Raw genomic sequence first — 112,716 nt, forward strand, 5'->3', positions numbered from 1 at the left:
ATCCAGGGCTGCCATGCAGCCCGCACCCGCGGAAGTGACGGCCTGGCGGTACACATGGTCGGCCACATCGCCCGCGGCGAACACGCCCGGGATGCCGGTGGCCGTGGCGTCGCCTTCGCTGCCACCCTTGACCAGCAGATAGCCATCGCGCATTTCCAGCTGGCCCTTGAACAGATCTGTATTGGGCTTGTGACCGATGGCGATGAATACGCCGGCCAGTGCGAGTTCCTGGGTCTCTCCGGTCTGGCTTTCACGCAGTCGGGCGCCGGTGACGCCGCTGGCATCGCCCAGCACCTCATCGAGATTCTGGTTCCAGTGCAGGCGGATATTGCCCTTGGCGGCTTTGTCGAACAGCTTGTCCTGGAGGATTTTCTCCGCGCGCAGCTTGTCGCGCCGGTGCACCAGGTGAACCTCTTTGGCGATGTTGGAGAGGTACAGGGCTTCCTCCACGGCGGTGTTGCCGCCGCCGATCACGGCAACTACTTGATTGCGATAGAAAAAGCCGTCACAGGTAGCGCAGGCGGATACACCCTTGCCGGCGAAGGTTTCTTCGGAGGGCAGGCCCAGGTACTGGGCCGATGCACCCGTGGCGATGATCAGTGCGTCGCAGCTGTAGGTGCCGCTGTCGCCCTTGAGGATAAAGGGTCGCTGCTGCAACTCCGCAGTATGGATGTGGTCGTAGACGATCTCGGTGTCGAAGCGTTCAGCGTGTTTTTGCATGCGCTCCATCAGCACCGGGCCGGTCAGGCCTTCGACATCGCCTGGCCAATTGTCGACCTCGACGGTGGTGGTCAGTTGACCGCCTGCTTGCAGGCCGGTGATGACGGTCGGTTTGAGGTTGGCGCGGGCGGCATAAACGGCAGCGCTGTAACCGGCAGGGCCGGAGCCCAGAATGATCAGGCGTGAATGCTTCGCTTCGGTCATAAAAACACCTCATAAGCCTTTGTCACAAAAGAGAATGCATGCTCAAATTGAATACTGCGTAAAGTGTTCCTGATTATGCTACACCCAGTATTGAGCAGCGTGGCACGGCGCTTACAAACCCGTACAATGCGGGTTTGTATCCCTATGTGGAATACATCGGCATTGCACGCGGCAGCTCTTACAGTTTCGCAATGCGTGGGCAGAATGTTAAAAGTAGCCCCAGTTACGCTCGTCAACTTTTTTACCTGCCTGGATTGGGCAGTATTTTTTAGTCGATCAACAGTTGGACGCGCCCATGGCGCAGGAAAAGACGCGTTTTGAAGAAATCCACCGCAGCACCTAAAACAGTAGTCCCACTCTGGCGCCAGCAATTGCACTACCGGCTCAAGGAAGGTGCGTTGATCGCCATTGGGGCCTTGTGCCTGTTCCTGATGATGGCATTGCTGACATATGGCAAGGACGATCCGGGCTGGAGTCATAACAGCAAGATCGAAGATGTACAGAACTTCGGTGGTCCTGCGGGCTCTTACAGCGCCGATATCCTGTTTATGGTGTTGGGTTACTTCGCCTATATCTTCCCGTTGTTATTGGCGATCAAGACTTATCAGATCTTCCGTCAGCGCCATGAGCCGTGGCAGTGGAGCGGCTGGCTGTTTTCCTGGCGCCTGATCGGCCTGGTATTCCTGGTGCTGTCCGGTGCCGCGTTGGCGCATATCCATTTCCATGCGGCGACCGGCCTGCCGGCTGGCGCGGGCGGGGCGCTGGGTGAAAGCCTGGGCGACCTGGCCAAGAACGCGCTGAATATCCAGGGCAGTACCCTGATGTTTATCGCGCTGTTCCTGTTCGGCCTGACCGTTTTTACCGATCTTTCCTGGTTCAAGGTCATGGATGTGACCGGCAAGATCACCCTCGACCTGTTCGAACTGTTCCAGGGCGCCGCCAACCGCTGGTGGGCAGCCCGGACCGAGCGTAAGCAACTGGTCGCCCAGTTGCGGGAAGTGGATGCCCGGGTCGATGAGGTGGTTGCTCCGACCGTGACCGACAAGCGTGAGCAGGCCAAGGTCAAGGAGCGCCTGATCGAGCGCGAGCAGGCCCTGAGCAAGCACATGTCCGACCGTGAGAAACAGGTCCCGCCGGTGATTGCCCCGGCCCCGGTCAAAGCGCCCGAGCCAAGCAAACGTGTGCAGAAAGAGAAACAGGTCCCGCTGTTCATCGACAGCGCGGTCGAAGGCACCTTGCCGCCTATCTCTATTCTCGATCCGGCGGAAAAGAAACAACTCAACTACTCCCCCGAGTCGCTGGCCGCTGTCGGCCATCTGCTGGAAATCAAGCTCAAGGAGTTCGGGGTCGAGGTGTCGGTGGACTCCATCCATCCGGGCCCGGTGATTACCCGTTACGAAATCCAGCCGGCCGCCGGTGTGAAAGTCAGCCGTATCGCCAACCTGGCCAAGGACCTGGCGCGTTCGCTGGCGGTGACCAGCGTGCGGGTAGTGGAAGTGATTCCCGGCAAGACCACCGTGGGTATCGAGATTCCCAACGAAGACCGGCAGATCGTGCGCTTCTCCGAAGTGCTGTCGACCCCGGAATACGACAACTTCAAATCCCCGGTCACCCTGGCCCTGGGCCACGATATCGGCGGCAAGCCGATCATCACCGACCTGGCCAAGATGCCTCACCTGCTGGTGGCCGGTACCACCGGTTCCGGTAAGTCGGTGGGTGTGAACGCGATGATTCTGTCGATCCTGTTCAAGTCCGGCCCGGAAGACGCCAAGCTGATCATGATCGACCCGAAAATGCTCGAGCTGTCGATCTACGAAGGCATCCCGCACCTGTTGTGCCCGGTGGTGACTGACATGAAGGACGCCGCCAACGCCCTGCGCTGGAGCGTGGCCGAGATGGAGCGGCGCTACAAGCTGATGGCGAAGATGGGCGTGCGAAACCTGTCGGGCTTCAACGCCAAGGTCAAGGAGGCGATCGAGGCCGGTACACCGCTGACCGACCCACTGTACAACCGCGAAAGCATTCACGACGAAGCGCCGCTGCTGACCAAGCTGCCGACCATCGTCGTGGTGGTCGACGAATTCGCCGACATGATGATGATCGTCGGCAAGAAGGTCGAAGAACTGATTGCGCGGATCGCCCAGAAGGCCCGTGCCGCGGGGATCCACCTGATCCTGGCGACCCAGCGTCCGTCGGTGGACGTGATCACCGGCCTGATCAAGGCCAACATCCCGACCCGCATGGCGTTCCAGGTATCGAGCAAGATCGACTCGCGGACCATCATCGACCAGGGCGGCGCCGAACAGCTGCTGGGTCACGGTGACATGCTCTATATGCCGCCGGGCACCAGCCTGCCGATCCGCGTCCATGGCGCCTTCGTCTCCGACGATGAGGTGCACCGTGTGGTGGAGGCCTGGAAACTGCGTGGTGCACCGGAGTACAACGACGACATCCTCAACGGTGTCGAAGAAGCCGGTAGCGGCTTCGACGGCGGCAGCGGTGGTGGTGACGGTGACGACGCCGAGACCGACGCGCTGTACGACGAGGCGGTGCAGTTCGTCCTCGAGAGCCGCCGGGCATCGATCTCCGCGGTTCAGCGCAAGCTCAAGATCGGCTACAACCGCGCGGCCCGCATGATCGAAGCCATGGAAATGGCCGGTGTGGTGACCGCCATGAACACCAACGGCTCGCGCGAAGTGATAGCGCCGGGTCCGATGCGCGACTAATGACCCGACACAGGCGGCGCGCCCCAGCGCCGCCGGTTTTTTCCACGAATCTAATGAGGACTCCCATGCGTCTTATCCGCATGTTGCTGGTACCGGTACTGGCTTTAACGACGCTGTCGGCCCATGCCGATCAGAAAGACGTGGCGCGCCTGACCCAGTTGCTCGAAAAGTCCCAGACCCTGACTGCGCGTTTCTCGCAGCTGACCCTCGACGGCAGCGGCACCCAGCTGCAGGAAACCGCTGGCGACATGGCGCTGAAGCGCCCGGGTCTGTTCTACTGGCACACCGATGCGCCGCAGGAGCAACTGATGGTCTCCGACGGCAAGAAGGTTTCCCTGTGGGACCCGGACCTGGAACAGGTCACCATCAAGACCCTGGACCAGCGCCTGACCCAGACCCCAGCCTTGTTGTTGTCGGGCGATGTGTCGAAAATCAGCGAAAGCTTCGACATCAGCGCCAAGGAAGCCGGCGGCGTGGTGGACTTCATCCTCAAGCCGAAAACCAAGGACACCCTGTTCGACAGCCTGCGCCTGTCGTTCCGCAATGGCCTGGTGAATGACATGCAACTGATCGACAGTGTTGGCCAGCGCACCAATATCCTGTTCACCGGGGTCAAGGCCAACGAGCCGATCGCCGCTTCCAAGTTCAAGTTCGACATCCCCAAGGGTGCCGACGTGATCCAAGAATAAGTCGCCGCCAAGAGGTTTCAATCGTCCGCCATGGATCTGTTTCGCAGTGACCCGATCGCCCAACCCCTGGCCGCGCGCCTGCGCCCGGCCAACCTGGACGAGTACGTCGGTCAGGAACATGTGCTCGCCCGCGGCAAGCCTTTGCGCGAAGCGCTGGAACAGGGGGCTTTGCACTCGATGATCTTCTGGGGGCCGCCGGGCGTGGGCAAGACCACCCTGGCGCGGCTCCTGGCGAAAGTCTCGGATGCGCACTTCGAAACGGTCTCGGCGGTGCTGGCCGGGGTCAAGGAGATCCGCCAGGCGGTGGAAATCGCCAAGCAGCAGGCGGCCCAGTACGGGCGCCGGACCATCCTGTTCGTCGACGAAGTGCACCGTTTCAACAAGTCGCAGCAGGATGCCTTCCTGCCCTATGTCGAAGACGGCACCCTGATTTTCATCGGTGCGACCACCGAGAACCCGTCCTTCGAGCTGAACAACGCACTGTTGTCCCGGGCCCGGGTGTATGTGCTCAAGAGCCTCGACGAGGCGGCGCTGCACAAGCTGGTGCAGCGGGCCTTGACTGAAGAACGCGGGCTGGGCAAGCGCCAGCTGAGCCTCAGCGACGAAGGCTTTCAGATGCTCCTGGCGGCGGCGGACGGCGATGGCCGGCGCCTGCTCAACCTGCTGGAGAATGCTTCCGATCTCGCCGAAGACGGCACGCAAATCGGCGTCGAGCTGCTGCAAAGCCTGCTGGGCGATACCCGCCGGCGTTTCGACAAGGGCGGCGAAGCCTTCTATGACCAGATATCGGCGCTGCACAAATCGGTCCGCGGTTCCAACCCGGACGGTGCCTTGTACTGGTTCGCGCGGATGCTCGACGGTGGTTGCGACCCGCTGTACCTGGCGCGGCGCGTGGTGCGCATGGCCAGCGAAGACATCGGCAACGCCGATCCACGGGCATTGAGCCTGTGCCTGGCGGCCTGGGACGTGCAGGAGCGCCTGGGCAGCCCCGAAGGCGAGCTGGCGGTGGCCCAGGCCATCACCTATCTGGCCTGCGCGCCGAAAAGCAACGCCGTGTACATGGGCTTCAAGGCCGCCATGCGCAGCGCTGCCGAACATGGGTCGCTGGAAGTGCCGCTGCACCTGCGCAATGCGCCGACCAAACTGATGAAGCAACTGGGCTACGGCGACGAATATCGTTATGCCCATGATGAGCCGGATGCCTACGCGGCCGGCGAAGACTACTTTCCCGAGGCGCTGGAGCCGCAACCCTTCTATCAACCCGTGCCCCGTGGCCTGGAACTGAAGATCGGCGAGAAGCTCAAGCACCTGGCGGAGCTTGACCGGGCCAGCCCCAAGCAGCGGAGAAAACCGTGATCCCGTTGATCCTTGCCGTCTCGGTGGGTGGTATTGCCGGAACCCTGTTGCGCTTTGCCACCGGTAACTGGATCAGCGCCAATTGGCCGCGGCACTTCTATACCGCGACGCTGGCCGTTAATATCGTGGGCTGCCTGCTGATCGGCGTGCTGTACGGCCTGTTTCTGATACGCCCGGTGGTGCCCATCGAGGTGCGCGCCGGGTTGATGGTGGGCTTCCTTGGCGGCCTGACGACTTTTTCATCCTTTTCACTGGATACGGTACGTCTGCTGGAAAGCGGACAGATACCGCTGGCCCTGGGCTATGCGGCCATCAGCGTATTCGGCGGGCTGCTCGCGACCTGGGCCGGCCTGTCCCTGACCAAACTTTGATAAACGAGAGACCGACATGCTCGATTCCAAACTGTTACGTAGCAACCTTCAGGACGTAGCGGACCGCCTGGCATCCCGTGGCTTTGCCCTGGATGTAGCACGCATCGAAGCGCTGGAAGAACAGCGCAAGACCGTCCAGACCCGCACCGAACAACTGCAGGCCGAACGTAACGCGCGCTCCAAGTCCATCGGTCAGGCCAAGCAGCGCGGCGAAGACATCGCGCCGCTGATGGCCGACGTCGAGCGCATGGCGGGCGAGTTGGCGGTCGGTAAGGTTGAGCTGGACGCCATTCAAACCGAGCTGGATGCGATCCTGCAGGGCATCCCGAACCTGCCCCACGAATCGGTGCCGGTTGGCGACGACGAAGAGGGCAACGTCGAAGTGCGCCGCTGGGGCACGCCGACGGCGTTCGACTTCCCGATCCTGGACCACGTCGCCCTGGGTGAAAAAAACGGCTGGCTGGACTTCGAGACCGCGGCCAAGCTGTCGGGCGCGCGTTTTGCCCTGCTGCGCGGGCCGATCGCCCGTCTGCACCGCGCCCTGGCGCAGTTCATGATCAACCTGCACACCAGCGAACACGGTTACGAAGAGGCCTACACCCCTTACCTGGTGCAGGCACCAGCATTGGTGGGGACCGGCCAACTGCCGAAGTTCGAAGAAGACCTGTTCAAGATCAGCCGTGAAAACGAAGCCGATCTGTACCTGATCCCGACCGCCGAAGTGTCGCTGACCAATATCGTGGCCGGCGAGATCCTCGATTCGAAGCAGCTGCCGATCAAGTTCGTCGCCCACACCCCGTGCTTCCGCAGTGAAGCCGGTTCGTCGGGCCGCGACACCCGCGGCATGATTCGCCAGCACCAGTTCGACAAGGTCGAGATGGTCCAGATCGTCGAGCCATCGACCTCCATGGAAGCCCTGGAAGGCCTGACCGCCAACGCCGAGAAAGTCCTGCAACTGCTGGAGCTGCCTTACCGCACCCTGGCGCTGTGCACCGGCGACATGGGCTTCAGCGCGGTCAAGACTTACGATCTGGAAGTGTGGATCCCGAGCCAGGACAAGTACCGCGAGATTTCGTCGTGCTCCAACTGCGGCGACTTCCAGGCCCGTCGCATGCAGGCGCGCTTCCGCAATCCGGAAACCGGCAAGCCGGAACTGGTGCATACCCTGAACGGTTCCGGCCTGGCGGTCGGTCGTACCCTGGTGGCGGTGCTGGAGAACTACCAGCAGGCCGACGGTTCGATCCGTGTGCCTGAGGTGCTCAAGCCTTACATGGGCGGCCTCGAGGTCATCGGCTAAATGGAATTTCTGCCGCTGTTTCATAACCTGCGCGGCAGTCGTGTGTTGGTGGTCGGCGGCGGGGAGATTGCCTTGCGCAAATCCCGCCTGCTGGCCGACGCCGGTGCGCTGCTGCGGGTAGTTGCACCTGAAGTGGAACCCCAGTTGCGCGAGCTGGTTACGGCCAGCGGCGGCGAATGCCTGTCGCGCGGTTATGCCGAGGCGGACCTGGACGGCTGTGTGCTGATCATCGCTGCTACCGACGACGAACCGCTCAATGCCCAGGTTTCCGCCGATGCTCATCGGCGCTGCGTGCCGGTCAATGTGGTGGACGCGCCGGCCCTGTGCAGCGTGATCTTTCCGGCGATCGTCGACCGTTCGCCGTTGGTGATCGCCGTCTCCAGCGGCGGCGATGCACCGGTGCTGGCGCGCCTGATCCGGGCCAAGCTGGAAACCTGGATTCCCTCGACCTACGGTCAACTGGCCGGCCTGGCCGCGCGTTTTCGCAATCAGGTCAAAGGCCTGTTTCCGGACGTGCAGCAGCGTCGTGCCTTTTGGGAAGACGTGTTCCAGGGACCGATCGCCGACCGGCAGCTGGCCGGGCAGGGCGAGGAGGCCGAGCGCTTGCTGCAGGCCAAGATCGCCGGCGAAGCGCCCCATGCGCCGGGCGAGGTGTATCTGGTGGGAGCCGGGCCGGGCGATCCGGACCTGCTGACCTTCCGCGCCTTGCGCCTGATGCAGCAAGCCGATGTGGTGCTCTACGACCGCCTCGTAGCTCCGGCGATTCTCGAGCTGTGCCGGCGCGATGCCGAGCGGGTGTATGTCGGCAAGCGCCGCGCCGATCACGCCTTGCCCCAGGAACAGATCAACCAGCAATTGGTGGACCTGGCCAAACAGGGCAAGCGCGTGCTGCGTCTGAAGGGTGGCGATCCGTTCATCTTCGGCCGTGGTGGCGAAGAGATCGAAGAGCTGGCGGCCCATGGCATTCCGTTCCAGGTGGTGCCGGGGATTACCGCGGCCAGTGGCTGCGCGGCCTATGCCGGCATTCCTTTGACCCACCGTGACTATGCGCAGTCCGTGCGTTTCGTCACCGGACACCTGAAGGATGGCACCACTGATCTGCCCTGGGCCGACCTGGTCGCGCCTGCGCAGACCCTGGTGTTCTACATGGGCCTGGTGGGCTTGCCGGTGATCTGCGAGCAACTGATCCGGCATGGCCGTTCGGCGGATACGCCGGCCGCCTTGATCCAGCAGGGCACGACCGCCAACCAGCGAGTGTTCACCGGCACCCTGGCGGATCTGCCGAAGCTGGTGGCGGAGCATGAAGTGCATGCGCCGACCCTGGTGATCGTCGGCGAAGTGGTGCAGCTTCGCGAGAAGCTCGCCTGGTTCGAAGGCGCGCAGTCGCAGGTCTGAAAAAGCATCGCGGGCAAGCTCGCTCCTACAGGGATCCGCGATCCCTGTAGGAGCGAGCTTGCTCGCGATAGCGATCTCAACCTTTGCGCCAAACTCCACGCCCGCTCAAACGCTCGCGATCATGCGCCGCATCGAAGTCCTGCGCCGGCCCTTTCGGCACGATGCCGGTCGGGTTGATGGTGCGATGGCTGGCGTAGTAGTGCCCCTTGATATGGGTGAAGTCCACGGTTTCGCCGATCCCCGGCCATTGGTACAGCTCGCGCAGCCAGTTCGACAGGTTCGGATAGTCGGCGATCCGCCGCAGGTTGCACTTGAAGTGACCGTAATACACCGCGTCGAAGCGGATCAGCGTGGTAAACAGGCGGATGTCCGCTTCCGTCAGGTATTCGCCGGCCAGGTAGCGTTGGCCGCCCAGGCGCCGTTCCAGCCAGTCGAGTTCGGCGAACAGATCGTCGAAGGCCGCTTCGTAGGCTTGCTGCGAAGTGGCGAAGCCGGCGCGATACACGCCATTGTTCACCGCCGGATAGATGCGCGCGTTCAGTTCGTCGATTTCGCGGCGTAGCGGCTCCGGATAGAAGTCCAGGCTGTTACCGCTCAGGTCATCGAAGGCGCTGTTGAACATGCGGATGATTTCCGCCGATTCGTTGCTGACGATGCGTTTCTGTTGTTTGTCCCAGAGCACGGGCACGGTGACGCGGCCGGTGTAGTCGCGGGTATCGGCGGTGTAGCGTTGGTGGAGGAAATCCAGATGATCCAGCTGGTCGCCGCTGGAGCCCAGGGCCCGGTCGAAAGTCCAGCCCTGTTCCAGCATCAGCCAGCTGACCACCGACACGTTGACCAGGCTTTCCAAACCCTTGAGCTTGCGCAGAATCAGCGTGCGGTGCGCCCAGGGGCAGGCCAGGGATACGTACAGATGATAACGGCCGGCTTCCGCGCGAAAACCGCCTTCGCCGCTAGGGCCTGGTTTGCCGTCAGCGGTCACCCAGTTGCGGCGTTGTGCCTGTTCGCGCTGGAAGGCGCCGTCTTTGCTGCTTTCGTACCACTGGTCGTGCCAGCGTCCTTCAATCAGCAGGCCCATAAAAAACTCCTCGGTCAGTGTGCATTGGAGTGCAGTCTAATCCGAGGAGTTCGAACGAATTACGCAAAAGTCCGGCAATTATGATCGGTTAAATCGATCTGTCGCGAGCATCCCAGTAGTGCTGAGCTTGCTCGAAAGCCTGTTCCCGGAGTATGCCGAGCCCGCGCAGGGCCAGGGCCATGGTGGCGATCAGCGCCAGCTGCGGGTAGCTGTCCTGCACATCGCCGCGCCAGACGGCTTTCAGATGCTCGGGGTCGAGGGCCGCCGGTTTGACATGGCGCTGCTCGGACAGCGCCGGCCATTCCTCATCCCAACTGATACCTCCAGTGGTGCCGTACAAGTGGCTGGCGCTGTCCGGGTTGATCTCGATTTCGCCGCCGTCGCCCTTGATCACAATGACGTTGTCCCCCAGCAGGCCGCTGGCATCGCGATGCACGCCCTGATAGCCGGGGTGGAAGATGCTTTGCAGGCCGCAGCGCGCGCCCAACGGGTTGAGGATGCGCGCCAGGGAGTGGATCGGCGAGCGCAGGCCCAGGGTATTGCGCAGGTCGATCATGCGTTGCAGCTGTGGCGCCCAGTCGCCCAGGGGGATGAAGGCCAGGTTGCCCTGGTCCAGCGCGGCGTCGACCGCCTGCCAGTCGCGGCACAGCGGGATGTGCAGCTGCTCCAGCAATTGCTCGGTGTACAGCCGGCCGGCGGTATGGGCGCCGCCGCCGTGCAGCAGGATGCGCACGCCGTTTTGCGCCAGGCACTTGGCGGCCAGCAGGAACCAGGGCAGGTGGCGCTTTTTGCCGGCATAGCTGGGCCAGTCCAGGTCGACCTTGATCGGCGGTGCCTGCAGGCGCTGGCGCAGGGCTTCGGTAAAGCCCGCCAGCTCCTCGGGGCTTTCTTCCTTGTGTCGCAACAGCATCAGGAAGGCGCCGAGCTGGGTGTCCTCGACCTTGTCGTCGAGCAGCATACCCATGGCTTCCCGGGCTTCTTCACGGGTGAGGCTGCGGGCGCCGCGTTTGCCTTTGCCGAGAATGCGCACGAACTGCGCGAAAGGATGCTCGGCGGGCGTCTCGATGGTCAGCGGGGTGTAATCGGTCATAAGCAATTGGTCGGCTTGGGCAGGCCCGCCAGCTTGGCGGCAAGTTTGGCGGGAGTGCCTTTGAACAGTCGGTTCAGGTGCAGGCTGTTGCCCTTGTCCGGGCCCAGCTTCAAGGCGGTGTATTTGATCAGTGGGCGGGTCGCGGGCGACAGCTGGAACTCCTGGTAGAAGCCGCGCAGCAGCTCGAGGATTTCCCAGTGCTCGGGGGTCAGTTCGATCTGTTCCGCCACGGCCAGGGCAGCGGCCACTTCGCTGGACCAGTCGCCCAGTTCCACCAGGTAGCCGTCCTTGTCCAGGGCGATGGCGCGTTCGCCGACAGTCAGTGCGTTCATAACCAGCTGTTGACCTTGTCGTACTGGATCGACAGCGCGACGAACGCCGGGTAATCGATACTCGTGGCCCAGGCCGGAACCTCCAGGCCTCGGGCCTGGTGGTCTTCCGCCAAAATGTAGAGCGACAGCGTCTCGCCGCGTGCCTGCAGGGCCGCCAGCGGCGCGCTGCCAGGCTGCAGGGCGTACACCGCATCGCCGCACAGGAGGATGGCATCCTGCGGGCCGAGCAGGCGCAGGCAACTGGTCAGCCGGGAGTCGGTGAAGGGCGAGTGGGACAGCACGTGCAAGGTCGACATCAGAGGGTGATCACCTGGTCAAAACGGTCAATGAGTGCGCCGAGTTCGGCCGGGGCCAGGACCTGCACCTCGTCCAGGTTCAGCGCGGCCGGGTCCAGGCCGCGTTCCGCCACGCTGGCGCCGCAGGCGAACAGCTGCTCCACACCAAACAGCGGCAGGGCCTGCAGATTGGCGCTGAGGTCCTTTTGCTGCACGGCAGCGGCTTTTTGCCCGGGGGCCAGCTGAAACACGCCATCGTCAAGAAACAGCAGGCCGATCGGCAAGTCGAAGGCGCCGCCCGCCAGCACTATATCCAGGGCTTCGCGGGCGCCGGGGCCGGACCAGGGGGCCTGGCGGCTGATGATCAACAGGGATTGCGCCATGTTTCATGGCCCTCCGAAACAGATCAGGCGGTCGGCCGCCTGTACGGCGTCGTGCAACTGGCCGAGCCCGGAAAGCTCCCAGGGCGCGCTCAGGTTGACGGCCGGGCGCTGGTAGCGCGCGGCTTCCTCCTGGTTCAACACCCCGCGGCGCAGGGCCGCGGCAATGCACACCACGCCATCGAGCTGGTGCTTGCTGACGAAGGTTCGCCATTGCGCGGGCAGGTCCGGTTCGTCCTGCGGGGTGACGATGTTGTCCGATGCGCTGTGCACGCCATCCTGATAGAAAAACAGCCGCACGATCTCGTGGCCGCCAGCCAGCGCTGCCTGGGCGAATGCCAGGGCGCGGCGCGAGGAGGGCGCGTGAGCGGCGGAAAAAAGGGCAATGGCGAACTTCATGTAGAACTCTGTCTGCAAACCTGGGGCCATGATAAAGCTTTATGCCGGGCCCGGCGAAGTGGCTTTAGCGCGGCATATAGCCCAGTTGCCAGCGATGGGGGATCTTCAGCGACAACAGCCCCAGCAGCGCCGACAGCAGGCCGCTGACGAACAGGGCCGCGAGGCCCAGATGCTGCTCCAGAACGGCGCCCAGCACGGCGCCGGCGAACATGCCGCCCCAGGGCACCAGCTGGATGCGCCAGCCATTGCGCCGCTCGCCGAGCATCCAGCGGCCCAGGCCGCGGCCAAAGCGCGACAGGGCGCCGGTAACATAGGTCAGGCCCACGGGCAGCCCGTTCACTTCCTCGACGGCAGCATTGAGCATGCCCATGGCGATGATCGCGGCCAGCACCGCCGGTAGCCGTTGTTCAAACGGCCAGGCGGCTGCCGCGCACAGCAGCGTGGCAATGCACAACAGCAGCGGCAAGGCCCGGCGGCCGCCCAAGCGGCTGACGACGATGCCCAGGGCGTTGCCGGCGATGAAGGTGACGACCAGCAGCACCAGATGCAGGGTCAGGGCCAGGTCGGCATCGCTGATGGCGACGGCCAGGCGCGTGGTGTTGCCGCTCATGAAGGAGACGAAGTCCCCGGTGGCCATGAAGCCGATGGCGTCGGTCATGCCGGCCAGCACCGACAGGCTGGCGACCAGGCACAGGCCTATGCGGCCGCGCCATTTCTGGCGCCGCAGCAGCTCCGGGTTACTGCGAAGGCTGGTGGAAGAGGGCAGCATCAGCGTTGACTCATGGTGACAATGATCCTTTATCGAAGGCCCGAGCGGCGCTCAATCGCGTGGCAGGCCGTGTAGCTCGCAATACTCGCTCCAGGGCATGCCGGCCATTTCCGCCACTTCCCGGTGCACTTCGAGCCGCCGCGCGGCAAATTCCTCCGCGCTCTGCACGGTCAACTGCAGGCTCAGTTCCCAGGCAAACAGACCCTGGCGTTCCGCCTCGGCCTCGAAGGCTTCGTGCAGTCGCTCCGCGCGGTATTGCTCCTGGGTTTCGCCCCTGGCCTGGGCGGCCAGGGGGTTGAGGTGATCGAGTGCTTCACGAAGCTCCGGGCGTGCTGCGAGAAACTTTTGCAGGGCCACTTCATGCGGGTGTTCGGGTGCGGCCATCGGCGATCCTGGATGGGGTTGAAGGAAGTCGTTTCGGATTTGGGAGGTGCGAAAGCCCAGCGACCATAACGCCTGGCCGGTCCAGCGTCAAAATGCTCCCGGGTGGAGTTGCCGCGACGGAAGGTCAGGGCCGTGCTCGCACCGTGCCACTGAGCGGATTGGCCAGGTAAAAATGCGTGCTGGGTAACACTTCCAGTGAATGCCCGGGTATGAGCCCCGTTCTTGTGACCTATTCTCAACGGGCACTCTCTCCAAATGGCGCCGCCAAGGAGGAATTTCTCATGCTCTCGATGGACGAGCTTCGCCAGATCCTGGAGTCCGGTTTCCTGCCGCTTTCCTGCACCTGCACCGTCAACCCCGACGGCTCCCTGGCAATCAAGGTTTTCGAGCCGCAAAGCGGACGGATCGATCTGTTCATTACCGGGGTATCGACCGAGCATCTCACCAGTGTTCGCGCGGCGGCCAATTTCGTCGGTGAGTTGCGGACTGAAATCAGGGCGGGGCGTCGGGCATTTGCCGGCGGTTTCTAATCGTTGTGCAAGTGGATCATCGGGCAGGTTGAGCGCTTCCTTGCGCCAGTGTCGGACGTCTGAGTTGTGCGGGGAGGGTTAGTTTTCAGACAACTCTCTCCAGTTCGCCAGCGTGACGCCGCTGCGCTCGGCGAATATCTGCATGGTGCGGTAGGTCCCGCCGCAGGGGGTGTCGTGGGTAATCAGGCACCCGGAATGCAGAAAGGCCAGATACCAGGTGTCGCTGTCGCTCAATCGCGCGCCCTGGTAAGTGAAGGTTCTTTGCGAACCTGCGAAACAGTAGCGAATTTCGAAAGTCTTGATGCTATTCATCGCCGCGTCCTTTGGGCTGTGTTGGGTGGTGGCGATTCAAGATTATTCCCAAAAGGACGCGTTGACTTGCACCACTCATCCGAACTGCATGGACAGTCGCCGTTCGCATCCCCAAATGCCTCGCGGCATTCTCCTGTACCCCAAACGCCCCTGGCTGAAACCACCCTCAATGGGTGTCATGTTGCGCCAGGCAGCGGGCGTTTTCCGTCAATCGAGGCCTTTGTGGACAAACTGCTATTTGCCTGTCCGGGACGTGATGGGGTTAACGTTTTTTTGACCGATATCAGGTGATGATCGCGGGGCGGGAATACCGTTCGGCGAAAGAAGCAGGTGTTTCTAACGATAAGCCCGGGCAAGTGATACATTTCTCGACTTTTTAGGGATGAGGAAGACATATGCGAGTTTGGCTAGGCGCGTCGCTGATGGGACTGTTGGCCGGGTGTTCGTTACCCACGGCTTTGGCACCGGGCAAGCCGAACGTCAGTGAGCTGACTGGCAAAACGCCGAAAGATTATGCGCAGTGTGTCCTGCCGGCCTGGCAGCGCGAAACGCCCAGGAGCACCCAGTCCGATATCTCCAACGGCTATCGGATCACCGCTCCTGGCAGCCTGGCATCGGATGAGATCGTGGAAGTGGTGAAATCGAAGAACGGCAGCCTGGTCTCGCTCTACCAGGGAACACCCTGGGCCAAGTCCGCGGTGCTGAAAAAGGCCGTGCATGATTGCCTGTAGGCCGCTTCATGCCTTCTGTGAAGGGCTTGTCAAAGTGACAGCCCGTTGCTGTTGAATCGCGCGTTCCTGCCCACAAAAAAAGCCCTGACTAATCAGGGCTTTTTTTTGTGCCGGGTATTCGCCGGGCCTCACCTTGCTCGCATCCAGGCGAACTCTTGAATCATCAAGGTCCTTTTCTGCATAAAAACAGGACAAATCTGACAGTTTTTTTGACGGCTTTATCCGTCCAGTAGACAATGGCGCGTTAGCCACCACCCATGATGGCCATTATGTCCGTTTTCAGCAGGAGGGCTGCCAGGGTTGGGGGCGATCCCTGTATGCGATACCCGTGGCCTTGCCGCTGTCAGGCGGTGATCGAGGGCGTTGGCAGCAGGCCGATCGTAGTACCGGGTGTTGTTGACTCACTCCTTTGGTTACACCCGACTAGTCTCTCTATGGGAATGTGGTTTTAGCGGGCGTTTCGGACCGTCGATCGACGCTGTCCGAAGGCGTCCCAACAAAATAGTGTCACTCAAGTAGCTGAAGCCAATAGCGAATAAGAAGTCAGCGCAGGAGCGACATATAAACTGAGGTCGATAGTGTCATGTCGGCCTTGTGTGCCCACCCTTCAGTTCTTCTGAGTGCGGGAACCCATGGCGGTGCCGGGGCGACTGATGATCGAGAATGGGGGGGCGGATGGCGTTCTATCGTAGGAACTACTGTATGTTGAAAAAAGTGAACACGGCCCTGCTGGGCTTGGCGATGACGATGGGGCTCAGCTCTGCGTACGCCGCCGAGACCAAGAAAGTGGATGTGCTGCTCATCGGTGGCGGCATCATGAGTTCGACCCTGGGTGTCTGGCTCAATGAGCTGGAGCCGGGCTGGTCGATGGAAATGGTCGAGCGTCTCGACGGCGTTGCCGAAGAAAGCTCGAACGGCTGGAACAACGCCGGTACCGGTCACTCTGCCCTGGCGGAGCTGAACTACACCCCGGAAAACAAGGACGGCAAGGTCGAGATCGCCAAGGCCATCGAGATCAACGAAGCGTTCCAGATTTCCCGCCAGTTCTGGTCGTGGCAAGTCAAGAACAATGTCCTGAAGGACCCGCGTTCGTTCATCAACTCCACTCCGCACATGAGCTTCGTGTGGGGCGATGACAACATCAAGTTCCTGAAGAAACGCTACGAAGCACTGCAGGCGAGCCCGCTGTTCGCCGGCATGCAGTACTCCGAAGACCCGGAGCAGATCAAGCAGTGGGTCCCGCTGATGATGCAAGGGCGCGATCCGAAGCAGAAGATCGCCGCCACCTGGTCGCCGCTCGGCACCGACGTGAACTTCGGCGAGATCACCCGTCAGTTCGTCGGCCACCTGAAAGCCCAGCCGAACTTCTCGCTCAAGCTGTCGAGCGAAGTGGAAGACATCAAGCGTAACGAAGATGGCTCCTGGCGCGTGGTGTACAAGAACCTGAAAGACGGTACCGAAACCCAGACCGACGCCAAGTTCGTGTTCATCGGCGCCGGCGGCGGTGCCCTGCACCTGCTGCAGAAGTCGGGCATTCCTGAAGCCCAGGAATATGCCGGTTTCCCTGTGGGCGGCTCGTTCCTGGTGACCGAGAACCCGGCGATCGCCGAGCAGCACCTGGCGAAGGCCTACGGCAAGGCGTCGGTCGGCGCTCCACCGATGTCGGTTCCGCACCTGGACACCCGCGTGCTGGACGGCAAGCGCGTGATTCTGTTTGGCCCGTTCGCGACCTTCTCCACCAAGTTCCTCAAGGAAGGTTCGTACCTCGACCTGCTGACCACTACCACCACTCACAACATCTGGCCAATGACCAAGGTCGGCATCAAGGAGTACCCGCTGGTCGAGTACCTCGCTGGCCAACTGATGCTGTCGGATGAAGATCGCCTGAATGCCCTGAAAGAGTACTTCCCTAACGCCAAGGCTGAAGACTGGCGTCTGTGGCAGGCCGGCCAACGCGTGCAGATCATCAAGCGCGACGAGCAGCTGGGTGGCGTGCTGAAACTGGGCACCGAGATCGTCAGCGCCAAGGACGGCAGCATTGCCGGCCTGCTGGGTGCTTCGCCAGGTGCTTCGACCGCCGCGCCGATCATGCTCAGCGTGCTGGAGAAGGTCTTCAAGGACAAGGTCGCGACTCCGGCCTGGCAGGCGAAGCTGCACCAGATCGTGCCGAGCTACGGCACCCAGCTCAACGGCAGTCCTGAGCGTGTCGCTCAAGAGTGGGCCTACACCAGCGAAGTGCTGCAATTGACTCCGCCACCGGCCATCGGCCAGATGGCTGCACCTGCGCAACCTGCGGCTGAAAAGCCAAAGGCGCCAGTGAGCAACCCGTCGGCTGACATGGCCCTGTAATACCGGCCGCGCCCGACCTGTCGGGTGAACCGGAACCTGGGGCGGACATCCGCTCCAGGCTAAAAAAAACGCCGCTCCCAGGAGCGGCGTTTTTTGTTTGTGCGGCGTATTCAAGAGCCTTTGCCCTCGCGTCCTGCAACCCTGCCTTGCGCCCATGGCGCATTTCTAACCGAAACATCCAGGTCACGCCTGCCCGGGAACTATTGCCGGGAAATCCCTTTCCATAAGCTCGACGCAATGATGCCTGGAGAAGGCGATGTTCAGAGCTGGCTCGTTAATCTCGATCGTCTCGATTCTGCTGTCGATCCCGCTGGATGCCGGCGCGGAGTCCGGCACGCAGGCAAATGCCCGGTACTCCAACGATCATGCGAATTGGGAACGCCTTCCCGTGGTCAATGACTACCAGGTGAGAGCACTGTTGCAGGCTTCGAAGCGGGACTGGAACCCGGCCGCAGTGCTGCCGGCCGATGCCAGGCAGAACCTTCGCCGGGGCAGGACGTTGCCCAGGCAGCAATCGCGACGCTTGAACCCCAGGCTGGTCCAGCAGTTGCCGCGTTACGACGGCTACCAATGGTGGCGCGCGGGCTCCGATCTGCTGCTGGTCAGGACCTCGAACCGGATGATCTTCGACGTCCTGGTCGATGCTTTCCAGTAGGACTGGCCCCGATCAGAAGTTGATCGAGGCGCTCAACCGCGCGGTCAGGGGCGCGCCCTGGAACAGGTAGCCATCGCCCATGTATTCACCGGCGTCACGCCAGTAGCGCTTGTCGAACAGGTTGTCCACGGTCAGCCGGAACACGGTGTCGTAACCGTCGATGCGGGTGCTGTAGCGGCTGCCGATGTTGAACACGGCGTAGCTGCCGGTCTGCACCTCGCCCTCGCGGTTGGCGTACTTGCGACCGCTGTACTGCACGCCGCCGAGCAGCGCCAGGCCGTCGAACCAGGGCAGGGCGTAGTCGCCGTAGAGGCTGGCGCGCAGGGTCGGCACGTTGAGCGCCTGATGACCTTCGTACGCCGGGGTGTCGCTGCCAGTGACCCGCGCGCGGATCGCCGCGACACTGGCCGAGACCTGCAGGCGTTGGCTGGCCCAGCCATTGGCCGAGAGTTCCAGGCCGGTGTTCTTCTGTTCGCCCTGCTGGGTGAAGGTGAAGGTGCCGTCGCCATTCGGCCGGGAGTATTGGTAGGCCTGGCGGATCTGGAACAGCGCCGCGGCCAGGCTGATGCGCTGCCAGTCATACTTGATGCCGGCCTCGATCTGCCGCGACACGGTAGGCGCGAGGATTTCAAAGGCATTGCTGGCGAACCACGGCGCCTCGCTACCCAGGGACAGGCCCTTGCTGTAGCGGGTGTACAGCGCCAGGTTCTGCACCGGCTTGTAGATCAGCGCGGCCTGGGGCAGGAACACATAACGCTGGGTGTGGCGGGTGGTGTCGCCCTGGCTGTCGAAGGTTTCCTCGTCCAGGCGTACCTCGCGCCCGCCGAGCACGGTCTGCCAATGTTCGTTGAAACTGATGCGGTCGTTGAAGAACAGGCCGTACTGGCGGCTGTCCAGGCGACGGTAGGAGTCGTTGAGCGGTCCGTCGTAGCGGGCGACATCCGCTGGCTCGCCGTCGATGTTGGCGCTACCGATCATCTGGTTGATCGGGTCGCGTTTGTCCACCACGCGGCGGAATGCGCTGGTGCCGATGCTGAGTTCGTGACCCAGGCCGCCGGTGTCGAAGTTGCCACTGAGGACGGCCTGAACCTCGTCGTTGCGCCGGGTATCGTCCGGGCTGCGGAAATCGTAGATGTCGTAGTCGCCCTCGGGGCTGAAGTGGTTGGGCACCGCCGCGCCGGCGCAGCTGGCGGCACCGTAGCAGCCCCAGGCGAACGAGCTGTAGTCGTCGATCACCACCCGGCTGCGCGAGGCGCTGAGGTTGCCTTTCCACTGGTCGTTGAAGCGGTACTCGAAGTTGCCGTTGAGGTTCAGCGCGTCGGTGCCGACTGGCTTCGAACCGCTCTGGTGCGCCAGGAGCTTTTTCGGCGAGGCGTGGTGCGGCAGGCTGGAGCCGCCGAGCAATTGATAACCCGGGGCCGAGCGCTGTTCCTTGGTCTGGTACTCGATGTCCAGTTGCAGCAGGGCGTCGGGGCTGATGTTCCAGTCGAAGGCCAGGGAGGCGAAGTCGCGCTGGCCATTGGTGTGTTCGACATAGGAGTGGATGTCCTCGTGGGCCAGGTTGGCGCGCAGCCCGAACTGCTGCTCGCTGCCGAACCAGCCACCGACATCGGTGGCCACATAGCCGCTGCCGCGATCGTCGGTAGAGACTGTGACCGAGCGCACGTCGGTGGGGCGCTTGGTCACGTAGTTGATCAGCCCGCCGGGCTCGCTGACGCCGCTCTGCAGGCCGTTCAGCCCCTTGAGCAATTCCACCTGCTGCTTGTTTTCCAGACCGATGTTCTGCTCGCCGGTGATGCTGCGGCCGTTGATCCGATAGCTGTTGGCGGCATTCAGGGAGAAGCCGCGCACCGTGAAATTCTCGTAGTAGCCGACCGGCGCATAACTTTCGCCGACCGAGGCGTCGTTCTTCAGCACCTCGCTGAGCAGGCGGGCCTGCTGGTCCTTGATCAAGTCTTCATTGATCACCGCAATCGAGGCGGGTGCATCGAGCAGGGGAGCCGCCTCGAAACCACCAACCGCGGCGCTGCTGGCCTGATAACCGGAGCGGTCTTCGCCGGTCACGGTCAGGGCCGGCAGTTCGGTCTCGGCGGCCTGGGCCACGGGCGCGGCACCGGCCAGCAGCAGGCTCAGCAGATTGCGCGCGAACCGCGGGGCGGGCAGCCCCTGGCGGGAGGCCCGGTAAAGCATATCCATTGAAAACTCCTCGACGATGGCGATCCCGGCCCCGGCGAATACCAGGCACAAAGGGCCAGGCGCGCTCGGGAAAGCGTCGTGCTGTTTAAGACGGGGGAAGCGTGTGTGCCCTGAAGGCGTCAGGCCGGATGTGCTCCGGTGGCCATTGGCAAGACGAAATCGGCGACCCATTCTTGAGGCGCGCCATCATACAAGAGATCGGGCCCGCGGCATGCCCCGACGTACCGCGTCGCTTGGATCGCCGGCAAGCTTGGCTCCTACAGAAGCAGCAGTGGTGTCGAGCCTGTGGCTGGAGTGCGGGGGCGTTCAGCCGGCCTTTCTGCTCTGATGCACCGGAAGCTCGACGCGGAAGGTGGTGCCGACACCGACCTCGCTGCGCACCGAGATGTCGCCGCGGTGTTTCTTGACGATGCCGTAGGACAGCGACAGCCCCAGCCCTGTGCCCTGGCCCACGGGTTTGGTGGTGAAAAACGGGTCGAAGATTTTCTGCAGGCTGTCCGGCGGGATGCCCGAGCCATTGTCGGCCACTTCGATCCACACGTTCTCGCCCTCGACGCCGTTGCGCAGGGTGATGGTGCCCCGTTCGTTGCCCATGGCCTGGGCGGCGTTGACGATCAGGTTCATCACCACCTGGTTGATCTGCGAAGGCAGGCACTCGACCTCCGGCAGCTCGGCGTACTCCTTGATCACGTCGGCCTTGTACTTGATCTCGGCGGCGACGATGTTCAGGGTCGAGTCGATGCCCTGTTGCAGGTTCGCCCATTGCCATTCCTGGGTCGAATCGACCCGGGAAAAGTCCTTGAGGTCCTTGACGATCTGGCTGACCCGACCGATGCCGTCCTTGGACTCCTTGATCAGCAGCGGAATGTCCTCGAGGAGGAAATCCAGCTCGATATCCGTGCGCAACTGTTTCAGCCGATCGCGCAGCTCGCTGGCGCCGATCCCGGTTTCGGCATTGCCGTAAGCCTCGAGCATCTCCTGCAGGCGCTTGAAGTAGCTGTCCAGGGCGCCGAGGTTGGAGGAAATGAAGCCGACCGGGTTGTTGATTTCATGGGCTACCCCGGCGGCCAACTGGCCCAGGGAGGCGAGCTTTTCCGATTGCACCAGTTGGCTTTCCAGCAGCTTGCGCTCGTCGATTTCCCGTCGCAGCGCGGCGCTGGCCTGCTTGAACGCCAGGGTACGTTGCTCCACCCGTTCTTCCAGCTCGCTCATCTGCAGCTGCGCGCGCATGGTCATTTCCCATTTGGTGGTGAGGGTGTTGGCCATCTGCTGGACTTCGATATTGTCGAAGGGCTTTTTCAGGATCAGCAGCCGGTCGTGGCCGTTCAGGCGATCGAGCAACTCGTCCCAGGAATAGTCGGAGTAGGCGGTGCACACCACCACTTGCAGCAGTGGGTCGTGCTTCCACAACTCTTCGATGGTTTGCGCGCCGTCCCAGCCATCGGGCATGCGCATGTCGACGAAGGCCAGGGCATAGGGTTGGCCCTTGCCCGCCGCTTCCAGCAGTTTGCCCAGGCCTTCCTGGCCACCGTAGGCCGAATCCAGTTCGAACACTGTGGCGGCGGTTTTTGGCGCGCTGCCGAACAATGCGCTTTCCATCGCATCGAGGTCGGCGCTGTCGCCGGTCTTGGGCGTAAGGATCTTGCGGAAGTCGTCGTGGATCGCCGGGGTGTCGTCAATCAGCAGGATGCGCCGGTTTATCGGGTTGTTCATGCCTCAACCTCGGCGGTGATCAGGGGGATTTGCAGGACGAACAGCGCGCCTTTGCCCGGGCCGTCGCTATGGGCGGTCAGGTGGCCATTCATCTCGATGGCCGCCAGGGCGCAACTGTGCAGGCCGAACCCATGGCCTTCCTTGCGGGTGGTGAAGCCGTGGGCAAAGATGCGGGTCATGTTTTCCGGAGCGATGCCTTCGCCTTCGTCACGCACGCTGATCTGCAAGGTCTCGCCGTCGACCACCGCTGCCGCCAGGGTCATGTTGCGCGTCTGGTTGGACAGGTCGGACATGGCGTACTTGGCGTTGCTGATCAGGTTGATCAGGATCAGCAGCAGGCGATGCTTGTCGCCCATGATCAGTGGTACGTCGGCGTATTCCTTGCGCACGGTCACATGATGGCGGGTGAGGGCGCCGGAGTTCATCCGCAGCGCGTCTTCGAGCAGTTCGCTGACCGACAGCGGTTCCAGCAGGCTGCTGGCGCCCGCATAGGATTGCTGGGTAGCGACGATGTCCTTGATGTGATCGACGCTTTTGCTCAGTTGGCTCAGCTCCTCGGTCATGCCTTGCTGTTCCAGGTCGATGGCCTCGACCAGCTGGTTCAGGTAGCCGGGCAGCAATTTGCCCTTTTCGTCCTCGGTGAGATAGCTGCTCAGGTCCTGCTTGTGTTGGTTGATCAACTGCATCGCCTTGCCCAGCCCCTGGGCCTTGCTGTTGCGCAGCTTGCGGCTGACCAGGTCGGCGGAGATGTTCACGCTGTTGAGCACGTTACCGACGTTGTGCAGGACATTGGTGGCGATTTCCGCCATGCCGGCCTGGCGGGCGGTGTCGAGCAGTTCGCTCTGGGTGTCCTTGAGCTGGCGCGTGCGCTCTTCGACCCGTTGTTCGAGTTCGTCGTTGGCGGCCACCAGGGCGCGGTTCATCTGGTTGATCTCGGCAAAACTGCGGATCAGGCGAATGCCCAGCCAGATCAACAGCAGTACCAGCAGCGCGGAAAACAGCAGCAGGTAGAAATGGTATCGCTGGTCGACGGCCTCGGCCTGTTGCTGGTCGCGGTTGAGCAGGACGGTGATGTCGTCCAGGCGCTCGTCGACCGGCACCACTTCGATTTCCTCGAGCAGGCGGTTGACCTTGGGTTGCTCGCGCAGGATCAGCTCGACGTGGTTGCTGAGGGTATCGATCAGGCCATGGAAGTCCGTGGGCAAGCGCTCCTTGTTGACCGTCAGCTTGTTCAGGCCCACCAGGATATCCGCGGCCCTGTCGTCGGAGGTGACCTGGGCGAACTCCAGGCTGCTGAGCAACAGGTCGTAGGTATCGGTGGCGATGTTTTGCAGTTGCAGTTTGTCCGCGTCGTGCAGTTGGGCCAGCTCTTGCTGGATATCGTCCTCGGCGGTCGGTAGGAAGGCCAGGGAGTTGCGCAGCACAGAGTTGTGCGACTTGAACTGTTCCACCAGCCGGGTCTTTTCCTTTATCGCGTTCAGGTAGCCGTCATGGGCATTGCGCCACAGCGGCGAATCGTTGCGCTGGTTCTGCGCCTCCATCGAGTCGAATTTCTGCCACAGGCGCATCATCTCGCCCAGGGGTGAAACCAGCGGGTCGTAGTTGTGGGTAATGGCCACCCTGGCCTTGAGTATTTCGTTTTCCCACAGCGAGTCCTGCTGCTTGATCTGGCGGATCAGGTCGCGCGATTCGGTGTAGGTCACGGTCTGGTCGGACCTGGATTTGAGGTAGAGAAAGAGCAGGATCGAAGCCATCAATACCGCCAGGGCGGCCAGCAACAGGATGCTTACGCGACGGGATACTTTCATAAAGGTTTGCCTTCCCATTCGCCGGTCAGGGTCTTGAGGAATTTGACGATCAGGCGTTTGTCTTCCTCGGACGGCGTACGTCCCAGCTGGTACTTGAACATCACCGCCACCGCGCCTTCGAGGGTGGCTTGCGAACCGTCGTGGAAGTACGGCGCCGTGACCGCGACGTTACGCAGGCTCGGCACCTTGAACACATTGCGGTCGTCTTCTTCGCCCGTGACGTTGAAGCGCCCCAGGTCGGCCTCGGTAGGGTTGCCCCGGGCCGCGAAGTAGTCGCCGAGCACGCCGAACTTCTGGAACATGTTGCCGCCGATATTCACCCCCTGGTGACAGGCGATGCAGCCGTATTCCTGGAAGCGCTGGTAGCCGTACTTTTCCTCGATGTCGAGGATCTCGGTGTTGCCCGCCAGGTATCGGTCGAAGCGCGAGTTGGCGCTGAGCAGGGTGCGTTCGTAATCGGCCAGGGCGCCCTGGATGTTGGCCTGGGACACACCACCAGGGTAGGCATCGGCGAAGGCGGTGCGATAGGCCGGGTCGTCGGCGATGCGCTGTACCACGACTTTCCAGTCGCTGCCCATTTCGCTGGGACTCTGCACCACGATGTGCACCTGCTCTTCCAGGGTTTCGGCCCGACCGTCCCAGAACTGGTGGAAGTTCAGGCTGGCGTTGAACACGCTCGGGGTGTTGACCGCCACGGGCTTGCCATCGAAACCCAGGGAGTGCGGAACAGTATCGGCACCGCCCCGATCAAGGCGATGACAACTGGCGCACGACAGGCTGTTGTTCACCGACAGGCGCGGGTCGTTGAACAAGCGTCGTCCCAGTTCGACCCGTTTGCTGTCCAGCGCCGGTGCTGCGGGGAGGGGTTTGAGCGGTCCTTCCAATGGCGCGGCCTCGGCGCCTGGAGCGAGCAGCAGGTTGGCCGAAAGGAGTAATGCAAGTGACGACATGGTCGGTATCCTTACCAGGCACAACTTCATGGGTGGGGCAGGTGAGGTCGCTGAGATTCGGTCAGGAAGCGGGCGAATTCCTCGGGCTCCACGGCCTTGCTGAAGTAGAAACCCTGGCCTTCCTCGCAGTGGTGACGCTTGAGAAAGTCCAGTTGTTCGGCGGTCTCCACGCCTTCGGCGATGATGCTCAGGTTGAGGCTTTTACCCAGGTCGATGATGCTGCTGACCAGTTTCGCGTCGTTGCTGTCGGTGCCCAGGTCACGCACGAACGACTGGTCGATCTTCAACACATCGACCGGGAATTTCTGCAGGTAGCTCAAGCTCGAGTAGCCGGTGCCAAAGTCGTCGATGGCCAGGCGAACCCCCAGCTGCTTGATGGCATGGAGCGTGGCGATGGTGGCGTCGACGTTCTGCATCAGCACGCTTTCGGTGATTTCCAGTTCCAGCAACGTCGGGTCGAGCCCGGTCTCGGCCAGCGTGCGGGTGAGGCGTTCGACATAGTCGTGCTGACGGAAGTCGATGGCCGACACATTCACCGACATGCAGATGGGTGGCAGGCCCTGCGCTTGCCAGGCCTGCGATTGCAGGCAGGCACGGCGCAATACCCATTGGCTGAGGGCGGCGATCAGCCCGCTGTCTTCGGCCACCGGGATGAAGTCCGAGGGGAACACCCAGCCATGGCCGGGCCGGCTCCAGCGCACCAGTGCCTCGGCACCGACCACCGTACCTCGCGCCAGGTCCAGCTTGGGCTGGTAGTGCAGGACGAACTCCTCACGTTGCAACGCCAGGCGCAGGCCGGTTTCCAGGGTCTGCTGCTGGCGCGCGCGCAGGTTCATGTCTTCGATGAAAAAGCTGAAGTTGTTGGGGCCGCAGTCCTTGACGTTGCGCATGGCAGTCTCGGCGTTCTTGATCAGCGTTACGGCATCGGCGCCGTCGTAGGGATAGATGCTGATGCCCAGACTGGCGGTGACCGTCAGGTCGTGGCCCGCCACGGAATGAGGGGTATTGATGGCGGCCAGGAGTTTTTCGGCCACCCCTCGGGTCTGCTGTGGGTGCAGGATGTCGCCGATAATCACCACGAACTCGTCCGAACCGTAGCGAAATACCGAGTCGGTTTCGCGCACGGTGGTCGCCAGGCTGCGGGCGACGAGCTTGAGCATCTCGTCTCCCGCCGGGTGCCCGAGTGCGTTGTTGATGCGCTTGAAACGGTCCAGGCCGATGAACATCACCGCCAACTGGCGGTCATGGCGGCGGGACTGGGACAGATGCTGGGTCAGGCGATCACCGAGCAAGGTACTGTTGGGCAGCCCGGTGAGCACATCGTAGTGCAGCAGGTGCGACACGCTCAGCAGTTCCTGGACCCGTTCCTCGATGGTCTGTTCCAGGTTGCGCATCTTGCTCGCCGCGTCCTGCGCCAGCTGCCATTTCCAGGTCAGGGCGCTGGCCATCTGGCGAATTTCGAGGCTGTCGAACGGCTTTTTCAGGATCAGCAGCTGGTCGCCGAACTCGATACGTTCGGCCATGGCTTCCCATGAGTAATCGGAGAACGCGGTACATAGGGCGATCTGCAACTGCGGATCGGTTTTCCACAGATGCTCGATGGTCTGCAGGCCATCCCAGCCGGGTGGCATGCGCATGTCGATAAAGGCCAGGGCATACGGCCGGCCTTCGGCCTGGGCGCGCTTGACCAGTTCCACGGCTTCCTCGCCCTGGTAGGCCGAGTCAAGCTCGAAGTGCTGATGGGGTCTGCGGCTGGCGCCCAGCAGCAAGGCTTCGGTCTTGCCCAGAGGCCCTTCGTCTTCGGGGCTGAGAATCTTGCGAAAGTCCTGATGGATCGCCGGTGTGTCGTCGATGATCAGAATTCGCCGATTGGGCACCACGGATAACGGGCTCACCTGAAATTCTCCGACGTCGGATCCGCCGACCTGCTGCCGCCATCCACAGCAGCAGACCTGGCCTTGAGCAGTTCGCCAGCCTGGTCGCTGTCGACCGCCGCACCGAGCGAGTGCCCCAGTGACGTGCCGCTGGATATCAAGGTCGTGCGCTGCTCCTGGGTTTCCACCCCTTCAGCGGTGACCCCGATGCCCACCTCGCGGGCGAAGTTGAGGATGGCCCGGAGCGTCATGGCGTTGTCCGGGTCGCTGCTGGCGCTGTCGAGAAAGCGCTGGGCCAGCTTGAGGTGGTTGACCCTGTAGGTCTTGAGGTAGTCGAACGAGGAATATTCGGTGCCGAAATCGTCGATGGCGATCTTCACGCCCAGCTCGCACAGCCTGGGCAGGATGTCGTTGTGGGTCCACTTGGTCTGGGCCAGGGTGCCCTCGGTCACGTCGAATCTCAGGTCCCACGGGCACAGGTCCCAGCGCGCGGTGGTGCGCAATACGTCGTAGATCAGTTCTGGCCCGGTCTTGAGCTGGACCAGGGACAAATGGATCGCAATCAATGGCGGTGCCACGTTCTGGTCGCGCCAGGCGCGCATCTGCCGGCAGGCCTGGTCCAGCAACCAATGACCGAGGGCGATGACGATGCCGGTCTTCTCGGCCGCGGGCATGAAGTCCTCGGCCTCGAGCCAGCCGCGCAGGGGGTGGAGCCAACGAACCTGGGTCGCCATGCCGAGGATCCTGCCGGTGCCGAGATCGACTTCCGGCAGGTAGTGCAGGTGCAGTTCGTCGCGTTCCAGGGCCAGCTTCAGGTCGTTGGCCAGGGTCACCCGCTCCGTGACCTCCTGGTTGATTTCCTCGCTGTGGAAATGGAACTGGTTGCGGCCCTTGTCCTTGGAGCGATACAGCGCCATGTCCGACTGCGCCATCAGGCTGTCGGCACTCAGGGTCTGCGGGCTGTAGAGGCTGATGCCGATGCTCACCGAGATGCGCACCTCGTTGCCTTCCAGGGAGTAGGGGAGCAGCAGGGTGTCGCGGATTTTCGTCGCCAGCGCGGCACAATGCGTGGCCTCGTCGACGTCCAGTTGCAGGATCGCGAACTCGTCGCCGCCCAGGCGCGCCACCACATCGTTTTCCCGGGTGCAGGCCTTGATGCGCCGGGCCACTTCCTGCAGCAGCAAGTCACCAATGGGGTGGCCGAGGGTGTCGTTGATGCGCTTGAAGTGGTCCAGGTCCAGGTAAAACATCGCGAAGGGCGCGGCTCCCCGTCGGGCCGCGGCGAATGCCTGATGCAGGCGCTCGATCAGGGTGGCGCGGTTGGCCAGCCCGGTCAGGCTGTCGGTGCGGGCCATCAGGGCCATTTTTTCTTCGGCCAGCCTGCGTTCGGTAATGTCGAGGATGATCCCTTCCACCTCGACCAATTGGCCCTGGTCGTTGCGCACCGGAATATAGCGGTTTTCCACCCAGCGAAAGGCACCATCGCCGGTGCGCATGCGGAACTCGATGGACGCTCCCGCCACATCCCGATCGAGGATCCGCAGCATGGCGTTCTTGACCTTGGCCTGGTCGTCGGGGTGGATCAGGGTCTGGGCCCAGTCGGCCGAGGCCACCAGTTGCGCCGCCACATGGCCGAACTTGGTGATGTTGTGGGAGATGTACATCAGCGTGAACGATGGCTCGCCCCGCAGACGATAGAGGATGGTGGGGCTGTTCTGCACGATGATGTTGGCGTCGGCCAACTCGCGGGTGCGTTCCTCGACCGCTTGCTCCAGCTGATCCATTTTCAGCTCGGCGTCTTCGGTCATCTGCCATTTTACGGTCAGGGCGCTGGCCATCTGGCGGATCTCGATGGCGTCGAAGGGCTTTTTCAGGATCAGCAGGCGGTCGCCCAGTTGCAGGCGCTCGGCGATGTCTTCCCAGGAATAGTCGGAGTAGGCGGTGCACAGGGCGATTTGCAGCTTGGGGTCGACCTGCCACAGCCGCTCGATGGTTTCCAGGCCGTCCCAGCCGGGCGGCATGCGCATGTCGATGAACGCCATGGCATAAGGCGCATCGTGATCCAGCGCTGCCTGCACCTTGTCCAGCGCCTCCCGGCCCTGAAACGCCGAGTCGAGGAAAAAATGCTCCAGCGAGGCACTGACGGGCGTACCGAACAGGGCGGCTTCGGCGTCGCTGAGGCTGTCCCCGGGGGCATCCGTGCAGGCGAGGATCTTGCGAAAATCCTCATGGATCGACGCTGTATCGTCGACGATCAGAATTCGCCGGTTGGTCCGGTCTGCCGACACCATCATCGGCGTGCTCCAACTCGGTGCGGGCACCTTGTATATAAGCTCATCGGGCTTCCCTTCCTGCTTCCTGAACATGCAATCCATTTTGGCCTTGAGCATAGTCAGGCTCCCCCGTATGCGCTAATCGGCTGGCGTCGAATTCATGCCGAAACACTACAAGTCATCTAGCCTGTCCCAGAAGGCAGGTCTGATCGAAGTCAAAGGGGAGGGGGAACCATGGAAGAACATACAGCGGGCGCAGCCCAGGACAGACCGACGGTACTGCTGGTCGACGATGAGGAATCGATTCTCAATAGCCTTCGTCGGCTGTTACGCAGCCAGCCTTACGACATCCTGTTGGCCGACAGCGGTGCCAAGGCCCTGGAGATCCTCGAACAGCGGCCGGTCGACGTGGTCATGAGTGACGCCCGCATGCCGAGTATGGACGGCGCGACCTTGCTGGCCCATATCCATCAGCGTTATCCATCGACGCTGCGCATCCTGCTCACTGGTTATGCCGACATGACCTTGATCGCCAAGGCCATCAATGAAGGGCAGATCCATCGGTATATCAGCAAGCCCTGGAACGACGAGGACATGCTGGTGACGCTGCGCCAGGCCCTGGCCCATCACAATTCCGAAAGCGAGCGCCAGCGTCTGGAAGCCCTGACCCGGCAACAGAACGAGCAATTGAAAACCCTCAACTCGACCCTGGAAAAGCATGTGGCGGCGCGCACCGCCGAACTGCAACAGACCGCCGACATGCTCGATCTGGCGTATGAAGAGCTCAAGCGCAGCTACGTGACCGGTACCGAGGTGTTTTCGCTGCTGGCCAACCTGCGCTTGCCCAAGGCCAAGCAGACCAACCGGCAGATCATTGAGCTGATTCGCGTCTATTGCATCACCCATGGCCTGGACGAAGCCGACAGCCGCAACATGACCATGGCCGCCGCGCTGTACAACATCGGCAAGCTGAGCTGGACCGACAGCATGATGACCGCGCCCGCGGACTTGCTGCACCACAACGAGCGCGACCTGTACCGGGCCTACCCGAAGCAGAGCGAGTCGCTGCTGATGACCCTGGAGCCGATGAAGGACGCGGCGCGCATCATCCTGCATCACCAGGAACGCTGGGACGGCAGCGGTTTTCCCGATCATCTCAAGGGCGAGGCCATTCCGCTGGGCTCGCGCTGGCTCAAGCTGGCCGTGGACTTCATCGAGCTGCAACGCGGGCTGATACTCGAACGGCAGATGAACAGCGATGAGGCGCTGCTGTTCATTCGCAAATACGCCGGCAAACTCTACGACCCCGACCTGGTGGAGGATTTCGTCGGCGTCTGCGCGGCTTATCAGAGCGATGTCACCCTGGCCGATCCGACGGTCAGGGTCCTGACGACGCGCGACCTGGCCCCGGGCATGACCCTGGCGCGCAACCTGAATGCCGACAATGGCATGCTGTTGCTCAATGCCGGCAAGGTGCTGAGCGGCCCGCTGGTGGACAAGCTCATCGCCTTCGAAGCGATGGAAGGGGCGAAGTACAGCATCTTCGTCAAAATACCCGAAGAGCCGGAAACGGCGGCCTCGGCCGCCGGTTAAGGAGCGAAGGGGTTAACCGCCGCTGGCAGCGACAATGCTGGCCACCTGGCGTGGCTGGCAGTTGAGATAGGGCGAGGATTTCAGCCAACGCTGGTCGGGGTACCAGGAAAACATGAACTGACCGTCCTTGAGGCGGTCGATCACCTGGCGCGCCACCTGCGGACGCACGGCCGGGCAACCCAGGCTGCGGCCGATGCGCCCTTGGCGTCGGCTCCACAGGGGGCTCACATAGTCGGCCGCGTGAATCACGATATCCCGATCGCGGGCGAGGTCATTGAAGCCTGGCTCCAGGCCGTCCATGCGCAGCGAATAACCGTGGCTGCCCTCATAACTTTCCTGGGTGCGGAACAGACCGAGGCTGGACTGGAAACTGCCCATGCGATTGGAAAACTGGGTGGCGAAGTTCTCCCCGGATTTCTGCCCGTGGGCGACCAGGTCGCGCAGCACCAGGGTTCTTTTATTCAAGTCGAAGATCCACAGGCGGCGGGCGGTGGAAGGTTGCGAATAGTCGATGACCGCCAGGTGCCGGGCCTGCCTGGCGCCGCTGTTGACTGCGCATTGCATGGCGCTCAAGGCACTTTTCAGCACTTGGGGATTGAGTTCTGGAGCGGCGTGGGCGAGGCTGTTGTAAAGCAGCGGAATCGTGTTGTTGGTGGCGAGCGCGGGGCTGCAGATCGCGCCTAGGGTGGTCATTGCCAGACAGAGCCGGCGCAAGAAGGTCAGCATTCTAGAGTGTCCCCACAGTCACTTTGGCTCCTGACATCCTGTCGCTCTCCTGGCAGTTCTGGTTACAGGTGGTTGGATGATTTTTCGCAGCCACTGCCGAGGTTGACCATCACAATGATGGCCATGATTGGAGTAAAGCAGTTGTTCAAAAAACACGCATGTTACTTGAGCCTTTTCCTGCTCGCTGCGCCGTTGGTCGCGACTGCTCAGGATGTACTGGTCGATCATGAGAACCCTGTGCAACAGGTATTCACTCGATTGTCCGATGCCTGTCCGGTGTTGGCGGTGCACCTGGACATTCCCGCCCAGAGCCTGTTGCAGGCTTTTTACCAACAGCAGGGTGACCAGCCGCTCTGGTCGTCCAGCGCACGTTTGGAGGCGTTGCAGGCCCAGTTGCAGCAACTGGCCGACGATGGCCTGGACCCGGCCGACTACCGTTCGCCGGCCAGTGCGCTCGCGGGCGACGCGCTGTGCGCCGATTTGAGCTTCAGCCAGCATTACCTGCAGGCCCTGCATGACCTGCATTACGGCCGTCTGTCGCAGGCCCGTTTCGAGCCGATGTGGCACGCCCATCCCTCACAGCTGGATCGCCAGGCACAGGTGCTTGCCATCGCCGGGCCCGGCCTGCAGGACATCCCGGCGGCCTTCGCGCTGGCGCGGCCGAGCCTCGAGCAATATCAGAACCTGCGCCAGCTGTATGCCCAGCAGCGCCAGCTGGCGATGCCCCATTGGCAGCCCCTTCCCAGCGGGCCGCTGTTGCGTCCGCAGATGCAGGACGCGCGAGTGCCGGAACTGGCGCAACGGCTGTTCAAGGAGGGGTACCTGAGCACCCTCGCCAACGAAGGTGACACCCTTTACAGCAGCGACCTGGTGAGTGCGGTGAAAAGCTTCCAGCTCAGCCATTCGCTGCAAGCCGATGGGGTGATCGGCGCGGGGACCTTGAATGAACTGAACATCAGCCCGCAGATGCGCCGCGAACAGCTGCGCATCAACCTCGAACGCTTTCGCTGGCTGGCGCAGGACATGGAGCCCGACAGCCTGCTGGTCAACCTGGCCGCGGCGCAGTTGATCGTCTATCAGGGCGGCGTGCCGGTCTGGCAGACCCGGACCCAGGTGGGGCGTGCCGAGCGCCAGACGCCCTTGTTGAAATCCCAGGTCACGCGCCTGACCCTGAACCCGACCTGGACGGTGCCGCCGACCATTTTCCGCGAAGACAAGCTGCCGGAAATTCGCCGCGACCAGTCCTTCCTCAATCGGCAGAACCTGCAGGTGCTCGACAGCGAAGGGCATCCCCTGGCGGTGGAGGATATCGACTGGGACAACCCCGGCAATATCCTCCTGCGCCAGGAAGCCGGACCGAGAAACCCGCTGGGGCAGATGGCGATCCGCTTCCCCAACCCGTTCTCGGTGTACCTGCACGACACGCCCAGCCAGGCGCTGTTCAACAAGGGGCCAAGGGCCTTCAGTTCGGGCTGTGTGCGGGTCGAGCATGCGTTGCAGCTGCGCGATCTGCTGGTGAGCCCGGCGGAACGGGTGCGCACCGACGAATTGCTGAGCACCGGGCTCACTCATGAGTTCAGGCTATCGACGCCGGTACCGATCCTGCTCACGTACTGGACGGCGCAAGCCGACAGTCATGGCCAGCTGTCCTATGCCCCGGACATCTACGGACGGGACGCGGCCTTGCTGGTGGCGCTGGACAGCAAGCTTTGAGGGCTTGGCCACTGGCATGGCACGCTGTGCCTTTGGTCAGGAACCGCTGAACATCTGTCGGCGCGCGACGATCTGAATAAGTAAGAGGGCCATGAAGGAGAATCGGAAATGGTTCAGCGTCGCCGTCATCACATCTCGCAGTTGTCCCTTCGTATCGAAGGCCTGCGGGCCAATGTCCTGCAATTCAAGCAGGATGAGTTCCAGATCCAGCAAGCCCTGTGCGGCGCTTCGGCGACAGCGAAGGTGCGCGATCTGGAGGATGCCTTCGATGAGATCCGGGAGTCGATCAATCACACCGAGGCCTTGCTGGAAGCCCTGGTCCAGGTCGCAGGTGGAGCCGGGGAAGAGGGTGCAGGAGCTTGCCAGGCCGCTGGACGTTAAGGAAGGCCGGCGCTGGGGCCGCCTACGGGCACCGTTAAACGATTGATGAAAACCCGGCCGCTGCGCCGAGTTTTTTATGGCGACACGAATGGCTATCATCGCTCGGTGATTTTTCAGCGTAGGGCGCCATGGCCTTTTTCGAGTTATTCGACCAATTCATGAGAAGCATGCTGGCGGCCTGGCTCTTTGTCGGTATCTGCCAGCTGGCCCGGTTCGTCTTCTCGCAGGCTCCGTCCAGGTTGTCCGGATGGATCACCCTCGCCGGGCTGGCCTTCTTGATGGTCTACCCCTGCGGTTGGGACTGGGCTTCCGGCTTCATGGAAAACGCCTGGGTGGCGATGTGCAGGGTCTACCAGCATTCGGCCTCTCAACTGGCGCTGTTTCTGGCGGATGCGGCGGGCGCGGCGCTGGGCGGCCTGGTGGCCTACCTGATGTCCCGCTATGTCATGGCGGCCCCGGCGCCACTGAAACCTGCCGGCTGAAGCGCTGACAGATCGAGGATCGGCCTCGCCACTGTGCGGGGCTTTTTATTGTCGGCGAACCCCCAACATCTCCTCTCAACCCTTGGGGGCGGCGAGGTAGTTGGAGAGCTTCCTCTGTCCGGTGGAGAGCTTCAGTTCATTCTCTGTCCGGCGTAAATCATTGGTTCTGGATGTGAGTTGACTGGTCAGGGCCGCCAACTCGACCTGGACCCCTTGCGCCTTGGCTTCGCGTTCTTTGTCGCTCAGGGACGGATCGTTCTTGATCGTCTCAAACTCCTCCATTTTCTTCTGGATCTTTTCCTGTATCTCGCGAATGACCTTGAGAATCTTCTTTACGGACTCAGGCAGGTTGCTGGCATCGATATCCGCATTCTTGTTCTGTTCTTCGGCGGCTTTGGCCTTTCCTTCTTGAGAGAGCAAGACTTTGACGCCTTCCTGTGGCGCGGCTTGGTCTTCATCGCTGCCGAGTTCGGTGGGAGCGATGTGGGAGGAGGGGGAGGCTACCGGGACTGTCATGGTGATAGTTACAGAGTTGATTAGCATGAATTTCTCCTTGAGGCCACCAATGGCATCGGCTGTCCGAGGGTATTCTTGAGCGGTTTCGGGCAGGAGGTTGGTCGTTGGTGTCCGAGCATGCAGGATCCCCATCGACTGGCATGAATGAATGGGCTGTGCCTTACTCGAATTTCATTTACTGAGGGATGCGGCCATGACTGAGCGTCATTTGAACTACAGTGAAACGCTTTCGAATGGGTGCCAGATCAAGGTGCGATCAGAGATCCTCAGAGATGGCTCGCTCAAGATGTTCATCGGCATCTACAAGCCGGATGGCAGCGTTATTGTCGAAGACAATGACCTGGCCCCGGATGGTCTGGACATGGAGGATGCGTTTGAGTGGGGGATCGACAGGGCCAAGAAGATTGGCAGCGGGCAGAAGGTTCAATGACTGGTAATGCCGAGTGCTAAATAAGCCGGCAATGACAGAGAACCAGGGTAAATTGGTCGGCCAAGGAACTGAATGGATGCAAGAGTATGTTCAAGTTGAACGCCCTGGTGCCGGAATTGATCGTTTCGGATCTGAAACAGAGTCTGTATTTCTACTGTGATGTGTTGGGTTTCAGGGTCGAGTATGAGCGCCCCGAAGACCAGTTTGCCTTTCTCTCCTTTGGCAACAGCCAGATCATGCTGGAGCAGGACTGGCATGACGATTCGCCCTGGCGTGTCGGTCCCCTGGAGCCTCCCTATGGCCGAGGCATGAACATTTCCATCGAGTGTCCGGATGTGTCGGCCCTGGTTTCCGCGCTTGAGGCCGCCGGTTGCCCGATCAGGAGAACTGTCGAAGAACATTGGTACCGCAGCCATGATCGACAGTTCGGGCAGAGGAATTTCCTGGTCCTGGATCCCGATGGCTATCTGCTTCGTTTTGCGCAGGATATTGGCGTGAAATAGCTGCCAGGCGGTGCCGGAAACCTGTGCGGTCCAATTGGTTCCACACCGTTTGCCGGCTATCCGCTAGCGCGGGGGCTGTTGGCGATTGAGGCGTAAAATGGCGGTGCTACCTCGTCAAAAGGAGCCCCATATGATCGCCGACCAAGTAAGCAAACAGGCGTCGGAGCAAAGAGTCTGGGATCAATACTTCTGCGCTGCGTTGATTGCCGAAAGTAATCTGACGGCACCGGTCGTAGGAGAGGCCACTCATGAAGACAGGCAGAACCTGTTGATCGAAAGAGCCAAAACTCTCGCCGACAAGATGATGGCATGTAGAAAATAATCGAAGCCCAGCCAGAGTGCTGGGCTTTTTGCATCCTCCTTGCACATGAAGGTCTGTTGACCGTTATACCCGTGACGATGACGGTGCTCTGTAGTACGCACTGCCTTACTTGCATGTGATGGGTGCCTTTGCCGTGTTCACGTTGTTTGCCTGTGTCGTGGCGCTGATAGTCGCCAATACAGCGGGCGCTATGGATGATCAGTGGTCGCGCACTGGCAGCAAGTGAGGGTTGGAGTGCTGCGAGTGCCGTATAGCGTGCTGTAGATGCACTGGGCCTTCGGCGTACCCAATGTAACCAGCGTCAATTAGCCAATTCATCGTCGCATTTGCGCTTTCCATCAGAACTATCGCTGAGCGTAATGGCATCTGGGGCATTGAAGCTGAAGTAAACTCCGGCGAATTTGACCGGAGGGACGCGATCATGAATTGGCAAATCAGACAGGCCGTCTTGAGCGATATCGAATGGTTGGTGCGTGTGGATCCTATCGCGGCAAAAGACCACGGCCGCCGAGCACAAATAGAAAGGGTAGTAGGCACGGGTGAATGCTGGGTTGCTTGTGAGACGAGCGACCCCAGTGTCCCGATCGGTTACGGCTGTTTGGACAAAAGTTTTTTCGGGGAGTGGTTCATCCCGCTTGTAGTCGTCTCAAACACCCATAGACGTTCTGGTGTAGGTCGGCAAATCGTTGCTCACTTAGAGCATTGTTCCACTGCCAGAAAGATCTTCACTTCGACCAACATGTCCAATGCACCCATGCGGCAATTGTTGGTACAGCTTGGATATCAATACAGCGGGACTGTGGAGAATCTTGACCCTGGTGATCCAGAGCTGATTTTTGTGAGGTTTTTGAATTAACTCCGCACAACAACGGCGGCAAGGCCTTCACCATCCATGTTGCGCTGTAGACGCTGGTTACCTTTGCGGTGGGACTCCCAAAAGCAGCATCGATCCTCAAGCCCCAGAAACGAAAAAGCCCCGAATAATCGGGGCTTTAGCGTGACGAATATGGCGGAGGCGATGGGATTCGAACTCATGGACCTGTTACAGTCGACGGTTTTCAAGTCCGATGATTAATCATTATATTTCAATAGGTTAGGTTGTATTTATTTCCACAAGGGAGTATTCGTTGAACCTCTAGAGGTCTCTGAAATCAAGGGGTGAGAGCTTAGTTGCGGAAACGATTTTGACGTTTTTTTGGGCTTGTTTAGGAGGATTCGATCACCCTAAATTTTGTAGCTGCACCGACAGATGGTGTTAGCTCGCTATTATCGATCCACACGGACTATTTGGTTGTGCGCATGTTTAGCTCGAGACCGACCTGAAAAAAGGCCATGTCCATTAATCGTCCTTTGGGGTAGGCGAGCCGCAGGCATTTGGTTTCAATTGCTGGCCACGCGGCAATTGCGCTTGGTTGCCGACCAGGAACGGCACGCCACTGTTGCCGATACGCCCGATCAACGCTCCTTCTGGTTGACCGGGCAAGGTATAGCCGGGCTTGGCGATCAACCTTGGGTTGCCCGCCGCGCTGACCATCCCGGTTGCCGGGTTGGCCGCCCACTGTCCACCGGTACACACCGCCAGTTGCCAGCTCTGCCCATTGACCTGCACGCCGGTGCCCTGCCAAGCCTGGTTGGCCTGCACCTACACGGTCCGCTTAAGCAGATCGCTGGCGACCACGTCGGCGGCCTGGAAGGTCAGCGCAGTGATGGTCAAGGTCGGGTTGGCGGTGCCGGTGGTGGGGAACACTCCGTCGCCGACCAGGAACAGGTTGGGGTGGTCCCAGCTGCGCTGGTCCTTGTCCACCACCGACTTGGTACGGTCCGAACCCATACGATAGGTGCCCATCAGGTGGCCAGCGCCGAAGAACGCGTAGTACTGGCCGTCATACTTGAACACCGTTTGCGAGCCGGGCTTGAGCTCAGGGTTCAGGTTGGTCAGCTCGGTGGCGCCCATCAGCTTGGTGATGATATGCGTGGCGGCCAGGCGCGCCTGCTTGAAGCCCTCCTTGGTGTAGTCGGACAGTTCATAGGCGATCTGTGGCCTAGTCAGGCCCAAGCCGTCGGTGAACCCCTCGGCCCTCTCCACCCGGCACAGCGCTTTGTAAGGGTCTTTCTCCACCTGCTCGATCAAGAAGCCCAGACGGAACTGACGGGTCAGCACGCTGTTGAGCTCTTGCACCAGCGCCACGCCGGATAACGCCTTTTTATCGGGGTTGGCGCCACCCTTGTTGGTGCCGTCGATGAAATCGCAGACCGACGTATAGGGATCGTTCACCGACCAGTTCCAACCCTCATTGCCGATCTCGATACGCCAGGCGGCACGCTGGCTGCGGAACGGTCCGTCGCGCATGTCCTCGATCCCCGAGGTGGACAACGGCCCGCGGAACGGGAACAGTGACTTACCTTCGGGCATCAGGCCCCATGCTAGGTACACCGGGTGGTCGGCCAACGCCTGGCCGACCTGAGCGCTGCTGTTGGCCACGCCGTTGGGGCATGCGGGCCGACCGAGTTGAGTCGCAGTTTCGGCGTTTCGATCGCGTGGGCGGCGATCACGTAGCGTTTCCCCTGAGCCTCGCCGTTCTGGCGCGTGCCGTCGTTCTGGTACTGGATGTACTCGATGCCGGTGACGCCGCTGGCATCGACTTGCACCTTGCTCGCCACACTCTGGTAGAGGATACGCACGTTGCCGGTATCCAGCGCCTTGGCCATGGTCACGGTGGCGTCGTACTTGGCTTGGATCGGGCAGATCGGTGTGCAACTGGTGTTGCCGGCGCACACCCGGCGGCCGTTGTCGCTTTGCGAGTTGCGCCCGGCCGGGGTCTGCCGGACGTTGAGCGTCACACCTGGGTACGACTTGCCGTCGGGCGTCTTCTCCGGGCTCTGGTACACCTTGCCAGTGACATTCTCATCCAGGCCCTGGTCGACCAGTGACGGCGGGATGCCGTGCATACTGTACTGATAGCCCTGCGGGAAGTTCACGCCCAAGTAGGTCTGCGAGGCGACATCGGCGGACACGCCCATCTCCTCCTCGGCCCGGCAGTAGGCGGTCTGCAGGTCGTCGTAGCTGATCGGCCAGTCGACTCCGACGTTGTACGCAGTGCGCATGCGAAAGTCGTTGGGCAACAGGCGCAGGGGCCGTGCCCATCCAGTGCCACATGGTGCCGCCGCCTACCCGCTCGTAGGTGCTGGCGAACAGTTGCGGCCCCTTCTGTACCAGGTAGCTCTTCTGCGCTTTGTTCGAATCTTCGCTGCCGGCGGTTATCAGGTCCTGGATGGTCGCCCGTGGCGCGAACTGAGTGGCCGGAGTCTGCTCGGTCTGCTCCGGTGGGTATGGCGACCCGGGCGACTTGAACACGGCAGTGTAGAAACGCTCAAGGTACTCGCTGCGGTTAGGCGGAATCGCCGGGGCCGACTCGAGCACCAGCACTTTCAAACCGGCCAAGCCCAATTGATAGGCCATGACGCTGCCGGCCATGCCGGCGCCCACGACGATCACATCGGCGGTTTCGATGTTCTGGGTTTGTAGATTGCTCATGGCTGCTGCCCTTCCTTGGCGTCGACACCGGTAAATTGCTTGAGGGTCGGTGGCTGCTCGGCCCAGTAGCCGAAGTGATACTGGCTGTAGCCCATGGGGTGGGACTGGACGATCTTCCACGCCCAGCTTTCCTTGTAGGCCTGGTCGGAGACCACACGGGTATCACCCTCGTGGCGTTGCCTTGGTCATAAGGCTGGTACCAGCTGCCGAGCAGCCACAGCTTCATGATCGAGCGGCCCCCCTGGGCGATCTGCGGGTCCGAGTTGTCGAGCACGGCGCTGGCGATTTGTGCAAGCGGTTGGTTCTTGATGCTGGCGTACAGCTCCAGCAGGTTACTGAACGCTACGGTGCCCATGCCTTGCTGGGCAGTGGCGAAAAAAAGCGGCGGCAGGTTGATAGGGTCGACGGAGGGCGCGAGCAGTTTGGCTGACAGGCCAGTTAACGCGGCGGACAGGTCGATGAAGTTCTGCAGGTTCGGGTCGCTCATGGCATCACTCCTTGGCGCCGGTGGATTGGGCACGTTCAAGCAGGAAAGTAAAATCGGCGAAACTGGTGCGCGGGGACTGGGTCACTCGATAGAGCGGCACCCAATTGCGGATGACGTTGGCATTGATGCCGTGGCTGATGGCAACACTGGACACGGTTGCTCCAGGTTGCAGGCATTTCTGAACGACTTGGGCTTTGAATGGTTTTGAATAAGAGCTTCGTTGTCGCATGGAAATCCTGGCGATAAGGGTGATCGCGTCCGCTTAAAAATACGCGGACACCATCGCCCTTAAAGCTAGAGTTCGGAAGGTGAGTTCGCTGGACGCTTACGTGATTTCAGCCCAGGCTAAAGCCTTACGCAGAATGACAGAAACAAGAAGCCCGGCGCGAAGCGGGCTTTTGTATTTCGAATGGGGCTGATCCCTCAGCAGGTTCGAGTGTAATTCAAGGAGATCTATGGTGCAGCTAACACGTTCTCTTAGGTCGGTATCAGATATGAATTGCATTGAAGCGACAACCCATTGAGCATTCTCCCTCTGTGATGACTGACATTACGAGCCGACGCTAAAGCGTCATTGAGGCAAATGTCCTTGGGCATCAAGGATGCTGACTCAACTGGATGGTTTCGCCCCTGCCACGTCAGATCAGTGGGAATCATTTCAGGTTGTCAGTGAGGTGAATCATGGCTGGATATCATCCATCCAGATTCAGGCCTTTACCTCTCCCGTGTCGCCCTTCGCATCAAACAACCCTGCAAAAAAAAGATGAAATGCATCCCAGGTTCGCGTCCACCAACCACCTGTTTCTCCCGCCTCTAATGCGATGAGAGAGCGTGTCGCAAGTTTATTCTCGCCATCATACAACTCGTAGCTTCCGACAATGTCACCGACGGCAATAGGAGCTTCCAGTGCGTTATTGATGTGAAGGCGGCTTTCCACCTTGCGATTACTATTCTTGGGCAGCGTCAATGTCACATCATCGAGCAACCCAACAGAAATTACGTTTTTCTCGCCCTTCCACAGTCGTGGTTGAGCTAACACTTGGCCGCCTTTCTGATAGGTCTTCGTCTCAAAAAAGCGGAAGCCGTAGTTCAGGATTTTTTGAGCATCTTCTGCACGATTGTTCGTCGTGGTCGAGCCAAATACCGCACTGATAAGACGCCGCCCATCACGAAGAGCAGAGGTCACCATGCAGTAGCCGGCCTCTTCAGTGTGGCCAGTTTTGAGCCCGTCAACACTTGGGTCGCGCCAGAGGAGAAGATTGCGATTACGTTGGCGAATGTTGTTCCAGGTGAAATATTTGTGCGCGTATAGCGGGTAGTAAGCGGACTCATCATTGATAATTGCCCGCGCAAGTCGGGCCATATCATGAGCAGATGAGTAGTGCCCAGGTGCCGGCAAGCCTGTAGGGTTCATGAAGTGAGTGTCAGTCAGCCCAAGTTTATTTGCAGTGGCATTCATCAACCCGGCAAATGCATCTTCGCTACCTGCTATGTGCTCCGACAGAGCCACACTGGCGTCGTTGCCAGAGTCGATCACCACGCCACGCAGCAGGTCATGCACAGGGACAACGGCGCCAGGATCAAGAAACATCCTGGAACCACCGGTTCTCCATGCGTTTTCACTGACGGTAACCGGATCGTCGACCTTGAGGCGTCCCGCCTGTATCTCATTGGTAGCCACATAAACCGTCATCAACTTAGTCAAGCTAGCCGGCGGCAAATGCATATCAGCGTTTTGACTGCTAATAATCGAGCCTGTCGCGGCATCCATGAGTACCCAAGATTTCGCGCTCAGTTGCGGTGGTGCTGGGATCATTGCTCGGGCAGTTGGTGAGGCAGGACTTGGGGTAGGTATTGGAGCCGCCCAAACTGGTGTCAGAAAAGAACACGCAAGAATGAGTGTAAGCCGCAATTTAGGGTGTTTCACAAGCGCCAGCCTCGGATTCGCAGAAAGACGCGCCAAGCTAGATGAGGAGCTGAGAGGGCTCAAATTAACCCGGATTAATATAAATTTAATTAGCCGTTGGAAACGACCATCTCGGGCAATGGACAGATAATCGAGACTGAGGCTCCACCACCAAGCGGCGATTCCTGGATATGCAGTACAAACCCGTGCAACCGAACAATTGCCGATACCAGAGAAAGCCCCAGTCCATGCCCAGGTTGTTGGCGGGTAGCGTCTCCGCGATAAAGCCTTCGGATCACGCTGTCACGCTCTGCCTCGGGTATTCCAGGGCCACTGTCCGAAACCTCGATATGGAGCGAGTTATGCGTCAGAGAGCCGGTCAAGTGAATTACACCGCCCTTGGGTGTGAACTTGATAGCGTTATCTAAAAGATTAACCAGCGCCTCGAACAGAAGAGAAACATCACCAGATAACTTCGGAAGGTCTTCAGAGAGCTCGAGGAGTAGCGTCAGTCCTTGCTCTTGTGCCAAGGGCAAAAAAAACTCGTGCGCTTGCATCAGCAGCGATGCTGGCTGGAACGATTCAAAACCTGATCTTCTCCTTGTATCTTCAAGTTCAGATATTCGCAGCAGCCCTTGGAAGCGCAACATGATGGATTCGCTTTCTTCCAGTGCCATGTTCAAGGTTTCTGCATGAGAGCTATCCAGGGGTAACTGCTGTAGCTGGTCAAGATGGGCACGCAGGCGAGTCAGGGGAGTACGCAGATCGTGCGCAATACCGTCACACGTCCCCTTCACCTCATGCATAAGCTGCTCTATATGCTCGAGCATGACGTTGACAGCATTGGCCAACATGTCGAGCTCATCGCGGCGTGGAGATAGCGGCAGGCGTTCACCGAGATTGCCCGATACGATACTTTCGGTGCAGCTTTGAAGTCGCTGCACTCTGCGTAAGGGCCTTCGCCTCAAGAGCCACCAACCGATCAACCCAGGGATAAGAGTAAGAGAAAACCCCCAAATTAATGCCTGCTCGATGATGCCGCCGACTGCGGAGATAGATCCTCCATCACGCGACAGGATCAAAATTCGACCATCACGCCGATGTTGCATTAGCGCATGGCTGCTTCGGGTTTGCTCGCGTGGCAATGCGATGCTCAAACCTCGCTCCAGATAATGTACCTGACCATCATCTGGGAGACTTGCTCGTAACCGCAGAAGGTCACCGGCGATATGTGTGCCGTCAGCTTTGAACAAACCGTAGGCGTCGATCCCTGAAGTCGAATACACCTCACTGGCAGCCAGTTCACCCTCTAGGCTGGCATCATCGATTTTTTGATAATAGTGGGCGCGTTGCATCAATGTCCGCTCGGCAACAGCCCCGAGATAGGTTGAGATTTTCCAATAAAGCACCCCCGTAAAAACGGCTCCCCAAGCGATAAAAAACAACGCGTAAAGCCCGAGAAGGCGACTATTGGAAGAACGCCAGCGCTCACTCCTGGGAAGCAAGTACATAACCAGAACCGCGAATTGTTTGAATGACAGGGGAACCGCTCCCCTCGATTTTTTTCCGCAGCCGACCGATATGAACATCAATAATGTTCGTGCCAGGATCGAAGTGATATCCCCAAACCGCCTGAAAAAGCATGGTTCTAGTGACCAACTGACCCGCGTTGCGCATGAAATAAGTGAGCAGTTTGAATTCGGTTGGGAGAAGCGGAATGTGCACATTCGAACGACTGAGTGAGTGTTCAATGAGATCGATATGGAGGTTGCCAAAGCTCAAATGACGCTCACTTTCACCTGCGGTTGGGCGCCTCAGCAGCACCTCCACCCTGGCGATCATTTCAACCGTAGAGAACGGTTTGGTCAGGTAGTCATCGCCCCCCGAACGAAGCCCTTTCACCCGCTCATCGACATCAGACAATGCACTGATCATCAAGACTGGCTTCAGAATACCGAGGCTTCTCAACGTGCTGACTATCGTCAAACCATCAAAATCAGGCAGCATTCGGTCAAGCGTTATCACATCATGGTCACCAGAAATAGCCGCTGACAATCCATCACGACCGTTAGCCGTCCACTGAACATCGAATCCATGGGAGGTAAGCGTGTTAACAATAGCATTGGCTGTAACCTCATCGTCCTCTATTACTAGCGCGCGATTCATTTTTTACTCCACACAACGATTGCAAACCTAAAGACTCAAGCAGGCTCCAAGCGCCGTAGATTTCAAGATGGATGCAGCCTAGGTAGGGTGCATCAGCCGGTAAACTAAATTTTTCTTAACCCTCCTTAATTTCGACATTGCTTGAAATGTGACTATTTTTTCGCGCCTTCACTGCTAAACCTCATTTCTACGCTGGATTCAGGATACTCCGTCATGACGAAGACCTTACTGAGGCTCGCATTGGCCTGCTTGTTGTTCTTGGCAGATGGCATCGACGCACAGGATGCGATCTCTACCAAAACGCTTACCCTATTTGTGTCTGGAGGCTTCATCGCGGCGATTCAATCCTTAGCTCCCGTTTATGAAAAAGAGACGGGATTCAGCCTGATCATCAAAGAGTCTCCACCTACCGGGAATACCCCGATGGCAATCACTAATCGGCTCTTGCGCGGTGAAAAAGCAGATATCGTAATCATGGAGGATTGGGAGCTTCGAAATTTGATCGATCAGGGGCAGCTGCAAAAAACGAGTCGAATTGATCTTGGCAAGTCGTTCATTGCCATGGCCGTCCAAAAAGGTGCAAAAAAGCCCGATATAGGCAACATGAAAGCCTTCAAAAAAACGCTACTCAGTGCCAAGTCCTTGGCTCTATCGGATACGCCCAGCGGAACATACCTGTCCTGCATTCTCTTCCCTCAAATGCACATTTCAGAAAGCTTGAGGATCAAGACGCGGACGATTTCCGCCGAACCCGTCGGAGAAGCAGTCGCTCGTGGCGAAGCAGAGATAGGCTTCCAACAACTGAGTGAATTGATGCGCACGGAAGGTATTGATGTGATCGGGCTTATTCCAGATCAGGTGCAGAAAATGACGATGTATTCTGCAGCCATCTCTACTGGTGGCGTACAGCAAGAGGAGGCTGCAGCGCTGTTGAAATTCCTGAGTTCAAAGGCCTCTAGGACTGCCATCAAGGTAAGTGGATTAATACCCGTGCGATGAGTATTCCAGACAGGCGCATGGCTCAGCTGCTACATCTGCAGCATCGGTACGCTTGGCTATTGAGACACCGCCAGAATTGCAGCTGCTTTATGGTTGGTCATTTGAGGGGCCGATTTCGTTTGCTGACCCAAGCTTAAGCCATCAAATTCTTGAGGGCTTAACGTGGCCCCTCCGCCAGACAGAATCAAGGCGAGAGCTAGAATGGTAAAGCCTACTAACACTGGGAATGAACCCAACCAGAATTGGATGCGTCGGCGGCGCTGGTATGCGTCCATCTTTACTAGCCCCTGTCGGCGTTGGCGAGTATTTCTCGCTTACTTATACTTCTCAGTGATGTAACTGCTTGAACGATACCGAAAGTGCTCAGAGTTGCCACAAACAATGTGGGCGAGTTCTCTTATATTCCTGCTCTTCCATTTCATTTGCGTTCCTAGATTAGGCGGAGTGGGACTGAAGCACGGACGACATAAGACAGTTAGCAGATAATGATCGCCAGATGTGGGTAGATAGCTGCCGCTGAAAATATAGGGTCGTCAGCTCTTTCAATGATCGATTGAGCATAGCTTCCCATCGGCTTCTCGCTTTGCTGGCACGAAAAGCTCCCAAGCCTGGCCGTTATCGCAATTTCTAAGGCGCCACACCGTTTAGTGCAGTGCTTCTACCAACCTTCTCCGTGCGAACTCAGACGCGACCCCGTTCAGGATTCAGGGCCACGCGCAAATCGGATATCCGATGCGATTCAGCTGTTTGTGACTGACCGCTTTTGGCTGTGGATTCAACCGGTCGATGCAACACAACTAAATTCTGTGTAAGCAGAAGGAGTGTTGCAGATGAAGCAGAGACCTCGGATCTATTACACCGAAAGCCAGAAAAAACTGATGTGGGATCACTGGCGAAAGGCGACTCTCTCCAGCACATAGCCCAACTATTTGATCGAAACCATTCATCGATACAGCGCATCTTGGCGGAAACAGGCGGTATCAGACCCGCTGTACGCCGCAGGTCCAGATTGGCGCTGACGTTGGCTGAGCGCGAAGAGATTTCGCGTGCAGTGGTGGCAGGTAACTCGATCCGTTCCATGGCCGCGCTGCTAGGGCGAGCAGCCTCTACGATCAGTCGTGAGATCAAACGCAACGGTGGCCAAGGATGCTACCGGGCTAATCAAGCTGATCAGGCTGCCTGGGATCGTGCGCATCGACCTAAGGTCTGCAAACTTGTTGAGAACCGAACGGTGGCGCAAATTGTTGCAGACAAGCTTCAATTGCAGTGGTCACCGGAACAAATTGCCGGTTGGTTGAAGCGTACCTACCCGGACGATACGAGCTATCAGGTGTCACACGAGACGATCTATCGCACGCTCTTCATACAGGCTCGCGGGGCTCTGAAGAAAGAGTTGCTTGAGCATTTACGGCGCACGCGGGCCATGCGTCGCTCGCGCCATCACACGCAGAAGAAAGAAAATCACGGTCGAATCACTGACGCGGTATCGATCCGCGAACGCCCGGCCGCGGCTAAGGATCGGGCGGTGCCAGGTCACTGGGAAGGCGACCTGCTGTGCGGTAGCAGGAACAGCCAAATTGCCACTCTTGTTGAGCGTCATACCCGCTACGTAATGCTGGTGAAATTGGACGGTAAGGATGGCGAGACGGTCATCAGCGCCCTGTTACCCCAAGAACTCTACAAATCGCTGACGTGGGATCGCGGAAAAGAGATGGCTGACCATAAGCGCTTTACGGTGGCTACCGACATCAAGGTCTACTTCTGCGATCCTCATCGTCCTTGGCAACGGGGATCGAATGAGAACACCAACGGGTTGTTAAGGCAGTACTTCCCGAAAGGAACCGACCTTGCGGATCACTCGCAAGCCACGCTCAATGAAGTCGCAAGGCAGCTAAATAGCCGCCCTCGGAAAACACTAGACTACGAAACACCCGCTGAACGATTTAGCCAATCTGTGCGTCGACCGGTTGAATCCACAGCTGGAAGCAGCCCGTTGAAGGTTGCCCCATACTTTTGAGTGTCGAGATCGAAACAGTGATGTCGAAAGGGCAGGGTTGCGGAAATGACTGAAAAGATGCGGAAACGATCCGTAGAGAGAGGGGGGAATTTCCTGAGTGCCAGAAACGACAAAGCCCTGAATAATCAGGGCTTTGTCGTACATAAGATGGCGGAGGCGATGGGATTCGAACTCATGGACCTGTTACAGTCGACGGTTTTCAAGACCGTTGCCTTAAACCACTCGGCCACACCTCCGTTTTTGTTGCGGGCGCCATAATACCTGAATGAAACACACTGTCAAACTCTGTACATAGCTTGTTGCAGAGCGTCTGTTATGATCTTTGCCACTGAACGTTTCAAACCAACAGGAGTGTCGCCATGCGCGAACAGGATTACGCAGTTAATAACAGCGTGCAGGCCGAGCAGCTAGAAGTTAGCCGCGTCCTGCGCAACACCTACGGCCTACTCGCTCTCACTCTCGCCTTCAGTGGCGTGATGGCTTACGTGGCCCAGCAGATGCGGGTCGGTTACCCGAACATTTTCGTGGTGCTGATCGGTTTCTACGGTCTGTTCTTCCTCACCAACAAACTCCGTGATTCGGCCTGGGGCCTGGTGTCGGCGTTTGCCCTGACCGGTTTCATGGGCTTCCTGCTCGGCCCGATCCTCAACCGTTACCTGGGCATGCAGGGCGGCGCCGAAGTGGTCAGCTCGGCCTTTGCGATGACCGCGCTGGTATTCGGTGGCCTGTCGGCCTACGTGCTGATTTCCCGCAAGGACATGAGCTTCCTCGGTGGTTTTATCACCGCCGGTTTCTTCGTCCTGCTGGGTGCGACGCTGGCCAGCCTGTTCTTCCAGATCAGCGGCCTGCAACTGGCGATCAGCGCGGGCTTCGTGCTGTTCTCCTCTGTGTGCATCCTGTACCAGACCAGCGCCATCATTCATGGCGGCGAGCGTAACTACATCATGGCGACCATCAGCCTGTATGTATCGATCTACAATCTGTTCGTCAGCCTGTTGCAGCTGTTCGGCATTATGGGCCGCGACGACTGATTCTTGTAAGCCCTGAAACAAAAAGCCCGCTTCGGCGGGCTTTTTGCTGTCTGCGATCCGGCAACCCAGGGTCAGGCCGGGTCGTGGCAGCACACGCAGAGCTTGTTGCCGTCCGGGTCGCGAAAATAGGCGCCGTAATAATCAGGGTGGTAATGCGGGCGCAGGCCGGGCGGGCCTTCGCAGGTGCCGCCGCTAGCCAGGGCCAGGGCATGCGCCTGGTCGACGCTGGCGCGATCAGGGGCGAGCAGGGCGATCATCTGGCCATTGCCGCTGGTTGCCGACTGGCCATTGAAGGCGGCGCCAATCACCAGCAATGGGCGCGGGGCCTTTTCGCTGACCCAGGCGGCCCAGGGCTTGGCTGGGTCGCAAAAGCGCACCTGCAAACCCAGCGTGTCCATGAGCGGTGCATAGAAACTCCAGGCCCGCTCAAAGTCGGTTATGCCGATGTAGACATGAGACAGCATCGCAGCACCTCGCTATTGGACAATGATCAGGCTGCCGTCGCTGTGTTGCCGATAGATCGTGTAGGGCAACAGCAAGGTGTCGAGTACGCCTGAGACGGCCATGTCGAGCAGCATGGCCTGGTTCGAGGCCGGGCCGGTATGAGTTGCGCCGTTCTCTGGCTCAGGGGCATGCAGGCTGCAGAAGTCGTAAGTCACGCCACTGTAGATACGCGGGACGCCACCGCAGTAGGTTTTTCGCTCCTTGAGTTTCTCGCTGGCCACCGCATCTTCCCTGAAGACGGTATCGATGGTTCCACAACCTGAGAGCATCAATGCCGCCAGCAACAGAAAAGAGGTTTTCACGGTGCGAATCCTTCGTCGATGAGGCCCTGAGTCTAGCCAGTTTTTGGGTGCCAGGGGGCAAACGCCGTGTGTGAGCCCAGGCATTACGCCATCGGCGGCAACCGCCGTTTCACCGGGCTTTTCTTGACGATCGCGGTGTTGGTTTCCGCGCAGCTGTTGAGGTGGTCGAGCAGGCTGTCCAGTTGCTCCATGTTGCGTACATGCAGGCGGGCGATAAAGCAGTCCTCGCCCGTGACCTTGTCGCATTCGGTGAACTCGGGGATGGCCAGGATCTGTCGTTCGACTTCCTGGAGTTTCCCCGGCAGCGGCCGGATGCGCACGATGGCCTGCAATTGATAGCCGAAGAACTTCGGGTCGACTTCGACGGTATAGGCCTTGAGCACGCCGCGCTCTTCCAGGCGTCGCAGGCGTTCGGCGACGCTGGGCGAGGACAGTCCGCTGATCTGCGCCAGGGCCTTGAGCGAACGGCGTGAATCTTCCATCAGGGCGCTGATCAGCGCCTGGTCAATCTCGTCGATCATGTCAGCCTCATTAGGTAAAACCTAAGAAATACCTTGATAAAAAAGGTGTAAGCCGATTTTAGCCTACCGTTGAGTCTTGAGCGGGGCAGGAGCCGATTGTCATACTTTTGGCTCTTGTTGAGGAGAGTGATCATGGACAAGTTGTTACGCCGCGGCTCACTGGAAATGACCGCCGCCATGTTGATTTCCGGCACCATCGGCTGGTTCGTGCTGGTGTCCGGGCAGCCGGTGCTGGACGTGGTGTTCTGGCGCTGCGTGTTCGGTGCCGCGACCCTGCTGCTGATCTGTGCCGGCTTCGGCTTTCTGCGCCCCGGCATCCTGACGCGCACCACCTTTCTCCTCGCCGTGCTCAGCGGTGTCGCCATCGTCGGCAACTGGGTGCTGCTGTTCGCCTCCTATTCCCGGGCCTCGATCGCCATCGGCACCGCGGTCTACAACGTCCAGCCGTTCATGCTGGTGGGGCTGGCGGCGCTGTTCCTCGGCGAGAAAATCACCGCGCAGAAACTGTTCTGGCTGAGCATTTCCTTCGCCGGGATGCTGGCGATCGTCAGCGCCCATGGCGAGCAGGGCGCGGCGGGCAATGACTATCTGCTGGGAATCGCCCTGGCGCTGGGGGCAGCCCTGCTGTATGCCTTCGCCGCGCTCTTGATCAAGCGCCTGACCGGCACGCCGCCGCACCTGATCGCGTTGATCCAGGTCTGCACCGGGGTGTTGTTGCTGGCGCCCTGGGCCAACTTCTCGGCGCTGCCCACGGCACCGGAGGCCTGGGCCAGCCTGCTGACCCTGGGCATCGTCCACACCGGGGTGATGTACGTGCTGCTGTACGGCGCGATCCAGAAACTGCCGACCGCACTGACCGGCGCACTGTCGTTCATCTACCCGATCGCGGCGATCTTCGTCGACTGGTTCGCCTTCGGCCATCGCCTGGAACTGCTGCAATGGATCGGCGTGATCGCCATTCTGCTGGCTGCGGCCGGCATGCAGCAGGGCTGGAGCCTGGGCTTGCGTCGTCGGGTGGCGGCGCAGTGAGCGCTGCGGTCCACTCAGGCGCTGTGACTGGGCGATTGTTTGCTACTCTGCGGTCCTTCCATCCCGTTCCGCCGAGTACAGAACATGCCAATATCCGACGCCAGTCCTGAACCGCAATCCGTCTGCAACCCGATTACCAGCAGCGCGATCTTTATCGTCGCCACCCTGGCCCCCGGCAGTGACGCCGCCGCCAAGGTGCGGGGCTGGTGCGAGGATGTGGCGGGCCTTACCCGTTCGGTCGGCAAGCGGGTGCCCGCGGGTAACCTGTCGTGCGTCTGCGGTTTTGCTTCGGCGGCTTGGGACCGGCTCTTCGGCGGGCCGCGCCCAGCCTCGCTGCACGCCTTTCGCGAGTTCGGCCCGCAAGAGCGCCGGGCCGTGGCGACCCCCGGCGACCTCCTGCTGCACATTCGCGCGGACCAGATGGACCTGTGCTTCGAACTGGCGACGCAACTGATCGGGGCATTGGGCGATGCGATCTCGGTGGTCGATGAGGTACAGGGTTTCCGCTATTTCGACATGCGCAGCATCATCGGTTTTGTCGATGGCACGGAAAATCCGGTGGGGCGCAAGGCCATCGAGTTCACCCTGGTCGGCGATGAAGACCCGGCGTTCAGCGGCGGCAGTTATGTGCTGGTGCAGAAGTACCTGCATAACATGAACGCCTGGAACGAGCTGTCGGTCGAGGCGCAGGAACGTGTCATCGGGCGCAAGAAGCTGTCCGATATCGAACTCGACGATGCGGTCAAGCCGACCTCTTCCCACAGTGCCTTGACCACCATCACCAAGGACGGCGAAGAGGTGAAGATCCTGCGCGACAACATGCCGTTCGGCCGGCCGGGGGCCGGGGAGTTCGGCACCTATTTCATCGGTTACGCGCGCTCGCCGGAGCCTATCGAGCAGATGCTGGAAAACATGTTTGTCGGCCGGCCGGCGGGCAACTATGACCGCTTGCTGGATTTCAGCACGGCGGTGACCGGCGGCCTGTTCTTCGTGCCTTCCGCCGATCTGCTGGAAGCGTTGGCCGAACGCCAGCCCTGATCCGGATGCAAAGAGCCCGCGAGGTGAGGGCCTCGCGGGCTCGTTGCATCTGGCGGATGCTATTCAATGGTTGGCGGGACCGCGCACCGGGAAAGGCGCCGGGCCTTTACCGATGCGATCAGCAATCAGTGAGTGCTCATGCCGGCCATGTGCATCATCAGCCGCAACAGGCCGGCCACCGCACCCAGGGCCAGCACACTGCCCAGCCAGATGCCCACCAGCCATGCCAGCCGCCGATACCAGGGGGCGTTCGGGTGGACGGTGGTCGATACCTCAGAGCGTTCCATAAGCCAACTCCATCATCAGTGCGGTGGCGGCGGCCAGCATCACCAGCCCGCCGAGGAACAGCAGGCTCAGCTGTGCCACCTGCTGGTAGAAAGGCCTCTGCCTGGTAGTGGTTCGAAGGGTTTCGCTATCAATGGTAACCATCGCCGATCCTCACTTTGCCGCGGAACACGTAGTAGCTCCAGCAGGTGTACATCAGGATGATCGGCAGGATGAACAGGGTGCCGATCAGGATGAACAGCTGGCTGGACGGGGGCGATGCGGCCTGCCACAGGCTGATGGAAGGCGGCACGATGTTCGGCCAGATGCTGAAGGCCAGGCCGATGTAGCCGAGGAACACCAGCGCCAGGGTGAACACGAACGGCCAGTGCGAGTGATGCTGGCGCAAGGTGCGCAGCAGCCCGAACAGCGCCAACAGCGCGAGAACCACAAGAGCGCCGAAGACCACGATATGCGCGTGGGTGAACCAGCGGCTGGCGATCTCCGGGTGCAGCATGGGCGTCCACACACAGAGCACCGCGACCACCGCCATCAGCACGAACGCCAGCGGCCGGGTGTAGTGGCGCATGCGCGATTCGAGCATGCCTTCGGTCTTGACCAGCAGCCAGGTGCTGCCCAGCAGTGCATAGGCGACGATCAGGCCCAGGCCGCAGAACAGCGGGAACGGCGCCAGCCAGTCCAGGTTGCCGCCGGCGAACTGGCGATCGACCACCGGGATCCCCGCGATATAGCTGCCAATCACGATGCCCTGGCAGAAGGTCGCCAGCAGCGAGCCACCGATGAACGCCATGTCCCAGATATGGCGTTTTTCCGGGCTGGCCTTGAAGCGGAACTCAAAGGCCACGCCGCGGAAGATCAAGCCGGCCAGCATGAAAATCAGCGGCAGGTACAAGGCCTCCAGAATCACCGAATAGGCCAGCGGGAAGGCCCCGTACAGCGCCGCGCCACCGAGAATCAGCCAGGTTTCGTTACCGTCCCAGACCGGCGCCACGGTGTTCATCATCACATCGCGCTCCTGCGCGTCCGGGATGAGCGGGAAGAGGATCCCCAGTCCCAGGTCGAAGCCATCCATGATGACGTACATCATCACCCCGAAAGCGATGATCACGCCCCAGATCAACGACAGATCTATACCTTGAATGCCCATGGGCAAGCTCCTTGTTCAGTTGGCGGGGTTGCCGGACGCGAAGGTCTCGGTGACCGCGGACAGCGGCCGGCGCGGCGTGCGGTCCTGGCCGGGGCCGCCTTGTGGCGGATGATCGTGATGCGGCTGCGGGCCTTTGCGGACCAGCTTCATCATGTAGGCGATGCCCACGGTGAACACCGAGAAGTAGATCAGCACGAACAGCGCGAGCGAGATGCTTAACTGGCTGACCGAGTGGTTCGACGCCGCATCGGCGGTGCGCTGCAAGCCGTACACCACCCACGGCTGGCGGCCGACTTCGGTGGTGATCCAGCCGGCCAGCATGGCGATCAGGCCGGTCGGGCCCATGAACAGCACCAGGCGCAGGAACAGCCGGTTGCGGTACAGCGCGCCGTTGCGGCGCAAGGCCAGGCCGAGCAGGCCGGTGAGGATCATCAACATGCCCAGCCCGGCCATGATCCGGAAGCTGAAGAAGATGATGGTCGCGTTCGGCCGGTCCTCTTTCGGGAAGCTCTTGAGCGCCGGGATCTGCTGGTCCAGGCTGTGGGTCAGGATCAGGCTGCCCAGGTAAGGCACTTCGAGCGCATAACCGGTCTTCTCGGCGTCCATGTCGGGGATGCCGAACAGCACCAGCGGCGTCGATTCATTGCCGATGTTTTCCCAGTGGCCTTCGATGGCGGCGATTTTCGCCGGCTGATGTTCCAGGGTGTTCAAGCCATGGGCATCGCCGACCACTGCCTGGATCGGCGCCACGATCAAAGCCATCCACATCGCCATCGACAGCATTTTGCGCACTTGTGGCGTGTCGTTCTTGCGCAGCAGGTGCCAGGCCGCGGACGAGCCGACAAAAAACGCGGTGGCGACGAACGCGGCGATTGCCATGTGCGCCAGGCGGAACGGGAACGACGGGTTGAACACGATGGCCAGCCAGTCCATCGGCACGATCCGCCCATCGACGATGGAGAAGCCCTGTGGCGTCTGCATCCAGCTGTTGGAGGCGAGGATCCAGAAGGTCGAGATCAGCGTGCCGATCGCCACCATGACCGTGGAGAAGAAGTGCAGCCCACGGCCGACCCGGTTCCAGCCGAACAGCATCACCCCGAGGAAACCGGCCTCGAGGAAAAACGCGGTCAGCACTTCATAGGTCAGCAGGGGCCCGGTAATACTCCCGGCGAAGTCCGAGAAGCGGCTCCAGTTGGTGCCGAACTCGTAGGCCATGACCAGCCCGGAGACCACCCCCATGCCGAAGTTGACGGCAAAGATTTTCGACCAGAAGTGATACAGGTCCTTGTAGACCGAGTTATTGCTTTTCAGCCAGAGGCCTTCGAGCACTGCCAGGAAGCTGGCCAGCCCGATGGTGATGGCGGGAAATATGATGTGGAACGAGACCGTGAACGCGAATTGAATTCGCGCCAGGTCAAGCGCTTCCAGGTTTGACATGACGATACCCTCAGAGTGGCTCGATACGCGTGCACAGCCCGGCCGACTGCGTGAGCCTCGCGGCTCGCGGTCAACGGCAATGCAGGTTTCGAAAGGGCCGGGGCGACGCGCGCCGCCCCGGGCAGGTTCAATCGACGGAGGACTGGATCAGGTTGCTGACCGGCGCCGGTTCAAGGCGAATCGCAATGAACTTCGAGGTCGGGGTGAAGGTGCGGTCGCCGTAGCTTTCCAGCGGCACCAGAGGGTTGGTTTCCGGGTAGTAGGCGGCGGCCTGGCCGGCGGGAATGTCGTAGGCGATCAGGGTGAAGCCGCTCACCCGGCGCTCGCGACCGTCGCCCCACAGCGAGATCATGTCGACCTTCTGCCCCGGCTCGTAGCCCAGCTTGCGAATGTCCTGCTCGTTGACGAACACCACGTCGCGCATGCCGTAGACCCCACGATAACGATCGTCCAGGCCATACAGGGTGGTGTTGTACTGGTCGTGGGAACGCATGGTCTGCAGGATCAGCTCCGGCTTCACGCCCAGGTCGCGCACGCCCTGGCTCACCAGGTGTTCCGGCAATACGCCGGGGGTGAACTGGGCCTTGCCGGTGGCGGTTTTCCAGATGCGCTGGGCGGCGTCGTTACCCAGGTGGAAACCACCGGGGTGCAGCAGCTTCTGGTTGAAGTCCTTGAAGCCGGGAATGGTGTCGGCGATCAGGTTGCGGATGCGGCTGTAGTCCTCGATCACCCAGAGCCAGTCGATGGGGTGGCTGCCGAGGGTGGCATTGGCGATCCCGGCGATGATCGCCGGTTCCGAACGCATCAGCGGCGACTTGGGTTTCAGCTGGCCGTGGGAGATGTGCACCATGCTGAAGGTGTCTTCCACGGTGACGCCTTGCGGGCCCTGGGCTTGCAGGTCGATATCGGTGCGCCCCAGGCACGGCAGGATCAGCGCCTCGCGGCCGGTGACCAGGTGGCTGCGGTTGAGCTTGGTGGCGATGTGCACGGTCAGCTCGCAGTTGCGCAGCGCGGCGTGGGTGCGCGGGCTGTCGGGGGTGGCCTGGGCGAAGTTGCCCCCCAGGCCGATGAACACCTTGGCCCGACCTTCTTCCATGGCGGCGATCGCCATCACCGTGTTGTGCCCGTGCTTGCGCGGCGCCTTGAAGGCAAAACGCGCTTCCAGGGCATCGAGCAACTCGGTGGGGGCCAGTTCGTTGATACCCATGGTGCGGTCGCCCTGCACGTTACTGTGGCCGCGCACCGGCGACAGCCCGGCGCCCGGACGGCCGATATTGCCGCGCAGCAGTTGCACGTTGACCACTTCCTGCACGGTCAGCACCGAGTGGGTGTGCTGGGTCACGCCCATGGCCCAGCACATGATCACCCGCTTGGCCTTGCGATACATGCGCGCGGCCAGCTCGATGTCCTCCAGGGACAGCCCGGACTGCTCGAGGATGTGCTCCCAGCGGGTGGCGTCGACTTCGGCCAGGTAGGCGTCGAGGCCCGAGGTGTGCTCGGCGATGAAGGCGCGGTCGAACACCGCCTCGCCGTTGTTGGCCAGGGCTTCGCGTTCCCACTGCCAGAGGAACTTGGCGATGCCGCGCATGGCTGCCATGTCGCCGCCCAGGGCCGGGCGGAAGTAGGCGGAGGAGGTGGGCTCGGAGCCGTTGGTGAGCATCTCCAGAGGATGCTGCGGGTGCTGGAAGCGTTCCAGGCCACGCTCTTTCAGCGGGTTGAAACAGATCACCTGGGCACCGCGTTTCACCGCTTCACGCAGCGGTTCGAGCATCCGCGGATGGTTGGTGCCAGGGTTCTGACCGATGACAAAAATCGCGTCGGCTTCCCCCAGGTCCTCGAAGGTCACCGTGCCCTTGCCCACGCCGACACTGTCGTCCATGCCCAGGCCGCTGGCCTCGTGGCACATGTTCGAGCAGTCGGGGAAGTTGTTGGTGCCGTAGGCGCGCACGAACAGTTGATAGAGGTAGGCGGCCTCGTTGCTGGCCCGGCCCGAGGTGTAGAACTCGGCCTGGTCGGGCGACTCCAGCCCGTTCAGGTGCCTGGCGATCAGGGCGAAGGCGTCGTCCCAGCTGGTTTCGACGTAACGATCCAGGCTGGCGTCGTAACGCATCGGGTGGGTCAGGCGGCCCTGGTATTCGAGCCAGTAGTCGCTTTGCGCCGCCAGTGCCGACACCGTGTATTTGTTGAAGAAGGCCGGGTTGACCAGGCGCCCGGTGGCTTCCCAGTTGACCGCCTTGGCGCCGTTCTCGCAGAACTTGACCATGCCGTTTTCCGGCGACTCGCCCCAGGCACAGCCCGGGCAGTCGAAGCCGCCGTTCTGGTTGGTCTTGAGCATGGTGTGAATATTCTTGAAAGCGTTTTCGCTGCCCAGCCAGTTCCTGGTCACGGCAATCAATGCGCCCCAACCGGCCGCCGCCCCCTTGTACGGTTTATAGCGTTCAACTTCGCTCATGATACTTCTCCAGGACATTGCACGTAGGCTGCGCCTAATGCCGAGTCATTGTTAATGACTGTTTTCTTGTGTGCATGAATAACCAACTTTAAGTGGCAGTTAATTACAGGCTGCACAGGTTTATGCACTTCGCGGATATTGCTTCAGGACTGCGGGGTCAAGCCTAAGCCGCTTATAAAGTGCCTGTCTAATCGCAAATAATGACCGGATGATCGAAATGCTCTATCAAGGAAAAAATCGATAATAATCAATTAATTAACTACTTAATATGGTCCGGAATTGGATGATTTTTCTTCTGATAAATCCCATCGATCAACCGGTTGTTAATAGCAATTAGACGGTGATTTGAAATGTCCTTAGTCTTGCCTCAAACAAGGCCCTCTATAACGGTGGCCTTCCAATAACGGCACTCGGGTCGATACACCTGAAGTGCTGACGGAGGCGGTAATGTCAGATCGAATCCTGCAGGATGGTTTTTCCAGGCGAGTCGACTATCTGCGAATGTCGGTGACCGATCGCTGCGACTTCCGCTGTGTGTATTGCATGGCCGAAGACATGCAGTTCCTGCCGCGGCAACGCATCCTGACCCTGGAGGAGCTCTATCAGCTGGCGCAAAGTTTCGTCGCCCTGGGCACCCGGAAAATCCGCCTGACCGGGGGCGAACCCTTGATCCGCCCGGGCGTCGTCGAGCTGTGCCGGCGCATCGCCGCGCTGCCGGGGCTGCGCGAGCTGTGCATGACCACCAATGGCTCGCAGCTGGGCAAGCTGGCGGCGCCCTTGTTCGAGGCCGGGCTCAAGCGCCTGAACATCAGCATCGACAGCCTCGATGCCACGCGTTTTCGCGAGCTGACCCGCACCGGCGACCTGGCCCAGGTCATCGCCGGCATCGATGCGGCGAACGCCGCCGGTTTCCAGCACACCAAGCTCAACTGCGTGGTGATGAAAGGGCGCAACGATCATGAGATCAACGACCTGGTGGGCTTTGCCATCGACCGTGGGCTGGACATCTCCTTTATCGAAGAGATGCCCCTGGGGGTGATCAGCGAACACAGCCGCGCCGATGCGTTCTTTTCCAGCACCCAGGTGCGCGAGCGCATCGCCGAGCGCTACACCCTGATCGACTCCACCGAATCGACCCAGGGGCCGTCGCGTTACTGGCGCCTGGCCGAGGCGCCGGAGATTCGCCTGGGGTTCATCTCGCCCCACAGCCACAACTTCTGCGCCACCTGCAACCGGGTGCGGCTGACCGTCGAAGGCCGGCTCCTGCTGTGCCTGGGCAACGAGCATTCGGTCGATTTGAAGCAGGTGCTGCGCAGCCATCCGGGTGAGCCGCAGCGCCTGGAGCGGGCAATAGTCGAGGCGATGAAAATCAAGCCGTACCGCCACAACTTCGCACTCAATGACGAGGTGCAAGTGGTGCGGTTCATGAACATGACCGGCGGCTAGCCCGCGCGGTTTCTCCCCCAGCAAAAGGCTGTCTTGCGATGATCGTCAGATCCAAACCCAACCTGATCAATGTGCTGATCTCCCTCAAGGGCTCGATTGCCAAGCGCATCGCCCTGCGCAGCCTGCTGGTGACCCTGCTGGCCTCGGCCATCGTGTTCATCGAGACCCTGTACCCGACCTATTTCTCCAGGGTCAATGCCACGCCGTTCACCCTGTTGGGCCTGTCGCTGTCGATCTTCATGAGCTTTCGCAACAACGCCTGCTACGACCGCTGGTATGAAGCGCGCAAGGCCCTGGGCACGCTGGTGACTGAGGTGCGTTCGATGATCCGCGAAACCCAGGCGATCAAGGACTCGCGGCAGCGCGGCAGGATCCTGCGCGACCTCTGCGGCTTCGCTCATGCGCTCAACGCCAGGCTGCGCCAGGAAGACCCGCTGAGCGCGGCGGGCACCTGGCTGAGCCAGCTGCCGTCGGCCCAGGCGCCCAACGTGCCGGACAGCATCCTGCGCCACGTCGGCCAACAGTGTTCGACCCTGACCGAATCCGGGGCGATCAGCGAATGGCGCTATACGCTGATGGCCAATCACCTGAGCAGCCTGACCAACGCCCAGACCGTCTGCGAGCGGATCAAGAGCACGCCATTGCCTTTTCCCTACACGCTGTTGCTGCACCGCACCAGCTACATGTTCTGCATCCTGCTGCCCTTTGCCATGGCCGAGCCTCTGGGCTGGCTGACGCCGATCTTCACGGCCATCGTCAGTTATACGTTCTTCGGCCTGGACGCCATTGGCGACGAGCTGGAAGACCCCTTCGGCCGGGACGAGAACGACCTGCCGACCAATGCCCTGGTGCGCACCATCGAGCGGGAGGTGCTCGATGCCCTGGGGGCGACCCAGCTGCCGCCGGTGCTGCAACCGGTGGACTTCGTGCTGAGCTGACCGACGCCCATGCATTCGCCCCGGTTCCCCCGGGCCACATCACTCAACCCAGCCAACAGGCTGCGAGGATAACCATGAACCACGATTCCACGATCCTGACTCACCTGGACGCCGAAGGCCGGGCCAATATGGTCGATGTCAGCGACAAGCCGCCCACCGACCGCGAAGCCCAGGCCCAGGCCTGGGTACGCATGCAGCCCGCCACCTTGCAACTGATCCAGCGCAACGGCCACCCCAAGGGCGACGTGTTCGCGGTCGCGCGCATCGCGGGCATCATGGCGGCGAAGAAAACCCATGAGCTCATCCCGCTGTGCCACCCGTTGCTGCTCAGCTCGATTCACCTCGAACTGAAGGCGGTCGAGCCCGACAGCGTCAGGATTGTCGCCACCTGCCGGCTCAACGGCCGCACCGGTGTCGAGCTCGAAGCCCTCACCGCGGCCAGCGTCGCCGCGCTGACCCTCTACGACATGTGCAAGGCGGTCGACCGCGGGATGGTCATCGACAGCATCCAGCTGCTGAAGAAACAGGGCGGGCGATCGGGCAGCTTTGACGCGGGAGTCACAGCATGATCCTGGTCAACTACTTTGCCCGTTATCGCGAGCAGCTCGGTATCGGCGGCGAGAAGATCGCGCTGGATGATTCGTTGCGCAGCGTCGGCGACGTGAGGACGTTGCTGATGGCCAGGGGCGAGACCTGGCAGGCGGTGCTCGGCGAAACCAGCCTGATGTGCGCGCTGAACCAGGACCTGTGCAACCTCGACGCGCCCATCGAGGACTTCGACGAGATCGCGTTTTTTCCGCAAGTCACCGGGGGCTGAGCCATGACCGTGTACGTCCAGGCCGAGGCCTTCGACCTTGATCGACTGCACCGCGAGGTGCACGGCGAGGACCCCGGCGTTGGCGCGCTGGTGACTTTCGTCGGCTATGTGCGTGACCTGAACCTGGGGGAACAGGTCGGCAGCCTGTTCCTCGAACATTACCCGGGCATGACCGAGCGTTCGTTGCAGCGCATCGTCGATGAGGCCCATGAGCGCTGGCCATTGCAACGGGTCAGGGTCGTGCATCGAGTGGGGGAGTTGCAGGTGGCTGAGCCGATCGTGTTTGTCGGCGTCGCCAGCGCCCATCGGCAGGCGGCCTTCGAAGCCTGCGCCTTCCTGATGGATTACCTGAAAACCCGCGCGCCGTTCTGGAAGCGCGAACAGACCTCGTCCGGCGAGCGTTGGGTGCAGAGCAGGGAGAGCGACCAACTGGCCGCCAGTCGCTGGTAGGGCGGGGATGCGCCCTGCGGCGCAGCACCTTCAGTCGGCCGTTGGCGCTTGCCCGGCAAACAGTTTCCTGGCTTCGGCAAAGCACTTTTCGGCAATGGCCGAGCGCGGTTCGGTCTTGCGCATCACCAGGCCCAGGGGCGCCAGCACGCTGGCATCCGGCAGGTTGATGAAGGCCAGGTTCTCGATCGGGTTTTCCAGGCCGCTGGACAGCGGCATGATCGAGCAGCAGAAGCCTTCGTGAATCGCCTGGAACAGCTGATAGGTCGAATCGCTTTCGAGGATCGGCTGCGGGTCGAGGCCGCGGCTGCGGAAACTCAGGTCGATGGATTTGCGGTAGTGCATGCCATTGCTGATCATCCCCAGGGGCAGCTCGGCGGCCTCTTCCCAGCTCATTTCGCTGCCTTCGAAATGGAAGTGGCGGGTGTCGTACAGCAGGCCGACGCGGGTTTCGCCGATCTCGAAAAACTCGAAATAGTTCGGGTTCACGTGGTCCAGGTAACACACACCCAGGTCCAGCTGGTTGTTGCCCAGGCCTTCGATGATCTGGTCCGAACTCATGGACGACAGGGCGAACTTGAGCTCCGGGAAACTCTTGGAAAGGCCCTGGACGTAGCCGATCGGGTTGAAGCTGCTCAGCGGCACCAGGCCCAGGCGCAGGCTACCGACCAGTTGGCCACGGCACGCGGCGGCCTCGGCGAACAGCCCGTCATGGGCGGCGAGCAGGGTCCGCGCCCAGGCCAGCACCCGTTCGCCGGCCTCGGTGAAACCTTCGAAACGCTGGCCACGCTTGACCAGCACCAGGTCCAGCTCGTCCTCCAGGTTGCGCAAGCGCATGGACAGGGTCGGCTGGGTGATGTGGCAGCGCGCCGCGGCCTGGCCGAAGTGTCGGGTCTGGTCCAGGGCGATAAGGAACTTGAGTTGTTTGATGTCCACGATGGCACCTGTTGAAGAAGGGTTTGATGTCAGGGGTAAGTCCAGGATGCACGAAGCGTTTGGAAATCCCGATCCGACCTTTGGAGGAAAAGACTGTGCGTCCGTTCGGTGGCACGCGGAGCTGTTAAAAAAGCCGTTAAAAAAATGCCGTTAAAAAAGTAGCTCAGGGGTATTGAAGTTGCTCAGGCGCGGGTCGTCCTCGGCACAGACCAGGGCCTGCGGCTGGTGCTTCGACAAGGCGCGCTGCAGGCTGCGTTCGCCGGCGTCCCAGTCGTGTTGCAGGCTCGCCAGCAAGGCCGTGGGGATCAGGCTGAACATGGGCTGCCAGTGGCCGGCCTGTTGCACCATCAGCACCGAGTCCGGGGCAGGGTGCGCCGCCAGCATGGCGCCGATCAGCGCGCCGTCGATTTTCGGCGCGTCGCAGGCGAACACCAGCAGCCACGGATGACGCGCCACGGCCAGGCCGGCGAGCACGCCCGCCAGGGGCCCCGGGAAATCCTTCTGCGAGTCTTCGACCAGTTGGTCGGCATAGGCCCGATACTGCTCGGCGTTGCGGTTGCAGGAGATGATCAGGTCGTCGGTGAAAGGTCGGACCGCCGCCTGCACATGGGCGATCAGCGGCTTGCCCTGCCAGGGCAGCAGGCCCTTGTCCCGGCCGCCCATGCGCGCGCCACGGCCGCCGGCCAGCAGCAGCACCGAGCAGGGGATGGGCGAAGGGGCGGCGGGGCAGGTCGGGGTCATTGTTCGAGGCACGCTGGTTGGGGGCTCAGACGATCTCATTGTCGCCCCTGCGAGTCCAATCGGAAGTATCGAATGAGCGATCAAAAGGCTCTATCGGCCGCGGATTCCACCGGCGCGGGCCGGCACGTCAGGGGAAAAAATTCCTTGATAGATGGGCTCGATAAAGTGGTCGGCCAGAGTGATTAGACACTGACGGTTTCAGCGCTTTAGCCTCTGGCCATGGTTTTTATGACTGCCCGCCGGAGAAAGACATGAGTGTGAAATCGGATGCATTGTTTGTCCCCCTGAATATTGCCGTGCTGACCGTCAGCGATACCCGCGAATACGCCACCGACACCTCCGGGCAATTGCTCGTCAGCCGCCTGCTGGAAGCTGGCCATACCCTGAGCGAGCGCAACCTGCTCAAGGATGACCTGTACAAGATCCGCGCCCAGGTCGCGCTGTGGATCGCCGATGAAACTATCCAGGTGGTGCTGATTACCGGCGGCACCGGCTTCACCGGACGCGACAGCACGCCCGAGGCGGTGAGCTGTTTGCTGGATAAGCGGATCGACGGTTTCGGCGAGCTGTTCCGGGCGATTTCCATTCTTGATATCGGCACCTCCACCGTGCAGAGCCGGGCCCTGGCCGGGCTGTCCAACGGCACCCTGGTGTGCTGCCTGCCGGGCTCTACGGGCGCCTGCCGGACCGCCTGGGAAGGCATCCTCGCCGAGCAACTGGACGCCCGCCACCGGCCGTGCAATTTCGTGCCACATCTCAAGCAGGTGCAAGCCTGCGGGACCCGCGGATGAGCGCCTCAGCGCTGATGCCGGTGGAGGAGGCCATTGCCCGCTTGCTGGCCATGGCCGAGGCGCAACGCCTGCAGGACAGCGAGCCGGTGGCGCTGGGCGAGGCGCGACAACGGGTGTTGGCCAGCGACCTGGTGGCGACCCTGGATCTGCCGCCCTGGCCGAACAGCGCCATGGACGGTTATGCCTTGAACCTCGATGCCTGGGACGGCCAGCCGCTGGCGGTGTCGCAACGCATTTTCGCCGGCCAGGCCCCCGAGCCGTTGCGGCCGGGCACCTGCGCGCGAATCTTCACCGGCGCGCCGCTGCCCGAGGGCGCCAACAGCATCGAGATGCAGGAGAACGTCGAACGGCTTGACGACGGTCGCGTGCGCTTCAAGCAGCCGCTCAAGGCCGGTCAGAATATTCGCCCGCAAGGCCAGGAGAACCGCGCCGGACAAGTGCTGCTGCGCGCCGGCAAACGCCTGGGGCCTTTCGAACTGGCTATCGCCGCGGCCCAGGGCTGTACCCATTTGCCGCTGGTGCGGCGGCCACGGGTGGCGTTGCTGTCCACGGGCGATGAACTGGCCGAGCCGGGCACCGCCTTGCGCCCCGGCTGCATCTACAACAGCAATCGCACCCTGCTCAGTCACTGGTTGAGCGCCCTGGGCTGCGAGGTGGTCGATGCCGGAATTCTCCCCGACCAGCCGCAGCAGACCCGGCTGCGCCTGGAACAATTGCAGTGCGCCGCGGACCTGATCCTGACCACCGGCGGCGTGTCCGCCGGCGACGCCGATTGCCTTGGCCAGGTACTGCGCGAGTGCGCCACCCCGGTGTTCTGGAAGCTTGCGATAAAACCCGGCAAGCCGCTGACCGTGGGGCGCTTCGGCACCGTGCCGGTGATCGGCCTGCCCGGCAACCCGACCTCGGCCCTGGTGACCTTTGGCCTGCTGGCCCGGCCGTATCTGTTGCGCATCCAGGGCGTCGAAGAGGTCATGCCCTTGAGCTTCCCGGTCAGCGTCGGTTTCGACTGGCCGAAAGCGGGAGGCCGCCGCGAATACCTGCGGGCCAGGCTGGAGGAGGGCCGCGCCGTGCTTTATCCGAACCAGAGTTCCGGTGTGTTGCTGGGCGCTTCATGGGCCGATGGGCTGGTGGAAATCCTTGAGGGCAGCACCTTGCGGGCCGGCGAGCCGGCGCGCTTCATTCCGTTCAGCGAGTTGTTCTAGCCGGCGCGGTCTGGCGGCAGGCGCGGCGCACTCAGATCTTCCAGTGCTCCGCGCTTTTGGCCAGGCGCTGGCGCATCTCGTTGAGGTTGGCCACCAGTTGCCGGGTCAGCAGGCGGTAGCCGTCCAGCGCGCTGTAGACCGAGGTGTCGAGGGTCGAGGAGGACGGGCCATCCAGGGGCCGCCCCAGGCGTCTGGTGGCGCCGGATTGCAGGGCGCGGGCCATGCCCACCAGCTGTATGCGCACCTGCCGGTGCTCATGCTTCATGAGCTGTTGCAACTGTTCGCGGGCCTGTGGGGCACTAAGGTCCGGCCGGGTATTGCCGAGGATTTCCAGGGTGCTGAAGCACATGCGCAGGTTGCGCTGGATGGCGTCCAGTTCGGTCATGGAGATCCGCACTTCCTTGGACACCGAGGGCATCAGCGAGCGCAGTTGCAGCAAGGTGCTGTTGAGGCGCCCGAGCAACTTCAGGTGTTCATCATCGGTTACCGACTGGCCGCCGATGATGCGTCCGTAAAGGGTGGCGCAGTCGCGCAAGGCGCTGGCCAGGTTGTAGCGCCAGGAATACACCGCGTACAACGGAATGGCGAAGGAGAACGCCAGGGCCAGGGCGATACCGATGAGGATATCCACGGTGCGCCACAGGCCATCGCTGACGTGGTTGTCGCCGTGGCCGGCGACGATGAACACGGTGATCGCCGCCAGCAGCGCGGTGTAGCCGCCCTTGCCGATGGCGTGATAGGAGAAATACCCGCACACCACCGACATCCCCAGGTAGGTCAGCCAGGACAGGCCCAGGTAAGCCTGCTGCACCACCAGCACCAGGCCGACGCCCGCGCCGATCAAGGTGCCGATGGCCCGTTCCGCGGCCTTCTTGCCAATGTTGCCGTGGTGCTGCAAGCCGCCGATCACCACCAGCATGGTCACCGACGCCCATTCGCCGTGGGGCAGATTGAGGCCGGTGGTCAGCGCGATGGTGGCCAGCAACCCCAGGGCCACGCGCACCGCATGGATCAGCTTGGCGTAGCGGTAGCGCCGATACGGGTCCAGTACCGGGAGCAGGAAGCGGCGCAACAGCGGTGGCAGGCGGAAGGTCTGGCCCAGGGGAAGCTCTCCGTTTCTAGAAAATGTAATCGGTGGTCAGGAAGCTCGACTCGCGGTTACGGATGATGTCGCTGATCAGCTCCTTGTTGCTCTCCTGGAACTTGGTGGCCACCAGGGTGCGGATCGAGAAGGTGCGCAACGCGTCATGCACAGACAACGTACCTTCGGCGGAGTTCTTGCGCCCGTTGAAGGGGTAGGTGTCCGGGCCGCGCTGGCACTGGGCATTGAGGTTGATCCGCCCGACCTGGTTGGCGAAGGTGTCCACCAGATGCCCGACTTGTGCCGGCTCGGTGCCGAAGATACTCAGCTGCTGGCCGAAGTCCGATTCCAGGACATAGTCGATCACTGTTTCCAGGTCGCGATACGGCACGATCGGCACCACCGGCCCGAACTGCTCTTCCTGGTACACGCGCATCTGGCTGTTCACCGGGTACAGCACCGCCGGGTAGAAGAACGACGCCCGCGTTTCGCCGCCGCCGGGGTTGACCACTGTGGCGCCCTTGTCGATGGCGTCGGCCACCAGGGCATGCAGGTAATCGACCTTGCCCGACTCCGGCAGCGGCGTCAGCGCCACCCCCGGTTCCCACGGCATGCCGGGCTTGAGGCTGAGCAGCTTGGCGTTGAATTTCTCGATAAAGGCATCGACCACGCTTTCATGGACGAAGAGGATTTTCAGCGCGGTGCAGCGCTGGCCGTTGAACGACAGCGAGCCGGTGACCGCCTCGTTGACCGCGTTATCCAGGTCGACTTGCGGCAGCACGATGCCGGGGTTTTTCGCGTCCAGGCCCAGGGCGGCGCGCAGGCGGTGCGGCTTGGGGTGCAGTTTCTTCAGGTCGCTGGCGGCCTTGTTGGTGCCGATGAAGGCGAAGATATCGATCTTGCCGCTGGCCATCAGCGCGCTGACGGTTTCCCGGCCGCTGCCGTAGATCACGTTGATCACCCCGGCCGGGAAGCTGTCGCGGAAGGCTTCCAGCAGCGGGCGGATCAGCAGCACGCCGAACTTGGCCGGCTTGAACACCACGGTGTTGCCCATGATCAGCGCCGGGATCAGGGTGGTGAAGGTTTCGTTCAGCGGGTAGTTGTACGGGCCCATGCACAGGGCCACGCCCAGGGGCACGCGGCGGATCTGGCCGAGGGTGTCCTGTTCCAGCTCGAAGCGGCTGGAACGACGGTCGAGTTCCTTGAGCGCGTTGATGGTGTCGACGATGTAGTCGCAGGTGCGGTCGAACTCTTTTTCCGAGTCCTTGAGGTTCTTGCCGATTTCCCACATCAGCAGCTTGACCACCGCCGAGCGTTGTTCGCGCATGCGCCCGAGGAAGGCTTCGACGTGCTGGATGCGTTCGGCCACGCGCATCGTCGGCCACGCGCCCTGGCCACGGTCGTAGGCGCGCACGGCGGCGTCGAGGGCGGTCAGCGCGGTGTCGGCGTCGAGCAGCGGGGTGCTGCCGAGAATCACTTGTTCGTCGCCATGGGCGGTGGCCAGGTACACCGGGCTGCGCACCAGGGCCAGGGGCCCGTTCCAGGTCTGCAACTGACCGTCGACCAGGTACTCGCGTTGCTCGACCTGGCCGTCCAGGCGGTACTGCTCGGGGATGTCGGCGGCGACGGGAAACAGCGTGTTCAACAGATGGGCTGTGGTCATGACTCTATTCCGTAATGGCAATGGGCAATGCACCGGCGGGCTGGAGCGCGCCGGCGCTGACGGGCGAGACAGGTCTCCAGGGGTTTGTTTCTACGGATATACGCCCTGGTGTCTCGGGTCTCGGGCTCTGTACAAAAAGTGGCTACGCTCGGCCATGCTGCGTTAAAAACAGGCTCGGAATGCTCATGTAGGTCCCTACACTCCGCTTCCTCGCCTGTTTTTGCCTTGCCTGGCCTTCGCTCGCCGACTTTTCGTACAGGCCCTTAGCAAAAAGCTGGGCCAAAATGGCGGAAAGTCGTGCAGCAGAGGTGTGATGGTGTGGTTCTTTGGGCCAAGAGTAGCCGTTTTTTCCCTTGGAAAAACAGCCTTTGTTTCAACCGGCGCTGAACAATTGGCGGATCAGGTTAGGGGTGCTGCCGGTCCAGCGCTTGAACGAGCGGCGGAAATTCGCCGCGTCGTTGAAGCTCAGGTACTCGGCGACTTCCTCGTTGCTCAGGCCCTTGATCCGATACAGGTACAGCGCCACATGCTTGCGCACCAGGTCCGCCTGTTGCTGGAAACCGCTGTCGTGCTTGTGCAGCTTGCGCTTGAGGGTGGCCGGGCTCATGCCGAAGGCCTGGGCCGTCTGTTCCAGGCTCGGTGCCTGGCGCACCCGGCCTTGCAGGTAGCGGTAGACGCAGTCGAGGAAGCTTGAGGCAAACCCCAGTTGCTCGAGCTGGCCCTGGGCTTCCTGGCGCGCCACCTGGCCGGCGGTGGCCGAGGCGTTGGGCCAGGGCTGAGTGAGGAATTCCCGGGGGATGCGCATCAGGTCCATGGGCCGCTTGAACTGGGTGTGCTCGCCCAGGTGCACCCAGTACTGCTCGACATAACGCGGCTCGGCATGGCTGAAGCTGCATTCCCAGGGCAGGCGCTGGCCGCTCAGCCACTGACTCATGGCCACCAGCGAGGTCATGCTGGCCTCCAGCAGGAAACGCCATTGATCGCCGGCGCCGCAGCTGTCCAGCCAGTAGAAGTAGGCGTGCTGGTCGTCCAGCAGCAAGCGCGGGCTGGCCAGTGGGCTGAGCAGCGCTTGTTGCTGCACCAGGGTGTCGAGAGCCTGGTGCAGGTTCTGCGCGTGGCGCAGGGCGTGGCTGGCGGCGCCGTAGTGCCCGGGCAGCAGGCGCTGGCCGAACAGGAAGCTGCTGTCGTCGGCGTCCAGCAGCCGTCGGCTGTTGCCGATCAGGCCGAGAAACTGCTGCGGGCTGAGGCGGGTCTGGCCGGCCAGGATGTCCTCGTGGAACAGCCCGGTGCCGCGCAGCAGGCGATGGCTGTCGATGTCCCGCGACAGCGCCAGGTCGATCAGGCTGGCCGGCTGGTAATGCCCGGGAATGAACCGGCTGTCGTTTTCGTACCAACGGGTCTTCAGGGTCATGGCCGGGCCTCAGGCGCTTTTCGCCAGCGGCTGCTTGGCCCGGGCCAGGGCCAGGTTGAGGCGCTTGAGCAGCACCTCCGGCGTCTCGTCGAGGGCCATCACCACCGCGGTGCAGGCGCACAGCTGCAAGCGTTCGCCGTGCTGGCGGCTCTTGTGCGCCAGGCTCCGTACCGCCTGTTGCAGCTCCTGGGCCAGCAGCCGCGCCTGGCTCTCGCCGGTGTTCGGCAGCAGCACCACGAAGCGGTCGCCGGCCAGCCGGCAGAGCAGGTCCTGGCGACGCAGGTTGAGCAGCAGCAAATGGCTCAGCGCCTGCAACACCGCGTCGCCCTCGGCGTGGCCGAAGTCCTGGTTGATCGCGGCGAAGTTGTCCAGGTCCAGGGCCAGCAGCGACAGCGGCTGCTGCTGGCGCTGGCTGTCCTGCAGGCTGTCGGCCAGCTGGCGCTTGAGGTAGTCGGCGCCGCCCAGCGGGGTGAGCTTGTCGAACAGCCGGTGCTCGCGGAACAGCCGTTCGCGTTTCTCCATCTGCGCGCTGATCGCCAGCTGTTCGCGGTGCCAGTGGTAGATGCCGATGGTCAGCAGGACCATGCCCACCGGCATCGGCGCGGATTCCAGCCAGTGGTCCCAGGCGATGCTGTCGGGCAGGCGGATGAACTCGTCGAGGCTGTCGATCCACCAGGAGAAGAAGATGCAGCTCAGGCCCAGGGCCAGGTAGTTGGTGACCCGTCCCGCCGGGCGGCTTTTCAGCACCAGGCCGAGCCAGATCAGGGCCAGCAGGGCGGTACCGCCTTCGCCGATTATGTCCAGCCACACCCATTCGTTGACCGCCTTCAACTCGCCACAGGCCAGGTGCAGGAGCAGGCCGAGATTGGCCGCCAGCAGCAGGGTGGCGAGTTTCCATCGGTGGGGTTTGAGCACTGAGAACATGGCCGCGATCCTTTGGCGAAGAAGCAATGCGCGCCAGCACAGCAGATGTGTGTGACAGCCGGGTGACGGCGGCGAAGCGGGTGGGGGAGGTCGAATCAGCTCATCGTGACGGTGTGTTTTTTTTGCGATCTGGGGGCGGTGTGGCCGCTGACGTTACGCGGCGTAGGAGCGAGGCTTGCCCGCGAAAGCGTCAGACCAGTCACCGCCACCCCCCGGGAAAAGGTCATTTCAGCTCACTTTGCCCCTCGAACCCGGCCCAAACCCCGCTTCAAGGGCCTCCCCGCCAACCCCTGTCACGGAACCGTCATTCGCCGACCCTAGCTTGCCCTCCCAGTTGCCGGGCCCCTTGCCTGGCGTCACCGGACTCTTGGGGGAGGACCATCATGTACAAGCGCAGCAGCACCGCCGGCCTGCTCGGCTTCACGTTCACCGCCCTGGCCATGGCGATCGCCAGCGAACGCCTGAGCGCCGCCGAAGCCGACTCGAGTAAAACCACCGAACACCTGGAAGTGGTCGGCCAGGCCGCGAGCATCGACCAGGCGCTCAAGGAGCAGCGCAGCGCCGACAGCATCAAGAGCGTGGTGCACGCCGATGGCGTGGCCCAGTTGCCGGACGAGAACGTCGCCGAAGCGGCGCAGCGCCTGCCGGGCATCAGCGTCGAGCGCGACCAGGGCGAAGGGCGCTTCGTCAGCGTGCGTGGCCTGGGCCCGGACCTCAACAGCGTGACCATCAACGGCACCCTGGTGCCGGCCCCGGAAAGCGAACGCCGCGCCGTGGCCCTGGACGTGCTGCCCTCGGAGCTGGTGCAGTCGCTGTCGGTGATCAAGACCCTGACCCCGGACATGGACGCCAACTCCCTGGGCGGCACCGTCGATGTGCAGAGCCTTTCGGCCTTCGATCACAAGGGCCTGTTCTACACCGGCAGCACGGAAGCCAGCTACGACCGGAACACTCACCAGACCAGCCCGAAATTCTCCGGTGCGGTCAGCGACCGCTTCAGCCTCGGCGACGGCATCGACAACTTCGGCGTGGCCGCGGCCCTGAGCTGGCAGAAACGCGACTTCGGCTCGGACAACGTCGAGACCGGCGGCGCCTGGGACTTCGAACAGGGCGCGAAACTGCAGGAGTTCGAACTGCGCGACTACGACATCAGCCGCGAGCGCGCCGGCGGCGGCCTGAACTTCGACTACAAGCCGGACGACCTCAGCAGCTACTACCTGCGCACCCTGTACAGCCGCTACAAGGACAGCGAGACGCGCAACGCCGCCAGCCTGGAATTCGCCGAGCCCCAGGCGGCCGGTGAGCTGGGCGACGCCGAAGGTAAACGCAAGCTCAAGCAGCGCGAGGAAACCCAGGAGATCCAGTCCTACGTGTTTGGCGGCGAACGTATGTTCGGTCTCTGGACCCTCAGCGGCCAGGCCGGCTACAGCCGCTCCAGCGAAGACAGCCCGGGGCACATCGCCAACGCGGTGTTCGAAGGCAACGACGACTTCGCCGACAGCGGTTTCTACGACAAGGACAAGCCGCGGCCGATCGTCGGCCAGGGGTTCTACGACCCGGCCAACTTCAGCCTGGACAAGGTCGAGTGGGAAAAGCAGCGCACCACCGACACCGAGAAAAACCTGCGCCTGGACCTGGCCCGCGACTACGACCTCAGCGGCTATGCGTCCCAGGTCAAGTTCGGCGGCAAGGTCAGCCGGCGCAACAAGGACAACGACCTCGACGCCTGGGTCTACAAGGACTTCGACGAACTGGGTTTCAGCGACGAGCAGCTCAACCTCGACCGCTTCCGCAAAGGCAGCGTCGACTATCGCCTCGGCCGCTTCGGCCCGGGCATCAGCGGCGGCTCGATCAAGCAGTTGATCGGCGGCCTGGACCGCGATGCGTTCTTCGACGAAACCGAATCCCGGGTCAACGACTTCAAGATCCGCGAAGACATCAACGCCGGCTACCTGATGAACACCGTCGATATCGACGACTGGCGCTTTATCGCCGGCCTGCGCTACGAAGGCACCGAGTTCGAAGCCAAGGGCACCGGCGCCACCGACGGCGAGTTCCAGTCCACCGAAACCAAGCGTCGTTACCACCACTGGCTGCCGGGCCTGCACGCGCGTTACCAGCTGGACAAGAACACCCAGGTGCGCGCGGCCTGGACCAAGGCGGTGGTGCGCCCGACCTTCGGCCAGCTGGCGCCGGGTTTTGTCATCGACGATGACGAAGCCAGCTTCGGCAACCCGGACCTCAAGCCGCTGGAGTCGAGCAACCTGGACCTTGGCATCGAGCACTTCATGGGTCGCGCCGGCACCGTCTCGGCCTTCGTGTTCTACAAGGACATCAAGAACTTCGTCTACAACACTGACCTGGCCGGCACCGGCGCCTGGACCGACTTCGCCGAGGCGCACACCTTCGCCAACGGCGACAGCGCCAAGCTGTACGGCCTGGAACTGGCCTACTCGCAGAAATTCGACTGGCTGCCGGCGCCGTGGAACGGCCTGCTGCTGGGGGCCAACGCCACCTTCAGCCGCTCCGACGCCGAGATCAAGGGCTTCGATGCCGCCAGCGGGGTCAACCGCAAGCGCAGCATCGACCTGCCGAACCAGTCGGACACGGTCGGCAACCTGATGCTCGGCTGGGAAAACGACAAGCTCAGCCTGCGCCTGTCGGCCAACTACAAGTCGGACTACCTCTATGAGCTGGCCTCGATCGACGACAAGGCCCACGACCTGCACGTCGATGCCCAGACCTTCGTCGATTTCAGCGCCCGCTACTCGCTGACCAAGAGCCTGCAGCTCAGCTTCGAGGCGCAGAACCTCACCGACGAGCCGTACTTCGTCTACACCGGTCACCGCTCCTACAACGGCCAGTACGAGGAGTACGGCCCGACCTACAAGCTCGGCCTGACCTTCACCCACTTCTAATCCACACCGCACACGCTGTAGGAGCGAGCTTGCTCGCGAAGGTCTTGAACGATGACGCGGGCTGTTTGTAAGCACGCGCTGTCTTGAGGTTTTTCGCGAGCAAGCTCGCTCCTACAGAGGGCGGTTTGCCTGACAAGGATTTTGCCTGTTCATGAGAAGTTCCTACCTGTACCTGTTGATGACTGCGTTGACCTGCGGCCAGACGATGGCCGCCGACCTGGCTCTGCGCCCTTGGGCACCGGCACTTGAGGCAGATGCCATCACCTTCCTGCCCAACGGCTCCGAGCGCCTCGCCGCGAGCAACCGTGACGGCCTGCTGTTGCTGGATGCCGAGGGGGCCGAGCTGGCTCGCTTCAAAGGCAACTTCAGCAGCCTGGATACCCGCGCCGCCGGCCGCCAGGTGCTGGTCGCGAGCCTGGACAACGATCGCCAGCAGGCGCTGCTGGTCAGCCTCGATCCACAGAGCCGCCAGTGGGGCCAGCCGCTGTACCTGCCGGCGCGGGACTTCCCGGTCAACGGCCTGTGCCTGTACCGCGACGAGGCCAGCAACCTGTTCCTGTTCCTGGTGGGCGAGGAGGGCAAGGGCGAGCAATGGTTGGTGGGCACCGGCGCCCGGCTGAGCGCCACGGCGCAACGGGTGCGCGGCGTACCGCTGCCGCCGGCGGCGCAGTTCTGCCAGGTGGACGATGGTGCCAATCAATTGCTGGTCAACGAAGAGAACGTCGGCTGGTGGGCCTACCCGGCGCACCCCGAAGCCGAGGTCGAGCGGCGGCCGGTGGCCATGCGCGCGCCCTTCGGCGACATCGCCAAGGCCGCCGGCGCCATGGCTTTGGTGCCGGGTGGTGTGCTGGCGCTCGACCCCAAGGCGGCGCGCCTGCACCTTTATCAGCAGGGCGACCAACAACAGGGCGAAGGCTGGTCGCCCAGGGCCAACCTGAGCTTGCCCGGCCTGAAGGAGCCGGAAAACCTCGCCGTGCAGGCCAGCGCCAAGGGCCTGCAAATACTGCTGCGCGACGATGACGACGGACGGATCTACCAGGGCCGGCTGGACTGGCAGGCCACCCCGGTGCCGCCGGCGCCGGTGCTGCCGGCGCCGGTGCTGCCGAATGTGTCGGCCCTGAGCCAGAGCGAGCCGGTAGGGCGCCAGGGCGATGCGGCGGACGACCCGGCGATCTGGATTCACCCTCGGCAGCCGGAGCTGAGCCGGGTGCTGGGCACCAACAAGAAGCAGGGGCTGCTGGCCTACGACCTGCAAGGAAAATTGCTCCAGGAGTTGCCGGTGGGGCGGTTGAACAACGTCGACCTGCGGGCGAACTTCAAGCTGGGCACCCAGGTGGTCGACCTGGCGGTGGCGAGCAACCGCGATCACAACAGCCTCAGCCTGTTCAGCATCGATCGCGCCAGCGGCGAGCTGCGCGAAGCCGGGGAGATCCCCACGCCGCTCAAGGAAATCTACGGTATCTGCCTGTTCCAGCCGGCCAGCGGCGAGCTGTATGCCTTTGCCAACGGCAAGGACGGCCGCTTCCTGCAATACCGCCTGAGTGCCGCCGATGGCCGGGTCCAGGGCGAGCTGGTGCGCCAGTTCAAGGTCGACAGCCAGCCGGAAGGCTGTGTCGCCGACGACCAGCGCCAGCGCCTGTTCCTCGGCGAGGAAGACGTCGGCGTGTGGGCGGTGGATGCCCGCGCCGACCAGCCGGCCAACCTCACCAGCGTGATCAAGGTCGGCCCGCAGCTGCATGCCGATGTCGAGGGCCTGGCGCTGTACCAGAGCGAGACGCATGACTACCTGGTGATTTCCAGCCAGGGCAACGACAGCTATGTGCTGCTCGATGCCGAGCCGCCGTTCGCCTCCCGCGGGGCCTTCCGGGTCGGCCTGAATGCCGCCGCGGGCATCGACGGGGCGTCGGAAACCGATGGCCTGGAAGTCACCTCGGCCAACCTCGGCGGGCCCTGGAGCCGGGGCTTGCTGGTGGTCCAGGACGGCCGCAAGCGCATGCCCGAGCAGACCCAGAACTTCAAGTTCGTGCCCTGGGCCGAGGTGGCCAGGGCGCTGCAACTGCCCTGAGCCGTCATTAACCGTTCATCAACATGTCATCGAATAGCCCCGGCGCCGTCGTGCATTGACGGCCCGGGCGCACAGGCAAAGGAGTTTCACCATGCAGGCGACACTGGAACACATGACCATCTGGGGGCTGATCAGCGATGCCAGCCTGTTGGTCAAGGCAGTCATGCTCACCCTGTTGCTGGCGTCGTTGCTCAGCTGGTACCTGATCATCCAGCGCAGCAGCGTGCTCAAGCGCACCGAACGCCAGCTCGACGCCTTCGTCCAGCGCTTTCGCGGCAGCGCCGAACTGACCCCGCTGTACCGCGAAAGCCTGCAACAGGCGGACGGCGAGGGCGGTGTCGAGCCGATCTTCCAGGCCGGTTTCCAGGCCTACAGCCAGCTGCGCCAGCAGGGTGGCAACCCGGCCGGGGTGGTGCTCGAAGGGGTCGAGCGTTCGCTGTACGTGGCCATCAGCGAGCAGGAAATCCGCCTGGAAAAAGGTTTGCAGTTCCTCGCCACGGTGGGTTCGGTCAGCCCCTATATCGGCCTGTTCGGCACCGTGTGGGGGATCATGAATTCCTTCCTCGGCCTGTCCCAGGTGCAGCAGGCGACCCTGTCCACCGTGGCCCCGGGCATCGCCGAAGCGCTGATCGCCACCGCCATCGGCCTGTTCGCGGCGATTCCCGCGGTGATTGCCTACAACCGTTTTGCCGCCCGCGGCCAGACCCTGCTGACCCGCTACTACGCCTTCGGCAACGAACTGCAGGCGCGCTTGCATCGCCAGTTGCACGGCGCGTCGTCGAACCTGGCCGTCGCGGCCTGAGAGGAGAGTGCAGATGCTAGTCAGGGCGCAACGCAAGCACGGGCCCAAGGCCGAAATGAACGTGGTGCCCTACATCGACGTAATGCTGGTGCTGCTGGTGATCTTCATGGTCACCGCGCCGATGCTCACCCAGGGGGTGAAGATCGAGTTGCCCAAGGTCGCCAGCGAGGCCCTGGCCACTGATACCCGGCAGCAGATCCTGACCCTGTCGGTGAAGGCCGAGGGCGGCTACTACTGGAACCTCGGCGGCGAGCTGGATACGCGCCAGCAGACCGACAGCGCGGTGGACCTCGACGAGATGCGCGCCAAGGTGGCGCAAATCGTCGCCGCGCGCAGCGATACCCAGGTCTACATCCGCGCCGACCAGGACGCCGGTTACGGCCTGGTGGTGGCGGCCATGGCGGCGTTGCAGCAGGGCGGGGTGAGCAACCTGGGGCTGGTGACCGAGGCCCCGCAATGACGGCGATGATCATGCACAGTCCACGGCAGGCTTTCGACGAATTCTCCCTGCAACCCTCGCCCAGGCACTGGCGGTCCCATGCGCTGGCCGCGGTCCTGGCGGTGGCGCTGCACGCCGGGGTGCTGGCGCTGCTGGTGGCGGGCTGGTCGGTAGAGCCGCCGGCCGCCGAACAGCCGGCGGTGTTGCGTACCCAACTGGTGATGCTGCCGCCAGCGCCACAAGCGCCCGAGCCCGCGCCGGCTTTAGTCGAGCACGCACCGACACCCGCACCGCCGGAGCCGGTGCTCGCGGTACCGGTCGAGCCGGTCAAGCCTGCGGTCGATCCACAGCTCCAGACGCGCAAGCTCGAACAGGCGGCCCTGGCACGCAAACGGGTCGAAGACAAGAAGCGCGAGCAACTGGTCGAGCAGCAGCGCGAGCGCCAGGAAAACCAACAGCGCAGCCGCGAAGCCGAGCAGCAGCGCCTGGCCCAGGAGCAAGCGCAACAGCAGCAGCGTGCCGAACAGGCGCGCTTGGCCGCCGAGCGCGCCCGGCAACAAGCTGCCGCCCAGGCCGCGGCCGACAGCCGCCAATACCTGCCCCTGAGCAAGGAGGCCCCGGACTACCCGCAACGCGCCCTGGACAAGCACATTGAAGGCGACTGCACCGTGGAATACAGCGTCAACCCGCAAGGCAAGGTGGAGCACCCCAAGGTGCTCGATGGCTGCCACCCGCTGTTTATCCGCCCCTCGCTGGCGGCGGCCAACACCTTCCGCTACCAACCGCGCATCGTCGACGGCCAGGCGGTAGCGGTGCCCGCAGTGCGCAACACCTTCCACTACCGCATCAAATAGCCCCGGCTGTTGTTCTCCAGCAGCAGCGGCCGGCTGTTGCTCGATTGCCCGTGTAGCGGCGGTCCCCAGGCCCCCGCGTTATCGTTCATCGCGGGCAAGTCGGATCGCCGCCCGCTCGCTCCTACAGAATTGCGGGGGCTTCTGTAGGAGCGAGGCTTGCCCGCGAAAAACCGTTAACGATAACGCGGTCCACCGGTAAACCGCGGCGCCCCCATCGTGGGCAAGCGTCTGCCCCTGGCCGCAGATGCCCCCCTCGCTGGCCCGCAATGCCCTCAGGCCGTGGCCGCGCCTGCCTTAGTGTTGGCTCTGGGTCGATCCCGACCGTCACCCGAGAGGAACACCATGCCGGCACCGACTGCCTCGCTGCGGTTTTCATCCGTCGTCACACCGTATCGCCTGGGGCGCATCGCCCTGTGGCTGGCGCTGGGCGGGCTGCTGGTTGCCTGCGGCGACAAGCCCGCGCCGCCATCGGCGGCTACCCTGCAACAGCTGCCCGACGACTCGGCGCTGGCGCGGATCTATGACAGCAGCTGCAAACTCTGCCACGCCAACCCGGCGTCCGGCGCGCCGCTGACCGGCGATATCCAGGCCTGGCGCCCGCGCATCGCCCAGGGCGCCGATACCCTGCTGGACCACAGCATCAACGGCTATAACGGCATGCCGCCGATGGGCCTGTGCATGCAGTGTTCCGAGGAGCAGTTCCTCGGCCTGATCCGCTTCATGTCCGCACAAGACCTCCAATAATCCGGCACAAGGACACTGGCATGAGCATGCACCTCACACGACGTCAGCTGCTGCAACGCGCCGCGGTGGCCGGGACCTTCAGCGCGCTGGCCAGCAACCCGCTGCTGGCCGAGCTGGCGCGGGCGCCCCGGCTGATTCCCTGGCGCAACTGGTCCGGCGCGCAAAGCTGCCTGCCCCTGGCGCGGCTGGCGCCCAAGGACCTGGACGAGCTGGTGCAGGTGATTCGCCAGACCCCGGGCAAGATCCGTCCGGTGGGTTCGGGGCATTCCTTCAGTGCCCTGGTGCCCACCGACGGCACGCTGCTGTCGCTGAGTTTTTTCAGCGGCCTGCTCAGCCACGATGCCGCCACCTTGCAGGCCGAGTTCGCCGCCGGCACGCCGATGTCGCGCATGGGCGCGCCGCTCAAGGCGATCGGCCAGGCCCTGCCGAACATGGCCGACATCGACTACCAGACCCTGGCCGGGGCCATCGCCACCTCGACCCACGGCACCGGCGTCGGCTTCAAGTCCTATTCGGCCCAGGTGTGCGGCCTGCAACTGGTGACCGCCAGCGGCGAGGTGCTGGACTGCGACAGCCGCCGTAACGCCGAAATCTTCAACACAGCGCGGGTCTCCCTCGGTGCGTTGGGCGTGGCCACCCGGGTGCGTCTGCAGAATCGCCCGGCCTATCGCCTGCGGGAAAAACAGTGGATCGCCAAGACCGAGGAACTGCTCGAAGACCTGGCGAAAAACACCCACGAGAACCAGCACTGGGAAATGCTGGTGGTCACCCATTCCGACTACGCGCTGTCGATTGCCCTGAATGAAACCGAAGACCCGGCGACCCCGCCCGTGGACCCGGCACAAGAGGGCGGCAACGAGTTCGTCAGCCTGATCGAGAACCTCGATAAATACCTCAGCGACTTTCCCGAAACCCGCCGCACCCTGCTCAACAGCCTGCGGCATTTCGCCCGCTTCGACGACCGGGTCGGCGACTCCTACGAGGTCTACGCCAACGTGCGCACCGTGCGCTTCAACGAAATGGAGTACTCGGTGCCGGCCGAGCACGGCCCGGCCTGCCTGCGGGAAATCCTCAAGCTGATCCGCGACAAGGACCTGCGCACCTGGTTTCCCATCGAGTACCGCTATGTCCAGGCCGACGACATTGCCCTGAGCATGTTCGAGGGCCGCGACAGCTGTTCGATCTCGGTGCACCAGCACTACGCCATGGACCACCACAACTTCTTCGCCGCCATCGAACCGATCTTCTGGAAGTACGCCGGCCGCCCGCACTGGGGCAAGTTGCACAGCCTCAACGCCCGGCAGTTGCAGGCGTTGTACCCGCGCTGGCGGGAATTCACCCGGGTGCGCGAAGCGCTGGACCCCGGCGGCAAGTTCCTCAATGCACACCTGTCGTCCATCCTGGGCGTGGTCTGAAGGGAGATAAAAAGCATGAATCGACGCAACTTCCTGCTCGGTACCGCGGGTGTCGGCGCCTTGTTGGCAGGCGTGGGCGCCTGGCTGCGGCCCGCCGACCGGGGCGGGCCCTACAGCGACTATTTCCGCGCGCTGAACCAGGAACTCAAGGCCCACGGCCCGATGCGCCCGGTGCTGCTGATCGACCTCGATCGCCTGGACCACAACATCGATGTGGTGCTGCAGTCAGTCAAGCGCGGCGGCAAGCAGCTGCGGCTGGTGGAGAAATCCCTGCCGTCGCCGGGGCTGCTGGCGTACATCGGCCAGCGTGCCGGCACCCAGCGCCTGATGTCATTCCACCAGCCGTTCCTCAATCACGATGCCCTGCGTTTTCCCGAGGCCGATATCCTGCTGGGCAAGCCGCTGCCGGTGCGCTCGGCGCAGCTGTTCTACCAGGGCCACAAAGGCCGGTTCGACCCGGCCCGGCAGTTGCAATGGCTGATCGATACCCCGGAACGTTTGCAGCAATACCTGGCCCTGGCCCGCGGCCTGGGCACCCGGCTGCGGATCAATATCGAGCTGGACGTCGGCCTGCACCGCGGTGGGGTGAAGGACAGCAGCGGCCTGGGGCCGCTGCTGACCCTGATCGCGGCCAACCCCCAGCACCTGGAGTTCGCCGGTTTCATGGGCTACGACCCCTTTGTCGGCATGGGCGTGCCGGGCATTCTCGGCTCGCCCGAAGCGCTGTTCGCCAAGGTCATGCAGCGCTACCAGAGCGCCGTGGACTTCACCCGGCAACGCCATCCGGCGCTCTGGCAGCCCGGGCTGACCCTCAATACCGCCGGCAGCCCCAGCTACCGCATGCATGAGCGGGAACAGTTGAGCAGCGAGGTGTCGGTGGGCACGGCGATGCTCAAGCCGACCCATTACGACCTGCCATCCCTCAGCGAACATCGGCCCGCGGCCTACATCGCTACCCCGGTGCTGAAAAACACTGGCCCGGTGCGCATCCCGGCGCTGGACGACAAGTCGAAGCTGTTGGCCTGGTGGGACCCGAACCAGCGCGAGACATTCTTCATCTACGGCGGCAACTGGCAGGCCGAGTTCGAGTCGCCGGCGGGGCTGCAAAGCAACGGTCTGTTCGGCCGCAGTTCCAACCAGGAGATGGTCAACGGCTCGCCCGCCGTGGGCCTGGGACCGGACGACCAGGTGTTCCTGCGGCCGATGCAGAGCGAAGCGCTGCTGCTGCAATTCGGCGACCTGCTGGCGGTGCGCGGTGGGCGGATCGTCGAGCGCTGGCCGGTCTACAGCTAGGTTTTTGCGCTGTCCTCGAGGCCTTTCGCGGGCAAGTCGGATCGCCGCCCGCTCGCTCCTACATCACAGGCTGAACGGAATCGTCAGCTTGGCCCACAGCATCTCGCCCTCGGGCCGGTTCTCCACGTCGAACTCCTTGGCCCAGCGGATCTCCGCGCTGGCGTACTTGAGGAAGGTCAGGTACAGCGCCGGGCCGATGGCGAACACCTGGCCGCGCACGCCGTCGTCCACGTCCTCGCCGAGAAACTGCACGGTGCGGCCGTACTGTTTGTCGTCGCTGGTCTGCTTCAGGTAGTAGCCGTTGAGCCCCAGGCTCAGGTTGTCGGTCACCTTGTAGCTGGCGGAATAGTCGAAGTGGAAAATCTGCCCGGACTTGTAGTCGGTGGCGTGGTTTTCCTCGTTGAAGCTGTAGGTGGTCTTCAGCGACAGCTCGGTACGCGGGGTCGGCAGCCAGGTCACCGAAACCAGCGGCTTGTAGGTGTAGAAGTTGTTGCTGGTGTTGGCCAGGCGCGTCGCGTCGTACTTGCCGGTGGGAATGGTGATTTCCACGGCGGCGCCCAGGGTCAGGTTCTTGCCCAGGTCCCACAGGATGATCGGCGCGATGGTGGTATCGCCCATGCTTTCGCGCTGGTCCTTGAGGCCGAAGACCCCCACCTGCTGGCGCAGATAGGGCTGCGCCACGTAGCCGCCGAGGCGCCCGCCGAATACCCGCAGCGGGCTCAGGTAGTCGAGGCGGGGAATGATCGCGTCGGAGACGATCCGCACGTCCGGCACCTTGCCGCCCAGGGAGCTGATATTCAGCTTCCGCGCTTCGTAGTGGTTGTAATACAGGTTGAAGGCGAACATGTGGTCCGGCAGGCCGTTGACGTCCAGCGGCAGGATGAAAAAACCGTCGGTGCCGGGGCCGATATTGTCGACCCCGGATTCGCTGGCCGGGGCCAGGGTGGGCAGGGCGGCGAGGCAGGCCAGGCTGGCGGCGAGGCGCCGGGGGAGAGGGGTGCGGGTCGAATTCATGTTCGGGCTCTTATTATTGTCAGTGGGCGCGCAGTGGGCCGGTTTCCGGCCGCCCCATAGGAATAAGCCTTCGACGCCCGGGCAGGCAGGGTATTGGCGGCCACTGAGGGGGACTTTCGCGGCCAGCCTGCAATGACTTGTTACATCCTTCCGTGAGCGCGAGCGGAAAACGCTATGCTGAGCGGGCGCTCGCCTCGCCCTGGCGGTGATGGGAGCGGGGCGCATAACCAGAATAAGCATTGCAGCCGAACCGGCTCGGGACCCGATGCCCATGCAGATGAAAGCCGTCGATCCACAGTACCAACTGGCCCTGGTTTCACCCTTCCTGTTGCAGACCCTGGCCGAAGTCGCCGGCAGCCACGGCGTCGACCCGCACGCCCTGTGCCGCGGCCTGGGCTTCACCCTCGACGACCTGCAGGACCCTGCGCAACGCATCTCCTACCGCCAGGCCGTGGCGATGATCCAGCGCGCGCTCAAGGCCTTGCCCCGGCAGGGCGTGGGCCTGTGGGTCGGGCATCAGAACGTGCTCGGCACCCTGGGCCTGCTGGGGCATGTGCTGTCGCTGTGCAAGACCCTGCGCGATGCCTTCGACATCGGCATCCGCCACCAGCACACCTCGGGCGGCATTGTCAGCTGCACGGTGCGGCAGCAGGGCGACGAATTTTTCGTCGAGGCCGAATGCCGGCTGCCCTACAGCGACGTACAGATCTTTGCCGTCGAAGAGTTCTTCGCCAGCCTGCCGGTCTATGGCCGCGCCCTGGTCGGTGCCGATTTCAAGGCGCTGCGGGTCGAGTTCATGCACGCCGCCCCGGCCTACCAGGACGAGTACCTGCGCCTGCTGGGGCCGGACGTGCACTTCGGCTGCCTGTACAACCGCATGGTCATCGCCGGCGAATGGCTTGATACGCGCCTGCCCAACCACCACGCCGTGGCCCTGCGCCAGGCGCTCAAGCTGCTGGAACTGGAAAGCGCCCAGGTGCACCGCAAGCTGGACCTGATCCAGGCGGTGGAGCGGGCCATCTCCCGCGACCTGACCCAGGGCAGCCATATCGACCAGGTCGCCAGCGACCTGAACATGAGCGGGCGCACCCTGCGCCGGCGCCTGAGCGAGCACGACCTGACCTTCGACGCATTGCTGGAGCAGGTGCGCCGGGCGCGCACCCTGAGCCTGCTGGCCAACCCGCAGCTGTCCATCGAGCGCATCACCGAGGCGGTGGGCTACAGCGACGTGCGCAGTTTTCGCCGGGCGTTCAAGCGCTGGACCGGCCTCAGCCCCAGTGCCTATCGGGAAGAGGGCGGCCAGGCGTAGGGCCGGGGCGTGGCCATTCACCGCATCGCTTCATGGGTGTCTAAACCCCCACAAATTGTGGTGCTCCGGGTAAACTTCGCGCTTTCTTCAAGGAGTCGCTATGAGTTACTACCAGCCGGGCATTCTTGCCACCCCCGTTCCGAGCCAGGCTCGTCACCTGTTTTTCGCCCTCGAATCCATCGAGGCGCTGCCGGCGGCGATCGATCGTCTGCTGACGCTGGTGGACGGGAAAACGGCGGTGGCAGGGTTTGGCGCGTCGCTGGTCAAGGCGCTGGGCGCCCGCGTGCAGGGGCTCAAGACCTTCCCAGCGCTGACTGGAGTCGGCGTCGACAACCCTTCGACCCAGCATGCGCTATGGGTCTGGCTGCATGGCGAAGACCGCGGCGAGCTGCTGCACCGCGGCAACGCCCTGGCGGCCGCCCTGGCCCCGGCGCTGCGCCTGGTGCAGATGAACGAAGCCTTCCGCCACAAGACCGGCCACGACCTGACCGGCTACGAGGACGGCACCGAAAACCCCCACGATGACGAAGCCATCGCCGCGGCCCTGGCCGACGGCAGCGACGGCCTGCGCGGTGGCAGCTTCGCCGCGATCCAGCAGTGGCAGCATGACTTCAAAGGCTTTGCCGCGATGCATCAGGAAGAGCGCGACAACATCATCGGCCGCCGCCTGAGCGACAACGAAGAGCTGGACGACGCGCCGGCCTCGGCCCACGTCAAGCGCACCGCCCAGGAGAGTTTCACCCCCGAGGCCTTTTTGGTGCGCCGTTCGATGCCGTGGATCGAAGGCGACAAGGGCGGCCTGATGTTCCTCGCCTTCGGCCACAGCCTCCAGGCCTTCGAAGTCCAGCTGCGACGCATGAGCGGCCTGGAAGACGGCATCGTCGACGGCCTGTACCGCATGAGCCGGCCGATCACCGGCGGCTACTACTGGTGCCCGCCGCTGCTGGACGGCCGCCTCGACCTGCGCGCCCTGCAAGCGGTCTGAGCGGCCCATGGGCATAGGGGGAGAGGGCATGCCGCCCGTGCGCTGGGGCATGATCGGTTGCGGCAGTGTCACCGAGCGCAAGAGCGGCCCGGCCTTCTACAAGGCGCCGGGCTCGGCGCTGGTGGCGGTGATGGGCCGGCGCCTGGAAGCGGTGCGGGACTATGCGGCGCGCCACGGCATCGCGCGTTTCTACACCGATGCCCAGGCGCTGATCGACGACCCCGAGGTGGACGCGGTGTACATCGCCACGCCGCCCGACAGCCACCACGCCTACAGCTTGCAGGTGGCCGCCGCCGGCAAGCACTGCTGCGTGGAAAAACCGATGGCGTTGAACGCCGCGCAAAGCCTGGAGATGCAGCAGGTTTTCCAGCGGGCCGGCTTGCACCTGTTCGTGTCCTATTACCGCCGTTCCCTGCCGCGCTTCCAGCAGGTGCGGCAATGGCTGCGGGACGGGCGCATCGGTGAAGTGCGCCACCTGAGCTGGACCCTGACCAAGGCGCCGTCCGAGGCCGATCGCAATGGCGGCCGCAATTGGCGTACCGACCCCCGGATCGCCGGCGGCGGTTACTTCGCCGACCTGGCGAGCCACGGCCTGGACCTGTTCCAGTACCTGCTGGGGGACATCACCGAGGTCGCCGGTTTCACCGCGCGGCAGGCCGGGCTGTACAGCGCCGAGGACGCGGTGAGTGCCAGCTGGCGCTTCGCCTGCGGCGCCCTGGGCACGGGGGCCTGGAACTTCGTCGCGGACCGTCGGGTGGACCGGGTGGAGATCATCGGCAGCCAGGGGCGTATCGCTTTCTCGGTGTTCGACGAGCATCCGCTGCACTTGGACGCCGATGAACAGCTGAGCCTGTTCATCGACAACCCCGAGCACATCCAGTGGCACCACGTGCTGGGCATGAACGCCCATATCCGTGGCGAAGCGCAGCACCCGGCGCTGGCCGCCGAGGCGGTGAAAACCGACCGGGTCATGGACCTGATCCTCAAGCGCGGTTAGACCCTACGGAACGTGCGCGACCTTCTTCTGTAGGAGCGCAGCTTGCTCGCGAAGGCCGCGACGCGGGGTATCTGACACACCGCGTTATCGTTCATCGCGAGCAAGTCGGATCGCCGCCCGTTCGCTCCTACAGCAGCCAAACGCTATCCAGCGGCGCTAGTGCGCCGCGGTCATGTTCGGCCGGCACGAATGGAAGATGTCCAGCTGCGGCTGGTACAGGCTGGTCTTGACCTCGAACAGCCCGAGCACCGAGTGGAACAGGTTGTCGTGGCTCAGGTCCGGCTCGCCGCTCTTGCCTTGCAGGCAGTCGCGCTGGATGCCCAGGTCATTCAGGGCCTGCTGGCCGAACCACATCAGCATCGGCACATGGGTCTGCGCCTGCGGCGCCAGGGCGTAGGGCGCGGCGTGCAGGTACAGGCCGTTTTCGCCGAGGGACTCGCCATGGTCGGAGACGTACAGCATCGAGGTGTCGAAGCGTTGCTGGTTGTGCTTGAGCAGCTCGATGACCCGGGCCAGGAAGTGGTCGGTGTAGAGGATGGTGTTGTCGTAGACGTTCACCAGTTCCTCGCTGCTGCAACTGCCCAGCTGGTTGGTGTGGCAGATCGGGGTGAAGCGCTCCAGGCTCTTCGGATAGCGCTCGTAGTACTCCGGGCCGTGGCTGCCGTCGGCGTGCAGGACGATGATCGCGTTGTCGCCGAGGCGGTCGATGTACTGCTGCAGGTCCACCAGCAGGGCTTCGTCCAGGCAGTTTTTGCCGTCGCAGAAGGGGCTCGGCTGGGTCTTGGGAATGTCGCGGTTCGGCACCCGCAGGCAGGTGCCCTTGCAGTCGCTGTTGTTGTCCAGCCACAGCACCTGCACGCCGGCCCGTTGCAGCACATCCAGCAGGCCTTCGTAGGTCTTGCCCTTCTTGTCGCTGTAGTCCTCGCGGGGAAACATCGAGAACATGCACGGCACCGAGACCGCGGTCGAGGTGCCGCAGGAGTGCACCTGGGTGAAGTTGAGGATGTCCAGCTTGGCCAGCTCCGGGTTGGTCTCCCGGGCATAGCCGTTGAGGGAGAAATGGTCGGCGCGGGCGGTTTCGCCGACCACCAGGATCATCAGCGACTTCTTCTCCCGGGCGCTGGCCTGGGCGCTCATCGTCGCGTCCTGGCCGATCGGCTGGATCACCAGGTGTTGCTTGATCCCCAGGCTCTGCTTGGCGTATTTACCGAGGGCGTAAATGTAGTTGGTCGGGTTGATGAAGTGGGTCAGCTTGTCTTCTTCGCGAAAGATCGGCGCGTAGGTGGAATAGAAGGCGCCGACTGAGACCGCGATCACCAGCACACAGCCGGCGATCACCAGCAGCTTGTTCAGCAGGCCGCGAAAGAACGGCCGGTAGCGCACCGGGGTGCGCCAGATCAGCACCACCGGCAGCAGGCCCAGCACCAGCAGGTAGCCCAGCAGCTTGAAGTTGAACAGCGCGGCGGCTTCGTCCGGGTTGGTCTCGAACACGTTCTGCACCATCACCGTGTCGATGGTGATGCCGTACTGGTTCATGAAATACGCGGCGGCGGCCGAGGTCAGGGCCACCAGGCTCAGCGCTGGTTTCAGGGTCCAGCGGAAGGACACCAGGGTCAGCAGCAGGGTGATGGCGGCCCATAGGAACAGCCCGAAGGAGGCGAAGAACGCCAGCTTGTGCAGGCCTTGCAGGCTGATCAGGTTGCCCAGCGCGTGCCAGGTGGCGAAGTTGTAGAGCAGCACCAGCGCCAGGGAAAACAGCAGCACCAGGCGGGTCGATGTGATTGACGCGAATCGCAGTCCTTTGCCCAAGACCATTTCAGTTCGTTCCTCTACCTGTGATGAAGGCGCCAGCAGTTGCACTGCCGACTATAGATAGGGATTGGTAAAAAAAATGTCGAAAGGGCGCTGCTTTTCGTATCGGTTCACGCCAACCAGCGCCCGCCGGATTCAGAAGGTCTTCCTGGCACTGGCGACCCAGGTCGCGCCACACAGGTCGCTGAACCCGTAATTGCCGGTGCACTGGCTTTTCGACAGGTCGGTATCGATATAGCTCAGGCCCAGCACCACGCCCGCCACTTCGCGGGTCAGTCTGGCCTCCCATTCGTGGTAGGCATCCTCGCCCTGGCCCGAGGCCGAGATCAATCGCGGGTCCTTGAAGTCCATCTCGCCGTAACGCAGCTTCAAGCCCAGGCCCAGGGGCAGCTCGGTTTCGTAGCCGAGGTAGCGGTACAGGGTGCTCTGCTGGCTGTCGATGCCCGGCGCATCATTGGAGTAATAGGCCCCCAGGCTGAACCCGTAGACGCTGAAAATCCCGTAGACCTCGCTCTGGTTGAATTGCCCTTCCCTGGGGTAGCTGTACTTGAGGTAGCCCAGGTCGAGGCTGACCGCGTCGCTGGCCTGCCACAGCCAGCCGGCGTAGTAGTCGACTTCCTGGCGGGTCTTCAGGCCGCCGCCGAAATCGACGTTGGAGGTCCAGGCACCGAGGTACAGGCCGCTGCTGTGCAGCAGGGTCGCGGCGGCCTGCGCGGCGGGATCGTTCTGGGTCTGGGAAATGCCGCGGGTGCGGTAGTCGCTGGCCAGGGTCAGCTCCAGTTCCACGGCAATGTCATCGTTCAAGGGCAGGGCCTGGCTGCCCGGGGGCAACAGGCTCAAGGCACCGATGGCGAACAGGCTGAGGGTCTTCATGTGGGCGTCCCGTATTGTTGTGATTGTTATGGGCAGGTTTCGGGCAAGGCTGCGCCGGCCCACACGCGCAAGGACGTGGGGCGGGGCAGTGGATCAGCTGGTTTTCAGACGGATCGGGTTAGAGAGGCCGGGCGTAGACTTCGCGGCCGGCGAACCAGGTCTGCAGCACCTGGGTTTCGTGCAGGGCCTTTTCGTCGACCTTGAACACGTCGCGGTCCAGCACGATGAAATCGGCCTGTTTGCCGGCGCTCAGCGAGCCGATCCGTTGCTCCAGGCCGATGGCGCGGGCGGCATTGAGGGTGTAGGCGTAGAACATGGTTTCGCGGTCCAGGCGCTCGTCGGCGTTGAGCACCCCCAGCGGCCCCTTGCGGGTGATGGCCTGGGCGATGGCGTTCCACGGGTTGGGCGAGGACACCGGCCAGTCGCTGGCCCCGGCGAGGGTCGCGCCCTGCTTGAGCAGGGAGTGCGCCGGGTACTGGTAACGGAAGGCCAGGGCGCTGACGTAGGGCTTGATCATGTCCAGGGTGTAGTCGTCCGCCGAGGCCCACAGCAGTTGCATCGAGGCGATGACCCCGAGTGGCTTGAAGCGGGCGAACTCTTTCGGGTTGACCATCTGCAGGTGGGTGATGGAGTGGGCGATGCCGCTCTGGCGGTCCTTGCGCGCCTGGGCGATGCCGTTGAGAGATTCACGCACCGCACGGTCGCCGATCGCATGGATGTGCACCCGCCAGCCGCGCTGGTCGATGGCGCTGACCAGCTCACCGAAATGCTCGGGATCGATCAGCAGTTCGCCCTGTTTGTGCGAGTTGCTGTAGGGATCGATCATCGCCGCGCTCTGGGCCGGGTACTCGATCACCCCGTCGGCGAAAATCTTGACCCCGGGCAGGGTCAGGTTGGGGGTGCCCTGGAATTGCTGGCGCACCTGCTCCAGCACGTCGAGGTCGGCAGGGCGGCTTTTCGGGTTGGCCACCAGCAGCGCGGCGACATGGGCGCTCATGCCGCCGCTCTCGGCCAGCGCCTTGTAGGCCGGCAGCACACCGACGGTCTGGGCGGTGGGCTTGAGGGCGAATACCGCCTCGCCGGGAGCCGCGTTGGCCGCCGGGTCCATCCAGGCGGTGATGCCCAGGCTGTTGTTGTAGCGCACCGCCGATTGCGCCGCGTTGAGCAGGGCGGCAGCGCTGGGCACCGGCATTTTCGCCGCGACCCGGTCCCAGCCGGCGTCCACCAGGAAGCCGTTGGGGCGGCCGTCGGCGAGCTTGCCGATGGTGTCGCGCTCGGCCTGCGGCAGGTTCTTGAGCAGGGCGGCGTCGATGCCGGCGCGCTCGAGCATCGCATTGTTGGCCCAGGCGGTATGGTGATCGCTGCCGGTGAACACCACCGGCACCCTGGCCCATTCGCCAGCGTTGAAGCGCTGGCCCAGGGCTTCGGCCTGGGCCCAGTAGGCCGAGCTCATGCCGGCGATGCCGAGGACATCGCCATGCCTGGCCTTGCCGTCGTCGCGCCAGGCACGCAGCTTTTTCTCCAGCTCGTCGAGGCCGACCACCTCGTCCTGCATGTTGGCCGAGGTCATTTCCAGGCCGCCGAAGATCGCGTGGGAATGGCTGTCGATCAGGCCGGGCATCAGGGTCTTGCCGCCGAGGTCGATGACCCGGGTGCCGGTTTCGATCAGGGCCTTGATCTGCTCGTCGCTGCCCACCTGCAGCACCTTGCCGTCGGCCACCGCCAGGGCCTGGGCCTTGGGTTGGGCGCGGTCGGCGGTGAACACCTGGCCATTGAACAGCACCAGATCGGTGGCGGCCATGGCTTCCATTGAGGCAAAACTCACTGCAATCGTCAGCAGATTCGGGATGAATCTTTTCATTGAGTATTTCCTTGTTATTGCGTCTGATGGCCAGCTTATTGGCTTGCCAGAGCCGACAGAACGCCTCGCTGACGAAAAACGTTTTTGCCTGAATGGAAAAAGCATGGACAAGTTGAGTGCACTGAAAATGTTCGTGGTCACCGCGCAGCTGGGCAGTTTCAGCCGCGCCGCCGAGCAGTTGGGCAAGACCCCCTCGGCCCTGACCAAGGCGGTCAATCACTTGGAAGTCGAGCTGGGCGCGCGCTTGTTCGAGCGCAGCACCCGGCGGATCCTGCTGACGGAAGTGGGGCGGCTCTACCTGGACACCGCGCGCCAGGTCCTGCAGCGGCTGGAGGAGGCCGGTGAGGAAATCGAGCAGTTGCAGCATGGCCTGCGCGGCAACCTGAAGATCACCGCGCCGCTGGCCTATGGGCAGGCCTTTCTCGACCAGGTGTGTGGCGGTTTCCTCGAGCAGTACCCGCAGATCGACCTGCAGGTGGACCTGTGCGACGAGTTCGTCAATCTGCTGGAAAGCGGCTACGACCTGGCCCTGCGCGAAGGCCATGACGACCTGCCGGGGCTGATCGCCCGGGTGGTCGGCAGCAATTGCCTGGCCTTGTGCGCCAGCCCGGCCTACCTGGCGCGCAAGGGCGTGGAGGTGACGCCGCAAACCCTCGACGACCACGAATGGCTGCTCTATCGCCATCCCTTGCTCAGCCGCGAGTTCTGGTGGGTCGAGCGGGACGGGCAGCGCCTGAGCTTGCTGCAACCTCGGGCGCCGCGGCTGCGCAGCGACAATTACGACCTGCTGCTGGCCAATGCCCTGGCCGGGCGCGGGCTGCTGCACACCCCGTTGTGGAGCGCCGCGCCTTACCTGGCCGACGGCCGCCTGGTGCGGGTGATGGCCGACTACGCCATCGACCCCGACTGTTTCGGGCCGCACATCCTCGCGGTCTACCCCAGCCATCGGCGGGCCACGGCCAAGGTACTGGCGTTCATCGATTACATCAGCGCGTTCCTGGCGAGCCGCGGGTTGGGCTGACTGGCGGTTCTTGTCAGGAAAATCCGAGAGGAGTACAAATGTACTCCATGACCACTTTATCTCCCCGCCGCAGTGCCATTCTGACCTTTATCCGCGAGCGCATCGCCGAACATGGCCAGCCCCCGAGCCTCGCTGAAATCAGCGAGGCCTTCGGCTTCGCCTCGCGCAGCGTGGCGCGCAAGCATGTCGTGGCCTTGACCGAAGCCGGCTTCATCGAGGTCAACCCCAACCAGGCCCGGGGCATCCGCCTGCTCAACCAGCCGCCGCGCCCCGAACTGCTCGACATCCCGGTGCTCGGCCGGGTCGCCGCCGGCCTGCCGATCGGCGCCGATGCCGAGGTGCACAGCCGCTTGCTGCTCGACCCGGCGCTGTTTTCCCGCACCCCCGATTACCTGCTGCGGGTCCAGGGCGACTCGATGATCGAGGACGGCATCCTCGACGGCGACCTGGTGGCGGTGCGCCGCGACAGCGAGGTGCGCAACGGCCAGATCGTGGTGGCGCGGCTGGACGGCGAGGTCACCATCAAGCGTTTCGAACGCCTGGCCGATGGCGTGCGCCTGCTGCCGCGCAACCCGGCCTATGCACCGATCCTGATCGGCGAGGACCGTGACCTGGCCATCGAAGGGGTGTTCTGTGGCCTGGTGAGGCAAGGCTGATGGGCGCCGTCGTGGCACTGGAGACGCTGTTCAATGCCGGCCGGGTGTGGAAGGGCCGCCCGACGGCGCCCGCGGCCAGCCCGCAACCCACCGGCCACGCCATGCTGGACGCGGCCTTGCCCGGCGGCGGCTGGCCGGAAGCGGCGCTGACGGAAATCCTCATCGCCGCCCAGGGTGTCGGCGAGCTGCAACTGCTGTGGCCGACCCTGGCTCGGCTCTCGGCCGCCGGCGAGCGCATCGTGCTGGTGGCGCCGCCCCATGTGCCGTATCCCCAGGCCTGGCAGAGCGCCGGGGTCGACCTGCGCCAGTTGGCGGTGATCCAGGCCGGCGAACGGGATGCCCTGTGGGCCGCCGAGCAGTGCCTGCGTTCGGGCAGTTGCGGGGCCGTGCTGTGCTGGCCGCAACAGGCCGACGACCGCGCCTTGCGGCGTTTGCAGGTGGCGGCCGAGACCGGCCAGACCCTGGCCTTTGCCTACCGCTCCCTCAAGGACGCCATCAACCCTTCGCCGGCGGCCCTGCGCCTTGCCGTGGAGGCGCGGCCGGCGCAGCTGCGGGTGCTCAAGTGCCGTGGCGGCCTGGCCCATTCGGCGCCGATCGCCTTCGCCCCGGGGCCCTGAGGTTGCCATGCGCTGGGTCTGTATTCTGTTCCCGCAATTGGCGCTGGACGCGGCGCTGCGCCAGCGCCCCGAGCCGGAGACCGCGCTGGCGCTGCTCAGTGGGACGCCACAACGCCGGGTGATCCAGGCGGTGAATGCCGCGGGCCGCGAGCTGGGGTTGCGCCCCGGGCAGTCGTTGACCGCCGCCCAGGCCCTGAGCAAGAACTTCGCCAGCGCCGAGTACGACGCCGAGGAAATCGCCCGTTGGCAGCAGTTTCTCGCGGCCTGGGCCTACCGCTTCAGCTCCCAGGTCAGCGTGCATTACCCGCGCACCCTGGTGTTCGAGATCGAGTCGAGCCTGAGCCTGTTCGGCCCCTGGCCACAGCTGGAGGCGCGCCTGCGCCAGGAGCTGGGTGAGCTGGGTTTTCGCCACCGCATCGTCAGCGCGCCGAATCCGGCGGCGGCCCGGGTGCTGGCCAATGCCTACGACGGGCTGGCGGTGACGGACCTGGAGCAATTGCGCCAGGCCCTGGGGCGCATGCCCGTGGAGCGTCTCGGCCTGCCGCCGGGTGCGGCCACCGCCCTGTCGCGCATGGGCCTGCGCACCTTCGCCCAGGTGCGTGGGCTGCCCCGGGACACCCTGGCCCGGCGTTTCGACGCGGGCCTGCTCAAGCACCTGGACACTCTTTTGGGCGAGTGTTCCCTGGCGCTGGCGTTCTATCAGCCGCCGGAGCGTTTCGATCTGCGCATCGAATTGAATTTCGATGTGCTGTCCCACCAGGCCCTGCTGTTTCCCCTGCGCCGCCTGACCAGCGATCTGGCGGCGTTTCTCTGTGGCCGTGACAGCGGGGTGCAGCGCTTCGAGCTGCACCTGGAACATGTCGAGCTGCCCAACACCCTGGTCAAGGTCGGCCTGCTCAGCGCCGAGCGCGAGCCGGGGATGCTGTTCGAACTGGCACGCGGGCGCCTGGAGCAGGTCCAGGTGCCGGCGCCGGTGCGTGGCGTGCGCCTGGTGGCCGAGGATTTACCGCGCTTCGTGCCGCAGCACCGCGAGCTGTTCGACGAGCGCCCCCAGCAATCCCTGCCCTGGGAGCAGCTGCGCGAGCGCCTGCGCGCCCGCCTGGGGGACGAGGCGGTGCATGGCTTGCGCTTCCACTCGGACCACCGCCCCGAATGCAGTTGGCAACCGGTCGGCGACAGCCAGGCCTGCCCGCTGCTGCCCGGGCCCCGGCGCCCGGGCTGGCTGCTGCGCGAGCCGCTGGTGCTGGCGGAGGGGGCGGCGCGCATCCTCATGGGGCCGGAGCGCATCGAGTCCGGCTGGTGGGACGGCGGCGACGTGCGCCGCGACTATTACCTGATCGAAACCCGCGGCGGCCAGCAGGGCTGGGCATATCGCCCGGTGGGCGAGGCGGGGCCCTTGCTGTTGCAGGGCTGGTTTGCATGAAGGGCTACGCCGAACTGCACTGCCTGTCGAACTTCAGTTTCCAGCGCGGTGCCTCCAGTGCCCGCGAGCTGTTCGAGCGGGCGGCGGCCCAGGGCTACCAGGCCCTGGCGATTACCGACGAGTGCAGCCTGGCCGGCATCGTCCGGGCCTGGCAGGCCTCGAAGGACTGCAATCTACCGCTGATCGTCGGCAGCGAAATGCGCCTCGACGACGGCCCCAGGCTGGTGTTGCTGGTGGAGAGCCTGGAGGGTTACCAGGGCCTGTGTCGGCTGATCACCCGTGGCCGGCGCCGGGCGCAGAAGGGCCAGTACCAGCTGCTGCGCGAAGACTTCGAACAACCCTTGCCGGGGCTGCTGGCCCTGTGGCTGGCGGACGGTCAACCAGAGGGTGAGCAGCAAGAAGCGGGGCGCTGGTTGCAGCAGGTGTTCGCCGACCGGCTATGGCTGGCCGTGGAGCTGCACTGTGGCCAGGACGATCAGCGGCGCCTGGACGAGTCGCTGGCGCTGGCCCGGGAACTGGGCATTGCCGCCGTGGCCTGCGGCGATGTGCATATGCATGTACGCGGGCGGCGGGCCTTGCAGGACACCATGACCGCGATCCGCCATCACGTGCGGGTGGCCGAGGCCGGCCAGCGCCTGCACCCCAATGGCGAACGGCATTTGCGCAGCCTCGAGGCCTTGCGCGGGCTGTATCCGCCGGTCCTGCTGGAGGAGTCGCTGAAGATTGCCGAGCGCTGCCATTTCGACCTCGGGCAACTGCATTACCAGTACCCCCGGGAGCTGGTGCCGCAAGGGCAGACGCCCGCCAGCTGGCTGCGCGAGCTGACCGAGCGCGGCATCGTCAAGCGCTGGCCCGGGGGCGCCAAGCCCAAGGTGCTCAAGCAGATCGACGATGAGCTGGAGCTGATCACCGAGCTGGGGTACGAGAGCTATTTCCTCACGGTGCACGACATCGTCAACTTTGCCCGCGGCCAGTCGATCCTCTGCCAGGGCCGGGGCTCGGCGGCCAACTCGGTGGTGTGTTTCGCCCTGGGCATCACCGAGATCGACCCGGACCGCTCGACCCTGCTGTTCGAGCGTTTTCTCTCCCGCGAGCGCAACGAGCCGCCGGATATCGACGTGGACTTCGAGCACGAGCGTCGCGAGGAAGTCCTGCAGTACGTGTTCCAGCGTTACGGCCGCCACCGCGCCGCGCTGACTGCGGTGGTCAGCACCTACCACGGCGCCGGCGCAGTGCGCGATGTGGCCAAGGCCCTGGGCCTGCCGCCGGACCAGGTCAACGCCCTGGCCGATTGCTGCGGCCACTGGAGCGATACGCCGCCGGCCGTCGAGCGCCTGCGGGAGGCCGGCTTCGACCCGGACAGCCCGGTGCTGCGCCGGGTCCTGAGCCTGACCGGGCAACTGATCGGCTTTCCCCGGCACCTGTCCCAGCACCCCGGCGGCTTCGTGATTTCCGAGCAGCCGCTGGACACCCTGGTGCCGGTGGAAAACGCGGCCATGGCCGAGCGCACCATCATCCAGTGGGACAAGGACGACCTGGACGCGGTCGGGCTGCTCAAGGTGGACGTGCTGGCGCTGGGCATGCTCAGCGCGATTCGCCGCTGTTTCGACCTGATCCATGGCTATCGGGGCCAGCGGCTAAGCCTGGCCAGCATCCCCGCCGAGGACCCGGCCACCTACGAAATGATCGGCCGCGCCGACACCATCGGCGTGTTCCAGATCGAGTCGCGGGCGCAGATGTCGATGCTGCCCCGGCTCAAGCCGAAGGATTTCTACGACCTGGTGATCGAGGTGGCGATTGTCCGGCCGGGGCCGATCCAGGGCGGCATGGTCCATCCGTACCTGCGCCGGCGTGACAAAAAGGAGAAGGTGACCTATCCCTCGGCGGAGCTCAAAGAGGTGCTGGAGCGAACCCTGGGCGTACCGCTGTTCCAGGAGCAGGTGATGCAGATCGCCATTGTCGCCGCCGACTACACCCCCGGCGAGGCCGACCAGTTGCGCCGCTCCATGGCCGCCTGGAAACGCCATGGCGGCCTGGAACCCCATCGCCTGCGCCTGCGCGACGGCATGCGCGCCAATGGCTACAGCGACGAGTTCGCCGCGCAGATCTTCGAGCAGATCAAGGGCTTCGGCAGCTACGGTTTTCCCGAATCCCACGCCGCCAGTTTCGCCTTGCTGACCTATGCCAGCTGCTGGCTCAAATGCCACGAGCCGGCGGCCTTCGCCTGCGCCCTGATCAACAGCTGGCCCATGGGTTTCTACAGCCCCGACCAGATTCTCCAGGACGCGCGCCGGCATCAGTTGGCGATTCGTCCGGTGGATGTGCGCGCCAGCACCTGGGATTGCAGCCTGGAACCGTTGGCCGGCGCGCAGCCGGCGTTGCGCCTGGGGCTGCGGATGATCAAGGGCTTTCGTGAGGACGACGCGCGGCGGATCGAGGCGGCGCGTGGGCATGGCCCGTTTGTCGACATCGCCGACCTCGGGCAACGGGCGCGCCTGGATAGCCGCGCCCAGGAACTGCTGGCCGATGCCGGCGCCCTGCGCGGGCTGGCCGGGCACCGGCATCGGGCGCGCTGGGAAGTGGCGGGGGTGCAGCAACAGCTCGGCCTGTTCGCCGGCCTGCCGCGCCAGGAGGAAGCGCCGGTGGTCTTGCCGCGGCCGACGGTCGGCGAAGACCTGCAGGCCGATTACCTGAGCGTCGGCACCACCCTGGGGCCGCATCCGCTGGCCTTGCTGCGGGGCGAGCTCAAGGCCCGGCGCTGCCGCAGTTCCCGCGAGCTGCTGGAGGTCGAGCACGGGCGCCCGGTGAGCATCGCCGGGCTGGTCACCGGGCGCCAGCGGCCGGGCACCGCCAGCGGCGTGACCTTCGTCACCCTGGAAGACGAGTTCGGCAACGTCAACGTGGTGGTCTGGCGTGACCTGGCCGAGCGCCAGCGCAAGGTCCTGGTGGGCGCGCAGTTGCTCAAGGTCGACGGCACCTTGGAAACCGAAGGCGAGGTCCGCCACCTGATCGCCGGGCGCCTGAGCGACCTCAGCGACCTGCTGAGCGGTATCAGCGTGCGCAGCCGGGACTTTCGCTGACGGAGCGAGCGCTTGCCCAAAGGTGCAGGCGCAGGACGGAGCGCCCGGCAGTCAATCGACTGGCGCCAGTATTTTTTATTTCTTTTCGCAATGATGGCACTTTGGCATAATCGCCGCCGCCGACGCCTCCTGCGTCACGTTTCAGCGTGCCCTGACTGCTATTTCCGAACCCGCAGAAGCCGTGTTTCGCAAGGCTGTGGCAGGGCGCAGGCACTTTTTTATGAATACTCAAAAGGAACGCAGAGTGAGACTGATCTCGAAGTTGGTGATGTCGGGCGTAGCGTTGGCTGTACTGGCGGGCATGAGCGGTTGTGCCACTGAAAGCTCCCGGGCGTTGCCGGTGGAGAAGGTCCAGAGCGCCAATCAGGTGTGGACCGGGGCTCGGGTACCGATGGCGGTGGGCAAGTTCGATAACCGCTCCAGCTACATGCGCGGGATTTTCTCCGACGGCGTCGACCGCCTCGGTGGCCAGGCCAAGACCATCCTGATTACCCACCTGCAGCAGACCCACCGCTTCAATGTGCTGGATCGCGACAACATGGGCGAGATCCAGCAGGAAGCGGCGATCAAGGGCCAGGCGCAGAAGCTCAAGGGCGCGGACTTCGTGGTGACCGGCGATGTCACCGAGTTCGGCCGCAAGGAAACCGGCGACCACCAGCTGTTCGGCATTCTCGGCCGCGGCAAGACCCAGGTGGCCTATGCCAAGGTGGCATTGAACATCGTCAACATCAGCACTTCCGAAGTGGTGTATTCGACCCAGGGTGCCGGTGAGTACGCCCTGTCCAACCGCGAGGTGATCGGCTTCGGCGGCACCGCCTCCTACGACTCGACCCTCAACGGCAAGGTCCTCGACCTGGCCATGCGCGAGGCCGTCAACCGCATGGTCGAGGCGATTGACGCCGGCGCCTGGAAACCCAGCCGCTGATCAACACCGCTGACAGGGAGAAGAGCATGTTCAACACCCAGATGGCCCGGCCGCTGATGGCCGCCACGTTACTGGGCAGCGTATTGCTGGCCGGTTGCAGTGGGCCGAAGACGCTTTACCAGTGGGAAACCTACCAGACCCAGACCTACGAGTACTTCAAGGGCGAGGAGGCCAAGGAGGCCCAGGTCGAAGCGCTGGAGCGCGATCTGCAGAAGATCAAGTCCACCGGCAAGGCGGTGCCGCCGGGTTACCACGCGCACCTGGGCATGCTCTATGCGGGCCTGGGCAAGGACGACCAGATGGTGCAGCAGTTCAACACCGAGAAGGCGCTGTTCCCCGAATCCACGCCGTACATGGACTTTCTGCTGAAGAACGCCAAGAAGGGAGCCGGCCAATGAACCTCTACACCTTGCGCAACCTGTTGGGCCTGTTGGCCGTCAGCCTGCTGGTGGGCTGCGCCACGCCCAAGACCGTGGACTACTCGGCCTACAAGCAGGCCCGGCCGAAGTCGATCCTGGTGCTGCCGCCGCTCAACGAGTCGCCGGACGTCAAGGCCACCTACAGCATGCTGTCCCAGGTGACCTTTCCCCTGGCCGAAGCCGGTTATTACGTGATGCCGATCGCGGTGGTGGATGAAACCTTCCGCCACAACGGCTTGACCAACCCGGCGGACATCCATGGCTTGTCGCCGGCCAAGCTCAACGAGATCTTTGGCGCCGATGCCGGGCTGTATATCACCGTCAAGGAATACGGAACCAGCTACATGCTGATCAGCAGCGCCACCGTGGTCACCGCCAGTGCCACCCTGGTCGACCTGAAGACCGGCACCACGCTGTGGACCGGCACTGCCCGGGCCTCCAGCGAAGAGGGCAACAATAACAGCGGCGGTGGCCTGGTGGGCATGCTGATCACCGCCGCGGTGAAGCAGATCATCAACACCTCCACCGACGCCGGTCACCCGATCGCCGGCATCACCAGCCAGCGCTTGCTGTCGGCCGGGCAACACGCAGGCCTGTTGTACGGTCCGCGCTCGCCGAAATACGGCACCGACTGAGGTCTTCAGGGCGGGCAATCCGCCCTGTGCCAGGCGGCGCCTGCGAGCGTCCGCCTGGACCTTGCGCCTAGGCTGTTTGTTCAATAGTGCCCGGCGCTCGCGGGCAGGGCGTCCGACCAGCGGCAGCGGTGATTCGGCCTCATGGCTGAAAATCTTGAAACCATCCGTGTGCAGGGTGCTCAAAGGCTCTGGAGGCTGCTGCGTCGCGACCTCCTGAAAATTCATGCTTGCCATGCTTTTCGTAGAGTTCGCTCATGCCGTTCTTATCCGATCCTCATGGTTGCCAGGGCTGGAGAGGCGAGATGGCCGGGCGCATCCAGGCGTTCGACTGGTCCGTCACCGAGCTGGGCGCGCTGGAGCAGTGGTCGTCGAGCCTGTGCAGCGCCGTGCAACTGTTGCTGGCCTCGCCGGTGCCGCTGGTCATGCTCTGGGGCCGCTCGGGCTACATGATCTACAACGATGCCTACGCCGAATTCGCCGGCGGCCGGCATCCGTACCTGCTCGGCCGCCAGGTGGAGCTGGGCTGGCCGGAAGTGGCGGATTTCAACCGCCATGTGCTGGACACCTGCCTGGCGGGCGGGACCTTGTCGTACCGCAACAAAGAGCTGGTCCTGCTGCGCAACGGCCAGCCGGAACATGTCTGGATGGACCTCTACTACAGCCCGGTGGCCGGCGACGACCAGGCCCCGGCCGGGGTCATGGCGATCGTGGTCGAGACCACCGCCCACGTGCTGTCCGAGCAGCGCCGCCAGGAAGTCGAGAACGCCTACCGCGCGGAAAACGAACGGGTGCAGCTGGCGCTCAATGCCGGGGCGCTGCTGGGTTCCTTTGTCTGGGACATCAAGGCCGATCGGCTGTCGGGCGACGAGCGTTTTGCCCGGACCTTCTCCTACCCGCTGGAGCAGCCGCTGGACGACCTGTCGATGGCGGTCGCCGATGGCCGGGTGCACCCCGAGGATCTGCCGCGGATCAAGGAACAGACCGCCTACAGCGTGAAAAAGGGCGTGCCCTACAACACCGAATACCGGATCCGCCGGGAGGACGGCAGTTACCTGTGGGTCATGGGCTGTGGCCGTTGCGAGTTCGACGACGCAGGACAGGCCTTGCGCTTTCCCGGCGTGCTGATCGATATCCACGAACGCAAGATGGCCGAAGAGTCGCTGCTGCAACTGACGCGCAACCTCGAGCAGCGGGTGGCCGAGGAGGTCAACGCGCGGGTCTCGGCCGAGGAGCAGTTGCGCCAGGTGCAGAAGCTCGAAGCCATTGGCGGCATGACCGGTGGCGTGGCCCACGACTTCAACAACCTGCTGCAAGTGATCGCCGGCAACCTGCACCTGCTGGCGCGCCATGAGCCGGACAATGCCAATGTGCAGCGCCGGGTCGGCGCGGCCATTACCGCGGTCGAGCGCGGCGCCAAGCTGTCCGCGCAATTGCTCGCGTTCGCCCGGCGCCAGCCGCTGTCGCCCGAGGTCTACAACCCCCGCCGGATCCCCGACAGCCTGAGTGAGCTGCTGCAACGGGCCCTCGGCGAAACCATCGACATCGATGTGCAACTGCCGGCGAAGCCCTGGTGCATCAAGGTCGATCGCAGCCAGCTGGAAAATGCCTTGCTCAACCTGGCGATCAACGCCCGCGACGCCATGAAGGGCGAGGGCACCATCGGCATCCGCGGCGAAAATGTGGTGCTCGACCGCGGTTTCTGCGCCGGCAAGGGCATCAGCCCCGGTGACTACCTGTGCCTGTCGGTGGCCGATACCGGCGATGGCATGCCCCCCGAGGTGCTCAAGCAGGCGTTCGAGCCGTTCTTCACCACTAAGCGCGACGGCCAGGGCACCGGGCTGGGACTGAGCATGGTGTTCGGTTTCGTCAAGCAGAGCGGCGGCCATATCGAGATGCTCAGCACGCCGGGGCAGGGCACCACAGTGCGCATGTATTTTGTCCGCAGCACCGAACAGGAACCGGGAGAGGCCCCCCGGCGCGGGCAGCGGCCTGGCCACGGCCAGGAAACCATCCTGGTGGTGGAGGACAACGAGGACGTCCGCGCGGCGGCGGTCGAGCTGCTGGAGAGCGCCGGCTACAAGGTACTGGTGGCGGCCAATGGCGATGCGGCCATGCAACTGCTGCTGAGCGGCGCCCGGGTCGAGCTGATCTTCACCGATGTGGTGATGCCCGGCCTGATCAAAAGCACCGACCTTGCGCTCTGGGCCAAGACCCAGTCGCCGGCCGTGGCGGTGCTGTTCACCTCGGGGCATACCCGCGACATCATTTCCTGCAATCACCAGCTCAGCCCGGACACCCACCTGTTGAGCAAGCCCTACAGCCCGGATGCCCTGACCTCCATGGTCAGGTCGGTGCTGGAGGCGTGAGGCCATAAGCGGGAAAAAGTCCGCCGAACGTTCGACATCTGCGGTTGCTCAAAACCCCTGGCCCATGCACCCTGCACCTCGGTCGGGTGGCTGCCGGTCGCCGGTGCTGGCGCCGTGGGGCTTTCTGACTTGACCTCTGTTCCGACACCTCCGATACAAGGCTGTCCCATGACTTCAGCGCGCAATACGCCTTCGCCCCAGGTTTTGTCTTCCTTGCCCGCGAACAGCTCGGGTTTTGTCAGGGTGCGCGGCGCCCGCGAACACAACCTGCGCAACGTCGACGTGGATATTCCCCGCGATGCGCTGGTGGTGTTCACCGGGGTCTCCGGTTCCGGCAAATCGTCCCTGGCGTTTTCGACCCTGTATGCCGAGGCCCAGCGCCGCTACTTCGAATCGGTGGCACCCTACGCCCGGCGCCTGATCGATCAGGTCGGGGTGCCGGATGTCGACGCCATCGAAGGCCTGCCGCCGGCGGTGGCCCTGCAACAGCAGCGCGGCACGCCGAGCACCCGCTCTTCGGTGGGCAGCGTCACCACCTTGTCCAGCCTGATCCGCATGCTCTATTCCCGGGCCGGCAGCTACCCGCCGGGACAGCCGATGCTCTACGCCGAAGACTTCTCCCCCAACACCCCGCAAGGGGCCTGCCCCAACTGTCACGGCCTGGGCCGGGTCTACGAGGTCAGCGAGGCGTCCATGGTCCCGGACCCTTCGCTGACCATCCGCCAGCGCGCGGTGGCGTCCTGGCCGCTGGCCTGGCAGGGGCAGAACCAGCGCGACATCCTCGTGACCCTGGGCTACGACGTCGATATTCCCTGGCGCGACCTGCCGCAAGAACAGCGCGACTGGATCCTGTTTACCGAAGAAACCCCGACCGTGCCGGTGTACGCCGGGCTGACCCCGGAGCAGACCCGCGAGGCCCTCAAGCGCAAGCAGGAACCGAGCTACATGGGCACCTTCAGCGGGGCCCGGCGCTATGTGCTGCACACCTTCACCCATTCGCAAAGCGCGCTGATGAAAAAGCGCGTGTCGCAGTTCATGCTCGGCAGCCCGTGCCCGCTGTGCGAGGGCAAGCGGCTGAAGCGCGAGGCGCTGTCGGTGACCTTCGCCGGCCTCGACATCGGCGAGCTGTCGCAGATGCCCCTGCTGCAACTGGCCGAGGTGCTCAAGCCGGTGGCCGCCCAGGCTTACCTGGAACAGGCCGAGGAGGCCGGCGAGGTCTGGAGCCACGAACAGACCCAGGCCGCGCGCCAACAACGGATCGCCCAGGGTGCGCCGGGGCATGTCGGAGGGCCGGATGTGCGGCATACGCCGAACCTGTCCCTGGAAAAGCGCCTGGCCGCGCAACGCATCGCCCAGGACCTGCTGGAGCGGGTCAGCACCTTGACTGGCCTGGGCCTGGGTTACCTGGCCCTGGAGCGCAGCACGCCGACCCTGTCGTCCGGCGAGTTGCAGCGTCTGCGCCTGGCGACTCAATTGGGCTCGCAACTGTTCGGGGTGATCTACGTGCTCGACGAGCCCTCGGCCGGCCTGCACCCGGCGGACGCCGAGGCATTGTTCGAGGCCCTGCAGCAGCTCAAGGCTTCGGGTAACTCGCTGTTCGTGGTCGAGCACGACCTGCAGACCATGCGCCGCGCCGACTGGCTGATCGACGTCGGCCCGGCGGCGGGCGAGCAGGGCGGCCAGGTGCTGTACAGCGGCCCGCCGGCGGGGCTGGCCCAGGTCGCGCAGTCGCAGACCCGCGCCTACCTGTTCGCCGAACAGGCGCCGGCCCGCCGCACCGCGCGCCAGGCCCAGGGCTGGTTGCGCCTGGAGGGCATCAGCCGCAATAACCTGAATGACCTGAGCGCGCAGTTCCCCCTCGGCTGTTTTACCGCGGTGACCGGGGTGTCGGGTTCCGGCAAGTCGAGCCTGGTCAGCCAGGCCTTGCTGGAACTGGTGGGCGCGCACCTCGGGCGGCCGCAGGGCAACGAAGAGCCGGAGGAACTGAACCTGGAAGACGATGCCCCGCAGGCCAGCAGCGGCGAAGTCACCGCCGGGCTGGAGCGGATCAAGCGCCTGGTGCAGGTGGACCAGAAACCCATCGGCCGCACCCCGCGCTCGAACCTGGCGACCTACACCGGGCTGTTCGACCATGTGCGCAAGCTGTTCGCCGCCACCCCCGAGGCGCGCGCGCTGGGCTACGACGCCGGGCAGTTCTCCTTCAACGTCGCCAAGGGTCGTTGCCCGGCCTGCGAAGGCGAAGGTTTTGTCAGCGTCGAGCTGCTGTTCATGCCCAGCGTCTATGCGCCGTGCCCGACCTGCCACGGCGCGCGTTACAACCCGCAGACCCTGGCCATCCAGTGGCAAGGTCTGGACATCGCCCAGGTCCTGCAACTGACGGTGCAGGAGGCGGTCGAGGTGTTCGCCGGACAGGCGAGCATCCGCCGTTCCCTGGAAGTCTTGCGCGATATCGGCCTGGGTTACCTGCGCCTCGGCCAGCCGGCCACCGAACTGTCCGGCGGCGAAGCGCAGCGGATCAAGCTGGCCACCGAGCTGCAGCGCAACCCCCGCGGCGCCACCCTGTATGTGCTGGACGAGCCGACCACCGGCTTGCATCCGCGGGATGTCGATCGCCTGCTGGAACAACTGGACAACCTGGTGCGGGCCGGCCATAGCGTGGTGGTGGTCGAGCATGAAATGCGCGTGGTGGCCCAGGCCGACTGGGTGATCGATATCGGCCCGGGCGCTGGCGACCAGGGCGGCAAAGTGGTGGTCAGCGGGACGCCACAGCAGGTGGCCAGGCACCGCAAGAGCCGCACCGCGCCGTTTCTGGCCCAGGCGCTGGGGTGAGTCGCGGCACCCTCCGCGGGGCTTCGCTCGTGGCGGGTTGTGAGGCGGGCGGTGGGGCGCGGGAAATGTCGCTGAAGGCGACGAACGGTTAGCGCTGTGGTCTGATTGACGGTCGACAGACAGCGGTGGTGGAGGTCATTCTGGTAACTGGCGAGCGCCTGTAAGTGCGCTTGCTACCGATCAACAAACGGAGGTGTTTCATGCCGGTGCCCCATGACCTGTATCAGGACCTGAGCTACAGCAAAGAAGACATTCAACAGCGCCGGGCCAGTGACCCGCACTTGAATGCCTTGTTCGACAAATACTCCAGCATTGATGATCAGGTGCTCAAAGCGGAGGCCGCGGCGGCCGCTGACGAGGAGCTGAAACGACTCAAGGAAAAGCGGCTGCTGATCAAGGACGAAATCTCCGAGAAGCTGACCGCCCGCTTCTGACCCCGACCCTGTCCTGAGCGAGATGTCCCGAGGCTTCGGGCGTCTCGCCAGGTTCTACGCAATCCAGAGCATTGGCTGCTCTTTCCGCTATTTGCCCGTTTACTCCCCTGTATCGACCCGCACCCTTGGCGAGACGCGCCCGAGTCGGGCGCGCCTGTTTCAGCGCCTGCCTGCCTCAAGGGCACTCGCAGGTGCTCGGGCCGAATACCGGGCCTGCGCAGGGATCTTCGGACGGTCCGAACACCGGGCACGCGGCCAGCGCCGACAGGGATGAAGTGAGCAGCAGGGACGCCAGGAGGATTTTGATTTTCATGGGGGGATCCACTCTCAATGTGATGGGAATCAATCGGATTCGATTGTTTGTCTTTCCTTGGTGGGCGCCTGTGACGGCGCCGCGCGGGACAGCTTAGATCAGAATCTGGCGAGCATGCCGGTGCCCATGCCGTTATCGCATCAAGGCGCCTTTGACAGCGCGACGCTCAGCGGCAGGCGCGCCATATGCGTGGCCTTGAGCGAGCCGAAGTACAGGGCGTCGCCGTATTCGCGCACCGTGGTGATCGGCGCGTAGTTGCCGGCGCTGGCGTCCTGCAGGTTGGCGATGACCTGGCCCTGGGTATCCAGGCCGAGGACGAAGCCGCGTTTTTCCACCGGCTTGGGCAGCAGGGTCATGGCCCGCACGATCATCTTGCGCACCAGCGGGTAGGGCGCGGTGCCGTCCAGCAGGACATTGCGCGGGGCGTAGAGCGCCACCCAGAAACGCCCCTGGCCGTTGAAGCTGAGGTTGTCCGGCAGCCCCGGCAGGTTGTCGATGAACAGGTCGTGGGTGCCGGCCTTGGCGCCGCTGAGCCAATAGCGGCTGATCCGGTAGGCGCCGGTTTCGTTGACCAGCACATAGGCTTCCTGAGGCCCGAGGGCCACGCCGTTGGCGAACTCCAGGCCGTCCAGCAACTGCTCGGTCTGGCCCGTCTGGAAGTCATAGCGCAGTAAGCGCCCGTCGCCGCCGTGCTCGATCACCGCCTCGCCATCCTGGCCGTAGCCCCAGCGGCTGGTGGCGTCGCTGAAGTAGGCATAACGCCCGGTGGCGTCCACCGCCACGTCGTCGGTAAAACCGAAGGGCAGGCCGTTGGCGGAGGTGGTGAGGGTGCTCAGTTGGCCCTTGGCGTCCAGCGCCAGCAGGCCCTTGACCGCGTCGGCGATGATCAGCCGGCCATCCGGATGCCGGGCCAGGCCCAGGGGGCGTCCGCCGGTATTGGCCAGTACCTGCAGGGTGCTGCCGTCCAGGGCGGTGCGGATCACCCGCCCGTCATGCAGGCCGCTGATCAGCGAGCCGTCTTCCAGCAACAGGGCTTCCGGCCCGTCGATATTCAGCGCGCCCACCGTCTGCACGCCCTTGAGCTTCTGGTTCTCGGCGTACAGGCCGCTCTTCAGCGAAGGCGCCACCGGCGGGGTCCAGGCCAATGGCTGGACCTTGGTCGGCATCAGCAGCAGAAAGGCGCCGATGGCGATGACCACGACTAACAGCAGATGGCGAAACTTGATCCGACGGGGTGCGACGGGCTTCATTGAGGGCGGCTCCTGGGTGATGGGTTCAGGTCGCGCTCTGCGGCGCGACGTCGGCGCCCCGGGGAATCGCCCGTTGCGCCATTTCGCACAAGGCTAGCAGGGAGTCGGCGGACTCCCGTTCTATCCGCCTTCTGAATAGCAGGCGATTGCCCAGGCGCATCAGCAAGCCGTCGAAGCGGTATTCCAGGGTGCGGATAAAGCGCGTGCGGTGGGCGTCCAGCGCCTGGCACTCGTAGGTCACCACCAACTCCAGGCCATGATCGCCCTTGGCCGCGGCGCTCCAGCGATGCCCGGGCAGGTACTCGTCGACCCGCCAGCTCAGGTGCCCGCTGCGCCCGCCGGCGTGGATGTCTTCCTCGAAGCGCGCGCCGGCGGGCAGGGCCCCGGCCGGACCCTGGACCTTCAGCGACGAGGGGTGCCACTCCGGCCAGCGGCTGGAGGCGCAGGCGTAGTCGAGCAGGGCCACCGGGTTGCGCGGAATATCGATCTGATGCTGCATGCGGGTCATGGACGAGGACCTTGTCGATAGAGAGGAGGTGGCGGGTTCCGGCTCCCAGTACAGGGTGCCGAACAGGTAATCCATCAGCGGCAGGACGATGTTGAAATTGCGCTCCTGCATCAGCTCGCGACGGTGATGCAGCTCATGCAGGCGGCGCATCTGGCGGATCCACGGCAGCCGCGCCAGCGGGTGCTCGGCCGGCAGGTGTTCGCAGGCATGGAACACCTCGTAGGCCAGGTAACCGATCAGGGTGCAGCTGGCGAACAGCGCCGCGACATTGGCATTCCAGAACTTCAGCAGCCACCACAGCGGCAGGGCGAACAGCAGGCTGTGGACCACGATCAGCCAGGCCGGAAACAGGATCACCCGCCAGTCCCGGGGGCCGTCGTAGGTCATGTGTCCGGGCACGAAGAAACTGTGGTGATCGCCGCTGTGGCGGGCGTAGAACATCCGCGCGAAGGCCTGCTTGTGGTGGCCCAGCCAACGGTGCACGACGTAGATGCACAGGTTGAAGAACAGCAGCGCCACTGGCATCGCCAGCCACTCCAGGGGCTGTACCTGGTGCAGGGTGCTCCACAGCAGGGCGATGCCCGCCATGCCATAGGCCAGCACGAAACCGCCGTGCAGCCACGGGTTGTAGCGCGGATGAACCGCGGCGCGGTAACGCTCGCGAAATGCCAGGGTGGTTTGCCTCAAGGCCGTTCTCCTGTGGGTTTTATTGTTCTTGTTGACAGAAGATTAGTCCTGCTCGAATTATCCAGCTAATGGATATTCGGAATGGGCATTATTCATGAAGCTGAATTTGCGGCACCTGGATCTCAACCTGCTCTTGGTGTTCGACGCGCTGATGCAGGAGCAGAACCTGTCCCGCGCGGCGGTGCGCCTGAACCTCAGCCAGCCGGCCGTGAGCAACGCCCTGGCGCGCCTGCGCAGCCAGCTCGACGAGCCGCTGTTCATCCGCACCGCCCGGGGCATGCAGCCCACGCCGCGGGCCCATGTGCTGCACGGTTCGGTGCGCCAGGCCCTGCGTCTGCTGCAGGAAGGCCTGGACCCGGGTAGCGCGTTCGACCCGGCGGCGGCCGACCAGACCTTTACCCTGTCGATGAACGACTACGCCCAGGCGCGCCTGTTGCCGGCGCTGTCACGCCGTTTGCAAAGCGCAGCGCCCAAGGTGCGCTTGGCGGTGCGCAGCGATGCCGCCGACTCCCTGCCGGCCTGGCTGACCACCGGGATGCTCGACCTGGCGGTGGACTATCTGTACTTCGACGATCCCGACCTCTGCTACCAGCCGCTGCTGGAAGAACAGCTGGTGGTGATCGGCCGTATCGACCACCCGGCCTTCGAGCCGCAGCTCGGCCTCAAGGCCTATGAGCAGAGTCGGCACGTGGCGATTCCGGACCGGGGCGGGCGCGGCTCGCCGCTGGAGATCGTCCTCGGTTCGGCCAAGGTCCAGCGCCATGTGCAGCTGTTCGTCCCGCATTACCTGAGCATTCCCTTGATCGTCGCCCAGTCGGATTTGCTGGGCACGGTGCCGCGGCGCCTGGCGGAGCACTTCTGCGCGCTGATGCCGATCCGCATCGCCGAGCTGCCCTTGGTGGCGCCACCGGTGCAGGTCAGCCTGATCTGGCATCGCCAGCAGGAGCGGGTGCCGGGGCATCGCTGGCTGCGCGAGGAAATCATCGCCCTGGCCGCCCGGTTCGCGCAGCAGCCGGAGCTTTCCGGGCGTTGATGACAAAAAACCAACAAAAGATTGGGATTGGTCCGATTGGCACCGTGGACACCGCCTGTATCCTTTGGGGCCCGCTTGACGAGCAGCCGTGCTGACTCAGAGGCGTCAACCCATTGGAGATTGCATGCGTCACTCGATTCTGAACATTGCCCTGGCAGCCAGCTGCCTCTTTGGCTTGGCCGGGCAGACCGCCATGGCGGCGGTGGATGCCAGCCAGTACGTGGAACTCAAGGATGCCGTGCCGCAGGTCGTGCCCGGCAAGATCGAAGTGGTGGAACTGTTTTCCTACGGCTGCGGCCACTGTTACAACCTCGAAGCTTCGATCAACCCCTGGGCCGCCCAGCTTCCCGAAGACGTGAACTTCGTCAAGCTGCCGGCCATGTTCGGCGGGATCTGGGATGTCTACGGCCAGCTGTACCTGACCCTGGCGACCATGGACGCCAAGCCCGAGGCGCATCACGCGGTATTCGAGGCGATCCACGGCGGCAACCGCCTGAAAACCCCCGAGGCCATGGCCGAGCTGCTCAAAGGCCAGGGCATCGAGCCGGCGAAGTTCCTCGCCACCTACAACTCCTTCGCCGTGCAGGCCAAGGTGATGGACGCGAAAAAACGCACCGCGGCCTACCAGGCCACCGGCGTGCCCTCGCTGGTGGTGGACGGCAAGTACCGCTTCGGCATGACCAACGACGGCGCCAAGGGCCTGTTCGCGGTGGCGGACCAGTTGATCGCCCAGGTGCGGGCAGCAAAATAAGCCCTCGATCCCTTGGCCGCTGTCCAGCCGGCGAGGCTCGGCAGCGGCTCCAGGGCATCGAGCGGTAGTCAAAAAGGGCATCGCTAGCGATGCCCCTCATGAGCGCTGTCAGTCCTTGATCCGCGGCGCCTGCGGATGCGGGCTCGGGAACGCCTGCTCATAGGCACGGCACAGGCGCAGCACCTGATCATCGGCAAACCGCGTGCCCACCACCTGCAGGCCCACCGGCAAACCGTCCTCGGCGAAGCCGCACGGCACCGAGGCGGCCGGTTGCTGGGTGAGGTTGAAGGGGTAGCTGAAGGGCGTCCATTCCATCCATTCGCCCAGGCCGGAACCCGGTGGCACGTTGTGCCCGGCGGCGAAGGCGGTGAGCGGCAGCATGGGCGAGACCAGCAGGTCGTAGCGCCTGTGGAACCCGGCCATGTGCGCTACCAGCGCCGCGCGGGCTTCCAGGGCCAGGGTGTAGTCGTGAAGGCTGATGCCTTCACCCTGCCGGGCAATGCGCAGCAGGCCCGGGTCGAGCTGCTGGCGTTGCTCCTGGCTCAGTTGCCCGGCCAGCCGCGCGGCGCCGGCGAACCACAGGGTATTGAACAACTCCAGCGGGTCGCTGAACCCCGGGTCGACCTGCTCGACGTCGGCGCCCAGTTGCGCCAGGCGTTCCACCGCCCGGGCCACCACCCGTGCTACCTGTGGTTGCACCTTCACGTAGCCGAAATCGGCGCTGTAGGCGATACGCAGGCCTTTGAGGTCAGTGCTCTGCGGCAACCAGGGCGTGCTGCGTGGGGCCCCGGCAAGGCCATCGCGGGGATCCGGGCGGGCGACGGTTTGCAGCATCAGCAGCGCATCGTCGACGGTGCGGGTCATCGGCCCCAGGTGCGAGAGGATGGTCATGGCGCTGGCCGGCCACTGCGGCACGTAGCCGAAGGTCGGCTTGATCCCGAAGGTGCCGGTGAAGGCGCAGGGAATGCGGATCGAACCACCGGCATCGCTGCCCTGGTGCAGCACGCCGAGGTTCAGCGAGGCCGCGGCGGCCGCGCCACCGGAGGAGCCACCGGCGGTGGTGCGGGTGTCCCAGGGGTTGCGGGTGATGCCGTACAGCGGGTTGTCGGTCACGCCTTTCCAGCCGAACTCCGGGGTGGTGGTCTTGCCCAGCAGCACCGCGCCGGCGTTGCGCATAAAGGCCGGGAAGGGCGCATCGACGTCCCAGGGGCCGCTGGCGGAGGTGGTTTTCGAGCCCTTGCGGGTGGGCATGCCACGGGTCAGGGTCAGGTCCTTGATCGAGGCCGGCACGCCGTCCAGCGCACCGCAGGGCTGGCCCTTGAACCAGCGCTGCTCGGAGGCTTTTGCCGCGTCCAGTGCGCCTTGCGGGTCGACATGGCAATAGGCGTTGACCTGCGGGTTGAAGCGCTCGATGCGCGCCAGGGCGTCCTCGGTCGCTTCCACTGGCGACAGGCGCTTGTCACGGTAATGGGCGAGCAGTTCGACGCCGCTCATCTCGGCGATTTCGCGGTGTTGGGTCATGCCGTCGCTCCTGCTTGCGCCGCGTTGACCATGGCCCGTAGCAACACGGCGCAACCGTCGGCCAGGTCCTGGGGCGCGGCGTTTTCGATTTCGTTGTGGCTGATGCCGCCTTCGCAGGGTACGAAGATCATTCCGGCCGGGCCCAGCTCGGCGATGAAGATCGCGTCGTGCCCGGCGCCGCTGACGATGTCCATATGGCTCAGGCCCAGCTGTTCGGCGCCCTGGCGTACCGCGGCGACGCAGGCGGGGTCGAAGTCCAGCGGCGGGAAATCGGCGGTGGGGGTCAGTTCGAAGCCCAGGCCGTGCTGCTGGCAGGTGTCCTCGATCACCTGGCGCACCTCGTCGACCATGGCTTGCAGTTTGTCGGCATGCAGGTGGCGCAGGTCGAGGGTCATCTGCACCTGGCCGGGAATCACGTTGCGCGAGCCCGGGTGCAGGCTCAGGCAGCCGACCGTGCCACAGGCGTGGGGCTGTTGCTCGTGGGCGATGCGGTTGACCGCGCCGATCACCTGGGCGGCGCCCACCAGGGCATCCTTGCGCAAGTGCATCGGCGTCGGCCCGGCATGGGCCTCGACCCCGGTCAGGGTCAGGTCGAACCACTTCTGGCCGAGGCAGCCCATGACCACGCCAATGGTGGTCTGGCGGTCTTCCAGCACCGGGCCCTGTTCGATGTGCGCCTCGAAATACGCGCCCACCGGATGGCCGAGCACCGCCCGCGAGCCGGCATAACCGATGCGCCGCAACTCGCTGCCCACCGACAGCCCCTGTTCGTCCTGCTTGCGCAGGGTGTCGTCGAGGTCGAACTTACCGGCAAACACCCCCGAGCCCATCATGCACGGCGGGAAGCGCGAGCCTTCTTCGTTGGTCCAGACCACCACCTCGATCGGCGCCTCGGTCTGCAGGCCGAGGTCGTTGAGGGTGCGGATCACCTCCAGGCCGGCCATCACCCCGTAGCAACCGTCGAACTTGCCGCCGGTGGGCTGGGTGTCGATATGGCTGCCGGTCATCACTGGCGGCAGCTGCGGGTTACGCCCGGCGCGGCGGGCGAAGATATTGCCGATGCCGTCGATGCTGACGCTGCACCCGGCCTCTTCGCACCAGCGCACGAACAGGTCGCGGGCCTGGCGGTCGAGGTCGGTCAGGGCCAGGCGGCACACGCCGCCCTTGGCGGTGGCGCCCAGCCGCGCGAGGTCCATCAGCGATTGCCAGAGGCGTTCGCGGTTGACCAGCGGGGTGCTGTCTTGCAACGGGGGTACGGACACAATCGGACGGTTCATTTCATCTCTCCCCTCAGGCGCTCAGGGCCAGGTAGCGGTTCTTGATGCTCGGGTCGGCGCGGAAGTCGGCGGCGCTGCCCTGGTAGACCACGCGCCCCTGTTCGAGGACGTAATGGCGGTCGGCGAGCTTGTCGCAGACCATCAGGTTCTGTTCCACCAGCAGCACCGGCAGGCCGTCGTCCTTGATCTTGCGCAGGATCTTCACCAGCTCGTCGACGATCACCGGGGCCAGGCCTTCGGTGGGTTCGTCGAGAATCAGCAGCTTGGGATCGTTGAGCAGGGCACGGGCGATGGCGAGCATCTGCTGCTCGCCGCCGGACAGCGCGTGGCCGGCGTTTTTGCGCCGCTCCTTGAGGCGCGGGAACATGCCGTAGACATCCTCCAGCTGCCAGCGGCTGCTCTTGCGCTGGGCGATGCGCAGGTTTTCCTCGACGCTGAGCAGGCGGAAGATGCCGCGGTGTTCCGGCACCAGCGCCAGGCCCTGGCGGGCGATCTCGAAGATCTTCTTGCCCACCAGCTCCTGGCCGTTGAAGCGGATCTGCCCCTGGCGCGGGCAGATGATCCCGAGGATGCTGCGCAGGGTCGTGGTCTTGCCCGCGCCGTTGCGCCCCAGCAGGGTCACCAGCTCGCCGGCGTCGACCTGCAGCGAGACGCCTTCGAGGACGTGGCTCTTGTCGTAGTAGGAATGGATATTCTCGACGGTCAGCATCAGGCGGCTTCTCCCAGGTAGGCGATGCGCACGCGCTCGTCGGCGCGGACGAATTGCGGTGTGCCCTCGACCAGGATCTGGCCGTGGCTCATGACGGTGATGCGTTGGCTGATGGACATGACGATGCTCATGTTGTGTTCGATCAGCAGCACCGTGTGGTCGCGGCCCAGGTCGCTGATCAGTTGGGTCATGATCGGGATGTCGTCGATGCCCATGCCGGAGGTCGGCTCGTCGAGCATCAGCAGTTTCGGCCTGGAGCAGATCGACATGCCGACTTCCAGCACCCGCTGCTGGCCGTGGGACAGTTCGCCGGCGAGGGTGTCGGCGCGTGCCGTCAGTTGCAGGCGTTCGAGCACCTGGTCGGCCATCTCCAGATGTTCGCGGCGGCTGTCGACGTGGCGCCAGAAGTTCAGCGCCGCCAGGCCATCGCGGCCCTGGGCGGCCAGGCGCAGGTTTTCCCGCACGCTGAGGTTCTGGAACAGGCTGGTCAGTTGGAACGAACGGGCCATGCCCAGGCCGACCCGGCCGTGGGCCGGTTTCTTGATGATGTTCTTGCCGTTGAACAGGATCGCCCCGGCGGTGGCCTGGCGTTCGCCGGTCAGGCAGTGGAACAGGCTGGTCTTGCCGGCGCCGTTGGGGCCGATGATGGTGTGGATGGTGCCGGCCTCGACCTTCAGGTTGACGCCGTTGACCGCGTGGAAGGCGCCATAGGCCAGCTCCAGGTCCTGGGTTTGCAGCAGGTACTGCGTCATGACAGTTTCTCCTCGGTCGGCAGGGCCGCCTTGCGTGGCCCCCGGATGCGTTCGCACAGGCTCGACAAGCCGCCCCACAAACCGCCACGCATGAACACCACCACCAGGATCAGGATGATCCCCAGCAGCATCAGCCAGCGTGGCCAGAGGTCGGACAGGAACTCGCCGAGCAGCACGATGGAACCGGCGCCCAGCAGGGAGCCGAACAGCGAGCCGGTGCCGCCGACTATGGTCATGATCAGGATGTTTTCCGACATCGCCAGGTCGATGTTCGACAGCGGCACGAAATGCAGGAGCATGGCGTACAGCGCCCCGGCGATCCCGGTGACCGCGCCGGACAGCATGAACACCAGGATCTTGAAGTGCCGGGTGTCGTAGCCGATGGCGGCGGCGCGGGTTTCGTTCTCGCGGATCGCCATCAGCGTGCTGCCGAACGGCGAGGCGATCACCCGGCGGGCGCCGATGAAGATCAGCAGGAACAGCACCGCGACAAAGGCGTAGAAGTAGCGCGCGTCGCCCAGCGACAGCAGCACGGTGTCGCCGAGGCGGATCTCCGGGCGCGGCACGCTGAGCAGGCCGTTGTCGCCGCCGGTCCAGTCGCTCAGGGTGTAGGCGATGAAGTAGGCCATCTGGCTGAAGGCCAGGGTCAGCATCACGAAGTAGATGCCGGTGCGCCGGATCGCCAGGGCGCCCACCAGCAACGCCAGCAGCGCGCCCACCAGGGCCGCGCCGAACAGGGCGCTGAACAGGCCCAACTGCAGGTGGATCATCAGCAGCGCGGCGCAGTAGGCCCCGGCGCCGAAGAAGATGCCCTGGCCGAACGACAGCAGGCCGGTGTAGCCCAGCAGCAGGTTACAGGCCAGCGCCGCGAGGGCGAAGATCAGGATCTCGGTGGCCAGGGTCGCCGACGGCAGCACCAGCGGCAGGCCGATCAGTACCGCGACCACCAGCCACGGCAGGGCGCGCGACTGGGTCTTGGCGAACGGCAGGGGATTTTTCTCGCTCATGTTCATGCTCTCCCGAACAGGCCGTAGGGACGGACCAGAATCACCGCCGCCATGGCGCCGTAGATCATCAGGCTGGCGCCTTGCGGCCAGAGGGTGGTCATCAGGCTCTGCACCACGCCCACCAGCAGGCCACCCACCAGCGCGCCGCTGAACGAACCCATGCCGCCGATCACCACCACCACGAAGGCCACCCCGAGGATTTCCGGGCCGACAAAGGGCTGGGCGCCACGCAGCGGCGCGAACAGCACCCCGGCGATCCCGGCCAGGGCCACGCCGAGGGCGAAGGTCATGGAGAACAGGCGAAAGATGTTGGTGCCCAGCAGCGACACGGTCTCGGTGCTTTCGCT

104 protein-coding genes, 1 tRNA gene and 4 pseudogenes (1 of these 109 only partly in view) are annotated in these 112,716 nt (G+C 63.4%); 54 read left to right on the forward strand and 55 right to left on the reverse strand.

The genetic code is table 11. The annotated features are described in order from the left end of the window. Positions 1-924 (reverse strand): thioredoxin-disulfide reductase (gene trxB, locus J4E58_RS08945; RefSeq protein WP_207255313.1); only part of this gene is annotated, 924 nt, incomplete at its 3' end. A 317-nt stretch (positions 925-1,241) separates the two neighbouring features. On the opposite strand from trxB, the gene ftsK reads away from it, so the two are divergent. The 6 genes from ftsK to cysG all read left to right on the forward strand — a co-directional run bounded on the left by ftsK (position 1,242) and on the right by cysG (position 8,758). Continuing rightward, positions 1,242-3,650, forward strand: coding sequence for a DNA translocase FtsK (gene ftsK / locus J4E58_RS08950; protein ID WP_009044578.1), 2,409 nt, complete (start codon positions 1,242-1,244; stop codon positions 3,648-3,650). A 65-nt stretch (positions 3,651-3,715) separates the two neighbouring features. After that, a complete protein-coding gene (gene lolA, locus J4E58_RS08955) occupies positions 3,716-4,339 on the forward strand; it encodes an outer membrane lipoprotein chaperone LolA (protein ID WP_007929220.1) in 624 nt (207 codons plus the stop codon). 30 nt (positions 4,340-4,369) lie between these two features. After that, positions 4,370-5,695, forward strand: a complete 1,326-nt coding sequence (locus tag J4E58_RS08960) for a replication-associated recombination protein A (protein ID WP_009044577.1) — start codon at positions 4,370-4,372, stop codon at positions 5,693-5,695. Then, the gene (crcB, locus tag J4E58_RS08965) at positions 5,692-6,066 is read left to right on the forward strand and encodes a fluoride efflux transporter CrcB (RefSeq protein WP_087091614.1); all 375 of its coding nucleotides are present in this window, start codon (positions 5,692-5,694) and stop codon (positions 6,064-6,066) included. The genes J4E58_RS08960 and crcB overlap by 4 nt, the downstream gene beginning before the upstream one ends. Before the next feature lie 16 nt (positions 6,067-6,082). Beyond that, complete coding sequence (serS, locus tag J4E58_RS08970) at positions 6,083-7,363, forward strand: serine--tRNA ligase (protein WP_087091613.1); 1,281 nt, start codon at positions 6,083-6,085, stop codon at positions 7,361-7,363. Beyond that, positions 7,364-8,758 carry a siroheme synthase CysG gene (gene cysG / locus J4E58_RS08975; RefSeq protein WP_087091612.1) on the forward strand — a complete coding sequence of 465 codons (1,395 nt, stop codon included), beginning with the start codon at positions 7,364-7,366 and terminating at the stop codon, positions 8,756-8,758. 76 nt (positions 8,759-8,834) lie between these two features. Here cysG and J4E58_RS08980 read toward each other — a convergent pair whose 3' ends face one another. From J4E58_RS08980 to J4E58_RS09015, 8 genes are all read right to left on the reverse strand, one after another. After that, complete coding sequence (locus J4E58_RS08980; RefSeq protein ID WP_087091611.1) at positions 8,835-9,836, reverse strand: glutathione S-transferase family protein; 1,002 nt, start codon at positions 9,834-9,836, stop codon at positions 8,835-8,837. 88 nt (positions 9,837-9,924) lie between these two features. Then, a complete protein-coding gene (locus tag J4E58_RS08985) occupies positions 9,925-10,926 on the reverse strand; it encodes a glycosyl transferase family protein (RefSeq protein WP_087091610.1) in 1,002 nt (333 codons plus the stop codon). After that, complete coding sequence (locus tag J4E58_RS08990) at positions 10,923-11,258, reverse strand: TusE/DsrC/DsvC family sulfur relay protein (RefSeq protein ID WP_087091609.1); 336 nt, start codon at positions 11,256-11,258, stop codon at positions 10,923-10,925. The genes J4E58_RS08985 and J4E58_RS08990 overlap by 4 nt, the downstream gene beginning before the upstream one ends. Further along, positions 11,255-11,554, reverse strand: coding sequence for a sulfurtransferase complex subunit TusB (gene tusB, locus J4E58_RS08995; protein ID WP_087091608.1), 300 nt, complete (start codon positions 11,552-11,554; stop codon positions 11,255-11,257). The genes J4E58_RS08990 and tusB overlap by 4 nt, the downstream gene beginning before the upstream one ends. After that, the gene (gene tusC, locus J4E58_RS09000) at positions 11,554-11,916 is read right to left on the reverse strand and encodes a sulfurtransferase complex subunit TusC (protein WP_085534145.1); all 363 of its coding nucleotides are present in this window, start codon (positions 11,914-11,916) and stop codon (positions 11,554-11,556) included. Before tusC ends, tusB begins: the two co-directional genes overlap by 1 nt. A gap of 3 nt (positions 11,917-11,919) precedes the next feature. Then, positions 11,920-12,312 carry a sulfurtransferase complex subunit TusD gene (tusD, locus tag J4E58_RS09005; protein ID WP_087091607.1) on the reverse strand — a complete coding sequence of 131 codons (393 nt, stop codon included), beginning with the start codon at positions 12,310-12,312 and terminating at the stop codon, positions 11,920-11,922. A gap of 64 nt (positions 12,313-12,376) precedes the next feature. Beyond that, positions 12,377-13,081 (reverse strand): YoaK family protein, encoded by a 705-nt coding sequence (locus J4E58_RS09010; RefSeq protein WP_087091606.1) that lies wholly within the window; start codon positions 13,079-13,081, stop codon positions 12,377-12,379. Positions 13,082-13,132: 51 nt separating this feature from the next. Beyond that, a complete protein-coding gene (locus J4E58_RS09015) occupies positions 13,133-13,465 on the reverse strand; it encodes a DUF6388 family protein (protein WP_053261829.1) in 333 nt (110 codons plus the stop codon). Positions 13,466-13,746: 281 nt separating this feature from the next. Between J4E58_RS09015 and J4E58_RS09020 the strand changes: the two genes are divergently transcribed. Continuing rightward, a complete protein-coding gene (locus J4E58_RS09020; protein ID WP_053261828.1) occupies positions 13,747-13,995 on the forward strand; it encodes a DUF1652 domain-containing protein in 249 nt (82 codons plus the stop codon). A gap of 78 nt (positions 13,996-14,073) precedes the next feature. On the opposite strand, the gene J4E58_RS09025 is transcribed toward J4E58_RS09020, so the two are convergent. Next, positions 14,074-14,307 carry a DUF6555 family protein gene (locus J4E58_RS09025; RefSeq protein ID WP_007929246.1) on the reverse strand — a complete coding sequence of 78 codons (234 nt, stop codon included), beginning with the start codon at positions 14,305-14,307 and terminating at the stop codon, positions 14,074-14,076. A 395-nt stretch (positions 14,308-14,702) separates the two neighbouring features. On the opposite strand from J4E58_RS09025, the gene J4E58_RS09030 reads away from it, so the two are divergent. The 3 genes from J4E58_RS09030 (at position 14,703) to J4E58_RS09040 (ending at position 18,042) form a co-directional block, all read left to right on the forward strand. After that, positions 14,703-15,038 carry a hypothetical protein gene (locus tag J4E58_RS09030; protein ID WP_007929247.1) on the forward strand — a complete coding sequence of 112 codons (336 nt, stop codon included), beginning with the start codon at positions 14,703-14,705 and terminating at the stop codon, positions 15,036-15,038. Between the two features lie 702 nt (positions 15,039-15,740). Beyond that, a complete protein-coding gene (gene mqo / locus J4E58_RS09035) occupies positions 15,741-17,387 on the forward strand; it encodes a malate dehydrogenase (quinone) (protein ID WP_053261826.1) in 1,647 nt (548 codons plus the stop codon). Between the two features lie 256 nt (positions 17,388-17,643). Continuing rightward, entirely contained in the window at positions 17,644-18,042 is a 399-nt protein-coding gene (locus tag J4E58_RS09040) for a hypothetical protein (RefSeq protein ID WP_087091605.1), read from the forward strand. A gap of 12 nt (positions 18,043-18,054) precedes the next feature. Here J4E58_RS09040 and J4E58_RS09045 read toward each other — a convergent pair whose 3' ends face one another. From J4E58_RS09045 to J4E58_RS09070, 6 genes are all read right to left on the reverse strand, one after another. After that, on the reverse strand, positions 18,055-20,238 hold the full coding sequence (locus tag J4E58_RS09045) for a TonB-dependent siderophore receptor (protein ID WP_087091604.1): 2,184 nt from the start codon (positions 20,236-20,238) through the stop codon (positions 18,055-18,057). Between the two features lie 306 nt (positions 20,239-20,544). Beyond that, positions 20,545-21,951, reverse strand: a complete 1,407-nt coding sequence (locus tag J4E58_RS09050) for an ATP-binding protein (protein ID WP_087091603.1) — start codon at positions 21,949-21,951, stop codon at positions 20,545-20,547. Beyond that, positions 21,948-23,759: a DAHL domain-containing protein gene (locus J4E58_RS09055; RefSeq protein WP_087091602.1), complete on the reverse strand. Its 1,812-nt coding sequence runs from the start codon at positions 23,757-23,759 to the stop codon at positions 21,948-21,950. The genes J4E58_RS09050 and J4E58_RS09055 overlap by 4 nt, the downstream gene beginning before the upstream one ends. Further along, positions 23,756-24,709 carry a cytochrome-c peroxidase gene (locus J4E58_RS09060; RefSeq protein WP_087091601.1) on the reverse strand — a complete coding sequence of 318 codons (954 nt, stop codon included), beginning with the start codon at positions 24,707-24,709 and terminating at the stop codon, positions 23,756-23,758. The genes J4E58_RS09055 and J4E58_RS09060 overlap by 4 nt, the downstream gene beginning before the upstream one ends. A 26-nt stretch (positions 24,710-24,735) precedes the next feature. Further along, a complete protein-coding gene (locus J4E58_RS09065; protein WP_087091600.1) occupies positions 24,736-26,604 on the reverse strand; it encodes a bifunctional diguanylate cyclase/phosphodiesterase in 1,869 nt (622 codons plus the stop codon). Further along, positions 26,601-28,877 (reverse strand): EAL domain-containing protein, encoded by a 2,277-nt coding sequence (locus J4E58_RS09070; protein WP_087091599.1) that lies wholly within the window; start codon positions 28,875-28,877, stop codon positions 26,601-26,603. Before J4E58_RS09070 ends, J4E58_RS09065 begins: the two co-directional genes overlap by 4 nt. Positions 28,878-29,090: 213 nt before the next feature. Here J4E58_RS09070 and J4E58_RS09075 point away from each other — a divergent pair, with 213 nt between their 5' ends. Beyond that, entirely contained in the window at positions 29,091-30,449 is a 1,359-nt protein-coding gene (locus J4E58_RS09075) for an HD domain-containing phosphohydrolase (RefSeq protein WP_087091598.1), read from the forward strand. Between the two features lie 12 nt (positions 30,450-30,461). Here the strand turns inward: J4E58_RS09075 and J4E58_RS09080 are convergent, their stop codons facing one another. Then, positions 30,462-31,175, reverse strand: coding sequence for a murein L,D-transpeptidase catalytic domain family protein (locus tag J4E58_RS09080; protein ID WP_087091597.1), 714 nt, complete (start codon positions 31,173-31,175; stop codon positions 30,462-30,464). A 141-nt stretch (positions 31,176-31,316) separates the two neighbouring features. Here J4E58_RS09080 and J4E58_RS09085 point away from each other — a divergent pair, with 141 nt between their 5' ends. The 3 genes from J4E58_RS09085 (at position 31,317) to J4E58_RS09095 (ending at position 33,751) form a co-directional block, all read left to right on the forward strand. Beyond that, entirely contained in the window at positions 31,317-32,888 is a 1,572-nt protein-coding gene (locus tag J4E58_RS09085; protein WP_087091847.1) for a murein L,D-transpeptidase, read from the forward strand. 108 nt (positions 32,889-32,996) lie between these two features. Beyond that, positions 32,997-33,269: a hypothetical protein gene (locus J4E58_RS09090; RefSeq protein WP_087091596.1), complete on the forward strand. Its 273-nt coding sequence runs from the start codon at positions 32,997-32,999 to the stop codon at positions 33,267-33,269. Positions 33,270-33,427: 158 nt separating this feature from the next. Beyond that, complete coding sequence (locus J4E58_RS09095; protein WP_169751699.1) at positions 33,428-33,751, forward strand: hypothetical protein; 324 nt, start codon at positions 33,428-33,430, stop codon at positions 33,749-33,751. 75 nt (positions 33,752-33,826) lie between these two features. On the opposite strand, the gene J4E58_RS09100 is transcribed toward J4E58_RS09095, so the two are convergent. After that, on the reverse strand, positions 33,827-34,294 hold the full coding sequence (locus J4E58_RS09100; RefSeq protein ID WP_087091595.1) for a hypothetical protein: 468 nt from the start codon (positions 34,292-34,294) through the stop codon (positions 33,827-33,829). Positions 34,295-34,460: 166 nt separating this feature from the next. Between J4E58_RS09100 and J4E58_RS09105 the strand changes: the two genes are divergently transcribed. The 4 genes from J4E58_RS09105 to J4E58_RS09120 all read left to right on the forward strand — a co-directional run bounded on the left by J4E58_RS09105 (position 34,461) and on the right by J4E58_RS09120 (position 36,378). Beyond that, entirely contained in the window at positions 34,461-34,697 is a 237-nt protein-coding gene (locus J4E58_RS09105) for a hypothetical protein (protein WP_172963055.1), read from the forward strand. 86 nt (positions 34,698-34,783) lie between these two features. After that, positions 34,784-35,200: a VOC family protein gene (locus tag J4E58_RS09110; RefSeq protein WP_087091593.1), complete on the forward strand. Its 417-nt coding sequence runs from the start codon at positions 34,784-34,786 to the stop codon at positions 35,198-35,200. 130 nt (positions 35,201-35,330) lie between these two features. Further along, positions 35,331-35,522, forward strand: coding sequence for a hypothetical protein (locus tag J4E58_RS09115; RefSeq protein WP_007929308.1), 192 nt, complete (start codon positions 35,331-35,333; stop codon positions 35,520-35,522). Positions 35,523-35,943: 421 nt separating this feature from the next. Then, entirely contained in the window at positions 35,944-36,378 is a 435-nt protein-coding gene (locus tag J4E58_RS09120) for a GNAT family N-acetyltransferase (protein WP_087091592.1), read from the forward strand. Positions 36,379-36,861: 483 nt separating this feature from the next. Here the strand turns inward: J4E58_RS09120 and J4E58_RS32220 are convergent, their stop codons facing one another. The 9 genes and pseudogenes from J4E58_RS32220 to J4E58_RS09150 all read right to left on the reverse strand — a co-directional run bounded on the left by J4E58_RS32220 (position 36,862) and on the right by J4E58_RS09150 (position 43,616). Beyond that, positions 36,862-37,164 (reverse strand): hypothetical protein, encoded by a 303-nt coding sequence (locus J4E58_RS32220; RefSeq protein WP_368665821.1) that lies wholly within the window; start codon positions 37,162-37,164, stop codon positions 36,862-36,864. Then, entirely contained in the window at positions 37,165-38,004 is an 840-nt protein-coding gene (locus J4E58_RS32225; RefSeq protein WP_368665820.1) for a GMC oxidoreductase, read from the reverse strand. Then, a complete protein-coding gene (locus J4E58_RS32230; protein ID WP_368665819.1) occupies positions 37,947-38,627 on the reverse strand; it encodes a GMC family oxidoreductase N-terminal domain-containing protein in 681 nt (226 codons plus the stop codon). Before J4E58_RS32230 ends, J4E58_RS32225 begins: the two co-directional genes overlap by 58 nt. Positions 38,628-38,643: 16 nt before the next feature. Continuing rightward, positions 38,644-39,057: pseudogene (locus tag J4E58_RS32235) on the reverse strand (NAD(P)-binding protein); the annotation flags it as partial. Then, positions 39,054-39,544, reverse strand: a pseudogene (locus J4E58_RS09130) (sorbitol dehydrogenase). The pseudogenes J4E58_RS09130 and J4E58_RS32235, both read right to left, overlap by 4 nt. A gap of 97 nt (positions 39,545-39,641) precedes the next feature. Further along, positions 39,642-39,773, reverse strand: a pseudogene (locus tag J4E58_RS32240) (transposase); the annotation flags it as partial. 477 nt (positions 39,774-40,250) lie between these two features. Continuing rightward, a complete protein-coding gene (locus J4E58_RS09140) occupies positions 40,251-41,360 on the reverse strand; it encodes a D-alanyl-D-alanine carboxypeptidase family protein (protein WP_087091590.1) in 1,110 nt (369 codons plus the stop codon). Positions 41,361-41,560: 200 nt separating this feature from the next. Then, positions 41,561-42,961 carry a HAMP domain-containing sensor histidine kinase gene (locus tag J4E58_RS09145; RefSeq protein WP_087091589.1) on the reverse strand — a complete coding sequence of 467 codons (1,401 nt, stop codon included), beginning with the start codon at positions 42,959-42,961 and terminating at the stop codon, positions 41,561-41,563. Further along, a complete protein-coding gene (locus tag J4E58_RS09150; protein WP_087091588.1) occupies positions 42,939-43,616 on the reverse strand; it encodes a response regulator transcription factor in 678 nt (225 codons plus the stop codon). The genes J4E58_RS09145 and J4E58_RS09150 overlap by 23 nt, the downstream gene beginning before the upstream one ends. Before the next feature lie 213 nt (positions 43,617-43,829). Between J4E58_RS09150 and J4E58_RS09155 the strand changes: the two genes are divergently transcribed. Together J4E58_RS09155 and J4E58_RS09160 are read left to right on the forward strand one after the other, a co-directional pair. Continuing rightward, a complete protein-coding gene (locus J4E58_RS09155) occupies positions 43,830-44,615 on the forward strand; it encodes a substrate-binding domain-containing protein (RefSeq protein ID WP_087091587.1) in 786 nt (261 codons plus the stop codon). Positions 44,616-45,445: 830 nt separating this feature from the next. Beyond that, a pseudogene (locus tag J4E58_RS09160) lies at positions 45,446-46,632 on the forward strand (IS30 family transposase). Between the two features lie 148 nt (positions 46,633-46,780). Here the strand turns inward: J4E58_RS09160 and J4E58_RS09165 are convergent. Continuing rightward, a tRNA-Ser gene (locus J4E58_RS09165) sits at positions 46,781-46,868 on the reverse strand. A 123-nt stretch (positions 46,869-46,991) separates the two neighbouring features. On the opposite strand from J4E58_RS09165, the gene J4E58_RS09170 reads away from it, so the two are divergent. Beyond that, on the forward strand, positions 46,992-47,663 hold the full coding sequence (locus J4E58_RS09170; protein ID WP_007929309.1) for a Bax inhibitor-1/YccA family protein: 672 nt from the start codon (positions 46,992-46,994) through the stop codon (positions 47,661-47,663). Between the two features lie 71 nt (positions 47,664-47,734). Here the strand turns inward: J4E58_RS09170 and J4E58_RS09175 are convergent, their stop codons facing one another. The 3 genes from J4E58_RS09175 to J4E58_RS09185 all read right to left on the reverse strand — a co-directional run bounded on the left by J4E58_RS09175 (position 47,735) and on the right by J4E58_RS09185 (position 48,990). Further along, positions 47,735-48,127 (reverse strand): VOC family protein, encoded by a 393-nt coding sequence (locus tag J4E58_RS09175; protein ID WP_087091586.1) that lies wholly within the window; start codon positions 48,125-48,127, stop codon positions 47,735-47,737. A 12-nt stretch (positions 48,128-48,139) separates the two neighbouring features. Continuing rightward, positions 48,140-48,469, reverse strand: coding sequence for a YceK/YidQ family lipoprotein (locus J4E58_RS09180; protein ID WP_087091585.1), 330 nt, complete (start codon positions 48,467-48,469; stop codon positions 48,140-48,142). A gap of 83 nt (positions 48,470-48,552) precedes the next feature. After that, positions 48,553-48,990, reverse strand: coding sequence for an Lrp/AsnC family transcriptional regulator (locus J4E58_RS09185; protein WP_087091584.1), 438 nt, complete (start codon positions 48,988-48,990; stop codon positions 48,553-48,555). A gap of 132 nt (positions 48,991-49,122) precedes the next feature. Between J4E58_RS09185 and J4E58_RS09190 the strand changes: the two genes are divergently transcribed. Both J4E58_RS09190 and J4E58_RS09195 read left to right on the forward strand, forming a co-directional pair. Continuing rightward, positions 49,123-50,019, forward strand: coding sequence for a DMT family transporter (locus tag J4E58_RS09190; RefSeq protein WP_087091583.1), 897 nt, complete (start codon positions 49,123-49,125; stop codon positions 50,017-50,019). Between the two features lie 84 nt (positions 50,020-50,103). Further along, entirely contained in the window at positions 50,104-51,057 is a 954-nt protein-coding gene (locus J4E58_RS09195) for a Dyp-type peroxidase (protein WP_087091582.1), read from the forward strand. 125 nt (positions 51,058-51,182) lie between these two features. Here the strand turns inward: J4E58_RS09195 and J4E58_RS09200 are convergent, their stop codons facing one another. The 5 genes from J4E58_RS09200 to J4E58_RS09220 all read right to left on the reverse strand — a co-directional run bounded on the left by J4E58_RS09200 (position 51,183) and on the right by J4E58_RS09220 (position 56,378). Further along, on the reverse strand, positions 51,183-51,344 hold the full coding sequence (locus J4E58_RS09200; RefSeq protein WP_087091581.1) for a DUF2474 domain-containing protein: 162 nt from the start codon (positions 51,342-51,344) through the stop codon (positions 51,183-51,185). Beyond that, positions 51,331-51,486 carry a hypothetical protein gene (locus J4E58_RS09205; RefSeq protein WP_009044526.1) on the reverse strand — a complete coding sequence of 52 codons (156 nt, stop codon included), beginning with the start codon at positions 51,484-51,486 and terminating at the stop codon, positions 51,331-51,333. Before J4E58_RS09205 ends, J4E58_RS09200 begins: the two co-directional genes overlap by 14 nt. Further along, positions 51,473-52,489: a cytochrome d ubiquinol oxidase subunit II gene (cydB, locus tag J4E58_RS09210; protein ID WP_053261802.1), complete on the reverse strand. Its 1,017-nt coding sequence runs from the start codon at positions 52,487-52,489 to the stop codon at positions 51,473-51,475. The genes J4E58_RS09205 and cydB overlap by 14 nt, the downstream gene beginning before the upstream one ends. 15 nt (positions 52,490-52,504) lie before the next feature. Beyond that, entirely contained in the window at positions 52,505-53,926 is a 1,422-nt protein-coding gene (locus J4E58_RS09215) for a cytochrome ubiquinol oxidase subunit I (RefSeq protein ID WP_087091580.1), read from the reverse strand. Positions 53,927-54,053: 127 nt separating this feature from the next. Beyond that, the gene (locus J4E58_RS09220; protein WP_087091579.1) at positions 54,054-56,378 is read right to left on the reverse strand and encodes an FdhF/YdeP family oxidoreductase; all 2,325 of its coding nucleotides are present in this window, start codon (positions 56,376-56,378) and stop codon (positions 54,054-54,056) included. Positions 56,379-56,825: 447 nt separating this feature from the next. Here J4E58_RS09220 and moaA point away from each other — a divergent pair, with 447 nt between their 5' ends. The 5 genes from moaA (at position 56,826) to moaE (ending at position 60,029) form a co-directional block, all read left to right on the forward strand. Continuing rightward, on the forward strand, positions 56,826-57,824 hold the full coding sequence (moaA, locus tag J4E58_RS09225; RefSeq protein WP_087091578.1) for a GTP 3',8-cyclase MoaA: 999 nt from the start codon (positions 56,826-56,828) through the stop codon (positions 57,822-57,824). A 38-nt stretch (positions 57,825-57,862) separates the two neighbouring features. Next, positions 57,863-58,762 (forward strand): bestrophin family protein, encoded by a 900-nt coding sequence (locus J4E58_RS09230; protein ID WP_087091577.1) that lies wholly within the window; start codon positions 57,863-57,865, stop codon positions 58,760-58,762. Between the two features lie 92 nt (positions 58,763-58,854). Then, positions 58,855-59,331 carry a cyclic pyranopterin monophosphate synthase MoaC gene (moaC, locus tag J4E58_RS09235; protein ID WP_162136180.1) on the forward strand — a complete coding sequence of 159 codons (477 nt, stop codon included), beginning with the start codon at positions 58,855-58,857 and terminating at the stop codon, positions 59,329-59,331. Next, on the forward strand, positions 59,328-59,579 hold the full coding sequence (locus tag J4E58_RS09240) for a MoaD/ThiS family protein (RefSeq protein ID WP_007929322.1): 252 nt from the start codon (positions 59,328-59,330) through the stop codon (positions 59,577-59,579). The genes moaC and J4E58_RS09240 overlap by 4 nt, the downstream gene beginning before the upstream one ends. A gap of 3 nt (positions 59,580-59,582) precedes the next feature. Continuing rightward, complete coding sequence (gene moaE, locus J4E58_RS09245) at positions 59,583-60,029, forward strand: molybdopterin synthase catalytic subunit MoaE (protein WP_087091576.1); 447 nt, start codon at positions 59,583-59,585, stop codon at positions 60,027-60,029. A 30-nt stretch (positions 60,030-60,059) separates the two neighbouring features. On the opposite strand, the gene J4E58_RS09250 is transcribed toward moaE, so the two are convergent. Further along, entirely contained in the window at positions 60,060-60,962 is a 903-nt protein-coding gene (locus J4E58_RS09250; protein WP_087091575.1) for a LysR family transcriptional regulator, read from the reverse strand. 150 nt (positions 60,963-61,112) lie between these two features. Beyond that, positions 61,113-61,703, reverse strand: a complete 591-nt coding sequence (gene mobA / locus J4E58_RS09255) for a molybdenum cofactor guanylyltransferase MobA (protein WP_087091574.1) — start codon at positions 61,701-61,703, stop codon at positions 61,113-61,115. 251 nt (positions 61,704-61,954) lie between these two features. Between mobA and moaB the strand changes: the two genes are divergently transcribed. Both moaB and glp read left to right on the forward strand, forming a co-directional pair. Continuing rightward, a complete protein-coding gene (moaB, locus tag J4E58_RS09260; protein WP_009044515.1) occupies positions 61,955-62,494 on the forward strand; it encodes a molybdenum cofactor biosynthesis protein B in 540 nt (179 codons plus the stop codon). Next, positions 62,491-63,696, forward strand: a complete 1,206-nt coding sequence (gene glp / locus J4E58_RS09265; RefSeq protein ID WP_087091573.1) for a gephyrin-like molybdotransferase Glp — start codon at positions 62,491-62,493, stop codon at positions 63,694-63,696. The genes moaB and glp overlap by 4 nt, the downstream gene beginning before the upstream one ends. A gap of 31 nt (positions 63,697-63,727) precedes the next feature. Here glp and J4E58_RS09270 read toward each other — a convergent pair whose 3' ends face one another. The 4 genes from J4E58_RS09270 to J4E58_RS09285 all read right to left on the reverse strand — a co-directional run bounded on the left by J4E58_RS09270 (position 63,728) and on the right by J4E58_RS09285 (position 68,775). Continuing rightward, the gene (locus J4E58_RS09270; RefSeq protein ID WP_087091572.1) at positions 63,728-64,768 is read right to left on the reverse strand and encodes an FUSC family protein; all 1,041 of its coding nucleotides are present in this window, start codon (positions 64,766-64,768) and stop codon (positions 63,728-63,730) included. A gap of 46 nt (positions 64,769-64,814) precedes the next feature. Further along, complete coding sequence (locus tag J4E58_RS09275; protein WP_053261791.1) at positions 64,815-66,440, reverse strand: NADP-dependent glyceraldehyde-3-phosphate dehydrogenase; 1,626 nt, start codon at positions 66,438-66,440, stop codon at positions 64,815-64,817. Positions 66,441-66,813: 373 nt separating this feature from the next. Continuing rightward, entirely contained in the window at positions 66,814-67,851 is a 1,038-nt protein-coding gene (locus J4E58_RS09280; RefSeq protein WP_087091571.1) for an AraC family transcriptional regulator, read from the reverse strand. A 9-nt stretch (positions 67,852-67,860) separates the two neighbouring features. Continuing rightward, positions 67,861-68,775 (reverse strand): GGDEF domain-containing protein, encoded by a 915-nt coding sequence (locus J4E58_RS09285; RefSeq protein WP_087091570.1) that lies wholly within the window; start codon positions 68,773-68,775, stop codon positions 67,861-67,863. A 383-nt stretch (positions 68,776-69,158) separates the two neighbouring features. Between J4E58_RS09285 and J4E58_RS09290 the strand changes: the two genes are divergently transcribed. The 8 genes from J4E58_RS09290 to J4E58_RS09325 all read left to right on the forward strand — a co-directional run bounded on the left by J4E58_RS09290 (position 69,159) and on the right by J4E58_RS09325 (position 79,305). Continuing rightward, positions 69,159-71,693 carry a TonB-dependent receptor gene (locus J4E58_RS09290; RefSeq protein ID WP_087091569.1) on the forward strand — a complete coding sequence of 845 codons (2,535 nt, stop codon included), beginning with the start codon at positions 69,159-69,161 and terminating at the stop codon, positions 71,691-71,693. A 151-nt stretch (positions 71,694-71,844) separates the two neighbouring features. Further along, positions 71,845-73,758, forward strand: a complete 1,914-nt coding sequence (locus J4E58_RS09295) for a phytase (protein WP_087091568.1) — start codon at positions 71,845-71,847, stop codon at positions 73,756-73,758. Between the two features lie 91 nt (positions 73,759-73,849). Then, entirely contained in the window at positions 73,850-74,560 is a 711-nt protein-coding gene (gene tolQ / locus J4E58_RS09300) for a protein TolQ (RefSeq protein ID WP_087091567.1), read from the forward strand. Between the two features lie 13 nt (positions 74,561-74,573). Beyond that, entirely contained in the window at positions 74,574-75,020 is a 447-nt protein-coding gene (gene tolR, locus J4E58_RS09305) for a protein TolR (RefSeq protein ID WP_087091566.1), read from the forward strand. After that, on the forward strand, positions 75,017-75,853 hold the full coding sequence (locus J4E58_RS09310) for an energy transducer TonB (protein ID WP_087091565.1): 837 nt from the start codon (positions 75,017-75,019) through the stop codon (positions 75,851-75,853). The genes tolR and J4E58_RS09310 overlap by 4 nt, the downstream gene beginning before the upstream one ends. Positions 75,854-76,195: 342 nt before the next feature. After that, entirely contained in the window at positions 76,196-76,597 is a 402-nt protein-coding gene (locus J4E58_RS09315; RefSeq protein ID WP_087091564.1) for a cytochrome c5 family protein, read from the forward strand. A gap of 86 nt (positions 76,598-76,683) precedes the next feature. Continuing rightward, positions 76,684-78,012 carry a D-arabinono-1,4-lactone oxidase gene (locus tag J4E58_RS09320; RefSeq protein WP_172963057.1) on the forward strand — a complete coding sequence of 443 codons (1,329 nt, stop codon included), beginning with the start codon at positions 76,684-76,686 and terminating at the stop codon, positions 78,010-78,012. A gap of 84 nt (positions 78,013-78,096) precedes the next feature. Then, entirely contained in the window at positions 78,097-79,305 is a 1,209-nt protein-coding gene (locus J4E58_RS09325; RefSeq protein ID WP_172963056.1) for a DSD1 family PLP-dependent enzyme, read from the forward strand. Between the two features lie 63 nt (positions 79,306-79,368). On the opposite strand, the gene J4E58_RS09330 is transcribed toward J4E58_RS09325, so the two are convergent. After that, on the reverse strand, positions 79,369-80,319 hold the full coding sequence (locus J4E58_RS09330; RefSeq protein ID WP_087091561.1) for a transporter: 951 nt from the start codon (positions 80,317-80,319) through the stop codon (positions 79,369-79,371). A gap of 271 nt (positions 80,320-80,590) precedes the next feature. Here J4E58_RS09330 and J4E58_RS09335 point away from each other — a divergent pair, with 271 nt between their 5' ends. The 3 genes from J4E58_RS09335 (at position 80,591) to J4E58_RS09345 (ending at position 83,610) form a co-directional block, all read left to right on the forward strand. Beyond that, entirely contained in the window at positions 80,591-81,628 is a 1,038-nt protein-coding gene (locus tag J4E58_RS09335; protein ID WP_087091560.1) for an AraC family transcriptional regulator, read from the forward strand. Positions 81,629-81,728: 100 nt separating this feature from the next. Then, entirely contained in the window at positions 81,729-82,613 is an 885-nt protein-coding gene (locus J4E58_RS09340; RefSeq protein WP_087091559.1) for a Dyp-type peroxidase, read from the forward strand. Positions 82,614-82,641: 28 nt separating this feature from the next. Beyond that, the gene (locus J4E58_RS09345) at positions 82,642-83,610 is read left to right on the forward strand and encodes a Gfo/Idh/MocA family protein (protein WP_087091558.1); all 969 of its coding nucleotides are present in this window, start codon (positions 82,642-82,644) and stop codon (positions 83,608-83,610) included. Positions 83,611-83,766: 156 nt separating this feature from the next. Here the strand turns inward: J4E58_RS09345 and J4E58_RS09350 are convergent, their stop codons facing one another. The 3 genes from J4E58_RS09350 to J4E58_RS09360 all read right to left on the reverse strand — a co-directional run bounded on the left by J4E58_RS09350 (position 83,767) and on the right by J4E58_RS09360 (position 88,156). Then, on the reverse strand, positions 83,767-85,425 hold the full coding sequence (locus J4E58_RS09350) for a phosphoethanolamine transferase (RefSeq protein ID WP_370686830.1): 1,659 nt from the start codon (positions 85,423-85,425) through the stop codon (positions 83,767-83,769). Positions 85,426-85,557: 132 nt separating this feature from the next. Beyond that, the gene (locus J4E58_RS09355) at positions 85,558-86,295 is read right to left on the reverse strand and encodes a TorF family putative porin (RefSeq protein WP_087091557.1); all 738 of its coding nucleotides are present in this window, start codon (positions 86,293-86,295) and stop codon (positions 85,558-85,560) included. Between the two features lie 118 nt (positions 86,296-86,413). Continuing rightward, the gene (locus J4E58_RS09360; RefSeq protein ID WP_087091556.1) at positions 86,414-88,156 is read right to left on the reverse strand and encodes an amidohydrolase; all 1,743 of its coding nucleotides are present in this window, start codon (positions 88,154-88,156) and stop codon (positions 86,414-86,416) included. Between the two features lie 103 nt (positions 88,157-88,259). On the opposite strand from J4E58_RS09360, the gene J4E58_RS09365 reads away from it, so the two are divergent. The 11 genes from J4E58_RS09365 (at position 88,260) to J4E58_RS09415 (ending at position 102,561) form a co-directional block, all read left to right on the forward strand. Next, on the forward strand, positions 88,260-89,177 hold the full coding sequence (locus tag J4E58_RS09365; RefSeq protein ID WP_087091555.1) for a LysR family transcriptional regulator: 918 nt from the start codon (positions 88,260-88,262) through the stop codon (positions 89,175-89,177). A gap of 38 nt (positions 89,178-89,215) precedes the next feature. Then, entirely contained in the window at positions 89,216-89,833 is a 618-nt protein-coding gene (gene lexA, locus J4E58_RS09370) for a transcriptional repressor LexA (protein WP_007929352.1), read from the forward strand. Next, positions 89,833-90,450, forward strand: a complete 618-nt coding sequence (imuA, locus tag J4E58_RS09375) for a translesion DNA synthesis-associated protein ImuA (RefSeq protein ID WP_007929354.1) — start codon at positions 89,833-89,835, stop codon at positions 90,448-90,450. Before lexA ends, imuA begins: the two co-directional genes overlap by 1 nt. Before the next feature lie 7 nt (positions 90,451-90,457). Next, a complete protein-coding gene (locus tag J4E58_RS09380) occupies positions 90,458-91,873 on the forward strand; it encodes a DNA polymerase Y family protein (RefSeq protein WP_087091554.1) in 1,416 nt (471 codons plus the stop codon). Further along, positions 91,870-94,953, forward strand: coding sequence for an error-prone DNA polymerase (locus tag J4E58_RS09385; protein ID WP_087091553.1), 3,084 nt, complete (start codon positions 91,870-91,872; stop codon positions 94,951-94,953). Before J4E58_RS09380 ends, J4E58_RS09385 begins: the two co-directional genes overlap by 4 nt. A gap of 268 nt (positions 94,954-95,221) precedes the next feature. Further along, positions 95,222-95,878: a CsgG/HfaB family protein gene (locus J4E58_RS09390; RefSeq protein WP_223816008.1), complete on the forward strand. Its 657-nt coding sequence runs from the start codon at positions 95,222-95,224 to the stop codon at positions 95,876-95,878. A gap of 26 nt (positions 95,879-95,904) precedes the next feature. Continuing rightward, on the forward strand, positions 95,905-96,276 hold the full coding sequence (locus tag J4E58_RS09395; RefSeq protein WP_087091552.1) for a DUF4810 domain-containing protein: 372 nt from the start codon (positions 95,905-95,907) through the stop codon (positions 96,274-96,276). Beyond that, positions 96,273-96,932: a DUF799 domain-containing protein gene (locus tag J4E58_RS09400; protein WP_087091551.1), complete on the forward strand. Its 660-nt coding sequence runs from the start codon at positions 96,273-96,275 to the stop codon at positions 96,930-96,932. The genes J4E58_RS09395 and J4E58_RS09400 overlap by 4 nt, the downstream gene beginning before the upstream one ends. A gap of 254 nt (positions 96,933-97,186) precedes the next feature. Further along, positions 97,187-99,298 (forward strand): PAS domain-containing sensor histidine kinase, encoded by a 2,112-nt coding sequence (locus J4E58_RS09405; protein ID WP_087091550.1) that lies wholly within the window; start codon positions 97,187-97,189, stop codon positions 99,296-99,298. Positions 99,299-99,466: 168 nt separating this feature from the next. Beyond that, positions 99,467-102,127: an excinuclease ABC subunit UvrA gene (locus J4E58_RS09410; RefSeq protein ID WP_087091549.1), complete on the forward strand. Its 2,661-nt coding sequence runs from the start codon at positions 99,467-99,469 to the stop codon at positions 102,125-102,127. Positions 102,128-102,327: 200 nt separating this feature from the next. Beyond that, positions 102,328-102,561 (forward strand): DUF465 domain-containing protein, encoded by a 234-nt coding sequence (locus J4E58_RS09415; protein ID WP_007932361.1) that lies wholly within the window; start codon positions 102,328-102,330, stop codon positions 102,559-102,561. 175 nt (positions 102,562-102,736) lie between these two features. Here J4E58_RS09415 and J4E58_RS09420 read toward each other — a convergent pair whose 3' ends face one another. The 3 genes from J4E58_RS09420 to J4E58_RS09430 form a co-directional block, all read right to left on the reverse strand. Beyond that, on the reverse strand, positions 102,737-102,874 hold the full coding sequence (locus J4E58_RS09420; protein WP_007932359.1) for a hypothetical protein: 138 nt from the start codon (positions 102,872-102,874) through the stop codon (positions 102,737-102,739). 140 nt (positions 102,875-103,014) lie between these two features. Continuing rightward, complete coding sequence (locus tag J4E58_RS09425; protein WP_087091548.1) at positions 103,015-104,124, reverse strand: SMP-30/gluconolactonase/LRE family protein; 1,110 nt, start codon at positions 104,122-104,124, stop codon at positions 103,015-103,017. A gap of 25 nt (positions 104,125-104,149) precedes the next feature. Next, positions 104,150-105,319, reverse strand: coding sequence for an SRPBCC family protein (locus J4E58_RS09430; protein ID WP_087091547.1), 1,170 nt, complete (start codon positions 105,317-105,319; stop codon positions 104,150-104,152). Between the two features lie 94 nt (positions 105,320-105,413). On the opposite strand from J4E58_RS09430, the gene J4E58_RS09435 reads away from it, so the two are divergent. Continuing rightward, positions 105,414-106,352: a LysR family transcriptional regulator gene (locus J4E58_RS09435; protein ID WP_087091546.1), complete on the forward strand. Its 939-nt coding sequence runs from the start codon at positions 105,414-105,416 to the stop codon at positions 106,350-106,352. 124 nt (positions 106,353-106,476) lie between these two features. Next, a complete protein-coding gene (locus J4E58_RS09440; RefSeq protein WP_087091545.1) occupies positions 106,477-107,103 on the forward strand; it encodes a thiol:disulfide interchange protein DsbA/DsbL in 627 nt (208 codons plus the stop codon). Positions 107,104-107,211: 108 nt separating this feature from the next. Here J4E58_RS09440 and J4E58_RS09445 read toward each other — a convergent pair whose 3' ends face one another. The 6 genes in view from J4E58_RS09445 to J4E58_RS09470 are tightly spaced (at most 13 nt apart) and all read right to left on the reverse strand, a layout consistent with a single transcriptional unit that may run on beyond the window. Continuing rightward, positions 107,212-108,624 (reverse strand): amidase, encoded by a 1,413-nt coding sequence (locus J4E58_RS09445; protein ID WP_087091544.1) that lies wholly within the window; start codon positions 108,622-108,624, stop codon positions 107,212-107,214. Further along, positions 108,621-109,901: a Zn-dependent hydrolase gene (locus J4E58_RS09450; RefSeq protein ID WP_087091543.1), complete on the reverse strand. Its 1,281-nt coding sequence runs from the start codon at positions 109,899-109,901 to the stop codon at positions 108,621-108,623. The genes J4E58_RS09445 and J4E58_RS09450 overlap by 4 nt, the downstream gene beginning before the upstream one ends. 13 nt (positions 109,902-109,914) lie before the next feature. Next, positions 109,915-110,610, reverse strand: a complete 696-nt coding sequence (locus J4E58_RS09455) for an ABC transporter ATP-binding protein (RefSeq protein WP_007932342.1) — start codon at positions 110,608-110,610, stop codon at positions 109,915-109,917. Continuing rightward, positions 110,610-111,362 carry an ABC transporter ATP-binding protein gene (locus J4E58_RS09460; protein WP_007932340.1) on the reverse strand — a complete coding sequence of 251 codons (753 nt, stop codon included), beginning with the start codon at positions 111,360-111,362 and terminating at the stop codon, positions 110,610-110,612. The genes J4E58_RS09455 and J4E58_RS09460 overlap by 1 nt, the downstream gene beginning before the upstream one ends. Beyond that, positions 111,359-112,369 carry a branched-chain amino acid ABC transporter permease gene (locus J4E58_RS09465; protein ID WP_087091542.1) on the reverse strand — a complete coding sequence of 337 codons (1,011 nt, stop codon included), beginning with the start codon at positions 112,367-112,369 and terminating at the stop codon, positions 111,359-111,361. Before J4E58_RS09465 ends, J4E58_RS09460 begins: the two co-directional genes overlap by 4 nt. A 2-nt stretch (positions 112,370-112,371) precedes the next feature. After that, a protein-coding gene (locus J4E58_RS09470; protein ID WP_087091541.1) for a branched-chain amino acid ABC transporter permease crosses the window boundary here: on the reverse strand, positions 112,372-112,716 show its end. It continues 516 nt past the right edge of the window; the window shows 345 of its 861 coding nt (coding positions 517-861); its start codon lies off the right edge, out of view; the stop codon is at positions 112,372-112,374.

The organism is Pseudomonas sp. FW305-25 (assembly GCF_017351415.1).
GTDB lineage: Bacteria > Pseudomonadota > Gammaproteobacteria > Pseudomonadales > Pseudomonadaceae > Aquipseudomonas > Aquipseudomonas chlororaphis.

Bases quoted from the DNA above. Each gene is read 5' to 3' on its own strand.
- J4E58_RS09465 (WP_087091542.1), bottom strand. From the start codon at position 112,369: ATGAGCGAGAAAAATCCCCTGCCGTTCGCCAAGACCCAGTCGCGCGCC.
- J4E58_RS32230 (WP_368665819.1), bottom strand. From the start codon at position 38,627: ATGCGCACTGCGTACAACGTCGGAGTCGACTGGCCGATCAGCTACGAC.
- imuA (WP_007929354.1), top strand. From the start codon at position 89,833: ATGGGCGCCGTCGTGGCACTGGAGACGCTGTTCAATGCCGGCCGGGTG.
- J4E58_RS09330 (WP_087091561.1), bottom strand. From the start codon at position 80,319: ATGAATTCGACCCGCACCCCTCTCCCCCGGCGCCTCGCCGCCAGCCTG.
- mqo (WP_053261826.1), top strand. From the start codon at position 15,741: ATGTTGAAAAAAGTGAACACGGCCCTGCTGGGCTTGGCGATGACGATG.
- J4E58_RS09070 (WP_087091599.1), bottom strand. From the start codon at position 28,877: ATGATGGTGTCGGCAGACCGGACCAACCGGCGAATTCTGATCGTCGAC.
- J4E58_RS09360 (WP_087091556.1), bottom strand. From the start codon at position 88,156: ATGAAAAGATTCATCCCGAATCTGCTGACGATTGCAGTGAGTTTTGCC.
- J4E58_RS09315 (WP_087091564.1), top strand. From the start codon at position 76,196: ATGCCGGCACCGACTGCCTCGCTGCGGTTTTCATCCGTCGTCACACCG.
- serS (WP_087091613.1), top strand. From the start codon at position 6,083: ATGCTCGATTCCAAACTGTTACGTAGCAACCTTCAGGACGTAGCGGAC.
- J4E58_RS09195 (WP_087091582.1), top strand. From the start codon at position 50,104: ATGCCAATATCCGACGCCAGTCCTGAACCGCAATCCGTCTGCAACCCG.
- J4E58_RS09120 (WP_087091592.1), top strand. From the start codon at position 35,944: ATGAATTGGCAAATCAGACAGGCCGTCTTGAGCGATATCGAATGGTTG.
- lolA (WP_007929220.1), top strand. From the start codon at position 3,716: ATGCGTCTTATCCGCATGTTGCTGGTACCGGTACTGGCTTTAACGACG.
- tusB (WP_087091608.1), bottom strand. From the start codon at position 11,554: ATGTCGACCTTGCACGTGCTGTCCCACTCGCCCTTCACCGACTCCCGG.
- J4E58_RS09280 (WP_087091571.1), bottom strand. From the start codon at position 67,851: ATGACCCTGAAGACCCGTTGGTACGAAAACGACAGCCGGTTCATTCCC.
- J4E58_RS09145 (WP_087091589.1), bottom strand. From the start codon at position 42,961: ATGTACTTGCTTCCCAGGAGTGAGCGCTGGCGTTCTTCCAATAGTCGC.
- J4E58_RS09025 (WP_007929246.1), bottom strand. From the start codon at position 14,307: ATGAATAGCATCAAGACTTTCGAAATTCGCTACTGTTTCGCAGGTTCG.
- J4E58_RS09090 (WP_087091596.1), top strand. From the start codon at position 32,997: ATGGTTCAGCGTCGCCGTCATCACATCTCGCAGTTGTCCCTTCGTATC.
- mobA (WP_087091574.1), bottom strand. From the start codon at position 61,703: ATGACCCCGACCTGCCCCGCCGCCCCTTCGCCCATCCCCTGCTCGGTG.
- J4E58_RS09055 (WP_087091602.1), bottom strand. From the start codon at position 23,759: ATGAAAGTATCCCGTCGCGTAAGCATCCTGTTGCTGGCCGCCCTGGCG.
- J4E58_RS08960 (WP_009044577.1), top strand. From the start codon at position 4,370: ATGGATCTGTTTCGCAGTGACCCGATCGCCCAACCCCTGGCCGCGCGC.
- moaB (WP_009044515.1), top strand. From the start codon at position 61,955: ATGAGTGTGAAATCGGATGCATTGTTTGTCCCCCTGAATATTGCCGTG.
- J4E58_RS09020 (WP_053261828.1), top strand. From the start codon at position 13,747: ATGCTCTCGATGGACGAGCTTCGCCAGATCCTGGAGTCCGGTTTCCTG.
- J4E58_RS09075 (WP_087091598.1), top strand. From the start codon at position 29,091: ATGGAAGAACATACAGCGGGCGCAGCCCAGGACAGACCGACGGTACTG.
- J4E58_RS09080 (WP_087091597.1), bottom strand. From the start codon at position 31,175: ATGCTGACCTTCTTGCGCCGGCTCTGTCTGGCAATGACCACCCTAGGC.
- J4E58_RS09205 (WP_009044526.1), bottom strand. From the start codon at position 51,486: ATGGTTACCATTGATAGCGAAACCCTTCGAACCACTACCAGGCAGAGG.
- J4E58_RS09275 (WP_053261791.1), bottom strand. From the start codon at position 66,440: ATGACCACAGCCCATCTGTTGAACACGCTGTTTCCCGTCGCCGCCGAC.
- J4E58_RS09140 (WP_087091590.1), bottom strand. From the start codon at position 41,360: ATGATCCCAGCACCACCGCAACTGAGCGCGAAATCTTGGGTACTCATG.
- tolQ (WP_087091567.1), top strand. From the start codon at position 73,850: ATGCAGGCGACACTGGAACACATGACCATCTGGGGGCTGATCAGCGAT.
- J4E58_RS09175 (WP_087091586.1), bottom strand. From the start codon at position 48,127: ATGCTGTCTCATGTCTACATCGGCATAACCGACTTTGAGCGGGCCTGG.
- J4E58_RS09390 (WP_223816008.1), top strand. From the start codon at position 95,222: ATGTCGGGCGTAGCGTTGGCTGTACTGGCGGGCATGAGCGGTTGTGCC.
- tolR (WP_087091566.1), top strand. From the start codon at position 74,574: ATGCTAGTCAGGGCGCAACGCAAGCACGGGCCCAAGGCCGAAATGAAC.
- J4E58_RS09230 (WP_087091577.1), top strand. From the start codon at position 57,863: ATGATCGTCAGATCCAAACCCAACCTGATCAATGTGCTGATCTCCCTC.
- J4E58_RS09455 (WP_007932342.1), bottom strand. From the start codon at position 110,610: ATGCTGACCGTCGAGAATATCCATTCCTACTACGACAAGAGCCACGTC.
- J4E58_RS09060 (WP_087091601.1), bottom strand. From the start codon at position 24,709: ATGTCGTCACTTGCATTACTCCTTTCGGCCAACCTGCTGCTCGCTCCA.
- J4E58_RS09170 (WP_007929309.1), top strand. From the start codon at position 46,992: ATGCGCGAACAGGATTACGCAGTTAATAACAGCGTGCAGGCCGAGCAG.
- J4E58_RS09385 (WP_087091553.1), top strand. From the start codon at position 91,870: ATGAAGGGCTACGCCGAACTGCACTGCCTGTCGAACTTCAGTTTCCAG.
- J4E58_RS09050 (WP_087091603.1), bottom strand. From the start codon at position 21,951: ATGAACAACCCGATAAACCGGCGCATCCTGCTGATTGACGACACCCCG.
- J4E58_RS09425 (WP_087091548.1), bottom strand. From the start codon at position 104,124: ATGAAGCCCGTCGCACCCCGTCGGATCAAGTTTCGCCATCTGCTGTTA.
- J4E58_RS09435 (WP_087091546.1), top strand. From the start codon at position 105,414: ATGAAGCTGAATTTGCGGCACCTGGATCTCAACCTGCTCTTGGTGTTC.
- J4E58_RS09335 (WP_087091560.1), top strand. From the start codon at position 80,591: ATGCAGATGAAAGCCGTCGATCCACAGTACCAACTGGCCCTGGTTTCA.
- J4E58_RS09340 (WP_087091559.1), top strand. From the start codon at position 81,729: ATGAGTTACTACCAGCCGGGCATTCTTGCCACCCCCGTTCCGAGCCAG.
- J4E58_RS09220 (WP_087091579.1), bottom strand. From the start codon at position 56,378: ATGAGCGAAGTTGAACGCTATAAACCGTACAAGGGGGCGGCGGCCGGT.
- J4E58_RS09215 (WP_087091580.1), bottom strand. From the start codon at position 53,926: ATGTCAAACCTGGAAGCGCTTGACCTGGCGCGAATTCAATTCGCGTTC.
- J4E58_RS09395 (WP_087091552.1), top strand. From the start codon at position 95,905: ATGTTCAACACCCAGATGGCCCGGCCGCTGATGGCCGCCACGTTACTG.
- J4E58_RS09095 (WP_169751699.1), top strand. From the start codon at position 33,428: ATGAGAAGCATGCTGGCGGCCTGGCTCTTTGTCGGTATCTGCCAGCTG.
- tusC (WP_085534145.1), bottom strand. From the start codon at position 11,916: ATGGCGCAATCCCTGTTGATCATCAGCCGCCAGGCCCCCTGGTCCGGC.
- cydB (WP_053261802.1), bottom strand. From the start codon at position 52,489: ATGGGCATTCAAGGTATAGATCTGTCGTTGATCTGGGGCGTGATCATC.
- J4E58_RS09415 (WP_007932361.1), top strand. From the start codon at position 102,328: ATGCCGGTGCCCCATGACCTGTATCAGGACCTGAGCTACAGCAAAGAA.
- J4E58_RS09110 (WP_087091593.1), top strand. From the start codon at position 34,784: ATGTTCAAGTTGAACGCCCTGGTGCCGGAATTGATCGTTTCGGATCTG.
- J4E58_RS09445 (WP_087091544.1), bottom strand. From the start codon at position 108,624: ATGACCCAACACCGCGAAATCGCCGAGATGAGCGGCGTCGAACTGCTC.
- J4E58_RS09240 (WP_007929322.1), top strand. From the start codon at position 59,328: ATGATCCTGGTCAACTACTTTGCCCGTTATCGCGAGCAGCTCGGTATC.
- J4E58_RS09100 (WP_087091595.1), bottom strand. From the start codon at position 34,294: ATGCTAATCAACTCTGTAACTATCACCATGACAGTCCCGGTAGCCTCC.
- J4E58_RS09410 (WP_087091549.1), top strand. From the start codon at position 99,467: ATGACTTCAGCGCGCAATACGCCTTCGCCCCAGGTTTTGTCTTCCTTG.
- J4E58_RS09450 (WP_087091543.1), bottom strand. From the start codon at position 109,901: ATGAACCGTCCGATTGTGTCCGTACCCCCGTTGCAAGACAGCACCCCG.
- J4E58_RS09115 (WP_007929308.1), top strand. From the start codon at position 35,331: ATGATCGCCGACCAAGTAAGCAAACAGGCGTCGGAGCAAAGAGTCTGG.
- J4E58_RS09105 (WP_172963055.1), top strand. From the start codon at position 34,461: ATGACTGAGCGTCATTTGAACTACAGTGAAACGCTTTCGAATGGGTGC.
- J4E58_RS08985 (WP_087091610.1), bottom strand. From the start codon at position 10,926: ATGACCGATTACACCCCGCTGACCATCGAGACGCCCGCCGAGCATCCT.
- J4E58_RS09015 (WP_053261829.1), bottom strand. From the start codon at position 13,465: ATGGCCGCACCCGAACACCCGCATGAAGTGGCCCTGCAAAAGTTTCTC.
- J4E58_RS08990 (WP_087091609.1), bottom strand. From the start codon at position 11,258: ATGAACGCACTGACTGTCGGCGAACGCGCCATCGCCCTGGACAAGGAC.
- J4E58_RS09185 (WP_087091584.1), bottom strand. From the start codon at position 48,990: ATGATCGACGAGATTGACCAGGCGCTGATCAGCGCCCTGATGGAAGAT.
- J4E58_RS09190 (WP_087091583.1), top strand. From the start codon at position 49,123: ATGGACAAGTTGTTACGCCGCGGCTCACTGGAAATGACCGCCGCCATG.
- J4E58_RS09030 (WP_007929247.1), top strand. From the start codon at position 14,703: ATGCGAGTTTGGCTAGGCGCGTCGCTGATGGGACTGTTGGCCGGGTGT.
- J4E58_RS09400 (WP_087091551.1), top strand. From the start codon at position 96,273: ATGAACCTCTACACCTTGCGCAACCTGTTGGGCCTGTTGGCCGTCAGC.
- J4E58_RS09460 (WP_007932340.1), bottom strand. From the start codon at position 111,362: ATGACGCAGTACCTGCTGCAAACCCAGGACCTGGAGCTGGCCTATGGC.
- J4E58_RS09045 (WP_087091604.1), bottom strand. From the start codon at position 20,238: ATGGATATGCTTTACCGGGCCTCCCGCCAGGGGCTGCCCGCCCCGCGG.
- J4E58_RS09040 (WP_087091605.1), top strand. From the start codon at position 17,644: ATGTTCAGAGCTGGCTCGTTAATCTCGATCGTCTCGATTCTGCTGTCG.
- J4E58_RS09420 (WP_007932359.1), bottom strand. From the start codon at position 102,874: ATGAAAATCAAAATCCTCCTGGCGTCCCTGCTGCTCACTTCATCCCTG.
- J4E58_RS09405 (WP_087091550.1), top strand. From the start codon at position 97,187: ATGCCGTTCTTATCCGATCCTCATGGTTGCCAGGGCTGGAGAGGCGAG.
- J4E58_RS09355 (WP_087091557.1), bottom strand. From the start codon at position 86,295: ATGAAGACCCTCAGCCTGTTCGCCATCGGTGCCTTGAGCCTGTTGCCC.
- lexA (WP_007929352.1), top strand. From the start codon at position 89,216: ATGTACTCCATGACCACTTTATCTCCCCGCCGCAGTGCCATTCTGACC.
- tusD (WP_087091607.1), bottom strand. From the start codon at position 12,312: ATGAAGTTCGCCATTGCCCTTTTTTCCGCCGCTCACGCGCCCTCCTCG.
- cysG (WP_087091612.1), top strand. From the start codon at position 7,364: ATGGAATTTCTGCCGCTGTTTCATAACCTGCGCGGCAGTCGTGTGTTG.
- J4E58_RS09010 (WP_087091606.1), bottom strand. From the start codon at position 13,081: ATGCTGCCCTCTTCCACCAGCCTTCGCAGTAACCCGGAGCTGCTGCGG.
- J4E58_RS09345 (WP_087091558.1), top strand. From the start codon at position 82,642: ATGCCGCCCGTGCGCTGGGGCATGATCGGTTGCGGCAGTGTCACCGAG.
- J4E58_RS09310 (WP_087091565.1), top strand. From the start codon at position 75,017: ATGACGGCGATGATCATGCACAGTCCACGGCAGGCTTTCGACGAATTC.
- J4E58_RS09295 (WP_087091568.1), top strand. From the start codon at position 71,845: ATGAGAAGTTCCTACCTGTACCTGTTGATGACTGCGTTGACCTGCGGC.
- J4E58_RS09440 (WP_087091545.1), top strand. From the start codon at position 106,477: ATGCGTCACTCGATTCTGAACATTGCCCTGGCAGCCAGCTGCCTCTTT.
- J4E58_RS08980 (WP_087091611.1), bottom strand. From the start codon at position 9,836: ATGGGCCTGCTGATTGAAGGACGCTGGCACGACCAGTGGTACGAAAGC.
- J4E58_RS09155 (WP_087091587.1), top strand. From the start codon at position 43,830: ATGACGAAGACCTTACTGAGGCTCGCATTGGCCTGCTTGTTGTTCTTG.
- J4E58_RS09200 (WP_087091581.1), bottom strand. From the start codon at position 51,344: ATGGAACGCTCTGAGGTATCGACCACCGTCCACCCGAACGCCCCCTGG.
- moaA (WP_087091578.1), top strand. From the start codon at position 56,826: ATGTCAGATCGAATCCTGCAGGATGGTTTTTCCAGGCGAGTCGACTAT.
- J4E58_RS09365 (WP_087091555.1), top strand. From the start codon at position 88,260: ATGGACAAGTTGAGTGCACTGAAAATGTTCGTGGTCACCGCGCAGCTG.
- J4E58_RS09285 (WP_087091570.1), bottom strand. From the start codon at position 68,775: ATGTTCTCAGTGCTCAAACCCCACCGATGGAAACTCGCCACCCTGCTG.
- J4E58_RS09380 (WP_087091554.1), top strand. From the start codon at position 90,458: ATGCGCTGGGTCTGTATTCTGTTCCCGCAATTGGCGCTGGACGCGGCG.
- J4E58_RS09150 (WP_087091588.1), bottom strand. From the start codon at position 43,616: ATGAATCGCGCGCTAGTAATAGAGGACGATGAGGTTACAGCCAATGCT.
- glp (WP_087091573.1), top strand. From the start codon at position 62,491: ATGAGCGCCTCAGCGCTGATGCCGGTGGAGGAGGCCATTGCCCGCTTG.
- J4E58_RS09290 (WP_087091569.1), top strand. From the start codon at position 69,159: ATGTACAAGCGCAGCAGCACCGCCGGCCTGCTCGGCTTCACGTTCACC.
- moaE (WP_087091576.1), top strand. From the start codon at position 59,583: ATGACCGTGTACGTCCAGGCCGAGGCCTTCGACCTTGATCGACTGCAC.
- J4E58_RS09350 (WP_370686830.1), bottom strand. From the start codon at position 85,425: ATGGTCTTGGGCAAAGGACTGCGATTCGCGTCAATCACATCGACCCGC.